Origin of the sequence: Amycolatopsis sp. EV170708-02-1, assembly GCF_022479115.1 — a bacterium.
Classification (GTDB): domain Bacteria; phylum Actinomycetota; class Actinomycetes; order Mycobacteriales; family Pseudonocardiaceae; genus Amycolatopsis.
The window spans coordinates 4,671,953-4,784,169 of record NZ_CP092497.1; the positions used below are offsets into that span (position 1 = coordinate 4,671,953).

General features: G+C 68.7%; 105 protein-coding genes, 4 tRNA genes and 4 pseudogenes (2 of these 113 running past the window's edge). 40 read left to right on the forward strand and 73 right to left on the reverse strand.

The features are described 5' to 3' along the window. Together MJQ72_RS21200 and MJQ72_RS21205 are read left to right on the forward strand one after the other, a co-directional pair. Positions 1-90, forward strand: partial view of an XRE family transcriptional regulator gene (locus MJQ72_RS21200; RefSeq protein ID WP_240598115.1) — the end only. Its footprint begins 297 nt before the window's first position; 90 of the gene's 387 nt are visible here — the last part of the coding sequence; the start codon falls outside the window, past its left edge; the stop codon is at positions 88-90. A gap of 174 nt (positions 91-264) precedes the next feature. Then, complete coding sequence (locus tag MJQ72_RS21205) at positions 265-1,398, forward strand: tetratricopeptide repeat protein (RefSeq protein WP_240598114.1); 1,134 nt, start codon at positions 265-267, stop codon at positions 1,396-1,398. Here MJQ72_RS21205 and MJQ72_RS21210 read toward each other — a convergent pair. Next, on the reverse strand, positions 1,384-1,932 hold the full coding sequence (locus tag MJQ72_RS21210; protein ID WP_240598113.1) for an NUDIX hydrolase: 549 nt from the start codon (positions 1,930-1,932) through the stop codon (positions 1,384-1,386). The genes MJQ72_RS21205 and MJQ72_RS21210 overlap by 15 nt on opposite strands. 10 nt (positions 1,933-1,942) lie before the next feature. After that, positions 1,943-3,145 carry a hypothetical protein gene (locus tag MJQ72_RS21215; RefSeq protein ID WP_240598112.1) on the reverse strand — a complete coding sequence of 401 codons (1,203 nt, stop codon included), beginning with the start codon at positions 3,143-3,145 and terminating at the stop codon, positions 1,943-1,945. A 242-nt stretch (positions 3,146-3,387) separates the two neighbouring features. On the opposite strand from MJQ72_RS21215, the gene MJQ72_RS45150 reads away from it, so the two are divergent. Then, positions 3,388-3,801 carry a transcriptional regulator gene (locus MJQ72_RS45150; protein ID WP_396426997.1) on the forward strand — a complete coding sequence of 138 codons (414 nt, stop codon included), beginning with the start codon at positions 3,388-3,390 and terminating at the stop codon, positions 3,799-3,801. Then, a complete protein-coding gene (locus tag MJQ72_RS21220; RefSeq protein ID WP_240598111.1) occupies positions 3,798-4,730 on the forward strand; it encodes a helix-turn-helix transcriptional regulator in 933 nt (310 codons plus the stop codon). The genes MJQ72_RS45150 and MJQ72_RS21220 overlap by 4 nt, the downstream gene beginning before the upstream one ends. A gap of 323 nt (positions 4,731-5,053) precedes the next feature. On the opposite strand, the gene MJQ72_RS21225 is transcribed toward MJQ72_RS21220, so the two are convergent. Then, positions 5,054-5,710, reverse strand: coding sequence for a hypothetical protein (locus MJQ72_RS21225; protein ID WP_240601100.1), 657 nt, complete (start codon positions 5,708-5,710; stop codon positions 5,054-5,056). Beyond that, positions 5,710-6,318 carry an MBL fold metallo-hydrolase gene (locus tag MJQ72_RS21230; RefSeq protein WP_240601101.1) on the reverse strand — a complete coding sequence of 203 codons (609 nt, stop codon included), beginning with the start codon at positions 6,316-6,318 and terminating at the stop codon, positions 5,710-5,712. The genes MJQ72_RS21225 and MJQ72_RS21230 overlap by 1 nt, the downstream gene beginning before the upstream one ends. A gap of 156 nt (positions 6,319-6,474) precedes the next feature. On the opposite strand from MJQ72_RS21230, the gene MJQ72_RS21235 reads away from it, so the two are divergent. After that, positions 6,475-7,332: a peptidylprolyl isomerase gene (locus MJQ72_RS21235; protein WP_240601102.1), complete on the forward strand. Its 858-nt coding sequence runs from the start codon at positions 6,475-6,477 to the stop codon at positions 7,330-7,332. Position 7,333: 1 nt separating this feature from the next. Beyond that, positions 7,334-8,119: an aminotransferase class IV family protein gene (locus tag MJQ72_RS21240; RefSeq protein ID WP_240601103.1), complete on the forward strand. Its 786-nt coding sequence runs from the start codon at positions 7,334-7,336 to the stop codon at positions 8,117-8,119. Here the strand turns inward: MJQ72_RS21240 and MJQ72_RS21245 are convergent. The 10 genes and pseudogenes from MJQ72_RS21245 to ruvC form a co-directional block, all read right to left on the reverse strand. Continuing rightward, positions 8,116-9,566 (reverse strand): annotated as a pseudogene (locus tag MJQ72_RS21245) (amidase). The gene MJQ72_RS21240 and the pseudogene MJQ72_RS21245 overlap by 4 nt on opposite strands. Before the next feature lie 249 nt (positions 9,567-9,815). Continuing rightward, on the reverse strand, positions 9,816-10,595 hold the full coding sequence (locus tag MJQ72_RS21250; RefSeq protein ID WP_240601104.1) for an enoyl-CoA hydratase/isomerase family protein: 780 nt from the start codon (positions 10,593-10,595) through the stop codon (positions 9,816-9,818). A 30-nt stretch (positions 10,596-10,625) separates the two neighbouring features. After that, entirely contained in the window at positions 10,626-12,956 is a 2,331-nt protein-coding gene (locus tag MJQ72_RS21255; RefSeq protein ID WP_240601105.1) for a bifunctional (p)ppGpp synthetase/guanosine-3',5'-bis(diphosphate) 3'-pyrophosphohydrolase, read from the reverse strand. A 78-nt stretch (positions 12,957-13,034) separates the two neighbouring features. After that, a complete protein-coding gene (locus MJQ72_RS21260; protein ID WP_240601106.1) occupies positions 13,035-13,553 on the reverse strand; it encodes an adenine phosphoribosyltransferase in 519 nt (172 codons plus the stop codon). Between the two features lie 85 nt (positions 13,554-13,638). Beyond that, the gene (gene secF, locus MJQ72_RS21265; protein ID WP_240601107.1) at positions 13,639-14,841 is read right to left on the reverse strand and encodes a protein translocase subunit SecF; all 1,203 of its coding nucleotides are present in this window, start codon (positions 14,839-14,841) and stop codon (positions 13,639-13,641) included. Then, a complete protein-coding gene (gene secD, locus MJQ72_RS21270) occupies positions 14,838-16,535 on the reverse strand; it encodes a protein translocase subunit SecD (protein ID WP_240601108.1) in 1,698 nt (565 codons plus the stop codon). Before secD ends, secF begins: the two co-directional genes overlap by 4 nt. Positions 16,536-16,741: 206 nt before the next feature. Then, on the reverse strand, positions 16,742-17,149 hold the full coding sequence (gene yajC, locus MJQ72_RS21275; RefSeq protein WP_016334756.1) for a preprotein translocase subunit YajC: 408 nt from the start codon (positions 17,147-17,149) through the stop codon (positions 16,742-16,744). A gap of 145 nt (positions 17,150-17,294) precedes the next feature. Continuing rightward, positions 17,295-18,368 carry a Holliday junction branch migration DNA helicase RuvB gene (gene ruvB, locus MJQ72_RS21280; RefSeq protein ID WP_240601109.1) on the reverse strand — a complete coding sequence of 358 codons (1,074 nt, stop codon included), beginning with the start codon at positions 18,366-18,368 and terminating at the stop codon, positions 17,295-17,297. Positions 18,369-18,376: 8 nt separating this feature from the next. Beyond that, positions 18,377-18,975 (reverse strand): annotated as a pseudogene (gene ruvA / locus MJQ72_RS21285) (Holliday junction branch migration protein RuvA). Further along, on the reverse strand, positions 18,972-19,556 hold the full coding sequence (gene ruvC, locus MJQ72_RS21290) for a crossover junction endodeoxyribonuclease RuvC (protein WP_240601110.1): 585 nt from the start codon (positions 19,554-19,556) through the stop codon (positions 18,972-18,974). Before ruvC ends, ruvA begins: the two are co-directional and overlap by 4 nt. A gap of 76 nt (positions 19,557-19,632) precedes the next feature. On the opposite strand from ruvC, the gene MJQ72_RS21295 reads away from it, so the two are divergent. After that, the gene (locus tag MJQ72_RS21295; protein WP_240601111.1) at positions 19,633-20,079 is read left to right on the forward strand and encodes a cupin domain-containing protein; all 447 of its coding nucleotides are present in this window, start codon (positions 19,633-19,635) and stop codon (positions 20,077-20,079) included. A 332-nt stretch (positions 20,080-20,411) separates the two neighbouring features. Here MJQ72_RS21295 and MJQ72_RS21300 read toward each other — a convergent pair whose 3' ends face one another. The 5 genes from MJQ72_RS21300 to MJQ72_RS21320 form a co-directional block, all read right to left on the reverse strand. Next, positions 20,412-20,942, reverse strand: a complete 531-nt coding sequence (locus MJQ72_RS21300) for a DUF4262 domain-containing protein (RefSeq protein ID WP_219151447.1) — start codon at positions 20,940-20,942, stop codon at positions 20,412-20,414. A 67-nt stretch (positions 20,943-21,009) separates the two neighbouring features. Continuing rightward, positions 21,010-21,759 (reverse strand): YebC/PmpR family DNA-binding transcriptional regulator, encoded by a 750-nt coding sequence (locus MJQ72_RS21305; RefSeq protein ID WP_016334762.1) that lies wholly within the window; start codon positions 21,757-21,759, stop codon positions 21,010-21,012. Between the two features lie 50 nt (positions 21,760-21,809). After that, on the reverse strand, positions 21,810-22,439 hold the full coding sequence (pdxT, locus tag MJQ72_RS21310; RefSeq protein ID WP_315860890.1) for a pyridoxal 5'-phosphate synthase glutaminase subunit PdxT: 630 nt from the start codon (positions 22,437-22,439) through the stop codon (positions 21,810-21,812). A gap of 54 nt (positions 22,440-22,493) precedes the next feature. Next, the gene (locus tag MJQ72_RS21315; protein ID WP_007034928.1) at positions 22,494-22,814 is read right to left on the reverse strand and encodes an AzlD domain-containing protein; all 321 of its coding nucleotides are present in this window, start codon (positions 22,812-22,814) and stop codon (positions 22,494-22,496) included. Then, positions 22,814-23,527: an AzlC family ABC transporter permease gene (locus MJQ72_RS21320; RefSeq protein WP_037338952.1), complete on the reverse strand. Its 714-nt coding sequence runs from the start codon at positions 23,525-23,527 to the stop codon at positions 22,814-22,816. The genes MJQ72_RS21315 and MJQ72_RS21320 overlap by 1 nt, the downstream gene beginning before the upstream one ends. A 68-nt stretch (positions 23,528-23,595) precedes the next feature. Here MJQ72_RS21320 and MJQ72_RS21325 point away from each other — a divergent pair, with 68 nt between their 5' ends. Continuing rightward, positions 23,596-24,162 carry a helix-turn-helix domain-containing protein gene (locus tag MJQ72_RS21325; RefSeq protein ID WP_037338954.1) on the forward strand — a complete coding sequence of 189 codons (567 nt, stop codon included), beginning with the start codon at positions 23,596-23,598 and terminating at the stop codon, positions 24,160-24,162. Here MJQ72_RS21325 and MJQ72_RS21330 read toward each other — a convergent pair whose 3' ends face one another. Then, positions 24,163-25,539 (reverse strand): APC family permease, encoded by a 1,377-nt coding sequence (locus tag MJQ72_RS21330; RefSeq protein WP_240601112.1) that lies wholly within the window; start codon positions 25,537-25,539, stop codon positions 24,163-24,165. Between the two features lie 142 nt (positions 25,540-25,681). On the opposite strand from MJQ72_RS21330, the gene MJQ72_RS21335 reads away from it, so the two are divergent. Both MJQ72_RS21335 and MJQ72_RS21340 read left to right on the forward strand, forming a co-directional pair. Beyond that, positions 25,682-26,293 (forward strand): TetR/AcrR family transcriptional regulator, encoded by a 612-nt coding sequence (locus MJQ72_RS21335; RefSeq protein WP_240601113.1) that lies wholly within the window; start codon positions 25,682-25,684, stop codon positions 26,291-26,293. After that, positions 26,290-27,351 carry a P1 family peptidase gene (locus MJQ72_RS21340; protein WP_240601114.1) on the forward strand — a complete coding sequence of 354 codons (1,062 nt, stop codon included), beginning with the start codon at positions 26,290-26,292 and terminating at the stop codon, positions 27,349-27,351. Before MJQ72_RS21335 ends, MJQ72_RS21340 begins: the two co-directional genes overlap by 4 nt. 137 nt (positions 27,352-27,488) lie before the next feature. Here MJQ72_RS21340 and MJQ72_RS21345 read toward each other — a convergent pair whose 3' ends face one another. From MJQ72_RS21345 to MJQ72_RS21355, 3 genes are all read right to left on the reverse strand, one after another. Beyond that, positions 27,489-30,191, reverse strand: coding sequence for a BTAD domain-containing putative transcriptional regulator (locus MJQ72_RS21345; RefSeq protein ID WP_240601115.1), 2,703 nt, complete (start codon positions 30,189-30,191; stop codon positions 27,489-27,491). Between the two features lie 89 nt (positions 30,192-30,280). After that, the gene (locus tag MJQ72_RS21350) at positions 30,281-30,781 is read right to left on the reverse strand and encodes a peptidase inhibitor family I36 protein (RefSeq protein WP_240601116.1); all 501 of its coding nucleotides are present in this window, start codon (positions 30,779-30,781) and stop codon (positions 30,281-30,283) included. A gap of 123 nt (positions 30,782-30,904) precedes the next feature. After that, a complete protein-coding gene (locus MJQ72_RS21355; protein ID WP_240601117.1) occupies positions 30,905-31,321 on the reverse strand; it encodes a DUF6892 domain-containing protein in 417 nt (138 codons plus the stop codon). Positions 31,322-31,397: 76 nt separating this feature from the next. Between MJQ72_RS21355 and MJQ72_RS21360 the strand changes: the two genes are divergently transcribed. Continuing rightward, positions 31,398-31,823, forward strand: coding sequence for a PaaI family thioesterase (locus MJQ72_RS21360; RefSeq protein WP_240601118.1), 426 nt, complete (start codon positions 31,398-31,400; stop codon positions 31,821-31,823). A gap of 51 nt (positions 31,824-31,874) precedes the next feature. Here the strand turns inward: MJQ72_RS21360 and pdxS are convergent, their stop codons facing one another. Both pdxS and MJQ72_RS21370 read right to left on the reverse strand, forming a co-directional pair. Beyond that, positions 31,875-32,789 (reverse strand): pyridoxal 5'-phosphate synthase lyase subunit PdxS, encoded by a 915-nt coding sequence (pdxS, locus tag MJQ72_RS21365; protein ID WP_396426973.1) that lies wholly within the window; start codon positions 32,787-32,789, stop codon positions 31,875-31,877. A gap of 182 nt (positions 32,790-32,971) precedes the next feature. After that, positions 32,972-34,387, reverse strand: coding sequence for an FAD-binding oxidoreductase (locus MJQ72_RS21370; RefSeq protein WP_240601119.1), 1,416 nt, complete (start codon positions 34,385-34,387; stop codon positions 32,972-32,974). A gap of 163 nt (positions 34,388-34,550) precedes the next feature. Between MJQ72_RS21370 and MJQ72_RS21375 the strand changes: the two genes are divergently transcribed. After that, positions 34,551-36,659, forward strand: coding sequence for an elongation factor G-like protein EF-G2 (locus MJQ72_RS21375; RefSeq protein WP_240601120.1), 2,109 nt, complete (start codon positions 34,551-34,553; stop codon positions 36,657-36,659). On the opposite strand, the gene MJQ72_RS21380 is transcribed toward MJQ72_RS21375, so the two are convergent. The 6 genes from MJQ72_RS21380 to MJQ72_RS21405 form a co-directional block, all read right to left on the reverse strand. Next, positions 36,653-37,114: an XdhC family protein gene (locus tag MJQ72_RS21380; RefSeq protein ID WP_240601121.1), complete on the reverse strand. Its 462-nt coding sequence runs from the start codon at positions 37,112-37,114 to the stop codon at positions 36,653-36,655. The two genes, MJQ72_RS21375 and MJQ72_RS21380, sit on opposite strands and share 7 nt — an antisense overlap. A 189-nt stretch (positions 37,115-37,303) precedes the next feature. After that, entirely contained in the window at positions 37,304-37,786 is a 483-nt protein-coding gene (locus MJQ72_RS21385; protein ID WP_240601122.1) for an NUDIX hydrolase, read from the reverse strand. Next, positions 37,783-38,928 carry a glycosyltransferase family 4 protein gene (locus MJQ72_RS21390; RefSeq protein WP_072030876.1) on the reverse strand — a complete coding sequence of 382 codons (1,146 nt, stop codon included), beginning with the start codon at positions 38,926-38,928 and terminating at the stop codon, positions 37,783-37,785. The genes MJQ72_RS21385 and MJQ72_RS21390 overlap by 4 nt, the downstream gene beginning before the upstream one ends. Positions 38,929-38,950: 22 nt before the next feature. Continuing rightward, the gene (locus MJQ72_RS21395) at positions 38,951-39,868 is read right to left on the reverse strand and encodes a phosphatidylinositol mannoside acyltransferase (protein ID WP_240601123.1); all 918 of its coding nucleotides are present in this window, start codon (positions 39,866-39,868) and stop codon (positions 38,951-38,953) included. Continuing rightward, the gene (gene pgsA / locus MJQ72_RS21400) at positions 39,865-40,506 is read right to left on the reverse strand and encodes a phosphatidylinositol phosphate synthase (RefSeq protein WP_016334780.1); all 642 of its coding nucleotides are present in this window, start codon (positions 40,504-40,506) and stop codon (positions 39,865-39,867) included. Before pgsA ends, MJQ72_RS21395 begins: the two co-directional genes overlap by 4 nt. Positions 40,507-40,610: 104 nt before the next feature. Continuing rightward, the gene (locus MJQ72_RS21405; protein ID WP_240601124.1) at positions 40,611-41,153 is read right to left on the reverse strand and encodes a MarR family winged helix-turn-helix transcriptional regulator; all 543 of its coding nucleotides are present in this window, start codon (positions 41,151-41,153) and stop codon (positions 40,611-40,613) included. A 105-nt stretch (positions 41,154-41,258) separates the two neighbouring features. On the opposite strand from MJQ72_RS21405, the gene MJQ72_RS21410 reads away from it, so the two are divergent. Continuing rightward, positions 41,259-41,801 (forward strand): YceI family protein, encoded by a 543-nt coding sequence (locus MJQ72_RS21410; RefSeq protein ID WP_240601125.1) that lies wholly within the window; start codon positions 41,259-41,261, stop codon positions 41,799-41,801. A gap of 88 nt (positions 41,802-41,889) precedes the next feature. Here the strand turns inward: MJQ72_RS21410 and MJQ72_RS21415 are convergent, their stop codons facing one another. The 5 genes from MJQ72_RS21415 to MJQ72_RS21435 all read right to left on the reverse strand — a co-directional run bounded on the left by MJQ72_RS21415 (position 41,890) and on the right by MJQ72_RS21435 (position 47,824). Beyond that, entirely contained in the window at positions 41,890-42,426 is a 537-nt protein-coding gene (locus MJQ72_RS21415; protein WP_240601126.1) for an HIT domain-containing protein, read from the reverse strand. Continuing rightward, on the reverse strand, positions 42,423-44,483 hold the full coding sequence (gene thrS, locus MJQ72_RS21420) for a threonine--tRNA ligase (RefSeq protein WP_240601127.1): 2,061 nt from the start codon (positions 44,481-44,483) through the stop codon (positions 42,423-42,425). Before thrS ends, MJQ72_RS21415 begins: the two co-directional genes overlap by 4 nt. A 138-nt stretch (positions 44,484-44,621) precedes the next feature. Then, on the reverse strand, positions 44,622-45,236 hold the full coding sequence (locus MJQ72_RS21425; protein ID WP_240601128.1) for a malonic semialdehyde reductase: 615 nt from the start codon (positions 45,234-45,236) through the stop codon (positions 44,622-44,624). A 108-nt stretch (positions 45,237-45,344) separates the two neighbouring features. Next, positions 45,345-46,871, reverse strand: a complete 1,527-nt coding sequence (locus MJQ72_RS21430; RefSeq protein WP_240601129.1) for a sugar transferase — start codon at positions 46,869-46,871, stop codon at positions 45,345-45,347. An 881-nt stretch (positions 46,872-47,752) separates the two neighbouring features. Continuing rightward, positions 47,753-47,824: transfer RNA gene (locus tag MJQ72_RS21435), tRNA-Val, on the reverse strand. A gap of 400 nt (positions 47,825-48,224) precedes the next feature. On the opposite strand from MJQ72_RS21435, the gene MJQ72_RS21440 reads away from it, so the two are divergent. The 4 genes from MJQ72_RS21440 to MJQ72_RS21455 all read left to right on the forward strand — a co-directional run bounded on the left by MJQ72_RS21440 (position 48,225) and on the right by MJQ72_RS21455 (position 49,031). Continuing rightward, complete coding sequence (locus tag MJQ72_RS21440) at positions 48,225-48,650, forward strand: SsgA family sporulation/cell division regulator (protein ID WP_005159130.1); 426 nt, start codon at positions 48,225-48,227, stop codon at positions 48,648-48,650. A gap of 136 nt (positions 48,651-48,786) precedes the next feature. Continuing rightward, a tRNA-Gly gene (locus MJQ72_RS21445) sits at positions 48,787-48,859 on the forward strand. 25 nt (positions 48,860-48,884) lie between these two features. Continuing rightward, a tRNA-Cys gene (locus tag MJQ72_RS21450) sits at positions 48,885-48,955 on the forward strand. Between the two features lies 1 nt (position 48,956). Then, positions 48,957-49,031: transfer RNA gene (locus MJQ72_RS21455), tRNA-Val, on the forward strand. Between the two features lie 49 nt (positions 49,032-49,080). Here MJQ72_RS21455 and MJQ72_RS21460 read toward each other — a convergent pair. Beyond that, positions 49,081-49,302 (reverse strand): hypothetical protein, encoded by a 222-nt coding sequence (locus MJQ72_RS21460; RefSeq protein WP_240601130.1) that lies wholly within the window; start codon positions 49,300-49,302, stop codon positions 49,081-49,083. 180 nt (positions 49,303-49,482) lie between these two features. Here MJQ72_RS21460 and MJQ72_RS21465 point away from each other — a divergent pair, with 180 nt between their 5' ends. The 3 genes from MJQ72_RS21465 to MJQ72_RS21475 all read left to right on the forward strand — a co-directional run bounded on the left by MJQ72_RS21465 (position 49,483) and on the right by MJQ72_RS21475 (position 51,576). After that, positions 49,483-49,779, forward strand: coding sequence for an ATP-binding protein (locus tag MJQ72_RS21465; RefSeq protein WP_315860910.1), 297 nt, complete (start codon positions 49,483-49,485; stop codon positions 49,777-49,779). 187 nt (positions 49,780-49,966) lie between these two features. Then, complete coding sequence (locus tag MJQ72_RS21470) at positions 49,967-50,830, forward strand: aminoglycoside phosphotransferase family protein (protein ID WP_396426998.1); 864 nt, start codon at positions 49,967-49,969, stop codon at positions 50,828-50,830. Positions 50,831-51,240: 410 nt separating this feature from the next. Next, complete coding sequence (locus MJQ72_RS21475) at positions 51,241-51,576, forward strand: hypothetical protein (RefSeq protein WP_240601132.1); 336 nt, start codon at positions 51,241-51,243, stop codon at positions 51,574-51,576. Positions 51,577-51,682: 106 nt separating this feature from the next. Here MJQ72_RS21475 and MJQ72_RS21480 read toward each other — a convergent pair whose 3' ends face one another. The 3 genes from MJQ72_RS21480 to MJQ72_RS21490 form a co-directional block, all read right to left on the reverse strand. Further along, positions 51,683-52,357: a maleylpyruvate isomerase family mycothiol-dependent enzyme gene (locus MJQ72_RS21480; RefSeq protein WP_240593761.1), complete on the reverse strand. Its 675-nt coding sequence runs from the start codon at positions 52,355-52,357 to the stop codon at positions 51,683-51,685. Next, the gene (locus MJQ72_RS21485; protein ID WP_240601133.1) at positions 52,354-52,932 is read right to left on the reverse strand and encodes a TetR/AcrR family transcriptional regulator; all 579 of its coding nucleotides are present in this window, start codon (positions 52,930-52,932) and stop codon (positions 52,354-52,356) included. The genes MJQ72_RS21480 and MJQ72_RS21485 overlap by 4 nt, the downstream gene beginning before the upstream one ends. Positions 52,933-53,614: 682 nt before the next feature. Next, positions 53,615-53,968 (reverse strand): hypothetical protein, encoded by a 354-nt coding sequence (locus MJQ72_RS21490; RefSeq protein ID WP_240601134.1) that lies wholly within the window; start codon positions 53,966-53,968, stop codon positions 53,615-53,617. 87 nt (positions 53,969-54,055) lie between these two features. On the opposite strand from MJQ72_RS21490, the gene MJQ72_RS21495 reads away from it, so the two are divergent. Continuing rightward, complete coding sequence (locus MJQ72_RS21495) at positions 54,056-56,035, forward strand: HEAT repeat domain-containing protein (protein ID WP_240601384.1); 1,980 nt, start codon at positions 54,056-54,058, stop codon at positions 56,033-56,035. 184 nt (positions 56,036-56,219) lie between these two features. On the opposite strand, the gene MJQ72_RS45155 is transcribed toward MJQ72_RS21495, so the two are convergent. The 4 genes from MJQ72_RS45155 to MJQ72_RS21510 form a co-directional block, all read right to left on the reverse strand. Then, positions 56,220-56,579 carry a DEAD/DEAH box helicase family protein gene (locus tag MJQ72_RS45155; protein ID WP_396426999.1) on the reverse strand — a complete coding sequence of 120 codons (360 nt, stop codon included), beginning with the start codon at positions 56,577-56,579 and terminating at the stop codon, positions 56,220-56,222. Between the two features lie 941 nt (positions 56,580-57,520). Then, entirely contained in the window at positions 57,521-57,964 is a 444-nt protein-coding gene (locus MJQ72_RS21500) for a hypothetical protein (RefSeq protein WP_240601135.1), read from the reverse strand. Between the two features lie 614 nt (positions 57,965-58,578). Continuing rightward, positions 58,579-58,974 carry a hypothetical protein gene (locus MJQ72_RS21505; protein ID WP_240601136.1) on the reverse strand — a complete coding sequence of 132 codons (396 nt, stop codon included), beginning with the start codon at positions 58,972-58,974 and terminating at the stop codon, positions 58,579-58,581. A gap of 9 nt (positions 58,975-58,983) precedes the next feature. Next, positions 58,984-60,597 carry a hypothetical protein gene (locus MJQ72_RS21510; RefSeq protein ID WP_240601137.1) on the reverse strand — a complete coding sequence of 538 codons (1,614 nt, stop codon included), beginning with the start codon at positions 60,595-60,597 and terminating at the stop codon, positions 58,984-58,986. 196 nt (positions 60,598-60,793) lie between these two features. On the opposite strand from MJQ72_RS21510, the gene MJQ72_RS21515 reads away from it, so the two are divergent. Beyond that, the gene (locus MJQ72_RS21515) at positions 60,794-61,099 is read left to right on the forward strand and encodes a hypothetical protein (RefSeq protein WP_240601138.1); all 306 of its coding nucleotides are present in this window, start codon (positions 60,794-60,796) and stop codon (positions 61,097-61,099) included. Positions 61,100-61,510: 411 nt separating this feature from the next. Here MJQ72_RS21515 and MJQ72_RS21520 read toward each other — a convergent pair whose 3' ends face one another. Then, positions 61,511-62,203: a helix-turn-helix domain-containing protein gene (locus MJQ72_RS21520; protein ID WP_240601139.1), complete on the reverse strand. Its 693-nt coding sequence runs from the start codon at positions 62,201-62,203 to the stop codon at positions 61,511-61,513. An 87-nt stretch (positions 62,204-62,290) separates the two neighbouring features. On the opposite strand from MJQ72_RS21520, the gene MJQ72_RS21525 reads away from it, so the two are divergent. After that, entirely contained in the window at positions 62,291-63,091 is an 801-nt protein-coding gene (locus MJQ72_RS21525) for an alpha/beta fold hydrolase (RefSeq protein ID WP_240601140.1), read from the forward strand. A 447-nt stretch (positions 63,092-63,538) separates the two neighbouring features. Here the strand turns inward: MJQ72_RS21525 and MJQ72_RS21530 are convergent, their stop codons facing one another. Continuing rightward, a complete protein-coding gene (locus MJQ72_RS21530) occupies positions 63,539-65,704 on the reverse strand; it encodes a DUF6461 domain-containing protein (protein ID WP_240601141.1) in 2,166 nt (721 codons plus the stop codon). Positions 65,705-66,156: 452 nt separating this feature from the next. Between MJQ72_RS21530 and MJQ72_RS21535 the strand changes: the two genes are divergently transcribed. The 3 genes from MJQ72_RS21535 to MJQ72_RS21545 all read left to right on the forward strand — a co-directional run bounded on the left by MJQ72_RS21535 (position 66,157) and on the right by MJQ72_RS21545 (position 67,737). Further along, positions 66,157-66,423, forward strand: coding sequence for a hypothetical protein (locus tag MJQ72_RS21535; protein ID WP_240601142.1), 267 nt, complete (start codon positions 66,157-66,159; stop codon positions 66,421-66,423). 419 nt (positions 66,424-66,842) lie between these two features. Next, positions 66,843-67,166, forward strand: a complete 324-nt coding sequence (locus MJQ72_RS21540) for a hypothetical protein (RefSeq protein ID WP_240601143.1) — start codon at positions 66,843-66,845, stop codon at positions 67,164-67,166. A gap of 292 nt (positions 67,167-67,458) precedes the next feature. Further along, on the forward strand, positions 67,459-67,737 hold the full coding sequence (locus tag MJQ72_RS21545; protein WP_240601144.1) for a hypothetical protein: 279 nt from the start codon (positions 67,459-67,461) through the stop codon (positions 67,735-67,737). A gap of 243 nt (positions 67,738-67,980) precedes the next feature. Here MJQ72_RS21545 and MJQ72_RS21550 read toward each other — a convergent pair whose 3' ends face one another. The 6 genes from MJQ72_RS21550 to MJQ72_RS21575 all read right to left on the reverse strand — a co-directional run bounded on the left by MJQ72_RS21550 (position 67,981) and on the right by MJQ72_RS21575 (position 76,034). Next, a complete protein-coding gene (locus tag MJQ72_RS21550) occupies positions 67,981-68,235 on the reverse strand; it encodes a hypothetical protein (protein WP_240601145.1) in 255 nt (84 codons plus the stop codon). Positions 68,236-68,251: 16 nt separating this feature from the next. Beyond that, the gene (locus MJQ72_RS21555) at positions 68,252-69,343 is read right to left on the reverse strand and encodes a DUF5937 family protein (RefSeq protein ID WP_240601146.1); all 1,092 of its coding nucleotides are present in this window, start codon (positions 69,341-69,343) and stop codon (positions 68,252-68,254) included. An 833-nt stretch (positions 69,344-70,176) separates the two neighbouring features. Beyond that, positions 70,177-71,484, reverse strand: coding sequence for a hypothetical protein (locus tag MJQ72_RS21560; RefSeq protein WP_240601147.1), 1,308 nt, complete (start codon positions 71,482-71,484; stop codon positions 70,177-70,179). Beyond that, positions 71,481-71,999 (reverse strand): hypothetical protein, encoded by a 519-nt coding sequence (locus tag MJQ72_RS21565; protein ID WP_240601148.1) that lies wholly within the window; start codon positions 71,997-71,999, stop codon positions 71,481-71,483. Before MJQ72_RS21565 ends, MJQ72_RS21560 begins: the two co-directional genes overlap by 4 nt. Before the next feature lie 51 nt (positions 72,000-72,050). Further along, a complete protein-coding gene (locus tag MJQ72_RS21570; protein ID WP_240601149.1) occupies positions 72,051-75,659 on the reverse strand; it encodes a CHAT domain-containing protein in 3,609 nt (1,202 codons plus the stop codon). 183 nt (positions 75,660-75,842) lie between these two features. Next, entirely contained in the window at positions 75,843-76,034 is a 192-nt protein-coding gene (locus MJQ72_RS21575) for a hypothetical protein (RefSeq protein WP_240601150.1), read from the reverse strand. 242 nt (positions 76,035-76,276) lie between these two features. On the opposite strand from MJQ72_RS21575, the gene MJQ72_RS21580 reads away from it, so the two are divergent. Genes MJQ72_RS21580 through MJQ72_RS21590 form a run of 3 tightly spaced genes read left to right on the forward strand, consistent with a single transcriptional unit; the run spans position 76,277 to position 78,162 of the window. After that, complete coding sequence (locus MJQ72_RS21580; protein WP_240601151.1) at positions 76,277-77,065, forward strand: RNA polymerase sigma factor; 789 nt, start codon at positions 76,277-76,279, stop codon at positions 77,063-77,065. Next, entirely contained in the window at positions 77,058-77,798 is a 741-nt protein-coding gene (shbA, locus tag MJQ72_RS21585) for an RNA polymerase sigma factor ShbA (protein ID WP_240601152.1), read from the forward strand. Before MJQ72_RS21580 ends, shbA begins: the two co-directional genes overlap by 8 nt. 19 nt (positions 77,799-77,817) lie before the next feature. After that, positions 77,818-78,162 carry a hypothetical protein gene (locus tag MJQ72_RS21590; protein WP_240601153.1) on the forward strand — a complete coding sequence of 115 codons (345 nt, stop codon included), beginning with the start codon at positions 77,818-77,820 and terminating at the stop codon, positions 78,160-78,162. On the opposite strand, the gene MJQ72_RS21595 is transcribed toward MJQ72_RS21590, so the two are convergent. Beyond that, positions 78,149-78,748, reverse strand: a complete 600-nt coding sequence (locus tag MJQ72_RS21595; protein WP_240601154.1) for a TetR/AcrR family transcriptional regulator — start codon at positions 78,746-78,748, stop codon at positions 78,149-78,151. The two genes, MJQ72_RS21590 and MJQ72_RS21595, sit on opposite strands and share 14 nt — an antisense overlap. A 97-nt stretch (positions 78,749-78,845) precedes the next feature. On the opposite strand from MJQ72_RS21595, the pseudogene MJQ72_RS21600 reads away from it, so the two are divergent. Beyond that, a pseudogene (locus tag MJQ72_RS21600) lies at positions 78,846-80,336 on the forward strand (carboxylesterase/lipase family protein). A gap of 35 nt (positions 80,337-80,371) precedes the next feature. Here the strand turns inward: MJQ72_RS21600 and MJQ72_RS21605 are convergent. Continuing rightward, complete coding sequence (locus tag MJQ72_RS21605) at positions 80,372-84,439, reverse strand: WD40 repeat domain-containing protein (RefSeq protein WP_240601155.1); 4,068 nt, start codon at positions 84,437-84,439, stop codon at positions 80,372-80,374. A gap of 643 nt (positions 84,440-85,082) precedes the next feature. On the opposite strand from MJQ72_RS21605, the gene MJQ72_RS21610 reads away from it, so the two are divergent. After that, complete coding sequence (locus tag MJQ72_RS21610; RefSeq protein ID WP_240601156.1) at positions 85,083-86,183, forward strand: hypothetical protein; 1,101 nt, start codon at positions 85,083-85,085, stop codon at positions 86,181-86,183. Positions 86,184-86,621: 438 nt separating this feature from the next. Beyond that, entirely contained in the window at positions 86,622-86,954 is a 333-nt protein-coding gene (locus tag MJQ72_RS21615) for a hypothetical protein (RefSeq protein WP_240601157.1), read from the forward strand. Between the two features lie 243 nt (positions 86,955-87,197). Here the strand turns inward: MJQ72_RS21615 and MJQ72_RS21620 are convergent, their stop codons facing one another. Continuing rightward, a complete protein-coding gene (locus tag MJQ72_RS21620) occupies positions 87,198-88,178 on the reverse strand; it encodes an Acg family FMN-binding oxidoreductase (protein ID WP_240601158.1) in 981 nt (326 codons plus the stop codon). A gap of 220 nt (positions 88,179-88,398) precedes the next feature. Between MJQ72_RS21620 and MJQ72_RS21625 the strand changes: the two genes are divergently transcribed. Next, positions 88,399-89,064: a response regulator transcription factor gene (locus tag MJQ72_RS21625; RefSeq protein ID WP_240601159.1), complete on the forward strand. Its 666-nt coding sequence runs from the start codon at positions 88,399-88,401 to the stop codon at positions 89,062-89,064. On the opposite strand, the gene MJQ72_RS21630 is transcribed toward MJQ72_RS21625, so the two are convergent. From MJQ72_RS21630 to MJQ72_RS21660, 7 genes are all read right to left on the reverse strand, one after another. Further along, the gene (locus MJQ72_RS21630; RefSeq protein ID WP_240601160.1) at positions 89,058-90,782 is read right to left on the reverse strand and encodes a GAF domain-containing protein; all 1,725 of its coding nucleotides are present in this window, start codon (positions 90,780-90,782) and stop codon (positions 89,058-89,060) included. The genes MJQ72_RS21625 and MJQ72_RS21630 overlap by 7 nt on opposite strands. A 250-nt stretch (positions 90,783-91,032) precedes the next feature. Beyond that, entirely contained in the window at positions 91,033-91,998 is a 966-nt protein-coding gene (locus MJQ72_RS21635; protein ID WP_240601161.1) for an Acg family FMN-binding oxidoreductase, read from the reverse strand. Between the two features lie 133 nt (positions 91,999-92,131). After that, positions 92,132-92,380 (reverse strand): hypothetical protein, encoded by a 249-nt coding sequence (locus MJQ72_RS21640; RefSeq protein ID WP_240601619.1) that lies wholly within the window; start codon positions 92,378-92,380, stop codon positions 92,132-92,134. Beyond that, positions 92,377-93,276: a universal stress protein gene (locus MJQ72_RS21645; RefSeq protein ID WP_240601162.1), complete on the reverse strand. Its 900-nt coding sequence runs from the start codon at positions 93,274-93,276 to the stop codon at positions 92,377-92,379. The genes MJQ72_RS21640 and MJQ72_RS21645 overlap by 4 nt, the downstream gene beginning before the upstream one ends. After that, positions 93,273-93,878: an HPP family protein gene (locus MJQ72_RS21650; protein WP_240601163.1), complete on the reverse strand. Its 606-nt coding sequence runs from the start codon at positions 93,876-93,878 to the stop codon at positions 93,273-93,275. Before MJQ72_RS21650 ends, MJQ72_RS21645 begins: the two co-directional genes overlap by 4 nt. Positions 93,879-93,883: 5 nt before the next feature. Beyond that, on the reverse strand, positions 93,884-94,780 hold the full coding sequence (locus MJQ72_RS21655; protein ID WP_240601164.1) for a universal stress protein: 897 nt from the start codon (positions 94,778-94,780) through the stop codon (positions 93,884-93,886). Continuing rightward, a complete protein-coding gene (locus MJQ72_RS21660) occupies positions 94,764-95,225 on the reverse strand; it encodes a flavodoxin domain-containing protein (RefSeq protein WP_240601165.1) in 462 nt (153 codons plus the stop codon). Before MJQ72_RS21660 ends, MJQ72_RS21655 begins: the two co-directional genes overlap by 17 nt. Before the next feature lie 395 nt (positions 95,226-95,620). Between MJQ72_RS21660 and MJQ72_RS21665 the strand changes: the two genes are divergently transcribed. Further along, positions 95,621-96,571 carry a DUF3048 domain-containing protein gene (locus MJQ72_RS21665; RefSeq protein ID WP_240601166.1) on the forward strand — a complete coding sequence of 317 codons (951 nt, stop codon included), beginning with the start codon at positions 95,621-95,623 and terminating at the stop codon, positions 96,569-96,571. Between the two features lie 13 nt (positions 96,572-96,584). On the opposite strand, the gene MJQ72_RS21670 is transcribed toward MJQ72_RS21665, so the two are convergent. Further along, positions 96,585-97,241 (reverse strand): zinc-binding alcohol dehydrogenase family protein, encoded by a 657-nt coding sequence (locus MJQ72_RS21670; protein ID WP_240601167.1) that lies wholly within the window; start codon positions 97,239-97,241, stop codon positions 96,585-96,587. A 13-nt stretch (positions 97,242-97,254) separates the two neighbouring features. Further along, a pseudogene (locus tag MJQ72_RS21675) lies at positions 97,255-97,515 on the reverse strand (alcohol dehydrogenase catalytic domain-containing protein); the annotation flags it as partial. A 142-nt stretch (positions 97,516-97,657) separates the two neighbouring features. On the opposite strand from MJQ72_RS21675, the gene MJQ72_RS21680 reads away from it, so the two are divergent. Next, positions 97,658-97,879 carry a DUF4342 domain-containing protein gene (locus MJQ72_RS21680; RefSeq protein ID WP_240601168.1) on the forward strand — a complete coding sequence of 74 codons (222 nt, stop codon included), beginning with the start codon at positions 97,658-97,660 and terminating at the stop codon, positions 97,877-97,879. On the opposite strand, the gene MJQ72_RS21685 is transcribed toward MJQ72_RS21680, so the two are convergent. After that, positions 97,795-99,057: a vanadium-dependent haloperoxidase gene (locus MJQ72_RS21685; RefSeq protein ID WP_240601169.1), complete on the reverse strand. Its 1,263-nt coding sequence runs from the start codon at positions 99,055-99,057 to the stop codon at positions 97,795-97,797. The two genes, MJQ72_RS21680 and MJQ72_RS21685, sit on opposite strands and share 85 nt — an antisense overlap. Before the next feature lie 443 nt (positions 99,058-99,500). On the opposite strand from MJQ72_RS21685, the gene MJQ72_RS21690 reads away from it, so the two are divergent. The 5 genes from MJQ72_RS21690 to MJQ72_RS21710 all read left to right on the forward strand — a co-directional run bounded on the left by MJQ72_RS21690 (position 99,501) and on the right by MJQ72_RS21710 (position 103,077). Further along, complete coding sequence (locus tag MJQ72_RS21690) at positions 99,501-99,959, forward strand: hypothetical protein (RefSeq protein ID WP_240601170.1); 459 nt, start codon at positions 99,501-99,503, stop codon at positions 99,957-99,959. A 108-nt stretch (positions 99,960-100,067) separates the two neighbouring features. Beyond that, a complete protein-coding gene (locus MJQ72_RS21695; protein WP_240601171.1) occupies positions 100,068-100,463 on the forward strand; it encodes a BlaI/MecI/CopY family transcriptional regulator in 396 nt (131 codons plus the stop codon). Continuing rightward, entirely contained in the window at positions 100,460-101,401 is a 942-nt protein-coding gene (locus tag MJQ72_RS21700; protein WP_240601172.1) for a M56 family metallopeptidase, read from the forward strand. The genes MJQ72_RS21695 and MJQ72_RS21700 overlap by 4 nt, the downstream gene beginning before the upstream one ends. A gap of 78 nt (positions 101,402-101,479) precedes the next feature. Then, positions 101,480-102,211 (forward strand): thioredoxin domain-containing protein, encoded by a 732-nt coding sequence (locus MJQ72_RS21705; RefSeq protein ID WP_240601173.1) that lies wholly within the window; start codon positions 101,480-101,482, stop codon positions 102,209-102,211. Beyond that, a complete protein-coding gene (locus tag MJQ72_RS21710) occupies positions 102,208-103,077 on the forward strand; it encodes a cytochrome c biogenesis CcdA family protein (RefSeq protein ID WP_240601174.1) in 870 nt (289 codons plus the stop codon). The genes MJQ72_RS21705 and MJQ72_RS21710 overlap by 4 nt, the downstream gene beginning before the upstream one ends. On the opposite strand, the gene MJQ72_RS21715 is transcribed toward MJQ72_RS21710, so the two are convergent. The 8 genes from MJQ72_RS21715 to MJQ72_RS21750 form a co-directional block, all read right to left on the reverse strand. Next, entirely contained in the window at positions 103,028-104,569 is a 1,542-nt protein-coding gene (locus tag MJQ72_RS21715) for a CdaR family transcriptional regulator (RefSeq protein WP_240601175.1), read from the reverse strand. The two genes, MJQ72_RS21710 and MJQ72_RS21715, sit on opposite strands and share 50 nt — an antisense overlap. Before the next feature lie 117 nt (positions 104,570-104,686). Next, complete coding sequence (gene fgd, locus MJQ72_RS21720) at positions 104,687-105,706, reverse strand: glucose-6-phosphate dehydrogenase (coenzyme-F420) (RefSeq protein WP_240601176.1); 1,020 nt, start codon at positions 105,704-105,706, stop codon at positions 104,687-104,689. An 80-nt stretch (positions 105,707-105,786) separates the two neighbouring features. Beyond that, a complete protein-coding gene (locus MJQ72_RS21725) occupies positions 105,787-107,391 on the reverse strand; it encodes a PucR family transcriptional regulator (RefSeq protein ID WP_240601177.1) in 1,605 nt (534 codons plus the stop codon). Beyond that, positions 107,388-108,722 carry a hydantoinase/oxoprolinase N-terminal domain-containing protein gene (locus tag MJQ72_RS21730; protein WP_240601178.1) on the reverse strand — a complete coding sequence of 445 codons (1,335 nt, stop codon included), beginning with the start codon at positions 108,720-108,722 and terminating at the stop codon, positions 107,388-107,390. The genes MJQ72_RS21725 and MJQ72_RS21730 overlap by 4 nt, the downstream gene beginning before the upstream one ends. Continuing rightward, complete coding sequence (locus MJQ72_RS21735) at positions 108,719-109,798, reverse strand: DUF917 domain-containing protein (RefSeq protein WP_240601179.1); 1,080 nt, start codon at positions 109,796-109,798, stop codon at positions 108,719-108,721. The genes MJQ72_RS21730 and MJQ72_RS21735 overlap by 4 nt, the downstream gene beginning before the upstream one ends. Before the next feature lie 29 nt (positions 109,799-109,827). Further along, positions 109,828-110,973 carry a M20 family metallopeptidase gene (locus MJQ72_RS21740; RefSeq protein WP_240601180.1) on the reverse strand — a complete coding sequence of 382 codons (1,146 nt, stop codon included), beginning with the start codon at positions 110,971-110,973 and terminating at the stop codon, positions 109,828-109,830. After that, positions 110,970-111,908 carry a DUF1028 domain-containing protein gene (locus MJQ72_RS21745; protein WP_240601181.1) on the reverse strand — a complete coding sequence of 313 codons (939 nt, stop codon included), beginning with the start codon at positions 111,906-111,908 and terminating at the stop codon, positions 110,970-110,972. The genes MJQ72_RS21740 and MJQ72_RS21745 overlap by 4 nt, the downstream gene beginning before the upstream one ends. Further along, positions 111,905-112,217, reverse strand: partial view of an alpha/beta fold hydrolase gene (locus MJQ72_RS21750; RefSeq protein WP_240601182.1) — the 3' portion only. Its footprint extends 488 nt past the window's final position; only the last 313 of its 801 coding nucleotides appear in the window; its start codon lies beyond the right edge, outside the window; the stop codon is at positions 111,905-111,907. Before MJQ72_RS21750 ends, MJQ72_RS21745 begins: the two co-directional genes overlap by 4 nt.

The window sequence follows — 112,217 nt, forward strand, 5'->3', positions numbered from 1 at the left end:
CGACGGTTGTCCGAGATCACCGAGCAGCTCGCGGATCTGCGGACCGACGTCGCCGAACTGGTCAGCCGTGACAGGAATTCCGGCGTGTAGCGGGAGTTCCGTTTTCCGGTCGGCTCGAATAGCCGTCCGGCAAGGGTTCGTGTCGTATGTCATGCCTCTAAGAAACGGCATTTCATCGGCCGCCGGGAGCGGGCAGAGGATGACACGACCTGTGTTATCCCGTGTTATTTCCGCAGGTCATCGCGCGCCCGAGAGTGTTAGCTCATGACCTCGAAAAGCCTCTTGCAGGCTGCGCGGCATGCACTCGGATGGGGCCAGGAAAAGCTCGCGCGGGCGATCAATGACCGCTGTCCGGGGCGTGATCTGCCCGTGCTCCCGGTCGCGAGCAGGAAGACCGAAATATCGCGGTGGGAAAACGGGCGCATCGTGCCGGAACCGCCGATGCGCGCCATCCTGCGTGAGATCTACGGCAGAACCAACGCTGAACTCGGATTCCCGGACGAGGGCGCTGACAGGGGCATCGGCGAGGAACTCGCCGAACGACTCGTCATCGCTCGCCGCGTCGACTCCCAGACCATCGCGTTGTTCCGGCAAGAGGTCGACGGCGTCAGGCACGCGGACCGGAGGTTCGGTTCCGCCGCACGTCTTGAACGACTGCGAGGTCAGATCACCGAGGTAGAAGACTTGCTACGGCACACCCTGTTGCGCCGTGACCGGGCGCCACTGGCCGGTGTCCTCACCGAGGCGTCCACATTGGCCGGTTGGAACGCGCTCGACATCGGCTCGCTTGCGCAAGCGTGGACTCATTACGACCGCGCCAAGTCGGCCGCCCTGGAATCCGGATCATCGGCATTGCTTGCCCACGCGACCGCTGAACAGGCCTTCGTCCTGATCGACGCGGGCAACGTCGATGACGCCCTGTCTCTGTTCGCCGAAGCACGCGAGATCGGCCAGCGAGCACCGCGCCTGCTGCGCGCATGGCTCGCCGCAGCGGAAGGCGAGGGATACGCGCGTGCCGGAAACGATGGTGATGCCCGCCGGGCGTTCGATGAGGCAGACGCGCTACGTCCTTCCGAGGTCGTGCACCCGGAGTTGCCGTTCCTGTTTCTCGGTGGCACGCATCTCGACCGCTGGCGAGGAAACGCACTCGTCTTGCTCGGCGATCCACAAGCGATCGCCCAGCTTGAAGGACTCGCCGACGGAATGCAGCCGTCGTTCGTCCGCGCAAGCGCGTCAATCTACGTCGATCTTGCCCTTGCCTACAGCGCGGCCGGTGACCGCGAAGCGGCCCGCACCTACGCTCAGCAGGCGCGGCGGATCATCTCGCAAGTCGGATCAGTCCGGCTGCGACGACGGCTTGAAGGTCTCGTGTTGCCCGGCGACTCACGTACGGCGTGAGTTGAGGAAGTACAGCAGGGACACCAGCGTGCCTGACCCCAAAAGCTCTTGCCGCTGCGCAAGCTCGTTAACCCGCGACAGCGGCACCCACTCGATTCGCCCGACTTCTTCGGTGTCTGTCGGGTCGCCGATGTGCTCCGCGTCGCGCCATAGGTACACGTCGACCGGGGCTGTTACCTGTCCCGGCAACGGCTCGAAGCTCACCAGGAGTTCGGGCTCGCCAACCGGGCGCCAGCCGCTTTCCTCCGCCGCTTCCCGCGCGGCAGTGTTGGCGGAGTCGTCCCCGTCATCGACCATGCCGCCAAGCAGCTCATAGCCCCACTGCTCGGTAGCGAACCGATAGCGCCACAACATGAGCGCTTCGTCTCGGTCGTTCACGATGAGCGCTATGGCGATCCGCGCCAGGTGCACGACGTGGTAGTCCCACCGCTCGCCATTCGGCGCTTCCACGTCGGTCAGCCCGACCTTGACCCACCGGTTGTCGTAGACCAGCCGCTCACCGAACGTCTTCCACGACCCATGTTCGTCAGCCACGCCGGGCAGCCTACGGCCTGCTGACCCGTCCCGGTTGCACTGTGTCGGAACTCTTGAGCGACGAACGAAGGTGGTCGATTCGTCGCTGCTGACGTGCCGAACCGATCTCGGCCGCTAGCACGGCTGCGCGGTCTGCGTGTAGTCGGCCCTGCTCACGTTCGCCCATGGCCGAGAACGCGGTTGCCAAGTCGACGCGCAAGCCCGTCTCGGCGCGAGTGAACGTCGGGTCAAGGCGGCTGAGCGCCGAAGACAGCACGTCGACGGCTTCCGGTTCGCCGACGCGTGCAAGAGCGTGGCCGCGCCACCGGGCGAGGTGCACGGGGTCAAGAACCACGTAAGGCCCGTCCGGAGTGGACGCGTCAGAGGGCAGCAAGGATGCTGCGCGGTCGAACGCGCGCAAGCTCTCCGAACGCTGCCCGTGCGCGGCGAGCGCTTCGCCATAGGCGGCCGCAAGCCAAGAGCGCAACAACCTTCCCGTAGCCCGGCAAGCGCGCTGCTCAGTCGTTCGCAACAGCTCGACGGCGGTCGCCGTCTCGTTCACCTCGATCAGCACAAAGGCTTGTTCGGCCGCACTGTGTACCTCGAACGCCACGTCTTCGGATTCGTGGGCTGATTCCTTGGCGCGTTCGTAGTGTTGCCACGACTCGGCGACGGCCCCCATGTCCAGGGCTTGCCATCCGGCGAGGGTGCCGAACTCGGCAAGCAGCGCCGCGAGTTCCGCCCGGGTGTCCGGCGTCAGACTGTGCGACCGCAGACGCACTACCTGACGGATCTTGGTCGCCACCTCATCGTGCGCGACTGCCGCGCCCAATTGCCGATCAAGACGGCGTACTGCGGTGAGCTGCTCATGCAGCAAGGCAAGGACTTCGGTGTTCACGCGTCGCGCGGCACTGAGCATCTGCCGTAGTTCCTGCTCCCCGGTCTCAACCGAGCGGACCATGTCCGGCGGCGACAGCAGCTCATCGATAGTGAGTCCGAGCATCCGTTCGAGCAGGCGAGCGGTTGCCGGGCGCGGACGGACCCGCGAACCGTCCCGGTTCCGTCCCGCCACAAGCCGTTTCAGGTTGCGTTCACTGACCGTTCCCGCTTCTCCGAAGTTCCGCGCGAACTCCTCGGCCGCCCTGACGAACTCGACGTGAGTCTCGCTTCTCTCACGCAGCTTCTGTTCGAGCACCGTTCGCGGCGGCGACTCGTGCACCTCATCGGCTGCCATCCCGCGCCCCTCTCCGGTCGTCGCCAGCTCGAATGTCCCCGCTTTGGCCTCTCGGTGGCCTCGCGATGAAATGAGCGCACGAGAGATATTGATTTCACATCGTACAACTCGTTGTGGCTGGTCAGCCGGTAGGTAGCGGAGGAATCGTGAGCGACGAAACACGACCGAGGAAGGATGACGGCCTGAGCGGCGAGCCGCAGCGGACGATGCCGAACTCTGTCGAGAGTCTGGACCCCTTGCTCATGCACCCGGTCCGTTTGCTCGGCGCAACGATGCTCGCCGATCTGCAATGGCGCCACTTCGCCACGATCGCGGACACGATCGGCGTCGACCGTGCAACCCTATCGACCAACTTCCGCAGGCTCCGGCGAGCCGGATACCTGGAAGTGCGCAGGGACGGTAGTCGCACCCACTGGCGACTCACCGACTACGGGCATGACCGGCTCGCCGATCACCTTGACGCGTTGTGCGACGTCATCATCCGAGCGGGACAGCTGGCCAGAGACACATGCTCACGGCGCCCACCGGTTCCGGCGGAGACAGGCTGCGCTTCGCCCGCGCCTGTCTCCGCCGGTCGCCACACGCTTCGGGAGGCACGAGGATGTGAAGGGCTGAGCAGCTCATGTACGACTGTCGCGGCTCGGCGGCACCCATGAAGCAGCCCGAAACGTCGACCGCGCACACACGGGAACTGGGCCATGAGCTTCAGCAAGTCCGTAAACGGAACGGTTATAGCGGCGCAGACATGTCACGGATGCTGGGTTGGGGCTTCCCGAAGGTCTCCCGACTGGAAAGCGGCCAACGCTCGGTCCCGCCCGGAGATGTCGCGATCTACCTCGCGCGCGCTCGCGCGACCCCCGAGGAACTCGAAGACCTCGTCGCGCTGGCCAGCGAACCCCACGGCCACCAGTTGCAATTCCACAGTCCAGGACTACCCGACCAGCTCCGCACCCTCACTCTGCTGGAAGCCCACAGCGTCGCAATCACTACCTACAGCCCAAAAGTCATTCCCGCCCTGCTCCAGACCGAGCCGTACATCCGGGCCGTTCTGCGACGGTGCGGCTACACCGGCCCCGACCTTGAGAGTGGCGTCGAAGCCCGGCTCGCCCGCCACTCCCTCTTCAACCGGCGCTCACGCCCACTACTCAACTTCTACATCCACGAAAACGTCCTCAACGCGGTGGTCGGCGACTCGACCGTCATGAACGAGCAACTGGTTCAGCTCCAGCTAGCGTCGTCGCTCCCGCAATGTCACATACACGTCGTACCCGCCACGGCTGAAGAACCCGGCGACGGGCCCGAGTTCAGCGTCTTCCAGCACGAGGGGAACCAACCCGTGTTCCACGTCGATGCCTTCACGGCCAGCCTCTTCCTGGAAGAGGACAGTGTGATCGCCTACTACCAGGAGTTCCTCCGCCGCCTCACGACCACAGCGCTTGACCGCGACCAGTCCCGGAACTGGATCGTCAATCGAACCGGCGAACTCGAACAGAACACGCCCGGCGACATGCGGCAGCGGACTGAAGTGTTCACGCTACTGACCGGCTCAGCACATTCCCGGAACGGGGAAGACCCTGCCGCCTGATAACTAGTCGGACCGGCCACGCCCACGCTGCGTCTCGAAAATGGCGGTGCACCGCTGAAATGGGCCAGGTGGGCCGGGTTGACTGAAACCTGGCCCACCTGGCCCGAACCAACGTTCGTGCAGGTGAAAAGGCACATTCGACCCGTCCCGGTGGTGGGACGGGTAGTGCGGACTCGTCCCGCACGGTACGGGCCCGCACTAGCGGAATAGACCCTGCACCGAGAGCAGGTACCCACAAAAGCGCACGTCACAAGTAGGTAACCAAAAGCTAGTTGGCTCTAACCGTCCTTGCCACTCACGAGACTGAACGTCTCCGGCGCACGTCAGTCCAGGGTCGCCACGAAGCGGCTGACCGCCTCCATCGTGAACCGCTGGATGTACTTCCCGGCGGGCGCCGCCGAGGCCAGCCGGTACAGCGGCCGCTCCGCCGCCGCGTCGCCGCGCGCTTCCGATTTCAGCTGCGCCACCAGCAGTTCCGAGAACACGAGACCGTTCGCGTCGGTGTTGTTCAGCAGGGCGTTCGCCAGCTTGCGCAGCTGCAGGATGCCAAGCTCCCGGCCGCCCGCGCCCGAGTACACGGCCAGATCGACCTTCGCGACCTTGCGGCGCTTGCCCGCGTTGACCAGCAGGCTGACCGTCCGGGTCCCGCGAACGTCGCTGATCACCAGGTCGATGCGCTCGGCCGCGGTCAGGTCGATCCGCCGCACGCCCCAGGTCCGCACGATGAGCGTGTCGCCTTCGAGCCACACCCGGCGGCGCAGGTTGTAGAACATGACGTACAGCAGCGGCAGCGCGATCACCCCAGCGACCACGAGCCCGGCGATCTCTCCCCCGATCAGCCCGGCGATCCCGCCGAACGCGGCCGCGAAGATCACGACACCGGCGACGCTGGAGCAGCCTCGTTTGCGACGGAGCTTGGGGTCGTCGTGGAACAGCGGGAGACGTTCGGGGGTCTCCGGGGTCCCGGTGGGCTCCGTCATCACGCGCCCGTCCCGGCCAGGAACGGGTTCGCCGCCCGCTCCTGGCCGATCGTGGTGGCCGGACCGTGGCCCGGGAGGACGACGGTGTCGTCGGGCAGCGTCATCACCTTGGCGCCGAGGGAACGCACGAGCTCACCGCCGTCACCGGAAGACCGGCCGATCGATCCGGCGAACAGGCTGTCCCCCGTGAGCACGATCCGGCCGCCCTCGGCGGAGGTCAGCCCGAAGACCACCGAACCGGCGGTGTGCCCCGGTGTGCCGGACACCGCGATCTCCAGCCCGGCCAGCCTCAGCGGGCCATCGACGAGTGGCACGATCCCGTCCTTCCGTTGACCGGCGTCCTGGCCGAGGAGTGGCCGGTCCGCCTCGTGCAGATAGAGAGGTATTCCGTGGCGCGCGCCGACCTCGCCCGCCGAAGCGACGTGATCGGGGTGGCCGTGGGTGGCGAGCATCGCGACCGGCGTCAGACCGTGCTCGGCGAGCGCGGCCTCGATCGGCCCGGCGGCTTCCTCGCCGGGGTCGACGATCACGCACTCACCGCCGCCCTCCGGGGCGAGCAGGTAGCAGTTGGCTTCGAGGGGGCCTGCCGGAAAACCGACAACCAGCACGAAACGCCTCCTCAGATCTTCCGCCGAACAGGTGACAGGATGGCCCTGATCACGATCAAGTAAGCCTAGCGGCCCCTGTACGGGGGCCTCACAGGCTGTGCCAATAGACTCCCGCTACCTCAGACGTGTGACATCGAGTGGAAACCGGGAGGGCGGGTGCCGACCAACCAGCAGCGCCGCGAAGCCGCGAAGCGCAAGCTCGAGCGACAGATCGTGCGACGGGCCGAAAAGGCCAAGCGGCGCAAGATCGTCGGCTCGGTGGCGGTCGTCGGCGTCGTCGCCATCGTGGCGGGCGCGGTGTGGTGGATCGTCAGCAGTAACAGTGGTGACGATGCCGCCTCCGACGCTTCCCCGAGCTCGGCTCCTCCGACCCCCGAGGTCACCATCCCCACGGAGCGCACTCCGATGCCGAAGCGGCCGACGCCGCTGGCGAACCCGGTGGCCTGCGACTACAAGGACGACACCACCAAGCCGGCTTCGAAGAAGGTGAACAAGCCGGAAGGCAAGGACGTCTCCTCGAACGGCACGGTGAACGTCGTGCTGAAGAGCACCGCGGGAGACATCCCGCTGACGCTGGACCGGGCGCTCGCCCCCTGCGCCGTGCAGAGCTTCATCAGCCTTTCCCAGCAGGGCTACTTCAACGACACCAAATGCCACCGGCTCGGCACCACCGGCCTCCAGATGCTGCAGTGCGGCGACCCCGAGGCCAGCGGCATGGGCGGCCCGGGCTACACGATGCCGGACGAGGCGTTCAAGGAGATCAAGTACGGCCGCGGCATCCTCGCGATGGCGAAGACGCAGCAGCCGAACTCCGGCGGAAGCCAGTTCTTCATGGTCTACGGCGAGGCCGAACTGCCCGCGGACTACTCGGTCTTCGGCAGCATCTCCGACGAGGGCCTGAAGGTGCTCGACAAGGTCGCCAAGGCGGGCGCGAACGCGCAGGCAGGCAACGGCGACGGCACCGGCCCGCCCAACACCGAGGTCAAGTTCACCGGCGTCACGGTCAACGCCTGACGTGAAGCTGGAGCTCAACGGCGCGCCCGCCCGGTCGGAAGACCTGGCGGGCGCGTTCGGCTATGGCCACTTCACCGCGATGCAGGTCCGCGACGGCAAGGTCCGCGGCCTGGACGTCCACCTTCACCGGCTCGTGACGAGCACGCGGCGCATGTTCGGCAGCGACCTCGACACCGACGCGGTGCGGGCGTACGTGCGGCAGGCCGTGCGGGGTGAGGACGCGCTGTCGGTGCGCGTGCTGATCTTCTCCCGCGAGATGGACTGGTCCGATCCCGGCGCGCCCGCGGCGCCGGATGTCCTCGTCCGGACCGGGCCGCCACGAGAGCACGAGATGACGCCGCTGCGCCTGCGGTCCGTGCGCTACGAACGGGTGCTTCCGGAGGTCAAGCACGTCGGCACGTTCGGACTGCTTCACCACACGCGTGAGGCGAAGCTGGCGGGCTACGACGACGCGTTGTTCGTCGACTACGACGGCCGGGTCAGCGAAGCGTCGATCTGGAACGTCGGGTTCCTCGATGGCGGCACGGTGGTCTGGCCGCAGGCCCCGGTGCTCGACGGAATCACCCAGCAGCTCGTGCGACGCGGCCTGGAGCGGAACGGGATCCCGCAGGAGGTCCGTGACGTCCGCCCCGCCGACCTGCCCGGGTTCGACGCCATGTTCCTGACCAATTCGGAGTCGGTCGGCTGGCCGGTGGCGTCAGTGGACGACGTCGTGCTGCCGTACGCCCCGGAGACGAGCCGGATCCTCGCCGAAGCGTACGACAGCAATCCCTGGGACGAGATCTAGCTCGGTGCCTGGAACCCGCCGATCGCCTGTTCCAGCAGTTCGGCCAGCCGCAGCGGGGTGCGATCTTCGAACGCCGGACCGATGAGCTGCACGCCCACCGGAAGGCCTCGGCGGACCGGCCCGTCGGCACAGCGGTGGCGGGCAGACCGGGCATGGTGGCCACGCCCGCCCAGACGAGCTGGTCGAAGTACGGGTACTCGACGCCGTCGATGCCGATCCGCCGTCCCAGCAGATCGGGGTCGTGGTCGTGCGGGAACGCCGGGGTCGGCGTGATCGGGCAGACCACGGCGTCGAACTCGGCGAACAGCCGCCGCCAGCCGTGGCGGTGGCGCTCGCGATCGTCGGACACCGTCAGCCAGTCGCGGTGGGTGAACACCATGGCGCGCAACCGCGCCGCGTCGAGACTCCGATCGTCCGCGCTCAGTCCGGCGGCATTGGCCTGAAGCTGCTCGTACGCTTCGACGGGAAAGCGCGCGACGGTGCTCGAGAACAGCAACTGCGTGTAGATCGTCGCGGACTCGGTCAGGTCGGGCAGCAACGGGCTGTGCCGTTCGACGCGGGCTCCACCGTCGGCAAGCGCGTCGGCCACACGGTTCACCCCCGCCCGCACGGCCGCCCCGGTCGGGATGAGCGGATGGTCCTCGATCACCAAGACCCGGAAGTCGCTGAGCCGCTCATGGCGCGCGGGCGGCAGCTTCACCTCATACGCCATGCCGTGCGTCAGCGGGTCCGGCCCGGCCATGACGTCGAGCAGGAGCGTGAGGTCGCGGGCGGTGCGCGCCATCGGACCGGCGACGGCCAAGTCGAGGTCGACCGGCAAGGCGGGCGCCAGAGGCGGGACCATGCCACGGGTCGCCGCGAGCCCGACCGTCGGCTTGTGCGCGTAGATGCCGCAGAAATGCGCGGGGGTGCGCAACGAGCCGGCGAGATCGGAGCCGATGGACAGCGCGCCGAAGCCGGAAGCCAGTGCCGCCGCCGATCCGCCGGACGACCCGCCCGAGGTGCGATCGTGATCCCACGGATTGTTCGTCGTGCCGTAGAACTCGTTGAAGGACTGGATGTCCTGCAGTCCCAAGGGCACATTGGTCTTGCCGAGCACCACCGCCCCGGCTGCCTTGAGCCGCGAAACCTGCACCGCGTCCTCGGCGGGCACGAACTCCTGATGCTGCGGCATCCCCCAGGTCGTGGGCAGGCCGGTCATATCGAAGGACTCTTTGACCGTCACCGGGATACCGAGCAACGGCCGGGCCTCGCCGCGGGCACGCGCCCGGTCGGCGTCGCGCGCGGCGGCCCGCGCCCGGTCGAAGTCCGGCACACAGATCGCGTTGATCGCCTTGTCGTCCCGCTCGATCAGGGCGATCGCCTCTTCGGTCAGTTCCGCCGAGGTCACCTCACCGGCACGCAAAGCGGTCGCGAGCTCTTCGGCCGATCGAAATCTCCATTCCATGAAACGACCATAAGCACGTTCGTCGCAGGCCATAAAAAACTTTTTCGCGCAACAGCGTGGCCGACGGAACCCGACCTGCCGAGGCACAGAAAGCACAATGCCACAAGGGTTTTCGGGGAAAGCCGAGGCGGAAGTGCTGTGGCAGGCGCGTGTCGCGAAAGCCACTTTCGCGACGTGTGATGTCCCGAAAGTGGCTTTCGCGACGTTATCGCCGACGGGCCACGCGGACCGCCGCGATAAACGCGACCCTCAGCGATAAGTGAACTTGGGCGGTCGCCGCGCCAGGAACGCGGCCACCCCTTCGGCATAGTCCTCGCCGTGCAGGGCACCGAGCCGGATCTCGTCCACTTCGGCGTCGGATTCCTGTTGTCCCGCCACGATCTTCTCGATGATCCGGTTCATCCCGCGCACCGAGGCCTGCGAACGCGAAGCCAGTGTCTCGACGAACTTCGCCGTCGAGGTCTCCAGCTCGTCGGCCGGGAAGACGTCGTTGAGCAGCCCGATCTCCCGCGCCCGCCGCGCGTCGACGAGTTCGCCCGAGAGCAGGAAGTACTTCGCGTTCGCGGGGCCGACCAGTGAGACGAGCTGCCGTGTCGAATCGAAGTGGTAGACGATCCCGAGCTTCGCCGGCGTGATACCGAAACGCGAGCCCTCCGCCGCGAAGCGGAAGTCGCACGCGACCGAGATCTGGCACCCGCCGCCGATGCAGTTCCCCTGGATCATCGCGACCGTCGGCTTCCGCGACGCCGTCAGCGCCGCCACGGCCCCGTCGACGGCCTTGTCGTAGGTCTCGGCCGCGTCCGCGGTGGACCGCAGCTCCCGGAACTCGCTGATATCCGCGCCCGCCGAGAAGTGCGCGCCGGCGCCGGTCAGCACGAGGACCTTGATCGCCGGGTCCGCCTCCACCCGCGCCACCACGTCCGGGATCGCCGACCACATCCCGTAGGTGATCGCGTTCATCTTCTCCGGCCTGGTGAACGTCAGCCGTGCGACCTCGCCGTCGCGAGCGAATTCGAACCCGTCAGTCATCCTCGGACTTTAGCCGGGGCCCACCAGTGCTCACGAAGCCGAAGTGACCCGATACACGTCGTAAACGCCTTCGACGCCCCGGACCACCTTCAGCACGTGCCCGAGATGCTTCGGGTCGCCCATCTCGAACGAGAACCGGCTGACCGCGACCCGGTCGCGCGACGTCGTGACCGACGCGGACAGGATGTTGACCTTCTCGTCCGCGAGCACCTTGGTGACGTCGGAGAGCAGGCGGTGCCGGTCCAGCGCCTCGACCTGGATCGCGACGAGGAACACCGAAGACGCGGACGGCGCCCACTCGACCTCGACGAGCCGCTCGGGCTGGGCCCGCAGGTCGTCGGCGTTGGTGCAGTCGGTCCGGTGCACGCTGACGCCACCGCCACGCGTGACGAAACCGAGGATCTCGTCGCCCGGTACCGGGGTGCAACAGCGCGCGAGCTTGGCCCAGATGTCGCTGGCGCCCTTCACCACGACGCCGACGTCGTTCGAGCCGCGGCGGCGGGTGACGGTGGACGGGGTCGCGCGCTCGGCGAGCTCCTCCTCCGCCTCGTCGACGCCGCCGATGAGCGCGACCAACCGCTGCACGACGTGCTTCGCGCTGGTGTGCCCCTCGCCGACGGCCGCGTACAGCGAGCTGATGTCCGGGTGCCGCAGCTCGGTGGCGACCGCGCCCATCGACTCGGCGGAGACCAGCCGCTGGATCGGGAGGCCGACCTTGCGGACCTCCTTGGTGATGGCCTCCTTGCCGCCTTCGATCGCCTCGTCACGGCGTTCCTTGGCGAACCACTGCCGGATCTTCGCGCGTGCCTTGGGTGAACCGGCGAACTGCAGCCAGTCGCGGCTCGGCCCCGCCGTCTCGGCCTTCGAGGTGAAGATCTCGATGACCTCGCCGTTCTCCAGCTTGCGCTCGAGCGCGACGAGCCTGCCGTTGACGCGGGCCCCGATGCACCGGTGGCCGACCTCGGTGTGCACGGCGTAGGCGAAGTCGACCGGCGTCGAATCGACCGGCAGCGTGATCACGTCGCCCTTGGGCGTGAACACGAAGATCTCGCGCGAGGCGAGCTCGTAGCGCAGCGACTCCAGGAAGTCGCCCGGGTCCGCCGCTTCCCGCTGCCAGTCGAGGAGCTGGCGCATCCACGCCATCTCGTCGACGTCCATGGCGTTCCCGTTGTGGGTGCCCTTGGTCTCCTTGTACCGCCAGTGCGCGGCGATGCCGTACTCGGCGGTGCGGTGCATCTCGTAGGTGCGGATCTGGACTTCCAGGGGCTTGCCGTCCGGCCCGATCACCGTGGTGTGCAACGACTGGTAGACACCGAAGCGCGGCTGCGCGATGTAGTCCTTGAACCGGCCGGGCACCGGCTGCCACAGCGCGTGGACGACACCCATCGCGGCGTAGCAGTCACGGACGTCCTCGACCAGGATCCGCACGCCCACCAGGTCGTGGATGTCGTCGAGGTCGCGGCCGCGGACGATCATCTTCTGGTGGATCGAGTAGTAGTGCTTCGGCCTGCCCTCGACCTTGGCGGTGATCCGCGAGCCGTCGAGGTTGCTGGTCAGATCGGTGATCACGGACCGCAGGTACGTGTCGCGCGAAGGCGCGCGATCGGCGACGAGGCGGACGATCTCGTCGTACTTCTTCGGCTGCAGGATGGCGAAGGCCAGGTCCTCCAGCTCCCATTTGACCGTGGCCATGCCGAGCCGGTGCGCCAGCGGGGCTAGGACCTCCAGGGTCTCGCGCGCCTTGCGGGCCTGCTTCTCCGGCGGCAGGAAACGCATCGTGCGCATGTTGTGCAGCCGGTCGGCCAGCTTGATGACCAGCACGCGCGGGTCGCGCGCCATCGCGATGACCATCTTGCGGATGGTCTCGGCCTCCGCGGCGGTGCCGAGCTTGACCTTGTCCAGTTTGGTGACGCCGTCGACGAGCTCGCCGACCTTCTCGCCGAAGTCGGCCTTCAGGCTCTCCAGCGAGTAGCCGGTGTCTTCGACGGTGTCGTGCAGCAGCGCCGCGACCAGCGTCGTGGTGTCCATGCCGAGTTCGGCGAGGATGGTCGCGACGGCCAGCGGATGCGTGATGTACGGGTCGCCGGACTTGCGCCGCTGCTCGCGGTGCAGCTCCTCGGCGACGTCGTATGCGCGCTGGAGCTGCGCGAGGTCCGCGTTGGGGTGCAGCTCGCGGTGGATGACGGCGAGCGGTTCGAGAACCTGCTTGACCGGCGCGGCGCGCTGCGCGGTGATCCGGCGGGCGAGGCGGGCGCGCACGCGTCGTGTCGCGGACGGTGTCGGCGCCGCCCCCTGTCGCGCCGCACCGTTCTGCTCGGTGCCGTCCTTCGAGGACACCGCGGCATCGAGCTCTTGGCTCACCCGCACCTCCTGCGCTTCGTGCGGCCTTCGGACATCAAGGGTAACCGCTCCCCCTCGCGGCTCACTTGGTGCGCCCGGTCAACACACCCGGAGGGCCTCCACACGACGCCCCTCAAGCACGGAACGACCGCCGAGCGCGCCGAGTTCCATGACCACCGAAACCCCCGTGACCTGTGCCTTCGCGTCTTCCAGCAGTTTGCAGGTGGCCGCGACCGTGCCGCCGGTGGCGAGTACGTCGTCGAGGATCGCGACACGCTGACCGGGCTCGACGACGCCTTCGGGCAATTCGACGGTCGCGGTGCCGTACTCCAGCGTGTAACCCACCCTGCCCGCGACGCGGGGCAGCTTGCCCGGCTTGCGGATCAACGCGACCCCGAGGCCACGGGCGTAACCGACGGCGGCGGCCAGCAGGAATCCGCGCGCTTCGACCCCGGCCAGCAGGTCGGCCTCGGGATCGACGGTGGCGGCCAGCGCGTCCGTGACGGCCTTGAAACCCGCCGCGTCGGCGAACAGCGGACTCAGGTCCCGGAACAGCACGCCGGGTTCCGGGAAGTCCGGCACGCCGGCGATGAGGTCGAGTGCCTTGTCCAGCTCCATGTGCTTCCTGCTCTCCTGAACACCAGGAAAGGTCCTTCCCTCACGGAGTTCGCAAGGAAAGGACCTTTCCGGGGGTTGAACTCTATTACCTCTTGCGCTTGCCCGACGGACGGCCCTTGTGGGCCTTCTGGTTCCGTGCGGGCACGCTCGCCGCCGCGGCGTACGCCTTCTCCTTGCGGAGCTCGGCGGCCAGTGCGTCCTCGTCGTTCGGGTCGAAGTCGTCGTCGCGCTCGGCGGCCTTGCGGGCCTGGTTCGCGCGCCGCGCGGCGACCCGGTCGGCCTGCTGACGGAACTTCGGATCACGCATCTTCAGATCCACCAGCAGCGGCGTGGCCAGCGCGACCGAGGACAGCACGCCGACCAGGGTGCCGGTGAGCTGCACCAGCGCGAGGTCCTGCAGCGTGCCCGAGCCGAGCAGGATGTACCCGACGACGAGCAGACCGAGAATCGGCAGCATCGCGATCAGCGCCGTGTTGAACGACCGCATCAGCGTCTGGTTCAGCGCCAGGTTGGCCGCCTCGCCGAAGGTGCGGCGGGTGAGCCCGAGCAGGCCGCGCGTGTTCTCGCGGACCTTGTCGAACACCACCACCGTGTCGTACAGCGAGAACCCGAGGATCGTCAGCAGACCGATCACCGTCGCCGGCGTGACCTCGAAACCGATCAGCGAGTACACACCCGCCGTCACCACGATGTCGTGCAGGAGCGAGATCAGCGCCGCGGCGGCCATCCTGGTGTCGAAGTACAACGCCAGGAACAGCGTGACCGCCAGGAGGAACACCCCGAGCGCGATCAACGCCTGCCGCGAGATCTCCCCGCCCCAGGACGCGCTGACCGCGCTGTCACTGATGGCCTGGACACTCGGCTGACCGTTGGACCCGATCGGGCCCAGGTCGCGGAACAGCGCTTCCTTGATCTTGGCGACCTCGGCGGCGTCCAGGGTGTCCGAGCGGAGCTGAATGGTCGACGAAGCGCCGCTGCCGACCTTCTGCGCCTCGTCGGCCGGACGGCCGAGCGCCTCGGAGAAGACGTCCTTGGCCTGCTGTTCGGTGATCTGCCCGTTCTTGCCGTTGGCGGGCAGCTGGATCTGGGTGCCGCCTTCGAAGTCGATACCGAAGTTGAAGCCCTTGATCCCCATCGACGCGATGCAGACCAGCACCAGCGCGCCGAAGAAGAGGTACCAGCGCTTGCGCTTGCCGACCACGTCGAACGCGCCCGTGCCCACGTAGAGGCGGCGGAAGATGCTGTCGCGCTTGCCCGCGGTGGTGGTGTTGTCGTCGACCACGGTCACGCCTCCTTGACGTTCGGGCGGCCGGCGGCCGGACGGGCCGCCTTGCGCTCCGAGCCCACCTGCTGCACGGCACCGAGGCCGAGGTTCTTGGGGTTGGACAGGAACTTCGACTTCGACCGCGACACCATCGCGACCAGCGGGTGGGTCACGAGGTAGACCACGACGAGGTCGAGGACCGTCGACATGCCGAGCGTGAACGCGAAGCCCTTGACCTCACCGACGGCCAGCCAGTACAGGATCGCCGCGGCGAGGAAGCTGACCGCGTCCGACGCGAGGATCGTGCGCTGGGCACGAGACCAGCCTCGCGGCACCGCGGAGCGGAACGTCCTGCCTTCCCGGATCTCGTCCTTCAACCGTTCGAAGTAGATGACGAACGAGTCGGCGGTGATACCGATCGCGATGATCAGGCCCGCCACGCCGGCGAGGTCGAGGGTGTACCCGATCCACCGCCCCAGCAGCACCAGCACCGCGTAGACCAGTGAGAACGACAAGGCGAGCGACAGGATCGTCAGCACACCCAGCAAGCGGTAATAGAACAAGCAGTAGATGAACACGATCAGGAGGCCGAGGCCACCGGCGATCAAACCCGCCTGCAGCGACGCGAGACCCAGCGTCGCGGACACGGTCGTCGCGTCCGAGGACTCGAACGACAGCGGCAGCGAGCCGTACTTCAGCACGTCGGCCAGGTCCTTCGCCTCGGTCTGGCTGAACCGGCCGGTGATCTGGGTCTGGCCGCCCAGGATCGCGGACTGGATGGTCGGCGCGGAGACGACCTGCGTGTCGAGGACGAACGCGGCCTGCTTCTGGACGTTCTTCGAGGTGAAGTCGCCCCAGATGCGGGAGCCCTCGCCCTTGAAGTTCAGGTTGACGACCCACTGGGAGTTCTGGGTGTCGTAACCCGAGGAAGCGTCGGAGATCTCGGTTCCGGGGAGGAACTCCGGCTCCAGCAGGTACTTCATGGTGTTCTTGTCACCGCAGGCGACCAGCGGCTTGTCGGTGAGGTCGTTGCCGACCAGCGGGTCCGACACCTTCGGGTCGCAGTTGAGGGCCGCAAAGGCCTTCTCGGCGGCCGCGGCCTGCTTCGCCTGGTCCGTCGAAAGCAGATCGGGGTTCTGCCGGAGGTTCCGGGCCTCCTCGATCTCCTTCCTCGTCTGCTCGTCGGAGTCCGCGCCGGGCTGCTGCTGCGGCGCGCCGGCGGCGCCACCGCCACCGTTGGCCGGGCTGCTCGGCGGGGCGCTCACGCCCGGCGAGGACGGCGGCGCCGAAGACGGCGCGCCGGAAGCGGGCGGGGCCGACGGCTGCTGGACCGGGGTCACCGGCTGCGAGGTCACGACCTTCCGGAAGCCCAGCTTCGCGGTCTTGCCCAGCGTCTTGGCCTGGTCGCCCTGCTCACCGGGGACGGTGATGACGACGTTGCTGCCGTCGAGGACGACCTCGGTGCCGCTGACGCCGATACCGTTGACCCGGCGCTCGATGATCGAGCGGGCCTGTTCGAGGGACTCTCGCGGAGGGTCGCCGCCGTCGGGGTTTCGGGCGGACAGGGTGACCCTCGTGCCGCCTTGCAGATCGATGCCGAGCTTCGGCGTCGGCTTGCCGCTACCGGTGAAGAACACCAGGGCGTACAGCGCCACCACGATCAGGGCGAAGAAGGCGAGATAGCGTCCCGGGCGGAGATGCCCGGCCGGTGCGGCCACTGTGCTTCGGTCTCCTCGGACGGACTGGGTTTTTCCCCAATGGACTTGGCTGTTCACTCACTGGACGGGAGTCCGGCGGTACCGCGAACGAGCACGACTATGACGACGGACACGCACGCAGCACCGAGACACTACTCGGTGCTGCGTGAGCCCGGCGTTGGCCCCGCACCTACGAAAGTCTGGTGTCGGGGATGGCCTTACAAGCGCTACTTCTTGCCGTGCTCCAGCGGAGGAGCGATCTGCGCGCCCGACTTCTCTTCGACGCGCTCGTCGTCCTTCGACTCGACGACCGGCGCCTCGACGACCTCGTCGGTGTCGGTGGCGTCAGTGGCGTCCTCGTCGGTCTCGACGACCGGCTCGACCTTCTCGCGGACGGCCTGGCGCAGCCAGGTGGTCACGACGCCGGGAGCGACCTCGAGGTCGATCGTGGTGTCGGCGGAGGCGTCGGCGACAGTCGCGTAGAGACCGGAGGTGGTCATCACCCGGTCACCGGGAGCCAGGCTCGAGAGCAGCTCCTGCTGCGCCGCCGCCGCCTTCTTCTGCTTACGGGTGCCCATGACGAGCGGAATCGCCACAACGAGCATCAGGAGCAGCGGCAGCAATAACTGGTTCATGATTCTCCATTTCGAGCGGACGCCGCGCGGTGCGCTGTTTTGTCCGGTTTGGCGGGGTGTGCTCTCCCCGAGTGTGCCAGGTGCCAGCGGAAACTCCACCACCACCCGTCGTCACCACGGGCCTCGAACCGCGTGAACGGTCCGTTCAGTCCTGGTCGAACAGGGTCGGGCCGCCCTGATCACCGTGCGTGGTACCGGCCGGAGCCGGCAGGCCGAGGTGCTCCCACGCGGCCGCTGTGGCGACCCGACCGCGAGGAGTGCGGGCGAGCATACCGGCGCGGACCAGGTAAGGCTCACACACCTCTTCGACGGTGGTCGGTTCTTCCCCCACCGCGACGGCCAGCGTCGACACGCCGACCGGGCCGCCGCCGAAGGAGCGGACCAGCGCGGTCAGCACCGCGCGGTCGAGCCGGTCGAGGCCGAGTTCGTCGACGTCGTAGACCTCCAGCGCGGCACGGGCGATCTTGCGCGTGACCTTGCCGTCCGCCCGGACCTCGGCGTAGTCGCGCACCCGGCGCAGGAGCCGGTTCGCGATCCGGGGTGTGCCGCGGGACCGGCGGGCGATCTCCGCACAGCCGTCCCGGTCGATGTCGATGTCGAGGATCGTGGCGGCGCGGCGGGCGACGAGTTCGAGTTCGGTGTCGCTGTAGAACTCCATCTGGCCGGTGAAGCCGAACCGGTCGCGCAGCGGACCGGTCAGCGAACCGGACCTCGTCGTGGCCCCGACCAGCGTGAACGGCGCGATCTCCAGCGGGATGCTGGTGGCGCCTGGCCCCTTGCCGACGACGACGTCGACGCGGAAGTCCTCCATCGCCAGGTACAGCATCTCCTCGGCGGGGCGGGCGATGCGGTGGATCTCGTCGATGAACAGGACGTCGCCGGGTGCCAGGTTGGACAGCATCGCGGCCAGATCGCCCGCGCGTTCCAGCGCCGGTCCGGAGGTGATGCGGATGGCGGCGTTGAGCTCGGCGGCGACGATCATCGCCATACTCGTCTTGCCCAGTCCCGGCGGGCCGGACAGCAGGACGTGGTCCGGCGGGACACCTCGGCGCCGCGCGCTTTCCAGCACGAGTTCGAGCTGCTCACGCACGCGTGGCTGGCCGACGAACTCGTCGAGCTTGCGCGGGCGCAGCGTGGTCTCGACCTCGCGTTCGCCGGTCTGCGACAGCGCCGAGAGCGTCTCGTCGGTTTCGAACTCCGTCACGGCCTCATAGTCCATGTGGCCGTCTACCGCTTACGCCCGAGGGTGGCCAACGCGGCGCGCAGCACGGACGACGTCGTGTGGCCTTCGCCCTCGCCGAGCACCTTGTCGACGGCCTGTTCGGCCTGTTTGGCCGGGAAGCCGAGGCCCGCGAGCGCTTCGACGACCTCGCCCCGCAGCGCGCCGGGCGCGACGACCGACGGGGAACCGTCGGTCGGGCCCGCGAGCGCGGTGACCTTGTCGCGCAGTTCGAGCGTGAGCCGCTCGGCGCCCTTGCGGCCGATGCCGGGCACCTGGGTGAGCACGGTGATGTTGCCTTCGACCAGCGCGGAGCGCAGCTTGTCGGGATCGAGGACGGCGAGTGTCGCGAGCGCGAGCCGCGGCCCGATCCCGGAGACCGTCTGCAACAGGCCGAACAGCTCGCGGGCGTCGGCGTCGGCGAAACCGAACAGCGTCAAGGAGTCCTCACGGACCACGAGCGCGGTGTGCAGCATCGCCTGCTCGCCGCGGCGAAGCGTCGCGAGGGTGGCGGGAGTGGCCTGCACGGCGAAGCCCACTCCCCGACCTCGATCACGACGTGGTCGAGACCGATGGAGAGGATTTCACCGCGTACCGAGGAGATCATCGAGCCGCTCCTTGCGCTTTCGCTTCTTTGGCCGCGGCGGCGAGCCTGGCCTTGTGGTTCTTGGCGATCTCGGCCGCCCTGGCCTCGGCTTCGGCGAGCCGGACGCGCATCGGCTCGCGCCACAGGTGGCAGATGGCGAGCGCGAGCGCGTCCGCGGCGTCCGCCGGATGCGGTTTGACCTCGAGGCCGAGCAGCCGCATGACCATACCGGTGACCTGCGCCTTGTCCGCACGGCCGGAGCCCGTGACGGCGGCCTTGACCTCGCTCGGGGTGTGGAACACGACCGGCAGCCCGCGCTTGGCCGCGGCGAGCGCGACGACGCCGCCCGCCTGCGCGGTGCCCATCGCGGTGCGCACGTTGTGCTGCGCGAATACCCGCTCCACGGCGACGGCCTCGGGTTTGTAGCGATCCATCCACCGCTCCACGGCGTCGGAGATCCCCAGCAGGCGCACGGCGAGATCGGCGTCGGCCGGAGTCCGCACGACGTCGACGGCCACCGGGCGGACGGTGCGGCCCGTGCCACCGTCGACCACTCCGAGCCCGCACCTGGTCAGACCGGGGTCGACCCCGAGTACCCGCACGCGTTTTCCTCCGCTCCGGCGAACATCAGTTCGAGATCCGAGGCTACCCGGAGCGGGCTCCGGGCAAGATGAGGACATGCCGAGTCCCGACGACTTCACCGCTCATCTGGGTCTTCAGCCGTTGCCCGTGGAGGGTGGCCGCTGGGCACAGAGCTGGCGCGACGACAGCGCGTCCGCGATCTACTACCTGCTCGCACCGCCGGAAACCTCGGCGCCGCACCGGTTGGACCGGCTGGAGGTCTACGCCCACCACGCCGGCGCGCCGGTGCGGATGCTGCTGCTGTTCCCCGATGGGCGTGTTTCGCGGCCGATGCTGGGGCCGGACGTCGCGGCCGGTCAGCGTCCGCAGGTGGTGGTGCCGGCGGGGGTCTGGCAGGCGTCGGTGAGCACCGGTGAGTGGAGCCTGGTCGGGACCGTGGTGGTGCCGCCCTATACGGACGACTGCGTGGAGTTCCGGCCGGCGGCGGCTTTGGCCGCCGAATGGCCGGAGGCGGCTGCGGACCTGGAGCCTTGGCTGAAGTGAGCCTGAAGTCCGTGAGGGCCTCCTTCACTACCTTCAGGGTAGGCAAGGAGGCCCTCACGGACCGTAGCCCGGACTCCGGCAGATCCGCCCTCGCAAGTACGTGAAGGACTCCTTATTTGCGCCTAGCGCCGTGAAGGGGTCCTTCATGTACTTGGGCGGGCGTTGAAGGGGCCCTTCACGCGCAGCCGTTGTGGCTTGTGGGGCCACTGTGATGCCGATGGAGTCCGTGAAGGCCTCCTTGAGGGACTCTGGGTCCCTCAAGGAGGCCTTCACGGACTTACCCCAGAGCCCTCCAAGCACCTCCGAACGCCATGAACACGCGCAGTGGCGGCTCAGGGGCCGTCGACGCCCGGCGTCCAGCTCTCCGGGTCACCGGATTCGGTCAGCACCGGCTGGTACCGCGCGAAGCCCTCGGGCGCGTCCGGATGCCACGGGAAGTGCCCGTCCGGCGTGGCGACGATCAGCTGCAGCGCCGGGAAGTCCCCGTCCGGGTAGATCAGGAACGCGCTCCCGAAGTACTCGGGATAGTGCCCCTTCGCGACCCGTTCGAAGACCACCGGCGCGCCCTCGAAGAAATCGTCGTAGCGCTTGCCGACTTCGAAGATCTCGCCGGCGGCCGCCCGGTCGACGTAGGCGTCGAGCAGGACCGGCCCCATGTGCTCGGGCAGTCCGATCACGACCGCTTCCGCGACGTTGTGCAACGCCCAGGCGCACGCGGTGAAGCAGAAGGGCGCTTCCTCCTCGTCGCCTTCGACCGCGATGACCGCGTTCCCTCTCGCCTTCGCCTGTCCCTCGATCCACTGGATGAGTTCGGTTTCTTCGGCGGTGAGGGCGTCGGCTTCGGAGGTCGTCACGCGCGACATTGTGCCCCACGCGAGCGCCCGCACCTAGCCCCGGGACCGATTTTCCGCGGCATGGCGGGAAAATCGATCAGCCGACCTCGGCCATGACCTCGTCGGACACATCGAAGTTCGCGTACACGTTCTGCACGTCGTCGCAATCCTCGAGCGCGTCGATGAGCTTGAAGACCTTCTTCGCGCCTTCGACGTCCAGCGGGACGCTGACCGACGGAAGGAACGTGAGATCCGCGGACTCGTACTCGAAACCGGCTTCCTGCAAGGCTTTCCGGACCGGGACGAGGTCGGTGGCCTCGGAGACGATCTCGAAGTTCTCGTCGAGGTCGTTGACCTCTTCGGCGCCCGCGTCGAGAACGGCCATGAGGACGTCGTCCTCGCCGGCGTCACCCTTGGGCATGATCACGACGCCCTTGCGGTTGAACATGTAGGCGACCGAACCCGGGTCGGCGAGCGAGCCGTTGTTCCGGGTGAGCGCGGTGCGCACCTCCATGGCGGCGCGGTTCTTGTTGTCGGTGAGGCATTCGATCAGCACGGCCACACCGTTCGGGCCGTAGCCTTCGTAGGTGATGGTCTGCCAGTCGGCGCCACCGGCCTCTTCACCGGCGCCGCGTTTGCGGGCGCGCTCGATGTTGTCCTGCGGGACCGAGTTCTTCTTGGCCTTCTGGATGGCGTCGTAGAGCGTCGGGTTGCCGTCCGGGTCGCCACCGCCGGTCCGGGCCGCCACCTCGATGTTCTTGATCAACCGGGCGAAGAGCTTGCCGCGCTTCGCGTCCAGGTTGGCCTTCTTGTGCTTCGTGGTGGCCCACTTGGAGTGGCCGCTCATCTCTCCTCCATCTACTCCTGTGCCCGCCGCTGAGCACAGTGTCGGTTTGCTTAAGCCTGTCGCACGAGGTCGACGAACAGCCTGTGCACGCGTTCGTCCCCGGTGAGTTCGGGGTGGAACGACGTGGCGAGTACCGCCCCCTGCCGGACCGCGACGATCCTAGCGGCCGCGTCCTCGGAGCCCGGCATTTCGGGGACACTGGCGAGTACCTCGACCCCGTCGCCCGCCTTTTCGACCCACGGGGCGCGGATGAACACAGCGTGCACCGGGCCGCCTTCGATACCGGTGAAGTCGAGGTCGGCCTCGAAGGAGTCCACCTGCCGCCCGAACGCGTTGCGCCGGACGACGACGTCGAGCCCGCCGAGTTGCCGCTGGTCAGGCCGTCCGTCGAGGGCCTGCCGGGCGAGCAGGATCATCCCGGCGCAGGAGCCGAACGCGGGCATCCCGTCCGCGATGCGCTCGCGTAGCGGTTCCAGCAGTTCGAAGGTCTCCAGCAGCCTCGACATGGTGGTCGACTCGCCACCGGGCAGCACCAGACCGTCCACTTCGGACAGTTCGGTCGCGCGACGGACCGGCAGCGCCCGCGCGCCGGCGCGTTCCACCATCGCGGCGTGCTCCCGCACGTCGCCCTGCAGTGCGAGCACGCCGACCACCGGCCGTGCCCCCGTCGCGATCGCCACCCGACCTCCCGAAAGACCTTCCCCTTAGCTTAGGCGCCTCGGGGAAGGGCCAGGTCAGGGGACCCCGGCCAGCCTCAGCAGGGCGGCGGTCGCGGCGGCCGCGACGACGACCAGCGCGAACGGCGCCTTGCGCCAGGCCAGCACGCCGCCGACCAGCACCCCGGCGGGCCGGGCGTAGCCGGCGAACTCGTGTCCCTCGGTGAGCGCGGCGACCGCGACCAGTGCGGCCAGCAGGACGACGGCCGAGCGCGCCATCAGCTTCTCGGCCTTGGGCGACACGGTGAACCGCGCCTTCAGCACCGGCCCGGCGAACCGGAAGGCGAAGGTCCCGGCGGCGAGCACACCGCCGGCGATGATCAGTTCCAGCGGATCCATCAGTGCACTCCCTCGGGTTCGCGTTCGGCGGGTTCCTTGGCCGCCACCCCGGCCAGCACGCCGACCAGCGCGAGCAGTACCGGCAGCCCGGCGGGCAGGAACGGCGTCGTGGCCAGCGCGACGGCCACGCCGACGAGCACCGGCAGCCGGGCCGCGCGGTCGCGCAGCGACGGCAGGACCAGCGCGAGCAGGACCGCCGGGAACGCGGCATCGAGCCCGAAGGCATCGGTGTCGCTGATCGCCGTCCCGGCGTAGGCCCCGGCGAGGACGCCGACGTTCCAGCAGACGAACAGGCCGATCCCGCACACCCAGTACGCCGCCTTGCGCCGCTCTTCGTCGCGCTGGGCCAGGGCGAACGCGACCGATTCGTCGATCATCAGGTGACTGCCGACCACCCTCGACGACCACCGCTTCCCGAGGACGTCGCCGATCGCGAAGCCGAACGGCAGATGCCGGGCGTTGGCCAGCAGACCCGCCGCGACGGCCGCGACCGGGCTCCCACCGGCGGCGATTATGCCGACGAACATGAACTGCGAGGCACCGGCGAAGACCAGCACGGAAAGCAGCATCGGCGCCCAGATCGGGAAGCCGGAGCCCACCGCGATGGCGCCGTAAGAGATGCCGACGATGGTGTCGGCGAGGCAGACCAGCCCGATGTCACGGAGAAGATCGCGCCCCAGGACACGAGTGGTTGTTCGCCATATCGAACGCATAGCGTCATACAATGAACGAACGCAGCCGTGTTCGTCAAGGCGAACGCAACGACCGATGGAGCGAACGCATGTCCCCGACCGCGTCCGACGGTGCCCCACTGGACGTCATCGCCATGTCCCTGCGCCGGGAACGCGCCCGCACCGGGCTGTCCCTCACCGAGGTCGCCAAACGCGCGGGCATCGCGAAATCGACGCTCTCCCAGCTGGAGTCCGGCACCGGGAACCCGAGCGTCGAGACGATCTGGGCGTTGTGCGTCGCACTCGACGTCCCGTTCTCGCGAGTGGTCGAGCCGGAACGCCCCCGCGTGCAGGTCATCCGCTCGGGCAGCGGCCCGACGGTGTTCGCCGAACACGCCGACTACGCCTGCACGCTGCTCAGCTCGTGCCCGCCCGGCGCCCGGCGCGACGTGTACCTGATCCGCGCCGAGCCCGGGAAACCGCGGCTCTCGGATCCGCATATGAGCGGCATCGTGGAGCACATCGTCCTCAGCGCGGGCCGTGCCAAGGTCGGACCGCTGGACGAGCCGATCGAACTGCTGCCCGGCGACTACATCTGCTACCCCGGCGACGTGCCGCACATCTTCGAGGCGCTCGAACCGGGCACGTACGGCGTGGAGATCGCCGAATACACCTGATCAGGCCGGCTCCTCCGCCTTCTCTTCGGTGACGTCGGCCAGTTTCCAGCCGCCCCTCCGCCGCAGCACCAGGACGTAGTACGCGACGGACAACAAGGCGACGCAGGCGGTGACGATCAGGCTCGGCCGTCCGACCGCCGGGTCGAGCACGTTCTGGTAGACCACGAACACCAGGACGCCGAGCGCCAGCACCGGCGCGACCGGGAACCACGGCATCCGGTACTTCGCGTGCGCGGTGGCGCCGGTGCGCCTTCCGACGATCGCGCCGAGGCAGAGCGCCGCGTAGACGGCCACGATCGACGTGCTGGTCACCACCAGAAGCAGTTTCGGGTCGACGAAGCAGAGCAGCGCGGCCACCAGGCCGGTGCCGACGGTGGCGACCCACGGCGTCCCGAACTTCGGATGCACCGCGGCCAGTGCCCGGTTGACCGGCGAGGGCCAGGCGCGGTCGCGGCCGCTGCTGAACAGCATCCGTGAGCTGATCAGCACGATCGCCAGCACGGCGTTGATGATGGCGAGCGCCACCGCCAGGCCGATCACGGTGTCGAGGGTGCCGCCGCCGCGCGAGCCGATGAAGTAGGACAGCATGTTCTCCGAGGCGAACAACGCGTTCAGGTCGGGCGCGCCGAGCAGGACCGCGGTCACCGGGATCAGCTCCGCGAGCACCGTGATGCCGAGGGCCATCAGGATCGCGCGGGCGATGCCGCGCGAGGCGTCCTGCGTCTCCTCGCCGAAATACACCGCCGAGCCGTAGCCGTTGTAGGCGAAGATCGCGACCGACGTGGCGATCGCGATGGCGCCGACCGTGGCCGGTCCCCCGTCCGAGGCGACCGGATGGGCCAGCAGTTCACTGAACGAGCGCGCCGGGTTCAGCAGTCCGAGCGCGCTGACCACGATCAGCGCGAGGATCTCGATCGCCAGGAAGATCCCGGTGACCCAGGCGTTGAGCTTGATGTCGAACACCCCGACGACGGCCGCGACCACGCAGGTCACGGCGGCGATCACCGAGCCGGGCACGCCGGGCAGGAGCACTCCGAGATAGGTGCCGACGCCGAGCGCGATCACCGCGACGATGAGCACCTGCGTGATGATCATGAGGCCGAGTACCGCGAAGCCGGGCAGGCGGCCGAGCGTGCGGGTGACGATCGCGTACTCGCCGCCCGCCAGCGGGAAGGCCGACGCGAGTTCGGCGTAGACGAAGGCCATGAACACACCGACGACCGCGGCGGCCACGAAGCTGTAGAAGGCGCCCGTCCCGGCGCCGGAGATCACCCCCGGCGCGATGATGAAAACCGATGAGGCCGGACTGATCGCGGAGAGCGTGATGAGCAGCGTGCCGAGGGTGCGCAGACCGCGGCGCAGGGCGGGAGTGGACACGGCCGACCTCCTACAAGGTAGGTTCCTTGAATCTCCTTCGAAGAACTGTTGAGCACGCATCAAAGGCCCTCCACGGTGTGACGTCAAGAGCTGATCGCGCGCAGCTCTTGCGTTTTTCGAACAAGATTCGAAGAATGAAGCCATGGCGAGACCGAGCAAGGCACCGGAGCGACGGGCCGAACTGATCGAGGTGGCCAGACAGGCCGTCCTCGACCGCGGCGTGCTGAACCTGCGGCTGAGGGACGTCGCCGAGGGCGCGGGCCTCTCGCCGGGTTCGGTCCTGTACTACTTCCCCACCCTCGCCGATCTGCTCCAGGAGGTGCAGCGCGAGGCGGTGGCGCGATTCTGCTCGGCGAGGGAGCGATCCGCGAGCGCGACGACGAAGCCGTCCGACCGGCTGCGGGCGATGATCCGCAGCGGGCTGCCGACCGGTCCCGACGACGAACTCTGCGTGCTGCTCTACGAACTCGGCACGATCGCGCGCCGCGATCCCGTGTACGCCGCCCGGCACATCACGCTCTACGAGCAGCAGGTGCGGATCTACACCGGCATCCTCGAAGCGGGCGCGGCCACCGGCGAGTTCACGCTGACCGCGGATCCGGTGTCGATCGCGCGGAACCTCGTCGCGCTGGAAGACGGCTACGGCCTGCACCTCACCCAGGCCGTGCCGACGCTGGAAATCGCCACCGCCGAAGCGATGTTGCTCTCCTACGCCCGCACAGCCACCTCGAACCCCTTGGAGGACCGTCCATGACCCGCGCCCGCGACCTGGGTGTCCCGCTGCCCGGCCGGACCGGCGAGCACAACGCGCTCACCGACGTGCCCGGCGTCGAGATCGGTTTCACGACCCTCGTCGAGGGCGAATCGGTGCGCACCGGCGTCACCGCCGTCCTGCCTCGCGGACGCGAGGACTTCGCCGTGCCGTGCGCGGCCGGGACGTACGCCCTCAACGGCAACGGCGAGATGACCGGCACCGCCTGGCTGGCCGAGACCGGTTCGCTGACCCTGCCGGTGCTGATCACCTCCACGCACGCCGTCGGCGCGTGCCATCGCGGCACGATCGACTGGGTCGTGCGCGAGCGGCCCGACGTCGCCGCCGAATGGCTGCTGCCGGTGGTCGCCGAAACCTGGGACGGGTACCTGAACGACAGCACCGCACCGACCATCCACAGTGGACACGCCATCGCCGCGATCGATGCCGCGCGGCCGGGCCCGGTCCGCGAAGGCTCCGTCGGCGGCGGCACCGGGATGACCTGTTACGGCTTCAAGGGCGGCACCGGCACGGCCTCCCGCGTCGTGTCCTATGGGGACGACGAGTACACCGTGGGAGCGTTGGTACAGGCCAACTTCGGCTCACGTCGCGAACTCACCGTCGCGGGCGAGCACGTCGGCGTCGAGCTCGGCGCCGACAACCCGATGGAGGAGGCCTGGGCGGCGCCGGCGGGTGCCGGGTCGGTGATCGTGATCGTCGGCACCGACGCTCCCCTGCTGCCCGGGCAATGCACGTCGCTCGCCCGCCGTGTCCCGCTCGGCCTCGCCCGCACGGGCACCGCGGGTTCGCATTTCTCCGGCGACCTCTTCCTGGCGTTCAGCACGGCGAATCCGGGGGCGCTCACCAGCCGGTTCCCGCAGACGGGCGAAGCCGAGTACGAAAGCATGCGGTTCGTCCCGTGGGGCAGGCTCGATCCCTTCTTCGAGGCCGTCGTGCAGGCGACCGAGGAAGCGGTGCTCAACGCGCTGTTCTCGAACGACGAGATGACCGGTCACCGCGGGCACCGGGTTCCCGCGCTGCCGACCGGGCGGTGGCGCTAGTGCCGCGTGTCGAACGTGTCACGGGCGCGTTGGTGGCGGGGTGAAGGCTCCCTTCGCCGCGTCTAACGCGGTGAAGGGAGCCTTCACCCCGGTCACTTCCCCACCCGTACCGACGACGAACCTCCAGCTCGGGTGCGCTAGGTCCTGATCAGCACCTTCCCCGACGGCGGCCGGTCGCCGGATCTCGCGCGGATTCGCGCGAGATCCAGCCGGACCCGCGAGGCGCAGATCTCGTCGGAAAGCGAGTCGAGTAGGTCGAGCGCGCGGCGCAGGCACGACATCGCGCTCCGCCGGTCGTCGCGCCGCAGATGCAGTTGTCCCCGCCTGCGCAGGACGAGCGCCGTGCGATGCGGGTCGTTCAGCTCGGCGCAAAGCCGCGCCGCCTCGTCCAGTTCCGCCTCGGCCTCGTCGAGAAGACCGAGGTCGGTACTCGCGACGGCGGACGAGGTGTGCGCGTGCGCCATGCCGAGCACGTCACCGATCTCGCGGAAGACGGCCAGCGCCCGGCTCGCCGTGGCGCGCGAGGTTTCCGGTCGCCCGGCCGCCCGCGCGAGCACGCAGAGCCCGGTCAGCGCCCTGGCCCGGCCCGCCCGGTCGCCGATCCGGTCGCTGATGCGGCACGACTCGGTGAGCGCTTCGCACGCCGTCCGGAAGTCGTCCCGGTACAGGTGGATCTGGCCGATTCCCCGCAGCAAGGCGGCTTCCCCGCGCGCGCATCCCGACTCCCTCGCCGCGGCGAGCGCGCACCGGTGGCACCGTGCCCATTCCGCGTACAGTCCACTGTGGTCGAAGTACGACGCGGACACGACGGCGAGTTCCCAGGCGAGCTCGCCGAGGCCGGCGTCCGCCGCGTGCGAGACGGCGGCCTCCAGCGCGGGCACTTCGTCCCGGAACCATGAGAGCGGTTCGGCCACCAGCCCTGCGTCGAGCGAGGTCCTGGCCGCGGTGCCGGGTTCCGGTCGCAACACGCTGCGGGACAATCGGTCCGCGGCCTTCTCCGCGAGCCAGAGCCAGCCGCCGAGCACCCGCTCGGTCGTGTCCGCGCGGTCCTGCTCCGGTTCGGTGGCGACCTCTTCGACGGCGAACGCGCGCAAGAGATCGTGCACCCGGTAACGGGGAGCGCCGGTGGCACGCGGGGCTGGCTGGACCATGTTCCGATGCCGCAGGTCTTCCAGCGCGCGAGCCGTCACTTCGGGCGCCCCGTCGTCGGCGAGCGCCGCCGCCCAGGCCGGGAAGTCGGCCGGAGGCAGCAAACCCAGCCTGCGGAACAGCCGCTGCCGGTCCGGCGCCAGCTGCCGGTAGCCGAGGGCTAGACTGCCGCGGACGGCGAGATCCCCTGTGCACAGCCAATCCAGCCGCCGTCGTTCGACCGACAGCTCCCCCGCGACGTCGGCGAGCCGCCAGCCCGTGCGGTCGCCGATCCGGCTGCCGACGATCCGCAACGCCAGCGGGAGCCCGCCGCAGTGTTCGAGAACCTGTTGCGCGGCAACGGGGTCTTCGTCGATCTCGGTGAGTTTCGCGAGCAGGGCCGCCGCGTCGGCCGCCGGCAGGACGTCGACCGGGACCTGTCTGCCGAGTTCGAGCCCGGCCAGGACCAACCGGCTCGTGACGATCACCGCGCAGCCGCCACCGGCGGGCAGCAACGGCCGCAGCTGGGCCTCACCGGCGGCGTCGTCGAGGACGAGCAGCACGCGGCGCCCATGGACCAGGCTGCGGAACAGGCAGGCGCAATCGTCGACGTCCGCCGGGATCCCGTCGGTCGGCACGCCGAACGCGCGCAGAAACCCGGCGAGCACGGCCTCCGGAGACCGGGGCTCGTTCGTGGTCCCGCGCAGGGCCGCGTACAACCTGCCGTCGGGATAGTCGTCCGCGACCTGATGCGCGAGCCTGATCGCGAGCGACGACTTCCCGATCCCGCCGGCGCCGGTCAGCAGCACCACGGGTGGGGTTTCGCGGCCGTCGTCCCGGCGCAGTTCCGCCAGCAGATCCGCGATCAGCGCGTCCCTGCCGACGAAGTCCGGGATGCCCGGCGGCAGCTGGCTCGGCACGGCGGGTTCCTGGTACGCGGGATACTCGCGCGTCGTCCCGCCCTGGCCGTCGCGCAGGATCTCGCAGTGCAGGGAGCGGATCGACGGCGAAGGCTCGACCCCGAGTTCGTCCACCAGCCTGCGACGCCATCCAGCGTAGACGTCGAGCGCCTCGGCCACGCGGCCTGCCCGGGCGAGCGCGGTCATCAACAGCCCGCAGACCCGTTCCCGGAACGGGGCGGCCGTGAGCAGGTCACGAAGTTCGGGCACCAGCCGGTCGTGCTCGCCGAGCCCGAGTTCGGCCTCGGCCTTGTCCTCCAGAAGCGAAAGCCGTTCCTCCTCCCAGCGCGCGACGACCTCGGCCGCGGCGGGGATCCCCGCCAGTACCGGCCCGCGTAGGAGTTCGAGCGCGTCCCGGAAGTGCCGGGCCGCCTCGCGGTGGCGGTCACGGGCCAGCAGTTCACGACCCCGCGCGGCGAGGCAGGTGAAGCGGCCGGTGTCGGTGTCCTCCGGCCGCGCGTCGAGCTGGTACGCCGCTCCCCTGGTCAGGATCGGCTGTTCGCCCCGTGGCGAGCGCAAGGCGCGGCGCAGGCCCGAGATGAGCCCCTGGATCTGGACCTTCGCCGATGCGGGCGGCGTTTCGCCCCACAGCTCGTCGATGATCCGGCTCGACGGCACCGGGCGGCCCGCCTCGATCAGCAGGAGCGCGAACACCCGGCGCGCCTGTGGCGGGCCGAGCGGCAGGTCCGTGCCCTGCCACTCGGCCGCGGGTTCACCGAACAGGCGATAGAAATAGAGGTTCTTTTCCTTCACCGATTTCTCCCCCAGTAAATCGAGACACCCCAGTCGAGAGTCTCAGAAATATCCGGGGGCGGCGTCCGGCATTCGAAGGAACACCTCGCTCAGCAGGCGCCGGCCGACGTGTAAATTCTCAACGAACTCGCCTGGTCGTTGTCGGCGTTCCCGACATACGACGACTGCGAGTTCGCCTGCATGCAGCGGCTGGTCCCGCTGCCGATGTTGTAGTACCAGCGGGCGTCGACGGAGCGCCGGTTGTGCCAGGACGACATCTGGTCGTTGAATCCGTAGTCGACCAGATTCTTCAGCCCCGGGTCCCGGAACTGCAGCCGCCGTCCGCCGAAGTCGCGATGCTCGTACAGGCACACGTAGTTCGCCTGGCAGTTGCTGGCCGCGCTGGACGACAACGACAGCGTGGTCTCCCCGCCGTTCCAGACGATCTGGTCGCCGACGACCTTCCACCCGGGAGCCAGCTTCGCCGCGTCGACCCCGGCCGACTTCAGGGCGGCCGCCCCGTCCGTCGCGGCCGAAGCGGGCGTCGCCACGAGTGCCGCCGCGATCGCGGCGGCCCCCAAAGCGGCGGAAACGAACCGAAGAGTGCGCATTTGTCCTCCTTGATCCCGGCGTGCCCTCCGCACGCCGGAATCAAGGTCCCGCGCCCCGCTTCCCGATGCCTAAGCAGTCGAAAAGGGAACGCGATCCAGGTGCTTAGATTCGCTGGTCGCCGATCAGAGCCAGTCCGCCTCGATACCACGGGCGCGCAACGACTCCAGCGCCTCTTCGTTGCCCGTGAAGAGCAAAGTCATCGACTTCAGGTTCGGAAAGTGGGCGACGTCGGCGAACTCGTCGACGTCGAACAGGGAGTCCTCGCCGTCCCAGTTCGGCGCGATCTCCAGATAGATCTCGTTGCCGCCGTCCATCTCGATCTCGGTGATCTTCTCCGCGAGCTCCGCGGGAACCTCGAGCTCCGCGAAGTAGGCCAACGCCTCGGGGACCGCCTCGACGCTCCCGGCGTCGTAGGTGAAGCCCTTCTCGGCGGCGTACTCCCGCAGGTCGAACTTCGGGAGGAGTTCCTGGTTGTACATCAGTTCTTGGACCACGGCGAGCTTGAAGTTGGGGTCGGCGAACTGGATCGTCTGGCTCATGCCCGGACCTTATCGGCCGGCCTGCCCGATCGGGTCGGCTTCCGGGCAAATGGTCCGATGGCAGGATGGTGGCCTGATGACCACACTGACACTCGAAGACGCCCGGAAGGGCCTCGCCTCGCAACCGTTCAGCGTCCTGCTCGGCGCCAGGGTGGCGTCCTTCGGCGACGGCGCGGCGGCACTGGAACTCGACATCCGCGAAGACCTGTTGCAACAGAACGGATATCTCCACGGCGGCGTACTCGCCTATGCCGCGGACAACGCGATCACCTTCGCGGCCGGGACCACACTGGGTCCGGATGTCCTCACCGGCGGCTTCAGCATCGACTATCTGCGGCCGGCACAGGGGATCCGGCTCGTCGCGGAGGCGCGGGTCCTGCACAGCGGCCGGCGTCGGGCAACGTGCCGCTGCGACCTGCACGTCATCGGCCGGGACGGGACCAAGACGCTCACCGCCGCGGCACAGGGAAGCGTGCTGACCAGGAACGGCCCGACCCGCTGATCGACGCGGAACGGCCCGGCGCTCAGCGAGGAGCGCCGGGCCGTCTGGCTGCTACCAGCCGCGCTCGGACAGACGGTGCGGCTCGGGCACGTCGTCGACGTTGATCCCGACCATCGCTTCACCGAGGCCACGCGAAACCTTCGCGATGACGTCCGGGTCGTCGTAGAACGTGGTGGCCTTGACGATCGCCTCGGCACGCTGTGCCGGGTTGCCGGACTTGAAGATACCCGAGCCGACGAACACGCCTTCGGCACCGAGCTGCATCATCATCGCGGCGTCGGCCGGGGTCGCGATACCGCCCGCGGTGAACAGCACGACCGGGAGCTTGCCCTTCGCCGCGACCTCCTTGACGAGCTCGTACGGGGCCTGGAGTTCCTTCGCCGCGACGTAAAGCTCGTCCTCGGGCAGCGAGGAGAGGCGGCGCAGTTCGGCGCGGATCTTGCGCATGTGCGTGGTCGCGTTCGAGACGTCGCCGGTGCCGGCCTCGCCCTTGGACCGGATCATCGCCGCGCCCTCGTTGATGCGGCGCAGCGCCTCGCCGAAGTTGGTGGCACCACAGACGAAGGGCACGGTGAAGGCCCACTTGTCGATGTGGTTCTCGTAGTCGGCCGGGGTCAGCACCTCGGACTCGTCGATGTAGTCGACGCCGAGCGACTGGAGCAGCTGAGCCTCGACGAAGTGGCCGATGCGGGCCTTCGCCATGACGGGGATCGAAACGGCCTCGATGATGCCGTCGATCAGATCCGGGTCGCTCATCCGGGCGACGCCGCCCTGCGCGCGGATGTCCGCGGGGACCCGCTCGAGCGCCATCACCGCGACGGCGCCGGCGTCCTCGGCGATCTTCGCCTGCTCGGCGGTGACCACGTCCATGATCACACCGCCCTTGAGCATCTCCGCCATCCCGCGCTTGACCCGGGCGGTGCCGGTGAGCGAGGTGGTGGCCGTGTTCGTGGAGTCGTCAGACACTGCTGGACCTTTCGGAAAGCGCACGAGTGAGGGTGACGCCTCCGAGGGTATGCCGCTTTTGGACCTCTGAAGCAGGCCAGTTCGCGGCGATTTCAGCAGTCCACTGGGTGACCTCCCTCGCGTTTCGTCCTCTGGATGCGGTAGTTCGCCGTCGAACTACCGCATCCAGAGGACGAAACGCGTCAGGGGGCCAGGCCCTGCTCGAAGGCGAACAGGCCGTCCGGGTCGTACTTCCGCGCGATCCGGCGCAGCCGCGGCAGGCTTTCGCCGTAGTACGCCTCGGCCCAGTCCGGCATCTCCGGGTCGATGTAATTGATGTACCCGGCCCGCCCGTACTCGCGGCCAAGTTCGTCTCGGACCCCGCCGATCACCTGGCGGGCGTACGCCTCGCCGCCTTCCAGGCCGCGGACGATCTGGATACTGCCCAGCGCGGACCGGTACGGGAAGCACGACTCACTCGACGGCACCCGCGCGATCGCGCCGCCGTACGCGTCCACGATCGAATACAGATGCGGATCGCTCGCCAGCAACCCCGCCAGCGCGTCGGGATCGGGCACCGGATGGGTCAGCATCCGCGACGTGGCCACGTACTCCCCGCGCTCCGCGACCGCTGCGGGGAACGCGGCCTCCTGGGCGAAGGTCCGCATCGTGGCCAGGTGACCCTGTTCGGTCACTTCGCGTTTGGTCGGCTGGACGCCGACGCGGCGGACCAGGTCGTCCAGCAACGGGTTGACCTGTGCGGCGGAGCCCACGAGGCAGCCGCCGCAGTTCGCGGCCGCGGCGCCGAGGCCCATCCCCGACCACAACTCGTCCGGCATCGCGGGCTGCCATTCCTGCCAGGCCGCGACCAAGGCCGCCAGCGCGGCGGGCGGGAAGACCAAGGTGAAATTCGTCAGCGTCCTGGCCGCCACCGTGCGGAAGGTGAACGACGTGACGATGCCGAAGTTGCCCCCGCCCCCACCGCGCAACGCCCACAGTAGGTCCGGCGCCGTCTCCGCCGACACCGGGTACGCCTTCCCGTCCGCGCCGACGAAGCGGACGGACTCGACGTTGTCGCAGGTCAGGCCGTACTTTCGCCCCAGAACCCCGATCCCGCCGCCGAGGGTCAGCCCGGCGATGCCGACCTGAGGGCAACTGCCGGCGGGCAGCGCACGCCCCGCCGCCGCCAAGACCTCGTACACCCGGCCGAGCCGCGCGCCCGCCCCGATCTCCGCCCGGCCACCGGGCAGGATCCGGACCGCGGTCAGCCGGGACAGGTCGACGACGAGTCCTTTGTCCACAGTGGAATAGCCGGCGTAACTGTGCCCGCCCGAACGGGCCGCGATCGGAATCCGCTGCCTGGCCGCGAAATCGACACAATGGCGGACGTCGTCCTCATTCGCGCAGACCGCGACACCGGACGGCAGCCGATGGTCGTAGAGGCTGAAGAACCCGAGCCTCATTTCGTCGTAGCCGGGGTCGCCGGGCCGGAACAGCTCACCCGCCAGCCGGGCGCGCAGCCGTTCCCACGGGCCACCGCCCTCGGGAATCGCGGCGGGCACCGCCATCATCGGGACCGCCCCCGCCAGCCGTAACACCGTGCGTCTGTCGAGCTCCATCGCTCATCCCCCACCGTCGGATCGCCTCCGGGTGTCCGCCATCGAGCATAACGGCGCGTCGACATTCGGGGGGTCCCTCGCCGGTCGCCTTGCCGCGACGCCCGTCGCGGGTGTGTGATCGAGGACACACCTGTACGCGGCATCGTGTGGTGAGGAGATCGGCATGGCCGACAAACAGAGCAAGAACGGAGACTCCGGGGCCGCCGTCGCTGTGGACGACCCGGCGAAAGTCCGCAACGTCGTCCTGGTCGGCCCCTCGGGATCGGGGAAGACGACACTCGCCGAAGCACTGCTCGCCGCGTCCGGCACGGTGACGCGGGCAGGCTCGGTGGTGGACGGGACCACGGTGTGCGACCACGATCCCGCCGCGGTCCGGCAGCAACGGTCGGTCGGCCTCTCGGTCGCGCCGGTCCTGCACCAGGGCCACAAGATCAATCTCATCGACACCCCGGGGTACGCCGATTTCGTCGGCGAACTGCGGGCCGGGCTCCGCGCCGCCGACGCGGCGTTGTTCGTGGTCTGCGCGGCGGAAGGCGTCGACGCGGCCACGGTCGCGGTCTGGGAGGAATGCGCCGCGGTCGGCATGCCGAGGGCGGTGGTCGTCTCCCGGCTGGACCATCACCGCGCCGACCCCGAAGGCGAGATCGCCGCTTGCCAGGAGGCCTTCGGCGCCGGTGTCCTGCCGCTGTACCTGCCCGAGCGCGACGGGCTCGTCGGGCTCATCACGCGACGCTACTTCGACTACTCGCAAGGCTTCCCGCCCCAGGTCGGCGAGCCGGACGACGCGGTGCTCACCCGGATGACCGAGGCGCGCAACGAGCTGATCGAAGGGATCATCGCCGAGAGCGAGGACGAGACCCTGATGGACCGGTACCTCTCCGGCGAGGAGATCGCGGAGGACACGCTGATCGCCGACCTCGAGACCGCCGTCGCCCGCGGTTCCTTCCATCCGGTCATCCCGGTGTGCGCGACGACCGGCGTCGGGCTGGCGGAAGTCCTCGACGGGATCGTGCGTGCCTTCCCGTCGCCGCTGGAGCATGTCCCGCCGGAGGTCACCTCGCCCACCGGGGAGCCACACGCCGGGCTTCGCGCCGATCCCGAGGGCCCGCTGGCGGCCGAGGTCGTCCGGACCGCCGTCGACTCCTACGTCGGCCGTGTGTCGCTGGTGCGGGTGTTCTCCGGGACCCTGCGCCCGGAACGGCCGGTGCACGTCTCGGGCCACGGCCTCGCCGAACGCGGTCACGAGGATCACGACGCCGACGAACGGGTCGCGCATCTGTACTCGCCGCTCGGGGCGAACCTGCGCGAAGTCCCGTACTGCATCGCCGGCGACCTCTGCGCGCTCACCAAGGTCGGCTCGGCGGAAACCGGGGACACCGTTTCCTCACCGGAAGACCCGCTGATCATGAAGCCGTGGGCGATGCCGGAGCCGCTGCTGCCGGTCGCCGTCATCGCGAAGACGCGCAGCGACGAGGACACGCTGGCGCGCAACCTCTCCCGGCTCGTCGCGGGCGACCCCACCCTCCGGCTGGATCGCAACGCCGAGACCAACCAGCTCGTGCTGTGGTGCATGGGCGAGGCCCACGCCGACGTCGTGCTGTCGCGGCTGCGCGCGGGAGGCGCCGACGTGGACACCGAACCCGTCCGCATCAGCCTGCGCTCGACCTTCGCCGGGCCGGCTCGCGGGCACGGGCGGCACGTCAAGCAATCCGGCGGGCACGGCCAGTTCGCCGTATGCGACATCGAGGTCCAGCCGCTGCCGAGGGGGTCGGGCTTCGAGTTCGTGGACAAGGTCGTCGGCGGCTCGGTGCCACACCAGTTCATCCCGAGTGTCGAAAAGGGAGTCCGGGCCCAAGCCCAGCGAGGGATCGTCGACGGCCATCCGCTGATCGACATCCGGGTGACCCTCGTCGACGGCAAGGCGCACAGCGTCGACTCGTCGGACGCCGCTTTCCAGACGGCGGGCGCGCTGGCGCTGAAGGAGGCCGCCGCGGCGGGCAAGATCGCGCTGCTCGAACCACTCGAAGAGGTGGCGGTGCGGCTTCCGGACGAGCATCTGGGCACCGTGCTGGGCGATCTCTCGTCCCGGCGTGGCCGCGTACTCGGCACCGAATCGGGTGAAGGTGGCCGCACGGTCATCCGCGCCGAGGTGCCCGCCGTGGAGCTGCTGCGCTACGCGATCGATCTGCGTTCCCTGACCTCGGGCACGGCGACGTTCACCCGCAGGCACGCCCGGTTCGAGCCGATGCCGGAAGGGGCGGTGGCCTACTGAAACTCGAAGCCGCCTGGCCGTCCGTTCCGGTCCGCCAGCAGACCGGCCAGGGTGGCGACGGCGATCTCGGGTGGCGTGCGTGAGCCGATGTTCAGCCCGACGGGGCGGTGGACGCGCGCGATCTCGTGGTCCGGGACGTCCAGTGCCTTGAGCGCGGCGACATGCGGGCCGGCGTGGCGCGGATTGCCGAGCACCCCGACCCACCGCGCCGGGCGGTCCAGCACGGCCTTGAGCACCTCCCCCAGCTCGGGCCGGTCGTGATCGGTGACGACGACGTCGGCGTCCGCGCCGAGTTCCGGCACCGTCGTGACGGCCTCCAGGCCGGTCTCGACGTCCGTCGCGCGTGCGCCGTCCGGCTCGAACAGCACGGCCTTGTAGCCGAGGTCCTTGCCGTAGCGCAGGAGGAACGACGCGACCGGCGTCGCGAACACCGCCACCAGCAGCCGATCGCTCATGGGTCCGTCCTCCCTAGTGCCTGTTTGGTGAACCCGCGTCCGCTATCGACGTCGGCAGGGCGCCACCTGGTCTTCCGCGTCACGATAGTGAACAGGGCGCCCTGCCACCGCGATAGCGGGGCCTTCGGCCGGGGCGGGTTCACACGTTCGGTCGCCTTTCAGATCCAACTTCAGCTCCGCCAACCGGCTCTAAAGTTCGGGCTCGGCGATCTCGAAGTATTCCGGAAGCGGGGCCGTCCCGGCGAGGCCGAAGTAACGGACCTTCCGGCGCCGCCTGAGGTGCAGGGTGTCCCGGACGGCGTCGTTGTGCACGCGCCGCGCGATGACGACGCGATGCTCGGCGTCGGTCAGCTCTTCGGCCAGCGGAGAAGGCAAGGCCGCGCGATCGACCCGGGCCAGCCGCAGCGTCAGTTCGCTTTCCTCGGCCTCGCGATCCGGCCTCGGCGCCCGCTCGGCGCGCTCGCCCAGCGCGCGCAGCTCCTCGTCGCCCAGGATCGCGGCGGCCGCCCTGGCGACGACGGCACGCCGCGCGAGGGCCGCGTCGAGCGCCGCCCAGCCCGCGTCCGTGCGGACGTGCAGCCGGTCGAGCCGGTTCGCCGTCGCGAGCAGGAACAACCCGCCCAACACCACGATCGCGGCCACCAGACCGCCGATCCACACCCAGGTCGTCACCGGCTGAACTCGCGTTCACCCGCGCCGACCCGGCGGGGGTCGGCGGCGATGGCCGTTTCGTACACGCGCAGGACCTGCGTGGTGACCACGGACCAGTCGAACATCGCGACCCGCTCCCCGGCGGCCGCCGCCAGCGACGCCCGGCGGGCCGGGTCTCCGAGCAGCTCGCGCAACCCGTCGGCCAGCGCCGCCGCGTCGCCGGTCTCGGTCAGCATCCCGGCCTTGCCGTCGTCGAGGACGCGGCGGAACGAGTCCAAGCCGCTCGCCAATACGGGCGTGCCCGCCGCCATCGCCTCGGTGAGGATCATGCCGAAACTCTCGCCGCCCGTGTTCGGCGCGCAGTAGACGTCGACACTGCGCAGCGCCCGGGCCTTCGTCTCGTCGTCGACCTGGCCGAGCAGATCGATATGCGGCGCCAGCTCCGGCCCGGCCTCGCGCCGGAGCTGATCGGCGTCGCCGCGGCCGACGACCAGCAGCCGCAGCTCCTCGAACTCCGGAAGCAGCATCCGCAGCGCCTCCAGCAGCACCCCCATCCCCTTGCGGGGCTCGGTGTACCGCCCGACGAACCCGACCGTGCCGCCCGCTCGCGGGTAGCCGTCCAGCGGGAGCGCGCGGGAGAAGAAGTCGACGTCGACCCCGTTGGGCACCTCGACCGCGTCGCCCCCGGCGTGCTCGACCTGGACCCGGCGGGCCAGCGCCGAAACCGCGATCCGTGCGGTGATCTTCTCCAGCAGCGGCCGCAGCACCGGCTGGAACGCCGCCAGCGTGCGCGAACGCGTCGTCGCGGTGTGGAAGGTCGCCACGATCGGGCCGTCCGCGACCTTCAGTGCCAGCAAGGAAAGACTCGGCGCGGCGGGTTCGTGCAGGTGCAGGACGTCGAAGTCGCCGTCGCGGATCCACCGCCGCACCCTGGCGTAGGACACCGGGCCGAACTGCAGCCGCGCGACCGAACCGTTGTACGGGATACCGAGCGCCTTGCCGGCGGGGACCACGAAATCCGGGACGTCGGAGTCCTCGTCCGCCGGCGCGAGCACGGAGACCTGGTGCCCGCGCGCCAGCAGCGCCTTCGCGAGATCGATGACGTGCCCTTGCACGCCGCCCGGCACGTCGAACGAGTACGGGCAGACGATCCCGATTTTCATCACCCGCGACCCAGCCATCGGCTCAGCTCGCTTCGCCGAGTTCGGCCTGTTCCCCGGCTTCGAAATCGGAGAGCCAGAACTTCTGCATCATGTGCCAGTCGGCCGGATGCGCGGCGATGTCCCCGGCGAAGATGTCCGCCAGCGCCTGGGTGGCCGCCGGGACCTCGGACCGGTTCGTGACCCGGATCCGCGGGTGCAGGCGGATCTGCCAGCCGTCCTCGGTGAACCAGCAGCCGGCCGGGATCAGCGCGGCCCCGGTGGTGGCGGCCAGCCGGGCGGGCCCGCCCGGCATCCGGGTCTGCTCGCCGAAGAACTTGACCGGCACACCGGAGTTCGTCAGGTCCCGGTCCCCCACCAGGCAGATCGCCTTGTTCTCCCGTAGCCGTTTGAGCAGTACGCGCATCGCGGAGCTGTCGCCGGTCAGCGGGACGATCTCGAAACCGAGCGATTCCCGGTAGGACACGAACCGCTGGTACAGCGATTCGGGCTTCAGCCGCTCCGCGACCGTGGTGAAGCCGCCGAGGTAGTCCGCGAGCCAGACGCCTGCCGCGTCCCAGTTCCCGCTGTGGGGCAGCGCCATCACCGCGCCGTTGCCCTCGGCGAGGGCGGCGTCGAGGTTCTCCACGCCGGTGATCGACTGGGCGACCTTGCGGCTGACCTCCTTGTGGTCCATGGAGGGCAGGCGGAACATCTCGTGCCAGTAGCGGGCGTACGACCGCATCGCGCGACGGGTCAGCTCGTCGAGTTCGACGCCGTCGGCCTGCGGCACGACCCTGGCGAGATTGCGCCGAAGCTGGCGCACTCCGCCGCCGTCCCGCCGGACGGCCAGATCGGCGCCCAGCCCGAAGGTCACCGAGCCCATCGACTCCGGCAGCCAGCGCGCGAGCCGCCAGCCGGCCGCGTAGCCGAAGTCACTGAGCCGCTGGGAGAACCCGCTCATGCCCCGCCCTCCGCGGCGGGTGGCCCCGCCGCCTTGGCGGCCCGTGCCGCCTTGGCCACCGCGGCCGTCCGCTGCAGCAGGGTGATCACCGAAAGCACCGCGAGGAGCCAGAGCGTGATGTCCACGGTGTACGGAACGCCGAGACCGTGCAGTCCGGTTCCCACGAGGGCGATGATCAGGCGTTCCGCGCGTTCGACGAGGCCGCCGTCCGCCTCCAGCCCGGACGCCTCGGCGCGGGCCTTGACGTACGAGATGACCTGCGCGAGCACCAGGCAGATCAGCGCGGCGGCCGCGGCCGGGCGGTTGTCGTCGTGGACGAAGCACCACCAGGCGATCGCGGCGAACAACGCGCCGTCGACCAGCCTGTCGCAGGTCGCGTCGAGGACGGCCCCGAAGGCCGTGCCGTACCCGCGGGCGCGGGCCATCGCGCCGTCGAGCAGGTCCAGCATCGCGAAGCCCCAGACGGTGAAGGTGCCCCACAGCAGCATGTCGTTGGGAAAGAACCCGAGCGCGCACAGCACCGCCCCGGCCGTGCCGATGACGGTCATCGCGTTGGGGGTCAGACCGGCGCGCACGAGCACCTTCCCCATCGGGTCGGTGACGCGGGAAACTGAGGCGCGCGCGAAAATGTTGAGCATCGGTTCTTCAGGTGCACCTAAAGCAGCAGGGTCGGGTGGCCGCCCGAAGCCTATCCACCCGCACCGACACCCGTCGTCGCGCCCGCCCCTGGACCGGCTCCCGGTCAGTCCGCTTTGGCCAGTTCGGCCGAGTCGGCGAGGTCCGCGAGACCCTCTTCCCGCAGCGCCAATTCCGCCTCGGCCGCGGCGCATTTCGGCGACAGCCGCCCCAGCACGGCGGCGCTGATCTCGCCGAGCGCCTTCACCTGTTCGGGGGTCAGCGGATCGAAGAGGCTCTCGCGGACGGCCTCGACGTGCCCGGGCGCGGCCTCCTCCAGCGCGGCGAAACCCGCGGGAGTGAGCACCGCCCACGAACCGCGTTTGTCGGTGGGACAGGACTCACGACGCACCCAGCCGTTCGCTTCGAGGCGCGCGACCGCGTGCGAGAGCCTGCTGCGTGACGCTTTGCGCGCGTCGGCGAGTTCGCTCATCCGCAGCCGCCGCTCGGGCGCCTCGGAAAGGGCGACGAGCACTTCGTAGTAGGTGTGGGGCATGCCCGCCTCGTGCTGAAGCTGGCCCTCCAGATGCGCTTGCAGCATCCGCGTGGCCGCGGAGAAGTCGCGCCAGACTTTTTGCTCCTCGTCGGAGAGCCATCGGGGTTCGGACATGACGCCCATTCTACCCCTGGTTGAGCGCTCAACCAAATTGCGCTACAGTCATGGTTGAGCGCTCAACCAGCTCAGGGTTCACCACAGACTTTGGAGATCGACTTCATGACCACCACCGAAATCCCGGGCTACGTCACAGGCAAGTGGACGATCGACACCGCCCACTCCGACATCGCCTACACCGTGAAGCACCTCGGCCTGGCGAAGTCCCGCGGCAACTTCACCGCCTTCACCGGTGAGGTCGTCACGGCCGACAACATCCTCGACTCGTCGGTCACCGTCGAGATCGACGCCTCGTCGGTCGCCAGCGGCGTCGACGGGCGTGACACGCACCTCAAGTCCGAGGACTTCTTCCACGTCGACGAGCACCCGGTCATCACCTTCCGCTCGACCGGCATCCGCGAGGACGGCGGCGACTACGTCATCGACGGCGAGCTGACCTGGCGCGGCAAGACCGTCCCGGTCTCGCTGGAGGCGGAGTTCAACGGCATCGGCACCAACCCGGCCAACGACAACGCCACCACCCTCGGCGTCTCGGCCACCGCCACCGTGAACCGCCGCGACTTCGGCATCGGCCCGGAGGGCAACGCCTTCCTGTCCGAGAAGGTCAAGATCGACATCGAGCTGCAGGCCGCTCTCAACGCCTGAGGCACTTCTCCCCAGATGTCATGAAGGCCCCCTTCCCCGCGCTAGACGCAGGGAAGGGGGCCTTTATGTACTTCCGTCTGTCCGAGAATTACCAGGCGTCCGCCAGCAACTGCCGCGTCTCCCCCAGCAACTGCGGCAACACCTTCGTATGCCCGATCACCGGCATGAAGTTCGCGTCGCCACCCCACCTCGGCACCACGTGCTGATGCAGATGCGCGGCGATGCCCGCGCCGGCGATCACGCCCTGGTTCATCCCGATGTTGAACCCGTGCGCCGACGACACCTCCCGGATCACCCGCATCGCGTGCTGGGTGAACTCCGCCACCTCGGTGGTCTCCTCCGGCGTCAGGTCCGTGTAGTCCGCGACATGGCGGTACGGCACGGCCATCAGGTGACCGGGGTTGTACGGGTACAGGTTCAGCACCGCGTACACCGTCTTCCCGCGCGCTAGGATCAACGCGTCCTCGTCACTCTTCTCGGGGAGATGGCAGAACGGGCACCCCTCGTCGGGTCTCTTCGACCCCTGCACGTAGGCGAGCCGATGCGGGGTCCACAGCCGCTGCAACGCGTCCGGGACCCCCACACCGTCCTGTCCGACGGTTTCAGGGCCATCGAGGCCCGTCACCGGAGTACCGCCTCCAAGCCCGCCACGGTCGGCGAAGCGTTCTCACGGCGCTGGACCCAGCCGGCGATCGCCTCGACCGCGTCGGCCACCGGGACGCTGTTGATCTGGCCGCCGTCGCGGAACCGGAACGACACCGCGCCCGCCTCGACGTCCTTCGCGCCCGCCAGCAGCATGAAGGGCACCTTCTGTGTGGTGTGGGTGCGGATCTTCTTCTGCATCCGGTCGCCACTCGCATCGATGTCGACCCGGATCCCCTTGGCCCGCAGCGCCTTCTCGACCCCGCGCAGGTGCTCCACCTGGTCCTCGGTGATCGGGATGCCGACCACCTGCACCGGCGACAGCCACGCCGGGAACGCGCCCGCGTAGTGCTCCGTCAGCACGCCGAAGAACCGCTCGATCGAACCGAACAGCGCGCGGTGGATCATCACCGGACGCTGACGGCTGCCGTCGCCCGCGGTGTACTCCAGTTCGAACTTCTCGGGCAGCATGAAGTCCAGCTGGATGGTCGACATCTGCCAGGTACGGCCCAGCGCGTCCTTCGCCTGCACGGAGATCTTGGGCCCGTAGAACGCGGCGCCACCCGGATCCGGCACCAGTTCCAGCCCGGAGTCCACGGCGGCGGTGCGGAGCACCTCGGTCGCCTCGGCCCAGACCTCCTCGGAACCGATGTACTTCTCCTCGTTCCGAGTGGACAGTTCGAGGTAGAAGTCGTCGAGGCCGTAGTCGCGCAACAAGTTCAGCACGAAGTCCAAAAGGGACTTCAGCTCGCCGGGGACCTGCTCCAGGGTGCAGAAGATATGCGCGTCGTCCTGCGTCATGCCGCGCACTCGGGTCAAGCCGTGGATCACGCCGGACTTCTCGTAGCGGTACACCGAACCGAACTCGAACATCCGCAGCGGCAGTTCCCGGTAGGAACGCCCGCGCGAACGGAAGATCAGGTCGTGGAACGGGCAGTTCATCGGCTTGAGGTAGTAGTCCTGGCCGGGTTTGCGGACCGAACCGTCCTCGTTGTGCTCGGCGTCGAGGTGCATCGCCGGGTACATGCCGTCGCGGTACCAGTCGAGGTGGCCGGAGGTCTCGAACAGCGCGCCCTTGGTGATGTGCGGCGAGTAGACGAAGTCGTACCCGGCCTCGACGTGCCGCTGGCGCGAGTAGTTCTCCATCTCCTGCCGGATGATCCCGCCCTTGGGGTGGAACACCGGCAGCCCCGAGCCGATCTCGTCGGGGAAGGAGAACAGGTCCAGCTCGACACCCAGCTTGCGGTGGTCGCGCCGCTCGGCCTCGGCCAGGCGCTCCAGGTAGACGTCCTGCGCCTCGGCGGATTCCCACGCGGTGCCGTAGATCCGCTGCAGCTGCGGGTTCTTGTCGTCACCGCGCCAGTACGCGGCGGCGACGCGGGTGAGCTTGAACGCCGGGATGAACTTGGTGGTCGGCACGTGCGGGCCTCGGCAGAGGTCGCTCCACACGCGCTCCTTGGTGCGCGGGTCGAGGTTGTCGTAGATGGTCAGCTCGCCGCCGCCCACCTCCATCACCTCGGAAGTGTCCACATCGGACTTGATGTCGACGAGTTCCAGCTTGAACGGCTCGTCGGCCAGTTCCTTCTTGGCCTCGTCGACCGAGTCGAAGACGCGGCGGGAGAACTGTTGCGCGCCCTTCACGATCTGCTTCATGCGCTTCTCGAGCGCCTGCAGGTCTTCCGGGGTGAACGGGGTGTCGACGGCGAAGTCGTAGTAGAAGCCGTCCTTGACCGGCGGGCCGATGCCCAGCTTGGCCTGCGGGAACTGCTGCTGCACCGCCTGGGCGAGCACGTGGGCGGCCGAGTGGCGGATGACGCTGCGGCCGTCCTCGGTGTTCGCCGCGACGGCTTCGACCTCGGCCTCGGCCTCCGGCGCCCAGGAAAGGTCGCGGAGGTTCCCCTCGGCGTCACGCACGACGACGATCGTGTCCGGCCCCTTGGTCGGCAGCCCGGCTTCGCGGACCGCGGTGCCCGCCGTAGTGCCCGCCGGTACCACCACGCGCGGGGCGGTTGCGGCTGCTACTGACGACGGCTGGGACACGATGGACTCCTCGCGGTTAAAGCGGATGGTTCCCGTGATGTTAGTCGTCAGGTGCGGCGCGGCTCACGCGCATTACCCCTAACACCACGAAGGCCTCCTTCCCATGGGAAGAAGGCCTTCGCGTATCGGGGAACGAGGTCAGACGGTCTCGACGACCTCGTCGAAGTCCAGCCGCGGCAGGCGGTCGAACCAGGGGTTCTCACCCGGCTTGCCGACGTTGATCACGACGAGGGACTTCCACGGCTTGTCCGCGAAGAACTCCTTGTCGATGCCCTCGGCGTCGAAGCCGGTCATCGGGCCGGCGGCCAGCCCGGCGGCGCGGACGCCGATGATGAAGTAACCGACCTGCAGCAGCGCGTTGAGCTTGGCGGTCTCGACGCGGCCCGCCTCGTCGGCGAACAGGTCCTTGGCGCCCGGGAAGTGCGGGAAGGTCCGCGGCAGGTTCTCGTGGAACTCGGTGTCGGCGGCCAGCACGACGGTCACCGGCGCGGCCTCGGTCTTGGCGCGGTTGCCCTCGGACATCAGCGGGGAGAGCCGCTTCTTGCCCTCTTCGGTGCGGATCACCAGCGCGCGCAGCGGCTGGTTGTTCATCGACGTCGGGGCCCATTTGACCAGCTCGTAGATCGCGCGGATCTGCTCGTCGGTCACCGGCTCGTCGCTGAAGTTGTTCGCGGTGCGGGCTTCGCGGAACAACAGGTCCTGCACGTCCTGCGGGAGGTTCAGGGCTTCCGTCAGCTCAACGCTGGTGGTCATGGGTGGATCTTCCTTCCGTACGCGTCCTGTACCCGTCCCAACCTAGTTGAGCGCTGAACTATTTCTCGCTCAACTATCTCTGTGTGTGGGTCCGGTCACAGGAAAGCGTCAGTAGGCACCTCGTCCCTGCACCACGGCGCGGAAGGTCTTCCAGAGGATCACCAGATCGAGCGCGAGCGACCAGTCCTCGACGTAGCGCAGGTCGAGGCGGATGCTCTCGGCCCAGCTGAGGTCGCTGCGGCCGCTGACCTGCCAAAGCCCCGTCAGTCCCGGCTTGACCAGGAGACGGCGGCGCGCGTCGGGGGCGTACTTCGCAGTCTCCTCCGGCAGCGGCGGACGAGGGCCGACGAGCGACATCCGCCCGCTCACGACGTTGAGCAGCTGCGGCAGCTCGTCGAGGGAGTACCGGCGAAGAAGTCCGCCGACCCGGGTCACCCGCGGGTCCTTGCGCATCTTGAACAGCGGGCCCGCGCCTTCGTTGTCCGACTGGAGATCCTGCTTGAGCTTGTCGGCGTTCGTCACCATCGTGCGGAACTTCAGCATCGTGAAGGTGTGCCCGTCGCGGCCGACGCGACGCTGCCGGTAGATCACCGGGCCGCGGTCGTCGACTTTGATCGCGACCGCGATCGCCAGCAGCAGCGGGGAAAAGAGGGTGAGGAGCAGGGCCGAGCCGAACCGGTCGAGCGCCTCCTTGACCAGACGGCGGCCGCCGGTGAACATCGGCGCGGTCACCCGCAGCAGCGGCATGCCGAGCACGCCCGAGACGTTCAGCCGGGGCCCGGCGACCTCCATGAGCATCGGCGCGACCACCATCTCGGCCGAGGTTCCTTCGAGATCCCAGGCGAGCCGCTGCAGGCGCTTCGGGTTCCAGTGCTGATCGGCGGTCACGGCGACCACCCGGTAGCCGCCGCGGCGGACGTGGCCCGCGAGGTCGTCGAGCTTCCCGACGATCGGGACGCCTTCCACCTCGCCGCTCCCCCGCTCCGCGCCGGCCCCGGAATACGTGCAGACGGCCTCCACCCGCCAGCCGACGTGGGGATCGGCCTTGGTGCGGGCGATCAGGTCGGCGACCGTGTCGGGACTTCCGGCCGCGAGCACCGGCAGCAGGCATTCACCGAGCCGTCTGCGCCGGTGCAGCACCTGTCTCAGCGCGTACCGCTGCAGGAACATGAAGACCGAGATCATCGGGACGACGATGAAGACCCACGGTTGCACGGCGAGCGCGCCGAAGAGCAGGCCGCCCAACGCGACGAGGACGGCGGTGGCCACGAGGCCACGCCCCAGCGTCCGATACTCCTCCGCGCCCTCGCCGAGTACACGCGGACTCCAGGCACGGCAGACCGACAACCCGAACAGGAAGGCCGCGGCGGTACCGAGCGCGTGCATGTCGTGCGGATCGGATCGATCGATCAAGAAGGCACTCATCACGATGAGCACGAACGCGGTGAAAACGTCACTACCGATGACCCAGGCGCGGTAGCGCGATTCCCAAGCCGCGTAAGGGGGCCGCGCCGACGGCGTGTCGACCGCGGCGGCGTCGCCGGCGTCCCTTTGCGGAGGAAGCGGAATCGACTGGAGGTCGATGTGCTGCGGCGTCCCGTTGACGGTGGACGACGGCCGCACCGACTCTTCCATCAGACCTCCCGGAGTGGGGATTCCCGAACGCCGGATCAACACGCTGAGTAAATGAGAGTGATCTCGAAGAGTGATCGATTCTCAAGGTCTCTCAGCGGCCGATGGGGCGACACACGCCAAGGTATCGGCCACTCTCCGGCCATCGTTACAAGGATTTCCAGCCACACCCTGGGCGAGCATCCGGCAAATGAATGCCGTGTTGATAACAAGATGATGACGATGCGTAATAGACCGTATCCTCCGAACAACTACTCAAAGTAGTCACCAATTCCCCTGGCTTCCGGCCACTTGGAGCACCGCTTCCCCGATCGGCCGAACAACCCGGAAAACTCCACAGTGGACGGTGCGCCGAAGTCGATCTCCGGCCGGTCCACTGTGGATTCCACACCCCGGGAGGACCGTGGCCCGCCGAGTGCGCCCACCGCGCGCCGACCTACCTTGTCAATCGGTCACCGGTGTGGCGTTTCGTCACATCACGTCAACGTCACGGCAGCCCCGCGGCCGGAACCGGACGAGTGAGCCGCCCGGCCATGCCCTGCATCACTTTCTTCGTGGTCTGAACCTTTGCGCGGCCGGTTCGTGCCCAGGATCACAAAGAAGTCTCAATGATCGGATCATGTGACATTTTCGCGTCGCGACACGAGATCTCCGGCGAATGTCCACACCGGCCGGAAGGGCGGACTTCGGAGATCTTCGAACCGGCAGCACCCGCGCCCCGGGCGAATTCGCCCGCATCGGCCGGGCAGCCCGCGACGGCAGAAGTACCGCCCCCACACAACCCGCGTCCGACCTGGGGATCGAATGCCGCCGGACGGCTCACCGCCGACAGTGGCCGAGAATGAATCAAGGCCCCGGACCAACGGTCCAGGGCCTTCATCCGGTGGGCGATACTGGGATCGAACCAGTGACCTCTTCGGTGTGAACGAAGCGCTCTCCCGCTGAGCTAATCGCCCGCTCGCGGTGTCCGGCAGACTCTACCCCACGACTTTAGGGGGCCTGCAAACGGGTGGTTCCCTCCGACCACACTCCGCTCACCAGCAAATACGGAGCGAACAACCACGAGCTAGTCGGGGTTGTCACGGCCGGGGGCCGCCCGCGACGCGTTTCGACATTCGTGCGACGGTGCTATCGCGTGACGACTAAACCGCGCAGTATGTACATGTGGACTGCCTGCAGGGCGCATGTAGGGCTGCGCGTCGCGCGGGTGATGATGGGGTGACGGAGCATGGACCCGGGGTCCGATGACCCCGTCCGGGTGATCTGCGGCAAAACCGCGTTCCGATCAGCCGGCCGATACGTCACATCATCGCCACTCGGTTCGACCGGGCCGGGAAGGAGACGAAGGGTAGGACGATGCGCAACGATCACGTGACGCTCCGCTCGACGGCGGTGTTCGACCTCCTGGCACCGCGGACCCCCGCGGTCCCGGTCAAGGTGGAACTGCGATACGACACCCGCGACCCGTACGCGGTCGTGGCCGCCTTCCGCACCGGCCGCGCCGGCTGGGTCGAGTGGGTCTACGCGCGCGACCTCCTCGCCGACGGCCTGCTGGCCGACGCGGGTGACGGCGACGTACGCATCCGCCCCTCCGTCGAAGACCCCGAGTCCGTCCTCATCGAACTGAACTCGCCGTCCGGGCACGCCATGTTCGAGGCGTCCGCTCAGGAGCTGGCCGACTTCCTCGACCGGACCTACGACGTCGTGCTCCCGGGCAACGAGCACCTGTGGGTCGACGTCGACGACGCCCTGACGCACCTGATTCCCAACGATCTGGCCTGATGACGGGCTTGCGAACAGCAAGTGGCACCCCGGTTGCAGAGCCGTTTTCGGGATCGGATAGTGTTCACACACACCACGGCGACGGGGTGAGAGACAGAACCGCGAGGTCCTGAACTCCCATCCAGACCGAGGATGTGCGGATGTAGCGCAGCTGGTAGCGCATCACCTTGCCAAGGTGAGGGTCGCGGGTTCGAATCCCGTCATCCGCTCGGAAGGCCCTCTCGGGCCTGACACGGTGGAGTGGCCGAGAGGCGAGGCAACGGCCTGCAAAGCCGTGTACACGGGTTCGAATCCCGTCTCCACCTCGCGCGATTAGCTCAGCGGGAGAGCGCTTCCCTGACACGGAAGAGGTCACTGGTTCAATCCCAGTATCGCGCACCATCTGTTTTCGCAGGTCAGAAGCCCTGCTCCTCCTCGGAGGGGCGGGGCTTCAGTCGTAAAAAGGCGATGAAAAGGCGATGGCCTTCGGAGCGGTCTCGAGCCGCATGTCACCGAACGTGGCCTGAAGGTGCGGGAACCACTCCCCCAGCTTCGTCCGCTCACTTGGGGTGAGCGCGACCAGCGACCCGATCCACCGGGTCTCGAGCGCTTGCAGAATCTGGCGGCGCATCAGCGGAGTCACGTGGTCGTAGCCCCTCGCGATGCCTTTCATCTTCTGTCCCCAGGCGTGCCCGCCGGGCGACTTCAGGGATACCGTCCTCGGCGAGCCAGGTGCTGTGGCTGTGCCGCCCCTTGTGGAAGGTGAAGGCCGGAAGGATCGGCTGCACCACTTCCGCCGACCGCGTGCGTTCAGCTCGTCGAAGCGGCCGACGACAAACACCTGTCCAAGACCATCGCTCGCTACGGCCGCGTCGACCTGCTCTGTCTCGACGAGCTGGGGTACTTGGAGCTGGACCGGCGCGGCGCGGAGCTGCTGTTCGAGGTCTTCACCGAGCGTGAGGAACGCTCGAGCATCGCCATCGCGAGCCACTCGGCGTTCAGCGAATGGGCCCGCACTTTCACCGACCCGCGGCTCTGCGCCGCGATCGTCGACCGGCTCTCGATGATCGACGCGTCGATCATCGAAACGGGCACCGAGTCGTTCCGGCTGCGGACCACCAAACGCCGCCGCACCAACCGAGCCAGCTGACAACGTCCGCCTGATCTTCGAAGGGGCCGTATGCCATGCCCACGGCCCGGCATACGAGATCGTCGGCGGCACCCGTGTCATCGTGGTCGCTCGATATCAGGTGCGACACAGGGGTGTGATCACGGTGCACGGGCTGTCCGAGAAGGTCCAGCGCTGGGTGAGCGACGCAGTGGGAGGCGGCGCCCAAGTGGCCACAGCCACCGGCCTACGCCAGGGAGCCAATCCGTGGTTGTTGACGTTCGAACCTGCTGGTCGAGTCGAGGCGGCCGTGCTGCGACTCGGGGACCCTACTGATCCCGACCATCGCGAGCGGTTCGCCACCGAGGTCGCGGCACTGCACGTCGCCGGCAACCACCAGCTGCCCGCGGCCCGCCTGCTCGCCACAGATCTCGACGGTTCCGCAGCAGGTGTGCTGGCGGTGCTGACCACCGTCCTGCCCGGGCACAGCCGCATCCCATTGGTCGCCTCTACCGAGCGGCTCCAGGGCCTGGGAGCCACAGCAGCCGCACTACAAGCAGTCCCGTTGGCGCCCGGGGCTGCTCTGCCGCTGCGGACCCGCTCGATCGCGGACGTCGACTTCGCCGCCCAACGCCGGGAAAAGGGCACCACCGCGCTGCTGACGGCTGCGGAAGAACGCTTGGAACAGCTGCCCGCGCCCGGCGGCCCGACAGTCTTCGTGCATGGTGACCTGTGGTTCGGGAACACCCTCTGGTCCGGTGACCGCTGCACCGGCCTGGTCGACTGGGACTGCGCTGGCGCCGGATCGCCGGGAATCGACCTCAGCGGTGCACGCTTCGACGCTGCCCTGATGTTCGGGCTACCCGCCACCGAGCAGGTCCTGGAGGGCTGGCAGCGCGCCGCCGGCCGACGGGCAGAACAGCTCGCTTACTGGGACGTCGTCGCGGCGTTAGGCACCCTGGCCGACATGACGTCCTGCGTTCCGGCGCTCCACGACCAGGGCCGATCAGACCTCGACGCCAACCTTCTCGGGCAACGGCGGGACGCATTCCTCAGCGCCGCACTGCTCCGGCTCGACACCGACGATCAGTAGCCAGCAGTCGGGGACCGGCACCGGTCACAGATGACCCAAGCATCCCCTGGAGTCAGGGCAGCACGAACGGTCCCCAAGATCCCTGTCGGGCTCACCCCACGGTCTCGCACGCCATGCCGCCATCACCGGCGCGCACATAGCTCGACAGCAGAAACACGCGAGCGAGGTGGGGGCTAAATCAGAGTGCCGCCCCTGCCTCGACAACAGCAGGTGGGGCCAGAACAAGATGCCGACCAAGCCTGCAACTCAGCTGCCGGAGCCAGTTCAGAATGCCGATCCGGGGCCAATTCGACTTGCCGAAATCAGACGGCCGCCTTCCGCGGCTACAGCGACTCCGGAGGACATACCATCGACATCAAAACGAAATGGCCGGTGTCGACATAAAACGATTCCGCGTAAGTGAATGAACGATGACCACGCAATCCCCGAAATACCAGGAGGACCTCGACTACTTCGCCAATTACGCGCGCCACGACTGGGCTCCCCCGCATAACGTGTTCGTGTCCGCCGGCAACATCCTCGGCACCGGCGCCGGCCTGCCCGAGATCATCCAGACCGCCGAGGCGATTCTGGACGACCTCTTCGCACGGAACGTCCGCGTCGGCGGCCTCACCGATCACTGCCTCCGGCTTCCAGACCTGGCCTGGCACACCCACGAATGGCTGAAACGGATCCGTCAAGAGATCGTCAAACGCGGCGCCATTCCCGATCTAGGTCAACTCGGATGGCTGCACATCCCGGAATGAGCGAACATCGTTGCCCCCCCCCATGCGGCTGATGCCAGAGGAAACAACGGTCACTGCGCAGGGAATCCCGCCGCTGCACACATCGTTCCCGCTGACCGGGTCGAGGTCACGCCGTGGCGGATGTCGAAAGACGAGCCGTGAGATCGCCGGCGCCGTCGCCGGACAGGCGAGGGAGAGCGGCCAGGCGGCCGGCGCAGACCAGCAGCAGTGCGCTCATCGGGCCGCAGACCTCCGGACCGGCGCCGGTGGACCAGGAGATGTCGGTGGCGGTCAGCCGGAACCCGGCCATCTTGCGCGCCGCCGGCAGCGGCGGCGGCCAGCGCATGGACAGCACTCGGTCCGCGGCGACGGCCGCCGCGTCCGGTGGCATCTCGTGGCGGAGGCCGAGGGGGATGGCGATGTCCTGGCCGTGGATGAGGATGTCGGTGAGCGTTTCCAGGTAGGTGACGCCGAGGGTGTGCCGCCGCGAGCCGGCCGTCGCGCGGATCTCGGCGGTGATCCGGGCGGTCGACAGTTCCGCGGCGCGCCGGCGGGCCGCGTCCTGGATGGTCCGGTCCATGCTGCCGCGCCAGTGGGCCATCGTCGCGATCAGGTCGCGGAGGCCGAGCTGTTGCAGCGTCAGGTGCGCGGCGACGTCGCGAACGGTCCAGCCGGCGCACAGCGACGGGTGCCGCCACTGGTCGTCGGACAGGTCGTCGAGCAGGTCTGCCAGGCTGGTCCGTTGGGCGGCGATGACCCGCCAGATCGCGTCGCGGTCCGGCGCCGGTCGTTTGCCGGTCATGTCGGGACCTCCTCGGAGCGGGGGCGGACGACGCTCGTCACGAGCGCCGCGATCTGCGGGTAGGGGTCGAAAGCCGGGTCCGGGATGGCCAGCTCGTGCAGCACGATCCCGGTCCAGTGGTTGGCGATGATGGGCGCGTGACGCTCGGGATCGGTGGAGCCGGCGGCGCGCAGCCAGTTCATGAACCAGGCGTTGACCCGGGCGCCGGTGGCCAGCAGCTGTGGCCGCAGCGTGGGATGGATGCCGGCCTCGACGAGGATCGCGTACCGGGCCAGGGTCAGCGTCCGGTTCGGGCCGGTCGCCTCACGGGCCAGCCCGGCCATCGCCTGCGCCAGCTCCTCCGGCGTGACCGGGTAGTACGTCGTCGCGAGGGCCTCCCAGATCGCGCGCTCCCGGTCGGACGTGCGTTCCACGACCGCGTTGAGCAAGGCGTCCCGGGTGCGGAAGTGATTGGAGGCCGAGCCGGTGGGCAGCCCGGCAGCGGCGTCGATGGCGCGGTGGGTCAGGCCATGGATGCCACGCTCGCCAAGGACCGAGATCGCGGCGTCGAGGAGTTCGTCACGTCGTGCGGACACCGACACAGACTACTACCGTAGTAGAATAAACTGCAATAGTAGTACTGAAGACTACGGCCGTAGTCCCACGTGGTTCCCTCTGAAGGGAGCGGTTTCAGGGCTTTGCGGTCCGGTAGCGGCCACCGTCAGACCGCCGTCGGGCGGCTCAACAATGTAGTCAGATCGCAAGAGCGCTCACCATGCATGCAGAAGCGAGGTGGCCTGCGATCGGCGTTCCTTGGCAGCTTTCAGAGAAACCTTGCCACAACCACGGTCTTGTCGTCATGACGCTTGGCACGGGGAAGAACGAGAGCGTCAGGATCGGCGTCGCGTTCCCACGCGTGACACCGTGTCAACATGTACGTGGGCGCACGATCAAGCCGCGCGGTACCCCAGCCTCGGGTACTGACCGGCGAGCACCGCGCCCGGGCGCTGCATCTCCGGCCCGCCGCGGCGTCTTGGCTCGACCTCAGCGGCCTCGGCGAGTCACCGCTGCCGGGAAGCCCGGCCGCCGAAGCGGCTTGGGCGGACTTCCTCGAGCGCGGCCGCACCTACCTCGCACGCCACGCCCAGCCGGAACACTCGGCTCCCCGGCGCGGAAGCAGGACTGGCCCGGCTCTTCGATACCGGGCGACCGAGCGCGGACCAGCTACGTGGCATCATCGCGCATCGCCAGGTCGACGAACTGGCATCGCCGGCACGCCTACCGCATGAACGCGGAACCCTCTGGGAACTCAGAAAAAAACGCCGGCAACCCCGGCACGGGCATGCCGCTCGGGATCGCCGGGCTGACGCCGACCTCCTCGTCGGCGCGATCGACCCCGACCACGGGATCGACGCCCCGGGCGGAACCCTCATCGACGTCAAACCCGTCGTCAGCGTCCGCGACACCAGCAAAGTCGGACGATGGCTCTGGCAGATACTGCTCTACGCATGGCTCGATACCGCCGACCTGTACCGCATCCGGCGAGTCGGCCTGCTCCTCGGCGGCCACGTCACCGGCGAACACGCCCGCGACGCCTTCCACGACCTCGCCGGACAACTCATCACCGGCCACGGTCTCCCCTGGCCCGTCGCCTGACCGCACTACGCGGTGTGACTGCGCTTGTCTAGAGTTGTGGGTATGGGGGACGCCTTGGGCAACGTGGACTGGTCGCGGCTCGAGCACAATTACGGCGATGCGTCGGATGTCCCGGGGTTGCTTCGCGGCTGCGCGAGCCCGGATGCCGAGACCGCCTCGGACTCGCTTTCCGACCTGTCGGACAGCCTTTTCCATCAAGGGGGATGGGTGTGCTCGGCGGCGTCGGCGGCGCTGCCCGGTCTGGTCGACCTCGCCGGTGATCTGGCCGTCCATGGGCGGCGCGACGTGGTTGAGCTGATCAGTTGGCTGGCGGGTACAGCGACCGAGGTTTCCGAACGGTTCGTCGACCCTGGATGGTGGCCCGCACTGGACAGTGTGCGGCCGCGGCTGCTCGCGTTGCTGGAGGACGCGGATCCGGCCGTGCGGCGGGCAGCGATCTCGCTCGTCGCGGACGGGATCCGTCATCCCGAATCGGTCGCCATGCTGCGCTGTCGGTGGACGGTGGAAACCGATCGCACGACCCGGATCGATCTCGTGTTCGGCCTGGGCGCCGTGGTCGCCTGGTCACAGGATGAAGGACTACGCCAGTGCCTGAGTGCGCTGCTGACTGACGATGATCCGCTGACCAGGCTGGCCGCAGTACACGCTCTCGCCGCGTCCGATCCCGCTGTCGCGACGGACAAGGTCGGCCTGCTGATCTCGGGAGTGTTGAACGCCGACATCGCGCAGTACCGGGAGTCCGAGTGGATCGGCCACGGTCCGGCGGCCCTCGTCCACAAGACCGGGAGTCTGGTGCTCGGCGACCCTGCCACGGCCACCGCGTTCTCTCTCGGTATCGCTCGTTCCGACGATGCGGCCAAACGAGTCGCCGCGCTCAGCCACGTCCAGCAGGTGCTGTCCCAGTGGCGCACCACCAGCGAAGAGTTACTGCCGCTGCTGGCCGCGCACCTCGACGACGAATCACCCGAAGCGCGTTACCGGGCGGCTGCTTTGCTCGCCTGCGTGGGCGAGCAAGGGGCGCCGTACGCCGAGCAGCTGATCGCCCGCACCACCGACCATGGAGTGCGGGACGCCTGTAATGCCAGGACCGTGGGTGACGCCGCGGTGTGGGCACTGGCGAGGCAGCATCATCCAGGCTGTGTACCGGGCCTGGTGAGGCGGCTGTCCGGCAGCAGCCTCGGGTTCAGCTATGCGGGCTCCTACTACGACAGGACCATCCCGTCATTGGAGCAGCCAGGGATCGGCGAAGTGCTGATCCCGTTGTGTGGGCACGTCGACGCACTTCTGGACGCGGTCATCGCCCGACTGGCCAAAGCTCACTGCGACGCCATACTCGCGTTGAACCTGTGTCAGGTAATCGCGGCCTGGGGGCCGAGCGCAACCGCCGCCCTACCTGTCGTCGCCCGGTTCCTCGACGACGACAGGGTCCGGCCCTCGGCAGCCCTAGCGATCGGCGCCTTGGGGCCCGCCGCTGCGGGTGCGGCGGACGGGTTGCGCCGCCACGCGAGCGAACCGGCCGCGGCCTGGGCACTCTGGCGCACCGACGCCGATCCCGAGAGGGCCGTCACCGTACTGACAGACCTGGTCTCACGGCCCGGCCTCCGGCACACGGCGATCGCTCTCCTGGCCGACCTCGGCCCGGAGGCCGCATCGTGCGTCGGCGACCTTCGTACTTTGAGCCGTTCCGCCGACGACTGGACTCGCACCGAAGCCGCCTACGCCTTGGCGCGGATCACCGGTGACCCGACCGAGCCTGTGACCATCCTGACCGACTTGGCCTATCCCCTCGCCCACGGCGAATGCCGGCCTGTCCGGATCGCCGCGCTGTGTCGCCTCGCTGACCTCGAAGCGACCGACGATCGAGTACGCGAGCTGGCACAGGCCGTCGTCGACAGCGAACGGCGGCTCGCCTACTTCGGCGGATGGCGTACCTTCACCGAGGACGAACAGGCCTACACCGCCGCAACTACACTGCTGGTCGGTCAATCACCACCAAACGCTGCCAACACCAGCACGCACATACGTTTCCCCTACCTGCCGTGATTGTTCGCGGCAGGTGACCCGTCGCCCGGCCGCGGAGCCAGCCGGGATCAGCCACGCGAACACCTCGGCGAAGGACATGACCGCGTGCTCTGTCCGACCGTTCGCCATAATCCTGGCCGCTGCGGCCAGGAAGTTCCTGCTGGCACTGATCCCGCCACCGGCACGCAACGTTCCGCGGCGCTGACTACTGATAATCCGGTGATCCGCGCCAGCCATCCGCCAGCAAGCCCGAGCCCGCTCTCGTAGAGACGCATCGACGCCCCTCAACGCCTGCACCGGCGTCGCCACCCCGGCACACGGATTCGCCGGAATCTTCCTCTCCTTGACCGCAGCACCGGTCCTCCACCCGTGTCGACGCATCGCTCACCGTTCCGTCAGAGCACACCGCAATCGCCCGCCAGCCCGGAGCGTGTCGCCGCCACACCTCCAAAGCCTGCGCCGGCAGCGAAATCGACGGGCATGCCAACACCACGACGTCACCAGAGCCGATCAGCCGCCGGGCCACCTCCAGCGTCGTCCGTGTCTTCCCCGTCCCGCACGCCATAGCCAGCACCGGCCTCAACCAGACGAACCTGACACGGACGCAACGTCACAAGCGTCGCCAACTCGGCAGAACGGAAATCGGTGGTGATCGACACGATCGCACTGCATGACCAGTCAGCTGCACCAAGCCCAGCCCCGCACGACACCGCTAAGGAGCACCTGCACGAATCCTCTGCACCGACCCTAGCCAGCGAAAATCCCACCCATCGGTGCCCCGAAACCGTTGTCGTGTAGCACGCCCGCGAAACCACCCGATCGAGCGGAAGTTCGCAGGGTCTGCACGCCTTCGGACAGCTAGTCGACGCCACCCTCACCGGGGCGCACCAACCAGAGCCACGCCGCGAAGGTGGACGCCGGTCTCGCGGCAGCGGTCCACGACAACGGGCCGACGACGTCGCGCCACGGGCCACACTGTCGGCGTCCGCAATCCACGGACGCCGACAGTGCCGACGCCACGAGCCGGTGTGGTGGATGCGGAACCTCCTTACCGGCGCACTGCGCGAGATTCCGCTTCAGGACGTTCAGGACATGCACCAACCTCGACCGCTCGACCTGGCAAGTACCGATCCGGTCACCGAACCTGTCAGAAGTAGCCCGGCGTCAGCAAGATCGCTTGCCCCATGGGGAACGGGGTTACCTCACGAGGTCGCCGAGATGTGCGATGTCCAGCCCAGCACTGTCCTGCAGTGGCGCCGTCGTGGACTGGCCACACGGAACACCGCAGACGGTCTCCGCTACGGCGTCGCCGACGTACTCGACCACCAAGCCGGACAGCGACGCCGACGGCCAACACAGCCGTAAACCGTGATATGCCCTGGGATTCATGACCGCCCCAGTGGCGCGACGGCGCGACTGTACCACTCTGCCCAGCAAGCACCCCTAAGTCCGCTTACCCAACGGAACGGGCTCGCTTACTCCGTCGAACCAGTCGAGCCGGACTCTCTACTCCGTGATTGTGCCGGTCCTGCACTCGACGACTTGACCATCGTCCCAGCCGCAGGCTTTCCAGCTGGCCGTCTTGCCGTTGGGAATGTTTCCCACTCCCATGCAAAAGGATTCACCGCTGTAGACGTGCTTGTAGTAGCTCTTCCCAGTATAATTGTTTGTCACCTTGACCGAGGAGGACTGCCCGTCGAAAGGCCTGTCGACAATAAGGAAGTTGTCCTGGTCGTTTCCCGTACTCTCGTTGTAGTCGTGCCAGTATAGACTTCCCGCCTTGGAGCCGGACCCTCCGCCGTCGGGAATGTACCAATGACCTTCGTTCCCGCTGCTGCATGACGCCTGAGCTTCTGCGGAGACCATCGTATCGGCACTGGCAGAGGCTGGGGCGAACAGGGCGGCGGCGAAAGCTGCACCGATAATGCCAACTCGCGTGCGGTTCTTCATAGCATCCCTTTCGTTTCCTTCCGACACAGCACCAATCAGGAGCTCGAATACCCTGACGGCCGCGGCGGCTCCTAAGAGGATCCTGCGCCCAGCGGGGCCCGACCACACCTTTGCGCCCTATCGAAAACAGTAGTGTGTGGAGGGCGCGCCCCTGCTTCGCCAGAACGCGCGCCTCCGCAAGCACGGCATCTGAAACTGGAGACTGCTCGCCTGGGCCGCACGCTTCGCAGACGGCCGCACCTACAACGACTGCCCCGGCACCGGAATAGCCAGGGGGTTGGAGTCAGCTCGGTCGAGCGATGTGGCGAATCTGGTGCCGTGGCGCAGTTTCGGCCGGATCGGGAGCAGGCCTGGGTGAGCCCTGTCCTCGTGAGGCCAGGCGGAGCACCGCTCCCCCGCGAACGGCTAACCGTCGCAATCCTCTTTGCCGGCTCCAGGCGCGTGCATCTGTCACGTGCAGGTGAAGCTGCCCTCGGGCACCAGCGTGCACCCTGTCCTGATTCGAGATACGAAATGGACGCTCCGCGCCACCAGACGCGGAGCGTCCAAGCCGGTGTTCTCGTCACACGAGGCCATACAGCAGACACTTCCTTTTGGGAGTGTCCGGTGTGGTGCTACTCGGCGAGCACGTACCGATTCTCGTCCAGTGCGTCGAGGTCGATGGTGACTACGCGGTCTTCACTGGCCGTGATCAGGCGCCGGAGCTGGTCGGAGTCCTCATCCAGGGGCAGCAAGGCCCTGGTCCCGAACCGGCGACACAGCGCAGCGACGACCTCTGCTTCCATCGGCCCGGCCACGGTGTCATCGGTGGTGACGTCCACTCGCCAGGCGAACTCGCCCCCGTCGAGATCGATGTAGGTGCAGCTGACGGTGGCCGGCGACCCTCCGCCATCTTCGTAGAGCCGTCCCACGTGGACTCCACCCGGGTCCACCGCGAAGACCTCGGAGATCGCGCGGTGCAGCGCGCCAGTGTCCGGCAGGCGGTCCAGAACGAAGCTGTAGTCAAGCATGTCGTTCACCTACTTTCCGTAGTGCGCATACACTTCGCGGGCCTTGTCGAACGCCTCCGGTGTGATGCTCGGATTGCGTGCGACGTTTCGCTTTGCCGCCTCGACATCCCCGTTCGCCTGGATCAGGGCGCTCAGTGCCTTGTACTGTGGCCTGTCCAGTTCCACGAAACCCGGTCCGTCCACGGGGAAGACCCTCCCGCCGGACTTTACCCGGTACCGGCGCCCGCTCTCGGCCTGATAGGTGCTCGTCTTCGGGTCCCATCGGGCTTTGCCCGACTGGATGTCCGCGAGCTCCTGCCGGACGGCTTCCCTGACCGAAGGCAGTATGACCGTGTTCTCGGCCTTGACCTCATGTTTCGGGCTGATCCGGTTGAGGTAGTGGCGGTCGTGCGGCTGGCGAAGCAGGTACGTGCCTGCCGGGCCGGGCACGTTCGGATTGATCTGTGGCGCTTGCGGCGGGGACGCGGGCGGTTGCACGGACGCCTGCAGAGATGGAGCAGGAGGCGCTGGCGGTGTAGGGGGTGCAGGGGGTGCAGGGGGCGGATTCTGACCGGCCACAGCTTGACGCCACAGGTCGCGAAGTGCCTCCGGGATGACCGCCTCGACGGCGGCTTCGCCCGCTTCGGCAGTCCTGCCCTCGGCCAGATATACACCGGCCTCTTCCAGCCCCAGCACCGTGCCCGGCCAGCCCGGGATCTCGTCGATCGTGTCGAGGAAATCGTGTGTCACGTCCTGAATGGCTTCCTTGTTCTCCTCGCGGGCCTGATGGCACGCTTCGGATTCCCACCCGGCGCCGCCCACCTCTGGATAGAGCGAGCCACACGCCCCGGCGACCTCCGCCAGGTCGTCCGGCTCTCCGGGGTCGGGTTTACTGACCGGACGCACCTGACTGACCGGTCGATCGACGCTCGGCTGAGGCCGCTCTTCGCGCTCCTCGCTACGTTCACGGCCGCGGTCGCCGTCGTCGTTCCGGTTGTCCTCGCGATCGTTGTCATCGTCCCGATCCCGATCCCGGTCTCGATCCCGGTCCCGGTCATCGCCCCGAGCCCGTTCCCGATCCTGGCTCCGGTCGTTGCCCTCGTCGCGATCGTCATCGCGGTCCCGGCCCTCGTCCTTTTCTCTTTCCGTCCTCTCGCCCTTCTTGTCATCCTTTTTGTCGTCCTTCTTCTTGCCCTCTTTCTTGCCGCCGTTGTCCTTCTTACCGCGCTCGCTGCCGCCTTTCCTGTCGTCCTTGTCATCGCCGGAATTCCCTCGCCCGTTGTCGCTCTTCGACGTCTTCCGCGACGGCGTAGACGTCCGGACCTGCGACCTCGGACGCCCCTCGGGCCGCTGCACGAACTTGTGGGCGGCCACCCCCTTACGCTCGGCATCACGTTCAGGCGCAGGCCGCCTGGGCCTGTCGTCGTCCGGGGTACTGGCCCGGCTCCCGCCGGAATTCCTACCTTCGGGCTTCCCCCCGGTCGGATCTTCCTGCGAGTGATCCCCCGGCCCTTTCTGCGGCGCGTGCTGCTCGCGCGCGTTCGCCACCCCGGCGCCGAACAGGCTGAACAACACCGCCAGCGCCGCTCCGGTCACCGCGTTCGCGGCCCACCGCAGCGCGGTCAAAATCCTCGCCTTGCGCATCGCCCACCCCGCAATCAGCAAATATCCATCGACTGATCAGGGTGCGCGCCCAGGGTTCAGCACCGGTTCATTCGCGGTACAGCACGGCACGGAAAGGCATATTCCCTCGCCGGCTGAAAGCCTCTAAACTTTCACCCGTCGAGCCTGCCGCCACTTTTCTTGCCGATGGCTTGACGGACAGCTGAGTAGATCGTTCTTGTTCTCTCCTGCCTACCTTCTCTTCTCGGGGTTACTGCTCAGTGAGCACACCTGCGGCGGGTCGCCGACGACGCTGGCTGAGCCATCCATTCCCGGCAGCACCCCGCTGCTGAGGGACACCATCCTCAGCGGGTGGGTCACCATCGGCGGCGGCCTCATCGGCTTGCCGGGTTCGACAGCCAAGACGAAAACCTCAGCACCTGAAGGAATGAGCTGGCAAGACCTCGCGCCGGCTGGAGCCGCGACCGGCAGGGTGATCGCCGTCAAGGGCGACGTGCTCTACCGACTGCAACCGGAGACCTGAGGGGCGGCAACCGTGGCTTCGGTGCCACCGCACCATTACTCCGCAGGACGGCGCTCATGCCGATGAGCGCGCGTCGCAGGGATTGGAGTTCTCGATCTGCTGCAGGTGGTCCGGAATTCGGCATCGATTCTTACGCCGCGATAGAACGCCATCGGGATCATCGGTCGACGTGGCACTGCTGGCCACTGCCTTCTCCCACCGTATTTGCAGTGCGTCCAGTCGTCGTTGTTCGACGGTCGCGGCGAAATGGGAGTAGGTTTCCTGGACCTTGCCTTGGGGTACGACCGCGGCTGATGATGGCCAGTCAGCGGAGAACCATCCGGCCATGCGCCCGCGGAGAACTGTCCGCCCGTCGGCTGACGTGGCTGCACTTACGCGATTCGGCGGGCCACCGCGTTCATGACCGACCGTTCAGCGCCTTGCCTGATCAGATTTCTGCTCCGTGGTTGGCACCGGACGCGCTTCTCCGCTGTGCCGGGAACAACGCAGCAGGTGCTCGACCGTGTCACGGTCGCCGGTGATGGTCAGGTCACCTGACCGCTCGGCGTCGGCGATGGTGCGTTCGTCGAACACGAGTGACTGCAAAGTTGCGGCGGTCGTGGTGATAGTGGAGTCGGCGTCGTCGACCTCGGCACGCTTGGCCAGAAGCCTCCCGTTCTTGATCACCAGCAGGAAGTGGTCGTCGTCGAACCGCAGCTGGACGACCGCGTCGCGGGGTGTCGCGTCGCCGGCGGTGAACCTGCCTGTCAAGGCGAGAACCAGGGCGTCGATGCCGAGAGCCGGACTGACGGCGTCACCTAGTGGGACGTACTCGCCCCACCGGCGCAGCTCCATCAGGACGGGCTCAAGTTCACGACCTCGGCCGGTCAGTTCGTAGGCCGAGGTGCTGCTTGGTGCGAACCTGCGCCTGCGCACGAGGTTCGCGTGTTCCAACTCCCGAAGCCGTTGCGACAGAACGTTTTCACTGATACCCGGCAGTCCGCGGCGCAGGTCACTGAACCGTTTCGGGCCGAGGAGCAGTTCGCGTACCACCAGCAGTGCCCAGCGCTCCCCGATTTGACCCAGCGCTCGGGCGATGCCACACGGATCGTCAAAGCCACGCATCAGACCACCCTAGAGGAACGCTTGCTCTTTCGCAGCGACCACTCCTAAAGTAGGAGCGATCGGGTTGATGCCGACGGAGGAGGATTGATGGCACAGGTGAGATCGGACGACGGCACACTCATCACCTACGACCGCAGCGGAACAGGACCGGCGGTCCTCCTCGTCGGCGGAGGCCTCGACGACGGCTCGGAGAACGCGGCGATCGCCGCAGAGCTGGCACGGCACTTCACCGTGTACAACTACGCACGCCGTGGTCGCGGCGGAAGCGGCGACACCGCTCCTTACGCCGTGGCGCGCGAGATCGACGACATCCAGGCGCTGATCGGCACAGCCGGTGGTTCGGCGCACGTGTTCGGCGCCTCCTCCGGTGGCGCGCTGGCGCTGGAAGCCGCAGCCGCCGGCTCGGCGATAGACAGGATCGCGGTGTACGAGGTGCCGTACATGAGCGACGCGTCGATGGCCGAGCACTGGTCGACGTACGTCGACCAGTTGACGATCGCACTGGCCGAGGGCCGGCGTTGGGACGCGGTCGAGCTGTTCATGCGACTGGCCGGCTCGTCCGACGAGGAGGTGGCCGCCACACGTGACTCGCCGTTCGGGCCCGGCCTGAAAGTCCTGGCCCCCACCCTCGCCTACGACGCGGCGTGCCTCGGCGACGGACTCCCGCCGACCACCCGGCTGGCCCGCGTCACGCAACCCGCCCTGGTAGCGACGGGGGCCGTCCCCGACCAGCACATGCAGGGCCTGCAACCCGGCTTCTTCGACGCCGCGGCGGACGCCATCACCGCGGCACTACCCAATGCCGAGCGCCGAATCATCGAGGGGCAGTCGCACGTCGCCGATCCGTCGGTGTTCGCGGCCGTCCTGGCGGAGTTCTTCGCCCGATGAAGCCGGCCGATCAAGAGGTCACGCCGGCCGCGACACTTCTCACCCGCCGATTCAGCTGGCCTTCGTCATTATTTCGTCGCCTGGCTTGCCGGTCACTACGTCCACGGCCGCCACCAGTCGCGCTCGCCTCCCAACGGGGACCGATCTGCGCGACGAGCGAAGGTCACAGCCCACCTTTCCCGCTGCGATACGGGCATCAGCCCACGAGCGCGCGGAGGCCCTACACCATGTCGGCCGGGAGCAGCACCAGGCTTCCCACCGGGGCCACAGGTCCGTCGCACCGGTGATCGTCCCAGCCAGCTGCCGGATCTCCGCGGCTCGGCCGGCATCGACCTGGTATCCCGGCTGGGCAACGACGTCGAGACAGGCGAGCTTGACCGCACGACGAAGCCGGGCGCGCGATCCGAGCACGATGGCCAGTGCGGATCGGAGGACTTCCCGTTGCCCCTATCGCTCTTGAGCTATTCGCCGCGCGTGCTCGAGCAGGTCCTCGCCGCGCGACCCGGCCGCGTTACGTGCCGCTGACAGCGCACCGATCGCGGCGGCGAGCGGGTCCGGGTTGGTTGCCTGGTGGAGTGCCTGCCATAGCCAGGAGTGCTCCCGATGCGCCCGCAGCTGCGATCGCCTGGCCGCGATTTCCGCCTCCTGGCTCAGCCGACGCTCCGCGAGCACTTCCGCGATGACGGGGTCTCCGGTGACCCCGGCGTGCTCGGCCACGGCCGACGCCGCCCGCCACGCCAGGTCTCGCAGCGTCTCCTCGGGTACGAAGGCCAGCCGATCGGTGTCCGCTCCCAGAGGGCCATGACCGGGGAACGCGCGCGCACCGTCGGGATCACGCGCCTCGGGATACAGTTCGGGCAGGTGTGGCAGGATGCGATAGGCGACATCCTCCTCGACCATCCGGTCGAGATCTTCCTTCCGCAACCGGTATCCGGTGTACCGCTCGACGGCGAGCAGGCCCTTCTCCAGCCTGTCGCGATAGCTGCCGAAATCCAGACCGGCCAACGCTCGGTTCACCTCAGGGTCGGCGATCTCCTCCGAGTATCCGAGTTCGGACGACGCGAGGACGTTCCCGTTGTCCGCGAAGGACAACCGGGTCACGGCGTTGATATTCCAGAACAGGCTGCCCGTACGACCTTCCCGTGACAACGGCTCCAGCACCGGCCGGTACGAACCTTGGAAACCGTTGAACTCGACGGCAAGTACCCCGCCCTCGACCGGAAGCACGGCCACCCAGGGATCAAGGTCGAATGCCTCGGCCAACTCCTGCGCGGACTCCGGTTCGGCCGGGTCCGCACCGAAGGCGCGGAGCACCCCGGCGGGTGAGGCGCCCCCGACCACCGTGACCGTCGCCGCCTCACCGAGCAGGCTCTCGCGGATCCACCGATAGGCGGCCTCCGGGGGCGCCTCGATGTCAGGCACGGGTTCACCGCGGACGACGTAACCGAGCCTGTCACCGCGTTTGTGCACGATGTCCTCGCCCGGCGGTGCCTGCCACAGCATGAGTTCGTAGCGCTCGCGCTCCTCGCCGTCTCGGCCGATCGCGTGCACCCGCACGCGGAAATCGCCCGGCCACGGCGGTGTTCTCAAGTGCCGCCGCGAGTCGCTTTCGCTCAAGGTGGCGTCGCCCCGTTCCGCCCGCCAGGAGAACTCGACGACATCGTCCCACCAGTCGAGTTCCACCTCGTCCGGCGCTCTTTCGAGGATCCGCGCCGACACGGGCACCTGGCCCTCCCCCAGCCCGGTCCGGACGGCGATCCCGCCGGGGACGGCGACGGCCAGGCCGTTCCCGCTGAAGTCGGGCTCGCCGAGGACAGGGTGTTGCTCGGCCAGGGTGAACCGATGCCCCCGCACCTCCGCCGAACCCGACGCCGAGACCGGCAGAACGTATTCAGCCCGGCGTTTCTCCAGCAGCGCGGCCGCGTACGCCGGTGGCATCGGGCTTTCGCTCAACAAAGCCGAAACAGCGCCCAGCGCGACGCCGACGACGGCTGCGGACGTTCCTGCGAGGAGCGGAGCTCCTGCCCTCCGCAACACCGGCGCGGCGGCCGCGACGGCCAGCGCGAGGTGCGCAGCTCCGTGCGCCGCCGCCAGTTCCTCCTCGCCGGTGAGCTCCGACGGGGGCTCAAGCAGCGGGACCAAGGCCTCGTGCCCAGCCAATTCTTCGACCAGTGACACGATCAGTGTGGAGAGCCCTGGCCGCAGCTGATCGAGCAGGCGCACCGCGGTGACGGTCTCGGCGCTCGGCCCGCCGATCATCCCGAACCCGAACGTCCGCGGAGTCTCGTCCGGCCCGGGCACTGCAGTCTCGACCTCGTACGGGATGGTGACGGCCAACGCATCCAACGTCAGTTCGAGTGCGCCGAGCAACCGCTCGGAAACAGGATCACCGAGCGAACGCAGCCAGCTCAACGCCGCCGACTCACCATGTCCCGCAAACCGCCTTCCCACCTCGAGACCGAAGACGTCCGGCTTCGCATCCGGCGCGCCCAGCCTGCCGAGCGCCGCCGCAGGACCGCGCGGGATCCGCCCACGCAGCAGCGGGACCAGATCCGCGACCACCGGCACGAGCGCGCCCGCCAACCCCGGCGGAACCTCCCTGTACTCCTCCACCTCAACCCCCCACAGATCGACGACGTGCACACGGTAGCGAACGCCACCGACAGATCCTTCCCACATCCAAAGCGCCACAGACTCCCGCAGGCAGAACCACACGACATCCGCAAGCGATGACACATCGCCGAGAACCGGGGTGAGGGCGGCGAACCCCCGCTGATGCCCGTTGACGTTAAGCCACTTGTCAGCGATCTTGCGCTGGCTGACCGCCGCACTGCCGTGTCGCCCTCCCGCGTGGCGCTGGTGAACCCCAGCCCGAAGCCGAAGCCGACCGCCTGCGACTCACGTGCGGGATGGACAGCCAAGCGGTACGCGATCTGCTGACAAACCAGGCTTGTGTAGAAACCATCCTTGCGAGGAGGTTCGCCCTATCAGCTGAGCCGGACACTCGGGCATCGGCTACAGAAACCCGATGTGGCTCGCGTTCTGTTCGCGAGAGAATGTGGCCTATGAGCAACCAGGCGAGACGTGCCGTGGTCGCGGCGCTGATCAAACTTGCAGGAAGCCCCGGCTACCGCGATAGGGCGGACGCGGGCCGCAGCCTCGCCAACTTCGCCGAGATGCCGGAGGCCAGGGAGCCGCTGCTGGAACTCGTGCTCGACGCGGGTGACACGTTTGTCACCCGCGCGACGGCAGAGGCATTGCTGCGGCGTCAGGACTCGGCCGGGCTTGCTGTGGTCGCCTCTGCTCTCGCCGCCGCCACCCCCGATCACTGATTGGATTCACACTGCTGTGCTCGACGTGTTCGGGATGATCGCCAGCGACCGGGACGCCGCCGTGCGGATGTGCGAGGCATTGGGACGGGAGGCTGACGAGCGGGCGCGCCTGGGCGCCGGCCACTTGGCCACGCTGCCAGAGGCGGTGGTCACCATCTCGTCGCCTCGCTGCACCGAGTCACGTGCGGACGCGGGCGTCGCCGTTACTTTCTGGCCCCCGCTTCGCCGGGCCTTTCGACCGCTGCGCCGGCGCCGGTCTGTCACTCGCCCCTCCGGTACCGGCTGACAAGACAGTGCGAACCGCGCGCCCGCCCCGGAAGGACATCTGAACTGCATCACGACGGGCCACAAGGACGTTCAGCGTGTCGTGGACGACTTCGTGTTTCCGCTGGCGAACGCGTGCTGCTTGACTTGTACGCATGACAACGCAGTGGGGGCGCACGGTGGCCGCGGTGACAGCCGGTGCGATGGTGGTACTGGTCTCGTCGTGCTCGATGATGAGCGAGGACCAGAAGGTGCAAGAGCTGCGCAGGGCAGGCGTGCAAGGAGCCGAGGCGCACGTCGCGCTGCTCGCCGAGCACAAGGTCCCCACGCCCGAGGAGTGCTTGAACAACTACAAACGCTTCACCGGTGGCGCGCCTTGGGACGAGCCGTACAGTGCCACAGCCGACTGGATCTCACTGCATGGTGACTACTTCGTGGGCAGCTGCGTAACGGGGACACCGCGGATTCCGGGCACGTGATCCGAAGCCCACGACTCCTCGATGAGCCTCCACCGGCGAATTCATCCCGACCCACCTTCTCGGACAGAAGCCGACGCGAAAGGGCCGACTGCCCACGGCGCTTACGACCGGATTCCGGACAGTGTCCAGATCTGCTGCTCGTGGGCCGCAGGCACTCCGTAATTCGCTGCGCCGCGTTCGTACCGGACTCTGGCGCTGGGTCGCAGAAGCGCGGCTTCGTGGATGTCGCTGTCGGCGTTTCACCCCCTCGGTGCTCCTCTTCCGGCGGAAGCACGAGTTCTGGGACCGTCTGATGATGGCCTCGTTCTCGGTGCCCATGGCCGTCGCCGCGGCATGGTTTGCGGACGCGGACGGCTACCTGTCGGGATCGGGGCTTCTTATCGTGGTGGTCGTCAACGCCGTGTTGATGGCGCTCATCGGCTACCGGAAAGGTGAGCTGGCCGGCAAGAGGGACAAGCATTTGAATCTGCTGAAGACGTACGGCGTCCTGCCACACGAGACCGATGGATCGGCGCCGATCCGTCTCCCCGGTCGATACCCACCCCGACCGTCCATGACGAATCCCTGGTAGCAATCCCTACAGCGGCGTGCTCCGGCTTAACCCATCCAGGCCCTGCCCATGGAGATGAGCCCGGACCGCGAAACCGTTCGCGCCCGACAGCAAACATGAACTCGAACGCGGTCCCGTCGTGTTCGGAGCCGTCTGCCTGGTGCCACGGTGGCCGCCTGAGGCTCCGGACGGGTGCTCACCGCCATCGGAGCGGGGATCGCACTCGGATTCTCTGGCCTGGTACTGCTCGTGCCGTGGATCAGCTCACGTTTTGCCGTCTAGTACAGCGGATTGACTCCGATCGCCGACACCGTCTGGCCGTTCGTCGTCGTCCTGGTCGTCGCGGCCGCGACGCTCCTTCCGGCGCTGATTACGGACGCTTGTTCGACACTCCGGTAAGCCGAGCCGCCACCCCACGTAGGGCAGCACGGCGACCACCTCGGCCCGACGAACCTGAACGTGCTCGCCGGTGCGTGCGTCCCACGACACGACCGGATCCGAGATCTCCGGCACGGCCACGGTCGAACTCCAGCGATCAAGCGCACGGGGCGGTACTGGCTCCTCCCTGGTCGTTCACGGGCCCGGTTGTCGGAGCCGCGATCAGACTGACGCCGAGTGGTGTGCACCAATGCAGGACGGCTTTGCCGTCGCGATGAGTGGTGATCAGCCGGGCGTCGCGGAGGGTTCTCGCCTGCACCGAGGCCGCAGGCACAGAGACATGCAGGGCGCGTGCGAGTTCGGTCGTGGTGTGCGGCTTGGTCAGAACACGCAAGGTATCCGCTCGTGTGCTGCCCAGCAGTGCCGCAAGAGGATCGCCGACGGTTTCGGCATCGTGCAGGGGAAGCGGAGTGAGAGCCGGGTAGATGATCAACGCCGGTCCTGCAGGCTGAGGCGCCACGAGAACCCGGCCGGCCCACAGCAGTGATGGCAGGAGCACCACACCTTCACCGCGCAACGTCACTTCCCCGTCAACGTCGGGCGAGCCGATCTCCAGGCACATGTCGCGCCACCGCAACCCGGCCGACAGACTGGCGAGGGTGCGCTCGAGCCCATGCCGGGCAAGGAAATGCGTGCGCCAAGCGGATTCGGCGTGGAAGGCGCCCTGGAGCCGTGACCACTCCGCGGCCAAGACGTGCCTGTGCGCTTCCGTGATGGCGTGTTCGAGGATCTGCCAAGCGTGGCGATCCTGTACGGCGAGTTGCCGAATCCAGGCGGTCTGCGGCCGGTCGATCGCGCAGATCCGTCGCAACTCTGCCTCGACGAGCACTCGGTCGGTAGCGAGCACCTGAGACAAGCCATCGTCCAGCCCGGCACTCGGCGGGTCGAGGAACAGAGGCCCGATACCGGCAGGAGACAGCAATTGCAGTAGTGGCTCGGCCCGCATTGGCAGATTACGTATCGTCCGTCTTCGCCAGCCACCGAAAACGTGGCAATTGTCGTCGCGCTGCAGCGTCATCAGCGCAAGGACCAGTTCCATCAACGGAGCGGGAACGTCCGCCACAGTGACATTCAACAGGTCTTGTGCGGTGAAGCGCACCTTCAGCATGTCATCCCCCAGACTCGGCTGCACGTTTTGGTTGTGGTTGAACACATGGCAGCACAGTCGAGACTGCCAGAAACTGGTCATGCGATCCACTGGATCAAGTTCCACGAGGGGTTACGCCTCAGCCGAGGCCATCGAATGATTTCCATAGTGCATTCACGGCGATACATACCTTCACATCGGAACGACCGATTGAGAGAGAATGATGAGGAAATCGCTACACCGCGCCTTGCTCACGCTGCCTGCCGTGGTCGCGACGACGCTGGTCAGCGTCGGCGGGACAGCCACGGCCGCACCCGCAGCAACGCAAAACGACCCGGTTCGGACCATGAGCTGCAGTCACCCACATTCGAACAAGGACAGCGGCTCGGGCCGGACGACGACCGTACTGCGCTATCGGACTGGGCCGCACACCAACTGCGCTGCACTGGGACAAGCCGGCAGTAACGCGCTGATCTACTACCACTGCTGGGCTTCCGGTGATTCAGTCGGCGGCGTGAGTACCTGGACCTGGGGACGTGTCGCGGGCACCCAGCGCGAAGGCTGGTTCTCCGACAAGTACCTCAGCAACGGCGGCTCCACGAAGAAGTGCTGAGCTGAGACCGTGGTGCCGAGCCCTCGGCCCGGCACCACGGTCCGTTCAAGATAGGCATGGCCCAGCGATCGGTCTCGACGCGTGATCGTCCGGAGCAGCCCCGCCGGACCGCGGAGGACCGTGCCGAAGCGGGATATCCGTTATCCGGCGACGGATGTTCCTCCTCCGAGTGGCTGAGGCCCGCGGCTCCCAACGCACTCCGGGCCACGACCATGGCCTCACTGACCCCCTGGCTAGCGACTTGAATCCGGGCAGCCACAGGACAAGCAAGTGCGGCAGTCACCGCTCCGGCACAGCATCCCTAGGAAGGTTGTAGTGCCTCTTACCAGGGAGGACCGGACTCGGCCTCGGGGGCGAAAGGTGCAGCGGCTGACTTCGAGTACCTCTCTGCGGCGCGTAGATCGGCTGTGTGATGGGCGTGCTCGAATCGTCTCCGGTAGCACAGGCTCAGGTTCTGCATCGCGCGTGCACGAGCCACCAGTTGTCGCGAACCGTCTGTCGAGGTTCGTCGCACCGCTTGTTCGCCGAACTCGATGGCGTTTCGAATGTCGTCCGAGTCGCCGAGTTGCTCGAATCGGTATCGGTGGGCGACGCTGAGATTCGACAGCGCCACGAGTTGGTACGGGTCACCTTCGGGCACGCGATCGACGGCCAGTCGCCCGAATTCGACCGCCCGTTGGATGGCATCCGGTGACTCGATACCAAGGAAGGCGGTGGCGAGGTCGGCCACGTGCACACCGAGCTCCCGGTCGTCGAAACGTCCAGGGGGCATCACTTCGAGTGCCTCTTTCGTCCGTGTCGCGCATTGTCGGAGGTCGGCGAGTCCTCGGCTGTACCCGAACAGCTGGAGATGCGAGGTGGCGGCTGCCCAAAGCACGTCGCATCGGTTGGGAGCGCCGGGTAGGTGGAGCGTCAGGGCCTCATCGAACCGGACGACGCACTTTCGCAGTGTCGCGGGGTCATGGTCGTGTTGAAACCGCGTCAGGAGCGCAGTGGCGACGCCGATGAGCAGAGAGTAAAGACCTGGTTCTGCAGGATCGCGTATGTCGAGTGCTTCTTCGCCGTAGGCGATGCATGTCGCGAGATCGGCTGGGGTGCTGGTGTGTCTGAAACGTAGCCAGTAGGCATTGCCCAGCACCGCGAGGACCGCGCCTCGCGTCGATCGGATCGTGCCTTCGGCGGAACGGTCGGTCCCCGTCAGTGCCTGCTCTCCGGCATCGATGCAGGCTTGCAGATCGTCGATGGTGTTCGTGCGATTGAAACGTCGCAGATAGTCCTCGCTGAGAACATATAACGCCAACCGCTGACCGGGTTGCCCGGTCGGGGTGGCGGCCACCGCTCGCTCGCCCCATTCGATGCCCGTCGCCAAATCCGCCGTGCTATCGGTGAGCTCGAACCGAGTGCGATACGCGGTGGCGACATACGTCATGTACTTTCCGCGTAGTTCATGATCAGCCGGCAGGGTGGATAGCGCCCGTACCAGCATATCGACGCCGGCTGCGATCGCGGCCGGATCGCCGTTGGTCATGGCCCGAGCGAGGCGGTCGGCCGCGAAATCGGCGACCGGCGGTGCGGCAGCTCCGGCGAATCGGGGGCTTTCGGCGCCGAAGGGATCGGAAGCGGCCGTCATTTCTCTACGGTCGGACGCGGTCGGGTCTCGGCCTGGGACGTGTGCGCGTTATCCGGTGCCCAGCGGTCGTCGATCCAGCGCAGTGGCCGGTTCTGTTGGAGCTGGCTCGCCGCACGGACCGCCTCGGACAACAATCGACCTGCGGCGTCCGGGTCATCGGCGGACACTCGAAATTCGATGCCCAAAGCCTGGTCGACGATCTCGACTTGTGCGGGAGCCGCAGCGACGGACCGGCGGCGCCGAAGCCAGTCACGAGCGGTAGTGAACACGCGGCCGACCTGATCGGCGGCTTGCTCCCCGAAGCGCTGTACGAACCCTGTCGACAGCATCGTCAAGACAGCCACCGTCACCACGACGACCTGGTCCGGACCGGGACTGCGGAATCCCAGATCCAGGCCGCGACGGGCGGAGACGTCATGCCCGGCGAGCGCGAGGACCAAGTCCTGTCGCTCCGCCGCGGGCACTGTCGAGTCGAACGCGATGACCAGCTGGGTGGATCCCGAATCCCCACTCATGAGTTCATACTTCCATATCTCGTGTACGCGCCGTCACCGGTGGTGACAGGTTCACGCGCCGATGATGACGAAAGGCGCCCAGTACACCGGGTGGTCATAGAACCGGGTGGTCGGTTCGTCGGTGGCGACTTCAAGCACATCTGACACACCGAACGCGGTCAGTGTCGGCGATAGCGACTTGATCTCTGTGACCAGTTGTTCGCCGGTCAGCGCGCGCAGCCACAGTTGGGCCCCTCGCAGCGCCTTGGCCGGCGGTAACGCTTCTTGCAGGTGAAGTCGGTAGAACCGAGCCATGACAAGGGCCGCGGCGAGGTCGTCGGTCGGCCAGAGGGTACCGATCACCGCCGGGGTCCCGGCTGCGAGGAACCCCGCAGGAAGTCCGAACACCTCGTCTGGAAGCCGCATGAACTCGGTGACGGCGGTCTGGCATGCCGATGCGGTCACCAGTCGAGCGCTCGCGAAGGGGCGGTCGCGCACGACGTCGCCGATCGTGAGCATGCCGTCGGCGAGGGCCAACCCGGACGAGAGCGGTGCCGACAGGTCGTACCTGCCGTGACAGGCGAGGTGCACGTAGGACGCCCCCTTGGCAGCCCCTGTCAAGGCCGATTTCGTGGCCGCCGCACCAGAATGGACTTCATGCTCATCGAAATGCCTGGCCACCTCGGCGAGTTCGGCGCGGGCCCATCTCAGGTGGTTGTCCATGGTGGGATCGGCGACCCCTGCCAGGCGCCGAGGAACCTGCTCGCGTTCGTGTGCCGCCTTCCGTGCTGACCTCAGCGCGCCGACCGAAGGCGCGTATGCGACGTCGAAATCATCCAGCAGACAGCGGCCGCCGGGATCGTCGATGACCGATACGGCGTGCAACGGCAGCAAGCCGAGGTGGCCGGTAGGAATCAGGACCACGCCGGTGGCGCCGTGATGGGCGAGCCACTCCGCCAGCGGCCGGATCAACCGTGAGCCCAGCCCGGCCAGCAACGACTGAACATAGGGCTTCATCGGGGATTCCACGCCCAACTGTCCAAGCAGATAGCCCGGTGGGCCGACGTGGTCACCACGGCTGAGCCCCAGCGCACGGTGCAGGCCGGCTTCGTCAAGGTCATCGACCGGCACCGCATCCACTGCGGCGGTACCCATCTCGACGTAGAGCACGAGAACGATGCTCCCAAACGGGGTGCAAGCGAGAAAAGCCACCGGTACGCCCGGAACGGCGGCCGCGGTAAGGTCGGCGAGGCTCGGGGCGGCGAAAGGCTCTCCAGGATCCGCGACCGCGTTCCCGATCTGTCGGGCCAGGGTGTCAAGCCGCTCCTTCGCCTCGGACACCATCGACGCCAGCAGACGTTCCGCGACCCGCCTGCCGCGGTCATCGTCCACCAGATCCGGTGGCATGCCCTCAAACTTCGAGACGAGCCACGGAATCGCCGTGCCGTTCTGCAACACGGCTTCGACCTCACGCAGGCCGGCGAGTGTCTCGGCGTACGACTTGTGCAGTTCCGGATCGCCGCCCCTGGCCGCGGCCTGCTCGGTACCGTCCCGGGACAGCTGTTCCGCAAGACTGCGCGCACGCCCCTGTTCCAACATCGCCAACGCTTCGGAAGCACGGCCAGGATCGCTGCGGACCATCGCATACGCCGCCAGGATGAACGTGTCCCCACCCGACTCCAACTCGTCTCTCTGCGAGTTGGCCAGGAACGATGCCCGATAGAGTTCGTTCATGGCATCCACTGCGACGCCATAGCTGTCCGCGGCTTCCGTCCACCTCCCGAACTCGCAGAGGAGGTCACCCAGCGCGCGGGCTGTCGCGCGGCGTAGGCGAGGAAGGGACGTTTGGGCGTGCCGGTCCAGGCCGGTCTGCCACACCTTGATGGCTCGTCGGCTGTCCTCGCCGTGACGCCCTTGGTCACGCTGAAGGTACGCAAAACCAAGGCCATGGCAGGCTGTGAACCACTCGGCCGATGTACCGCCGAGGGCAGGCACCGTCGTAAACACGGTTTCGAAAGCCGCGATCGCCCTGTCCACATCGTCAAGCCGTCCAGGATGGCTACGCGCCAGATAGGCAGCCGCCAGGTTCGCCTGGGCTCGCAGCCACTCCGTCGCCTGCAGCGTTGGATCCAACACTTCCAACGCCCCTGAATGTGCCTCAACGGCCCGGTCGGCCAAGACGTCACCCCGGCCGATCTCCGCCAGCTTGGCGTACGCGACACCCAGAGTTGTCTCCGTCAACGCCCAGTCGAGTGGTGAACGCTGCCGTGTCCGCACCCGCCTGGCCGCTTCCAGCGCTTCTCGCGCCCGAGTGAGGTTCGCTGCCCTGTCACCTGTCGAGCGCTCGAGGTAGGCACTGCCCAGATTGTGGCGCGCGACCGCCAATCTGGGGTCCTGGCTGTCCTCGGGAAAGGGGAGAGTGGCGCGCCAGAACGCGGCGATGGCATGCTCGATGTTGTCGCCTCGATCGCCCTTGCTTCGCTGCAAATAGGCGATACCGACAGCGGCCTCGATCTCGCTCCCAAATTCCGCGGGCTCATGGTCATTTACTTGGGCGTGGGTGGCCGACCTGCCGGCGTCGAGCCAGGCTTCGAGCGCCTGTTCCAGGTTGTCATCCGGATCGCCGACCGCGCGATGCCAGAGCGCCTGCCCCAGATTGAATTGGGTGATGGCGTGTTCCTTGCTCGGGCCGATTCGATGGAACATCGCCGCGGCTGTGCGAAGATGCTCGATCGCGGCCTCGACATTGGCGGAATCCCATCGAGGCTCAAGGGCCACCAACGCGGCCCCCAATGTGCCATTCGCCTGTGCCACCGCCCTGGAATCGCCGGGCGAATTCCTGGCGAGCGCGGATCGGCAATACGACATGGCTCGCGCGATGTGCTGTTGGCGATCTCCCCGAGGCTGGCGCATGTACGCAAGAGCGAGGTTCACCTCGGTCGAGGCCACGTCGTCTTCTGTCTGACCGGCTGTGTCGTGCAGGATCCCGGTGAAGATCTCGATAGCCCGCTCTACATGATCGCCACTGCCATGCTCGATCAGTGTGTTGGCCAGCCAGTTCTGCGTGCGCGCCCACTCGGAGTGCTGCCGTCGATCGCGATGAAACTCGGCGACTCCCTTGATCGCGGCAACGGCGTCGGCGACGTTCTGCGCCCGCTCGCCGACCTGTCGGCGGAGATAGCCGGTGGCGAGGTTCTCCGTAGCGGTCACCCACTGCTCGGCCTGGTGACTCGATGCGTGGACATCGAAAGCGGCTGCCGCTGCCCGCCAGGCACCAATCGCCCGCTCGATATCGTCGGCGCGGACGCCCAGCGATCGTTGGCCCTGTTCGCCCGCGGCCCGGTGCCAGTAGAGGGCCCCCACATTCGCCAGGACACGAGCCCACTCATCCCGCGGCCCCACCTGGCCACGCAGGTCGAGCGAGAACATCATCGCGTCCAGTGCCCGCTCCAGGTTTTCCCCGCGCTCGCCATCCTGGGCGAACCACGCCAACCCCAGGACATACCAGCTCGCAGCACACTCCTCGGGCGGGCCGATGCGGCGATGTACGGCAACCGCGCCCTCGGCAAGGCTGAGCGCGCTGACGATGTCGGACGAATTATTGCCCGTCTTCGTCAGCAACTGCTCGGCGGTTTGCCGATCTTGTGCGGCACGAAGCGATTCTCGTTGGTCTTCCACCACGCAATGCAGCGTATCCGGACGCCAAGTGCGGCTGCGGGATGCCGGTGCCTGGGGCCCGAGCCGCATCGGGATTGCGAAAAGAGTCGAACCTAATGTCTCTGGCGATAGGCAAACCTGGCGTGTTCACCGTCGTTCTGTGCTCCGGCTGCGTGCACGACCGCAGCAGTGCACGATCAGGTGAAATCAACGTCGCCGCCGAAGTCCCGCCGGCAGCCACCGCCGTGCATCACGCAAGGCACGAGCGGCCGCCGCGAGATCCTGGCGGCCACCGCGCTTGTAGATCTTCCAGAGGAAGACCAAGGTGGCCAGCAGGCCGAGGAGACCACACCCACTCGTGGCCGCGACGGCGATCGCGGCCGTGGTCACCTCGATCATCTCCCTGTCCTTCCCGCCGGCGGTGTAGTCGGTGGACTTCTCTATGACCGCCGCGAAGCCGGCGCACGGCGAACATCGTCCGAAAAAGTTCCGCCGGTGGCGTGCGCTCACCGCGAACGGCCCATAGAGAAGCGAGAGTCGTTGTTCACTCCGCGCCCGGGAAGGTACGGCCCATGTCCGTTCACCCTGAGAATGCGAAACTCGGGTGCAACGCGACAGCGAAAATCGCGACTAAAACGAATGTGCCTGCCTCGCCACCGCCGTCGACGTCCGAGGACGACGAGGGCCTGCTGGCCGCGGCACGGGACGAGGCCGAACGTCGGGCCGCGGAATCGGAGACCCGCCGCAAACACGACCTGGACCTGCGTAACGCGCTCGCCCAGGAGGACTTCTCCGGGGTCGGCTGGGACCGTTTCGCCAACGAGCTCGCCCGCTACGGGATCGCCGTACTGGTGGTCTGGATGCGCACCGGCCGGATCTTCGTCGAATGCGCCCGCCGCTTCGGCGGCAAAGGGAAGAAGTTCTCGCTACCGCCCTCGCCACTGAACTGGACCGACGAGGAACGAGCGGATCTGGCGACCGTAGTGGTCACCAAGGCCATCACCACGTTCAAACAGAAGGCGCTACGCGGCGGCGGCTGGACCTACTCCGGAGGTGCGAGCTTGACCACCTACTTCGTCGGGACCTGCACCTACGAGTTCCCCAACTTCTACACACAATGGATCAACCAGCGTGCGGCAGCCGCCGAACGCAGTCTCGCGGAACGCGTCGTCGCCACCACCACGCCACGCCTGGCCGATCCCGCCACCAAGACACTGCAAGAAGACCAAATCAGACGAGCGATGGCGCTGCTACCCGACGAACGAACCCGCATCGTCGTCCAGCTCAAAGCCGACGGCTACACCCACGCCGAGATCGCCGAGGCGCTCGGCGACTGCGGATTCTTCGACGAAACCGACGAGAGCGTCCGAGGGATCTGGCAACGCCACAAACGACGGATGCACCAGAAGGGCGGACCCGACGATGTCTGAACTCGCCCACGTCGTACTCGCCACCGATCAGAAGGTGAACGCCCTCATCGAGCAGTCCTCGCTGGGCACCACCGGCGCCCGCCGGCTCCGCGACCGCGTGTCCGCCGAAACAGCCGACAAAGTCGTCGCCCGCGCCGAAGCCGCCCCCGACCCCACAGATGCGCGCCCACGCCCGAGCACCCTCTCCGACAGGCTGGACGCCGTGCTCCCAGCCGCAGCGGCCGGGGCGTCCGGCGCCACGGCAGAGGTGATCCGGGCGATCACCCCGGCGATCACTCGCTACTGCAACGCACGGCTGAGGTCGACCACGATCACCGCCGAAGACGTCGTCCAGGAAGTGCTTCTCGCGGTCATCTCCAACCTGCCCCGCTACCAGCACACGCGCGGGTCGTTCCTGCCCTACGTCTACGCCATCGCCTCGCACAAAGTCGCCGACGCCTGGCGGAACGACGCCCGTCACCGGGCAGAACCGGTGGACCAGGTCCCCGACTACGGCGATGAGGACAACGTGCCGGAACAACGTGTCCTCTCCCGCGAACGCGCCGCCGAACTTGGCAAACTGCTCGACATCCTGCCCTCGCGACAACGGGACATTCTTGTGCTGCGCGTCATCGTCGGCCTGTCCGCCGCCGAAACCGCCGACGCGCTCGGCATCTCCCCCGGCATGGTTCGGGTCACGCAACACCGCGCACTCACCCGGCTCCGCGACATCTATCGCGCAGACGCCTGGTGAAACGACAGCGAGCCCGAGCGTGATGCGTCCCACCGCCCGCCCGTGCCAGCCGCAGGACAGCGCCACGCTCGACGGGTCGTGCGACCCGGAGATACCGTCCTCGGCGCGCCAAGCGCCGTCCCAGGCCGGTCGCCGATACCGGTACGAAAGTTCGACCGCCGCGGGCACCGCGGAAAACAACGAGAAGATCGACGTTACCGAAAGCCACTCCAGCCAACGGCCACTGCGGCAGCAGATGATCGTCCTGAAAGGACTGGACAACATCTCCGACCAGTCCGGCCGCAGGACCGCGACCGGACGAACCCGTCGCACGCCGGTCTCGCCGTCCTGCGTGCAGGCGATCAGGCAGGTCACGTACTCCTGAACAACCGATCCAGATGCACGTCGATCGCGGCGAGCGCGTCCTGGGGCTCGATCACGCCGAGTTCGATCAGCGAGGTGAAGCCGGTGAGGGCGAGGAGCAGGTTCGCCTCGGTCGCCGGGTCGAGGCCGGAGTCGATGTACCCGTCGGCGATCGCCTGGCGGACCAACTGCTCGACGAGAGCCCGCCCTTGGCTGAGGCCGCGGCGGGCCTGCTCGTGCACGGCCTCGTCGTGCAACGCCTCCAGGACGTAGGCGGCGCTCATCCGGCTGGTCGCGCGGGCGTCCGCATGCAGGGGCAGCATTTCCGCGAGCGTCAGGCGCAGCACGTCACGGGGATGCGGACGGTCACCGAGCTTTTCGAGCCCCTGGTCTACGCGCGCCGCGGTCTGCTCGGACGCGAAATCCATGGCGAAGGAGAGCATGGCCGTCCGGGAAGCGAAGTAGTGCTGCAGCTGCCCGAGTGACATGCCCGCCTCCTGCGCCACCACGCGCATCGTCAGCTGAGTGACGCCGCGCCGCTCCACCACCCGCCACAGTGCTCGGGCGATCGCTTCGCGGCGTCCACGGTGATCCACCTGCTTCGGCATCGCCGGCCACCTCGCTCATCCCCGGGATTGTTCCAATACAGTTGACATAATACACCTGACCTATAACCCTGGAGTGCACTCGAGGGAGGGAATCGTCATGTCCGAACAGCCGAAGGTACGGACTACGGAAGGCGTGGTGCAGGGGCTCTGGCGGCAGGGACACGCGGTGTTCCGCGGCATCCCCTATGCCCAGCCGCCGGTCGGAGCGCTCCGCTTCGCCGCGCCCGCGCCGCCGCACCGCTGGGACGGGACGAGGCAGGCGGTCGAGTTCGGTCCGGTCGTGCCGCTGTCCCTGCCGATCGCCGTGCCCCCGCAGGGCGACGACTGGCTGACGCTCAACGTCGGCACTCCGGATCCCGGGGCGGCGGGTCTGCCGGTGCTGGTGTGAATCCCCGTGGGCGGCTACCTCTCGGCGGCGTCGAGCGATCCGATGTACGACCCGGCGGCGCTGGCCGGGGCGGGAGTCGTCGTGGTGACCATCAACTGCCGCGTGGGCGCGGAGGGATTCGCGTTCCTCGACGACGTGCCGCCCAACCGCGGATTCCTCGACCAGATCGCGGCGCTGGAGTGGGTGCAGCGCAACATCGCCGCCTTCGGAGGCGACCCCGGCCGCGTCACTGTGGGCGGGGTGTCGGCCGGGGCGGGCTCGGTCGGTGCCCTGCTGACGATGAAGTCCGCGCGCGATCTGTTCCGGCGGGCCATCGCCCATTCGGTGCCGGGGCTGCACAGCGCTCCCGCACTGGCACGGCAGGTCACCGCCGAGTTCGCGGACCGGCTCGGCGCGGCGGCGCCCACCGCCGAGGCCCTGCGCGACATCGACCCATGGCGCCTGGCCGCCGAGCTCACCTCCTTCAACGCCGGCCTCCACTCGCACCGGGAGAGCTGGGGACGCCTCACGGAGACCGGCACCGCGCTGTGCCCCGTCGTCGACGGCGAGGTCCTCCCGGAACCGCCCTGGCCCGCGCTGACCGGCGCACGCGCGAGCGGGACCGAACTGCTCGTCGGCCACACACGGGACGAATTCCGCTACTTCAGCGTCATGAGCGGCCGGTACGGCACCTTCACCGAGGAGGACGCCCACGCGGCCCTGGAACTGCTCGCCCCGCAGCCGGACGGCCCGCAGGCCTACCGTGCCGCGTTCCCGCAGGCGGGCCCGGAGGAGCTGGTGGAGACGGTGTACTCCGACGCCCTCTTCCGCATGCCGTCACAGAAACTGGCCGAGGCGAACGCCGCGGCGGGCGGCACCTCGTACCTCTTCGAACTGTGCTGGGCCGCCCCTGTTCTCGGCGGAATCCTGGGCGCCTGCCACAGCCTCGACGTGCCCCTGGCGTTCGGCACACTGGACAGCCCCGTCGGCACCCAACTTCTCGGCGAGGACCCCACTCCCGAGGCATTAGCGCTCTCCCGCGAACTCCAGGAGACGTGGGTCCGCTTCGTCACCACCGGCGACGCGGGCTGGTCCGCCCACCGGCCCGGCGGGCACCTCACCCGCGTCCTGGACACCGAGTCGAAGACTCTGCCTTACCCCGAACGGGCATCCCGCCAGATCTGGGAAGGCCACTCCCCCGTCCCCTTCGATCTCCCGTAATCGTCCGGGCCGGCTCGTACGACTGCACTGATGTCTCACGAACACGGCGGGCTGTACGGCAGCTCAGCCGACACGAACTGGTCCCACATCTCGCGAGTGAGTGTGTTTCCCGTGATGGCGCAGATGCTGTGCATGGCCTGGGGCACGGTCATGTCCCACAGCCGCACGGTGTGGTCATGGCTGCCGGTGGCGAGGGTGGCGCCATCGGGGCTGAACGCCACCGTGTCGACGTCGGCCTGGTGTCCGGTGAGCGGCTGACCCGACTGCGTCCGGTCGGCTGTCCGCCAGAGCCGGACGGTGTTGTCGTGGCTGCCGCTGGCCACCGTGCGTCCATCCGGGCTGAACGCCAGCCCCGAGACGGGGTTGGTGTGCCCGGCGAGGGGATCGCCGAGCGGTGTGGCGTGAGCAGGATCGGTGACGTCCCACAGCCGCACCTGCCCGTCGTCGCTGCCGCTGGCCAAGGTCCGACCATCCGGGCTGAACGCGACCCGGCGGATATCGTCCTGGTGCCCTTTGAGGGGTCCGGCCAGCAACGTGGGCTTGGCCGGATCGGAAAGGTTCCACAACCACACCGCGGCGTCGCTGTATTCGGTGCCCATCGCCAGCGTTCTCCCGTTCGGGCTGAACGCCACCGCCAGGGCGTTGGCGTCCGGTCCGATCACGATCCGGGCCCGCAGCACGGGTTCAGCCGGGTCGGCGACGTCCCACAACCGCGCGGTGTTCTCGTCCTTCACATCGCCTCCGGTGACCAGGATGCGGCCGTCCGGGCTGAACGCCATAGACCGGACGCCGTCGGCATGTGCGGCGATCGGCGCGCCGATGGGCGTGGGGCGGGCGGGATCGGCGACGTCCCACAACCGCACCGTCTGATCGCCGCCGCCCGTGGCCAGCACGCGGCCATCCGGGCTGAACGCCAAGGCGTTGATCTCGTCTTCGTGGCCGGTGAGCGGCGGGCCCAGCTGCCGCCGATCGGCCAGTGTCCACAACCGGACGGTCCGGTCGCCGCCGCCGGTGGCCAGGATGCGCCCGGCCGGGCTGAACGTCAGCGCCTTCACTTCACCCGTATGTCCATTTAGGACAGTGCTGGGGATGTTCCACAGCCTTACCGCCCGGTCGCCACTGGCGGTGGCCACGGTGCGACCGTCCGAGCTGAACGCCATCGACCGGACGCCGTCGGCATGCCCGGTGATCGGCGCGCCGATGGGCGTGGGGCGGGCGGGATCGGTGACGCCCCACAGCCGCACGGTGTAGTCATCGCCGCCGGTGGCCAGCGTCCGCCCGTCGGGCCCGAACGCCATCGACCGGATCGCGCTGGCATGCCCGGTGATCGGCCGGCCCAGCTCCACCGGACGGGCCGGGTCGGCGACGTTCCACAGCCGCACTGTCCGGTCGTTGCTCGCACTGGCCAGCGTCCGGCCATCGGGACTGAACGCCACCGAATGGACGGCACCGGTGTGTCCGGTCAACGGTGATCCGAAGAGTTCGGCTCGGTCCGGCGCGGCGATGTCCCACAGTCGCACTGTCCGGTCATCGCCGCTGGTAGCCAGCGTCCGGCCATCAGGACCGAACGCCACGGAGTAGACGGCGCCGGTGTGCCTGGCCATCGGCGGGCCGAGTTCCGTGGGCTGAGCGGGGTCGGTGACGTTCCACAGCCGTACGGTCCGATCGTCGCCCGCGCTGGCCAGCGTCCGCCCGTCAGGACTGAACGCCAACGACCGGATCGTCTTGGTGTGCCTCGTAATCGGCAGGCCGAGCGCCACCGGACGGGCCGGGTCGGTGACGTTCCACAGCCGCACTGTGTTGTCAGCACCGCCAGTGCCCAGAGTGCGTCCGTCCGGGCTGAACGCCAGCGCGCGGGTCGCTTCGCCGTGACTGATGGTTTCGTTCAGTAGCACCGGATGGGCCCGATCAGCGACGTTCCACAACCGCACGAGTCTGTCACCGCTGCCGCTGCCGGTGGCCAGCGTTCGCCCGTCGGGACTGAGCGCCACCACGCTGACGTCCTTGGCGCCCGAGGGCAACGTGGCGGACAGCGGCGCGTTCGCGTCGACGATCAAATGGCTGCTCGTGTCCGGATCGTCCGGGCGCATGCGGTGGGCGACGAGATCGAGCTGGGCCGCCAGCGACACGTCGAGGGTCCGTATCCGGTTCGCCTCGGCGGTGACCTTGTTGAAGATCGCGGCGTCACGTTGTTCTTGGGCGATGTCGCGTTGCTGGAAGGCATAGACAGCGGCGCTGGACGCGACGAGGCCGAGAACGGCCAGCATGGCGACCGCGGTTCGGCGCACCCTGACCCGTCGGGTTTCGTGCCGGATCGACGCGCCGAGGAAGGCCGCTCCCAGCGGCGTGAGGGCGGCGCGGTGCTCACTCCTGGACTGCCACCCCCTCGCGATGGCCAGCCGATCGCCGCGATACAGCGATCCGACCGGTTTCCCTTCTCTCTCCCACTGTTCGGCGGCCTCGATCAACTGCTGCCGGACGACCTGATCGTTGCGGCCCGTCTCGATCCAGGTGCCGAGCTGCGGCCACGCCCGCAGCAACACTTCGTGGGAAAGCTCGACGGCGTTGTCGTCCAGCGTGACCAGACGTTTTTCGATCAGCCAGCCGAGAACCGTCTCGGCGGTCCGCGGTGCGTCGAAACCCTTGACGAGGTCGGCCGGATCCGCGCGCCGCCTGGCAGGCGGCGCGTCGTGCCTGACCACGACCAAATGCATGAGGAGGTGCTGGAAGATCACGCGCTGCTCGGCCGTGGAGCAACGGGCGTAGGCCTCGTCCGCGGTAGCCACGATCGCGCCTTGGATCCGCCCTGTCCGGTCATAATCCGCCAAGGTCAGCTTGTCGCCCGTGCGCCGCTGCCAGGTGACGGCCAACGCGTGGGCCAGCAGCGGGAGCCCACCCGCGTCCGTCCCGATCTCGTGCAGGAGGACCTCGACCAGACCCGGTTCGACGTCGACGCCGATCTGCCGCGCCGGCCGCTCGATGGCCGCTCGCAACTCGGCCGGAGCCATCGCCTGGAGATTGAACTGGCTCGCCGGCAGGAACGTCGCGAGCTGATCGTCAGCGAGGCAGTGGTCGTAGAAGTCGCCCCGCACCCCGAGCACCGCACGCATCGCGATCAGCGCGTCGATGAAACGCCGCCGCCCGGCCTCGCCGGCGCACAGGGTGAACACCTCTTCGAACTGATCCATCACGATGACGGTCCCGTCAGGCACCATGTTCGCCAGCCGGGCAGGATCAGATCTGACTGCTGCGAGCACGTCATCCACGCTGTCGTCGACGAGCCGCGCGACCTGCTGTGCCAGCGTCTCGCAGGGCTCCTTTGCCGGGGTGAGCAACAGCCATGGGCGCCCGCTGTCGGCCACCGCGGTAATCACGCCTGCCCGAAGCAGCGACGACTTGCCGGCACCGGACGGTGCGACGACGAAGACCGGCCCGCTGCGGTGATCGATCTTGTCCATCAACACCGACAAGGCCGCCTCGCGGCCGAAGAACCACCGCGCTTGGTCAGGTTGAAACGCACGCAGGCCCGGATAGGGGCAGACATCCTCCGGCCACTCCGCCTGGCTGACGTCGGGCGGGTACGGGTCGTCCGGCAGGCAGATCCACCCCACCGTCTCCGTTTCCTTGACCCGGATGCGTTGGGGCCGATAGCGGGTCTCGTCAGCAGCGCTGTGCCAGACCACTTCACGGAACAACCAGTCGGAGGTGATCACCGCGAGCACGCCGGCCGACCCGGCGAGGGCCTCCTTCAACGGCGACGCGTCGAGCAACCGGAACGTGTGGTTGATCGCGACGCCGGTCGCGCCGTGCTCGTCGAGCAGAACTTCCCCAGCGTGCACCGCCATCCTCAGCCGGATCCGCTCGCCGGCCCCGTGCGCGCGGTTGTGCTTGCGCAACGCTTTCACCAGGCGACCGGGCACCTGCTCGACGAACAATTGCTTCGGAACATCCGCCGGCGCGAGAAGAAACACACCGTCGCCCCGGTCTTCGCGATAGCAGACGCTCCAGTGCGAGCCGAGCGCATGAGCCAAGGCCTTATAGACGGCGCTGCGCACATTCCTCTGTTCCAGGTTCTTCCGGCCGCTGAATTGCTCCACGTCCACAACCAGAACAGTGCGATGCAGCGCATCAGGCGACACGAAAACTCTCCCAGATCACGTCACTCAGCGAAAGATGCCGCCATACTCCCCGCAGCCGCGGAGAGCCTGACGAGCTTTCACTCGTTCGCGTGAACCGAGTGACGTTCAGCGGGGCGGAGAGAAACGGGCCCTCTCCTGGATCGTGCCGGTCTTATGGGCGCGGCACGGTTTCCAGCGGATGGTGGTTGTTGCCAGCCGGCTTTCCGGCCGAGGACTGCGGCTCCTTCGGCCGTCGGGCGCACAAGGGCGACCTCGGCGGTTTCACCGTTCGACGTGCTCTCGCCAGGCCTCGTCCGCATCCGGCGGGGCGGACACCCACCATGCGCAGGGGCTACAGATCGGCGCGAGACTCGACGACTGAGACCGATTCCGGCACGGTTCAGGAAGCCTGGAGGCGCAGGGTTCCCCACCGCAGATCCGGGGTCGCGGACTTGACGGGTGAGGTCGCGTATTCACCTGTCGCGAGTTCGCCGAGAAGGTGGTCGTCGTGCGCCGCCGCGGGCCATGGACTGCGCCCGTCAGGCCGCCCATAAGGGCGTTGCGGGACCGTCGCGGGTCGTTCGACGCTGTCCGACGGGAGTTCTTCCGGAGCAGCGGGGAGCGGCGAATGCACGAACGGGCGGAACCGGACCGGGACACACGTGTCGCTACTCCGCGGCGCGTGGTGCCCGCCGCACGGCAGAGCCCGGAGACCGCGATCGTCGCGTTGCAGCGCACAGCGGGCAACTCGGCGGTGGTCACCGCGCTGGCCGCCGGTGAGCCGCTCTTCGTCCAACGCGGGAAAAGGGACAGGAAGGGCAAGCAGCAAGGGGCGAAGCAGCAGGAAACCACCAAGCCTGACCGTCGGCAGAAGGGCAAGGGCAGAGCGGCCGAGAAGGAGCGGGAAGACGAGCGCGGGGAGGTCAAGCCCTCGCAGGAAGAGGTCCGGTACCACGCCGCCCTCAGTTACTTGGACAGTGGACAGCGGGCCACGCTGGCGGCGAATCCGCACGGCCGCGCGCTGTTCATGGTGAAAGTCGACGAGCTGATCGACCTCGCCCAGGAAATACCCGAGAAGGTGCCCGAGGGTGAGGGCGAGTCCGACTCGGCCGAGAAGACAGCGGAAAACGACCTGGACTACTACGAGGAATTGGTTCACACCGCTTTCAAAGCCGCCGCTTTCGGACCGGGCTTCGACGAAGGAGGTGGCGCGCACAGCGACTGGGCGTTCAAGAGGACCACCTCGCAACATGCCGATCTGCGGCTGGCCACGAACACACCGTGGGGGATGCAGACTTCGCTGCACCACAAGATCTCCCGCCACCAGCTGCGCCAACTCCACGAGCGGGCTCTGGACGACCGGGACGCCACGCCGTTCCACGAATACCTGGAGGGGCTCGCCGGGAGGATGGGGAAACCAACGACCGTCAATTCGCTCCGGCTGTTGCAGAACATACCGGGCAATTTGGAGATGGGGCCCCAGGCCGAACAGCGGTCGGACGACCCCGGCCCCGGTTTCGACGGCAACTACGCGAGCGGCGCGCTGACCCCGCGTTCGCAACGGCTGGACCAGGTCGACAAGATGATCGACGCGCCGGAGATCGACTGGAGTCGAGTGGTAGCCCTGCTGACCGAGGCAGAAGCCCGGCACGACAGCCAGGACCTGAGCCCGCCGAACTTGGACCTATGGGCGAAGAGCGGTTCGAAGTGGCACAAAAAGACCAAATGACGGCGAACAGCGCTCGGCTCTGCCTCAAGCGGCGCTCCGGGCCGGATCCAGGGACCCCGCCGAGAGGCCCGCAACGACCTCGGCGTCCAGCCCACGAACCCACCGGGTGCTTCGCACCCATCCGCCGGCGCGTTGCGGGACTTCGCCCTCGTTCGCGACGAGCTCGACGTCGCGTTACTCGCCGTCCTGGTCCGCGGCGCCGAAATCGCCATGCCCTTCCACCGACAACCCGCCCTGGGCTGGGTCCGCCGTTCTGACGGTGCCCTGCCGTCGGAACCCGGACGTCACACAAGCATGGCGACACTGCCACAGCCTCGTCGAGGTTCGATGTGCGCACCCCTCTGCCAGCGCTTTTGCAGCCTCCCGCAAAAGGGTCGCGCTCCTGGGCTGGGCCGGGAAGGCTACTTCTCCAACCCAGCGCTATTCGAGGAGGAAGTCATGCGATTTCGCCGGTTCAGCACCGTGTGCGCGGTATTCGGCGCGGTGACCGCCGCGGCGGTCGCCGTTCCCGCGACGGCTCAGGCCGCCGTCGGCAGCTGCAGCAGCACGTGGATCACCGAAGGCGGCTACAACGTGGGAGCGCGGGGTGCCTGCCACTCCGGAACCGGAACGTTCAGGACGGTGATCAAATGTGCCTGGAGGGGATATGAGTACCCAGTAGAGGGCAACCTCGGCTCCCGCAGGGTATCCGGGACCACGGCGATCGTGAAGTTCTCCATCGCGAAGTGCGAACCGGGCGAATACGCGATCCGGAAGTCCGTGGCCGCATAAGCCCTGCAGAGGGTGTTCGTCACTAACGACCTTGCCGAGACGAACACCCTCCCGGACGCGATACTCCCCACGCTGCAACAGCGCGGCCCCACTTCGAAATCCGCGCCCGCTTTCGTCGGTGGACCCGACGTCCAAAGTGTACTGAGGGACCAGGCAAGGGTGCGTTGGTGACGTGCCACCGCCTGGTCCTCGCGCGGTCGAGGCTCAAGGTCGGCGCGACACTCACGACGACACCTTTCTGTTTCAGAAGCCGTTACCGAGAACTTCGTCGGCGGCACGACGAGGGCTCAGGGGCACCGGCCCCGCGGGATAGCCGAACCGCATGAGAGCTTGCGGGAATCCGGGGAGTTCCAGGTCTTCGGCCAGCCCGGAACGGACTTCCGGCAGGTGCAACGGCTGGGTCAGCACGGAACCCGCGAGGCCGTCGTCGACGGCGGCCAGCCACGTGTTCTGGAGAGCGTGTCCCGCGTGCAGGTGGTCGTACTTGCCGTCGTCGACGGTGAGGAACACCAACAGGGTCTCCCCCGCCAGACGTCGTTGAAGAACACGGTGGTCGGGCAGGGCCGTGGCCGGACGGACCAGCCCCGCCCAGGGAAGGGTCCCGGCGGGCAGCGCGCTTCCGGCCAGCCCGACTCCGTAGCGGTGCGGGCCTTCGTCGCGGATCGTCCACAACGCCAGCTCACGCTGGTAGGCCATGTCGTGCTGATACGCCTCCGCGGCGAATTCGAGCAGTTCCGCGACCCGGGAGAGTTCCAGCTCGTCGTGGATCAGCCTGGCTTCCGTACCGCTTTCGGCCGCGACGGCGATCAGGTCACCGGCCTCCGCCCGCGTGACTCTCCGTCCGGAGAAGGGATGCCGGTAGCTGGCACGACGGGCGATCGCCGAGTACCGGTGCAGGTCGACGTCGGACGGTGCCGAGCGCCCCGTGGTCTCGATCGCGGCGACGATGTCGGGCTCGCCTGATTCCGGGAACATGCTCGTGGTGGGGTCATGGCCGAGCACCCGCACGGCCAGCTCCACGTTGGCGAGCGCGGCGCCGCACGAGATGAGCCGGTCACGGCCTCGGGTGTCGTGCACGGGCAGTTCCACGTCCCGGCGCTCACGCAGGAGAAGGCGATCACCGTCGAACTCGAGCCGCCACGGCTGGATGTTGTGCACGGAAGGCGCTCGCAGCAACGTCCTCGCGAGCACCTCGGTCTCCGCCCTCGTCCACCTGTGCTCCATGGTCCCCGTCCTCGGTCGACACTCGATCGAGCTCCACGGTGCACCGGTCACGCGCCGACGCGTCAGGTACCGATGGCTCCGATCGCCGGGACCAAATACCCGGTACGGCCTGGCTAGGGTCCAACGTCCCTGGTCGTCGGGACGTCCAGGTGGCTGTATCGACCGCGGGTCAGGGGTACCGTCGGTCGGGCGGCCGGGACCCCGCGGCAGGAGGGATGAGATGGCGATCAAGGTGTTCCTCGTGGACGACCACGAGATCGTGCGGCGAGGGCTGGCGGATCTGCTCGGAAGCGAATCCGACATCGAGATCGCCGGCGAAGCCGCGTCCGTCTCGGAAGCTCTCGCCCGGCTTCCGAAGAGCGATGCGGACATCGCCGTGCTCGACGTGCGTCTCCCGGACGGGACCGGTATCGAACTCTGCCGGGATCTGCTCTCCACCGAACGAGATCTGCGCTGCCTGATGCTCACGTCCTACGCGGACGACGAAGCACTCTTCACCGCCATCATGGCCGGGGCGTCGGGATTCGTGCTCAAACAGGTCCTCGGCAACGACCTCGTCTCGGCGATCCGCACCATCGCCGGAGGTGGCTCGCTGCTCGACAGCCGGACAACCGCGGCCCTGATGAACCGGATCCGGCGCGAACGCGACCGGAACGATCCGACCGCCGGCCTGTCCGAGCAGGAGCGCACCGTCTTCGAGCTGATCGGCGAAGGCCTGACCAACCGCGAGATCGGCGAGCGGATGTTCCTCGCCGAGAAGACCGTGAAGAACTACGTGTCCCGCATCCTGGCGAAACTCGGCATCCAGCGCCGCACCCAGGCCGCGGTGATGGCGAGCGAGCTGAAACGCGGCACCGCGTCGCCGCCGACGTTCGGCGATCACTGAGCCAACGGGACCCGCCAGAGCACTCGTGCACCACCGCCTTCGTGGTCCCCGATCTCCGCTCGGCCACCACACCGCGCGGCCCGGTCGGCGAGATTCGCCAGTCCGCTGCGCCTGCCCGTCGGCGGGATGCCGATGCCGTCGTCGGAGACCTCGATGATCAGCTCGCGGTCGGCCTCGACCCTGATCGTGACCTCTTCCGCCCCGGAATGCCGGACGGCGTTGCTCAGCGCCTCCCGGATCACCGCCTCCGCGTGTTCGTGCAAGGTCTGCGGCACGAGGGTGTCGACGGCTCCGGCGATCCGGACCGACGGCGTCACCGTGCTCTCGGTGGTCAGCTCGGTGACCACGTCGAGGAGCCGGCGCCGAAGGCTCTTCGACGAATCCGAGCCCGACGTGTGCAGATCGAAGATCGACGTCCTGATCTCGCGGACGGTGCGATCCAGCTGCTCGACGGCCTGGGTCACCCGGTCTCGCGCGAACGCGTCGGGTACGCGGGGCACGATGCTCTGCAGGCTCATGCCCGTGGCGAACATCCGCTGGATGACGTGGTCGTGCAGATCCTGGGCGATCCTGTCCCGGTCGGCGAGCACATCCAGCAGCCGCTGGTTGCGCTGTTTCTCACCGAACTCCAGGGCGACCGCCGCCTGGTCGGCGAAGGACGAGAGCATGGGCAGCTGATCGGCCTTGAACTGCGGGGAGCCCTTGTCCCTTCCCGCGACGAGAACCCCGCCGACACCGGAGGCGCTGGTCAGCGGCACCACCGCGGCGGGCCCGAGACCGTCGAAAGCGGGCTCGGACCGATCGTGGGGAATGACCCCCAGATCCGTGACGAGACCGGGCTGTCCGGATTCGAGCACGTCGTCGATGGCCGGATGCACGCCCGCCGTCGAAGTGCCCGCGAGCTCGATCATCCGCTCCCCCGCGACGACACTCACGGTCAGGGGTTCTCCGGTGTTCCCGGCGAGGAGGATCAGTACCTGGTCGGCAGCGGAGAGCTCGCGAACCCGGGCGGCGATCAGATTCAGCGTATCGGTGACCGAAGCGCCGCCGAGGAGTTCACCGTTGACCTCCGCGACCGCTTCGAGCCACCGCTCCCGCGTCCGGGATCGTTCGAAAAGCCGGGCGTTGTCGATGGCGACACCGGCGGCCGCGGCGAGTGCCTGCAGAACGACCTCGTCGTCGGCGGTGAACTCGGCCGCCCCTCGTTTCTCAGTCAGGTACAGGTTGCCGAAAACCTCGTCCCGGACACGAACCGGAACGCCCAGGAAGCTGTGCATCGGCGGATGGTTCGCCGGGAAGCCGACCGAAGCGGGATGGACGGTCAGGTCGGGTACACGCACCGGATGCGGTTCGTGAATGAGCAAGCCGAGCAACCCCCGCCCTTGGGGCAAGTGGCCCATCCGAGATCGGGTCTCCGCGTCGATGCCCTCGTAGACGAACTCCGAAAGGCCGTCCTCGCCGCCGAGCACACCCAGCGCGCCGTACCGGGCATCGACGAGTTCGACGGCTGCCTGCACGATCCTCTGCAGGGTCGAATCCAGCTCCAGCCCGGTTGCCACCGCCAAGACCGCGTCGAGCAGGCCTTGGAGCCGATCGCGGGTCTTGACGATCTCCGACAGGCGCTCCTGGACCTCGTGCAGCAGCTCGTCGAGACGCAAGCCGGTCAAGACCGCGGCACTCGGTGGCGCTTCGCCGGCCATGTTCGGCTCCGACGGCATTCGGTCGCTCCTCCCGGTTCGGTACAGGGGTGTGTCACTGTCGCCCCGAACCGCTCCAGCGTTTCACCACCGGCGGTTTCTGCCAAGACACCCGATCGGCCAGGCCGGCAGCGCCGACAAGACATTCCGCCTCGGCTACGCCACCGCTTCCCGCAATGCCTGGATCAACGGCGGCTCCCTGAACGGTGCGGGCGAGCCGGCTTCTGGGACTGGGCGGGAGCCGGCGACGCTTGTCCTTTGTGCACCGTGATCAACGCCGCACCTCCCGCTTGTCGCGGACGACCGCTTCGATCGGGCGGCGCGGCGTCGTCACCCCCGGGCTGCCGTGACCGAGCCTGAAGACGGTCTGGGGATGCCCGGCACCGCCGAGCAGGTCGCGCAGTTCGGCGCGCACAGCGGCGATCTCGATCGGCTGCGAGTAGAACGAAGCGCTCAATCCGGCGTCCGTCGCGGTGAGCAGGACCCGCTGCATCGCGCAGCCCGCGCGAATCTGGGAGACCGACGCGTCGTTCGGCATGGTCAGCACCGCGACCAGCGGATCCCGCTCGAAGACGCGGGGAGCACCGTCCTCGTTGACATACCGGCCCGGGAGCAGCCCGCCCGCCGAACGAGGCCCGCCTGCGAAGGCGGGAACACCGTCGTCCTCGGCGGTTCGCCTGGTCCACGCCCGGAGTTCCTGCTGGAAAGCCGCGTCGAGACCCTGAAGATGGTCGGCGCGACGGATGAGCCCGGCGGTCGCCTCGAGCAGACCGGCTTCGTCGAGCAGGACCAGACGAGCTCCCTCCGTGCGGGCCGCCTCGCGTACAGCGGTTCGCACCCGGAGCGGCACAGGCTCGTCCGTGAAGGGGCGGCGGTTGCTGTAGCGCCGGGGAATCGCTGCGGCGAGGCGGCGTTCGGTCGCGGTGGGACGGTGGCGAGGTCCGACCGTCACCCGCGCCAGCAAGGCGGGCCTCTCCCGTTCGGGCATGAACTCGACTTCGCCGGCCCGGCCGGCCGCGGCAAGGGCGAGGCGCAGATTCAGCGACGCCGCGCCACAGGCCAGCCGCGCCTCACGTGCGTCCGGATCGCAGGCACCGAGCACCCGGTCTTCATCGAGAACGATGTCGATCGTGTCCGGCGCCAGCTCGAAGATCCACGGCTGGGTGTTGTGCGGCGACGGCGCGCGGACCGCGGCGCGCAGCGCGTCGGCGACGACCGGAGAACGGGTGAGGACCATCGGACTGCACCTGCCTTTCGACGAACTCAGCGTCTCGCGCGACGAACCGGCACCGTTACCGGGACGCGAACTCCTGACGGCCCTTCAGGGCGACGCCTGACTCCTCTAGCCGTGTTCCACCGCGAGAACGGCTTCAGCGTCCCGCGCCAGTTCGACGTCCTCGCCGGTCACCATCCCCATGGCACCTAGCCGGATCGGCCGAGATCCCGAAGACTCCCGGCTTCCGCGCGAGCAGCCAGGGCTTCACGTGCTCCGGTTCGAGCGGCGTTTCCACCATCAGGTAGATCCGGCAGGCGGCGAGGTGGTTCGCCGCCCGCCACTGAGCGTCCACTGGGGACAACTCGGCGGAACTCAGCACCGCGGGGGCACCGAGAACGGTCACCGCGACTTCTCCGGCCGGACCACCATCACCGGGCACTCCGCGTGGTGCGCGAGCGCCTGGCTGGTCGAACCGAGCAACTGCCCGGTGAATCCGCCCCGACCCCGGCTTCCCACGACCACCAGCTGCGCCTTGGCGCTCCACTCCAGCAGGGCGTGCCGCGGCCGGTCCTCGACGAGGACCCGCTCGACCTCGACGTCCGGATATTTCTCCTGCCAGCCCGCGAGCCGCTGGGCCAGCAGCCGTCGTTCCTCCTCCTCGATCGACTCCCACTGCACGACGAGCCGGGCCATCCCGTAGGCGTCGTCGTAGGTGACATCGCGCCATGCGTGGACCGCGACCAGGCCGGTCTTCCGCCACGCGGCCTCTTCGAAGGCGGCTTCCAGGGCGCGCTCGCTCAGCGGGCTGCCATCGATTCCGACCACGATCGGCCCCTCCGCCGGATACGCGGTGGTGTTCTTCCGTCCTCGCATGACCACCACGGGGCAGTGAGCGTGAGCGACGACCGCAGACGCGGTCGAGCCGATGGTCATCTCCCCGAAGAAGCCCTTCCCGGTGCCGCCGACGACCAGCATCGCCGCCGACTTCGACGCGTCGATCAAGGTGGGGACCGGCGAATCCGCCGGCATTCGCGTATCCACCTCGACCCCGGGTGCCGCCGAACGCGCTTGCGCGACGGCCTCCTCCAGCACTCGTTTGCCCTCGTCGGCGAGCACGTCGTACCAGGGCGCAGGGCCCGCCAAGCCGGCTCCGTAGGCCAGCTTGTCGACGTGCAGGGCATGCACGACGAGCAGCTTCAGCAGTCGTTCCTCGGCGACGGCGGCGGCCCACCGGACGGCGGCCCGTCCCGGCTCGGTCCCGTCCACTCCGACGACGATCTTCCGGTCCGGCGTGTTCATTCTTCGTCCTCCTGATAGGTCACTTTCGCTTCCACGACACCGGGAACCGCCTCGGCCAGCAGCTTGGCCACATGACGGTCGGTGTCGTTGTCATAGGCGTCGCCGACCCGCACGACCCCGTCGCGTGCTTCGACCGTCCACCTGCCCGGCCCGCCGTAGATCGCCAAATGCCGGCGGACGTCCGCCGCGATCGCCTCGTCGGAGCGGGCGAAGGCACGCACGAAGTCGCCTCGGGTGAGGATCCCGACCACCTTGGAACCGTCCACAATGGGCATCGCGCGGATACGCCCGTCGAGCAGGGCCCTGCCGACATCGGCGGCGTCGGCGCCGGTGCTCATCCCCGTGGCCGGAGTCGTCATCACCTGGGCGACGGTCAGTCCCGGCCTCGGCCGTGCCTCGTGGTCCGGGCCCGAGCGGACATCGTGCGGGAATCGGTTCCGGATGAGGTCCGCCTCGGTGACGATGCCGATCAGCCGGTCGTCCTCATCTACTACCGGCAAGGCGGTGAAACCCTTCTCCGCCAGCAGTTCTGCCGCGTGCTTGGCCGTGGTACCGGGCGTCACCGTGACAACCGGGGCCGACATCAAATCCCGTGCTCGCATACTCCTCACTCGCCTTCGGCCAACGCTGGGCGAACGACCGCCACCGGACACTCCGAGTGCGCGACAAGGGCCTGGCTCGTCGAGCCGAGCAACATCCCTTGGAACCCGCCGCGGCCTCGTGACCCGACGACCAGCAGCTGGGCACGTTCGCCGAAACCGAGCAGGGCACGGACCGGGCGACCGCGGGCGATCACCGTTTCCACGCGCAGGTCCGGGAACTTGGCCAGCCACGGCTCCAGCTGTTCGTCGACCGCTCGCCGCTCCGAGGACTCGACCTCCTCCGGATTCACTGTCAGGGCCGACTCGTGCCCGGTGACCTCGTTCCACACCCTCACGACGATCAGATCCGTGCGACGGAGCGACGTTTCCTCGAAAGCGAAGGCCAAAGCGGTGTCACTCGACTCGGAACCGTCCGTGCCCACGACGACGGGACCGGTCTCCGGTGGACCGTCTTCGGGGCGCTTCCCTCTCGCGACGACGATCGGGCAATGACCGTGCTGCGCCAACGCCACCGCCGTCGATCCGACCAGCAGTCCCGTGAAGCCGCCCAGCCCGCGGGAGCCCAGCACGATCATGGTCGCCGCCTGCGACTCCTGGACGAGCGCGGCCACCGGAGCCCATTCGCGCGCCGCGGTCTCGACGACCAGGTCCGGATAGCGCTCGGCCACCGCCTCGCGGGCCTCCGCGAGCCATCGCGTCCCCTGCGCCTCGAACGCCGACCGGATCGCCTCGACGGACGGCACCACGCCGGGCATCCTCACCGGCGGAACCACGTACACGTGCACCAGCCGAAGCCGCTTCCCTCTCTTCGCGGCCTCACCCGCCGCCCACACCGCGGCCCGCCGGGCCGAGCCCGAACCGTCGATGCCCACGACGACCGCGCCTTCAGCCACGCTCGACATGCCCACTCACCTCTCTTGTCCGGGCAGGCTTCAAGGCGGCCGCGACTTCGCCCGCCCAGGCCCGCACCGCCGGCCAATCCCGGTAGTCACCGTCTTCGACCCGAAGCGCCGTCACGACCGCTCGCTCGCCGAACCGCAGCAGACTCCGGTCGATCCGGCCCGGGAACACCACGTGTCCACGGGCGCCGGAGAGCGTCATCAGCCGGGTCACATCCACGGGATCCTCAGCGGGCTTCGGCGGCGTCCCCACCGGGCCGCTGGAGAAAAGCCACACCTTCATGGTCCTGAGGACGGCGTCGAACTCCTCGACCGTCGTGACATCCTCGGCCCGCGCCACCCGCACGACCGCGGATCCGCGCAGCTCCGAAACGAGCGCGCGGCCGATCTCCTCCGCGATCTCCCAGGTCCCGCCGTGGCGGCCGGCCGCCGCTACGAGGATCTTCATTTCGCTCTCCCGTCTGGTCGCTTTCCAGCTTCGACCAGCGCGGTGCCCGGGAGGAGAGACCGAAGTCCCGGCGAGCCGGGCCCACGGTCCCGGCTTGATCGCCGGGTGGCTGCCAGCGATGGGGCCATGCCACCCGTACGGTGGAACTGGTCGAGCCGATCGCACGCGCGGCGCCGCCGCGATGACGCCATCCTCACTTCGATAGGCCACCGGCAGCACCGAGCGGCGACCCGCACTCCGGCCGGGTCGTATCCGGGAGTCGGCATCGGCCGGTTGCGGCCCGGGGACCGCGCTGATGTGCTGGTTCTCGACGAACCCATACGGCTCCGGACCATCCTTACCGGTCGGGCCCCAGGTGCCGTCGTCGAACCGGATGCGGGAAAGGGGCCGACCCTGTGAAGAAGTCCTGGTGGATCGCGTCGACGGCCGGGGCGTTGGTGGTCGTCGCGGCGGCGGTCTTGATCATGCGAGAACTGTCCGGCCCGGCGAACGGGACCGACCCGGATCCGCCGTCCAGCGAAGCCGTCTCACCCGATCGACGGACGGTACTGGCCGTCAAGGTCGACAACGTGGCCGCCGCCCGGCCGCAGACCGGTCTGAGTGCCGCCGACCTCGTGTACGTGGAACCCGTCGAGGGCGGGCTGACGCGGCTGCTCGCGCTCTACCGGGGCCGCCCGCCCGCGGTGATCGGCCCGGTGCGCAGTGCGCGAGCCACCGACCTCGGCCTGCTGGCCCAATACGGACGACCTGCCCTCGCCTATTCCGGTGCCGCACCCGAAGTGTTGCCGTCTCTGCGTTCGGCCTCGCTGACGAGTGCTTCGCCCGCGGAAGTCCCGGACGCGTACTTCCGCGACGATTCCCGGCCGTCACCGCACAATTTCTACCTTCGCCCGCATCAGGTCCCCGACGGCGAGGTGGCGCCCGAAGGTGCGTTTCCCGCGGCGGGCGCCGCACCGGGCTCAGGTGTGGCGGCCACCACCGCGGCGATCCGCTATCCGGCGGCCGCTTTCACCTTCACCTGGTCCCCGGAGATCGGCAGGTACCTGATCGGCCTGGACGGCACACCGCTGACCACAGTGGACAGTGGCAGGCTCGGCGCGGCGACGATCGTCGAACAGCGGGTCGCCGTCCGCCTCGGCGAACGCGGGGAGACCGGGACGGTTCCCGACTCCCCCATCGCGCAGACGGTCGGCAGCGGGCAGGCGACGATGTGGCGGGACGGACAGCGGTTCGAGGCCACCTGGGAGCGTGCGGCGGAGACCGCGCCAACCCGGTTCGCCACCGTGTCCGGGCAGCCGCTTCCGGTGTCCGACGGTCCTTTGTGGATTCTGCTCGTTCCCGCGTGAACGGTGCCGCGGGTCAGCCCGCCCGCAGCACGGCCGCACCGTTGACCCGGTCCGCCGCCAGATCCATGAACGCCCGGTCTGCACCGGTCAGCGGGTACGGCACCGTGCTCACCTCGAGACGGTGGGCACCCGCGAACGCCAGGAACTCCCGCGCCTCGGCGCGCGTATTGGCCGTGACGCTGCGCACCTGGCGCTCCTGGAAGAGGTGCCGCTGATAGTTCAGCGACGGGATGTCGGAAAGATGGATCCCGGCGAGTGCCAGCGTCCCACCCCGATCGAGAGCCTCGAGGGCGGGCGGGACCAGTTCGCCGACAGGTGCGAACAGGATCGCCGAGTCCAAGGGCTCGGGCGGCGGTTCGGCGGCCGCGACCGCAGAGGCCGCCCCGAGCGCCAAAGCCAGCTTTCTGGCTTCCTCACTGCGGGTCATCACGTGCACGGTGGCGCCGCGAGCGATCGCCACCTGGGCGGTCAGATGGGCGCTTCCACCGAATCCGTAGATCCCCAAACGTCCACCTTCGGGTACTTGCGCCCGCTCCAGCGCGTGATACCCGATCAGGCCGGCGCACAACAAGGGCGCGAGCTCGTCGTCGGTGTACCCATCGGGCAGCGGAAGCGCGTAAGCGGCCGGTACGACCGCGAAGGCAGTACCGGCACCGGCCGCAGGTTTCACGCAACCAGGCGATTCCCACCCGGTCGCCCGCGGCGAAGCCCGAGACCCCCTCACCCGCGGCGACCACCTCGCCGACGATCTCGTGACCCGGCGTCACCCCGGCCCGATGCACCGGCAGGTCTCCCTCGGCGACATGCAGATCGGTCCGGCACACCCCGCACACCAGCACCTTGACCAGCACCTCACCGGCGGCCGGCCGCGGGGTCGGGACCTCCGCCCAGTCGAGCGGGTTCGAGGCCATCGGCCCGGGCCGGGTGACCCGCCATGCGCGCATCTTCACGATCGGCCTCCTCCATCGGTAAGTCCTCCGTCCAGGATCATCCGCCTTTCGGCCGCGGGGAAGGAGCGAAGGTCGCCGCCGCTCGGCGACCAGAAGCCTCACCGCCGAAGGAGCCACGCGAAGCGTTCACCGAAAAGTGCGACGGCTCGGCCACGAGGGCGACGTCCGGCGGATCGTCGTCAAGGACACTCAGGCCCGCGTAGTCCTCGATGTCCCCGTGAGCGCCGGAATCGTCGCCGCGTGCCTGCCGTGGCGGGGCCTGTCACGGCAGACCTATTCGCCCGGTCTTCCGAGGCCGGTTGTCGTCGGGCCGAAGGCGTGGTCGAGGACGTCGCGGGCGACGGTGGCGCCGAGCTGATGCCCGTCCTTGGTGGCGAACCGGTAATGCACCCCGGCCCAGATTCTGGCCTGGTTCAGTTCTGCCATGGCCTGGGAGAGGCTGTGGTAGTGGCGGGTGGTGCCGGAGTCGGTGCTGTGGGCGCTGAAGGACAGGTCGTCGCGGCCGAAGAACTCGCGCAAGGCTGTCGTGGTGGCCGCGGTGAAACAGGCATGCCCGGACGGGTATTCCGCTGACGGCGCGGTGATCCGCACTGGGGTCCAGGCTGGATCGGCGTCGGTGGCTGGGTTGCCGTCGGTGTCGGCGAGCGGGATCGCTGTCACCGGACGCCAGAAGCTCCAGCGCTTCTTCTCCTTGTAGCAGGCGATAAGCGCGTCGGCGGTGGCCACGTCCACCATCGCGAACAGGCGGGCTGTCTGCAGGGTGCCGAGCCGGTGGGCCGTGGCGAGCCGGCGTTTGATCGACCATTCCACCACTCGTGGGTCGTCCCACCAGATGGCCGCTTCGGTCTGGTCGGGTGTACGCGTCGTGCTGGTAGCCGAGCCGAGGGCCTTGACCTCGTTCAGATCGCGGGCATAGGCGGCGCTGTTCAGGGCCGGCGGCCCAGGGGTGCGGTAGCGGCCGGGGTTGACGATGAACGGCTTCAGGGTGGCGAACCAGGCGCCGACCTGGAGGAAGCCTGGCGGGGTCGGCCGCCACTGGCCCGGCGCGGTGCCGACCGGCCAGGTCGCGTCGGAGAACGCACCGTCGTTGCGACGGGCATCGATCATGGCCGTGGCGGTGGCCTGTCCTACCGCGATGCCGCCGCGCTTGGAATGGCCATCGGGGATCGCGGCGAGCGACTCCTCGTACTGCGTGCGCAGCGAGTCGGCCTGGGCGGGGAAGAGCCAGACGAGCGTGCGGTAGGCCGCGGTGGCGACCGCCGCCGGAGTCGAATCGCCGGGCCGACTGTGAGGGGCGATCAGGTACGGCTCGTACGGGGTGCCGGCGATCGCGTTGACCGCGTCGTACACCGCGCCTTGCGCTATCGCGAAGCTGCGGGTGGCCGCGGTCGGCGACTGCCGGGCGACCTCGTAGATGGCGTTCTGGGCATGGAGGTTCCAGGCGATGACGGCGTTGGGGCGAGGGATGGTCGTGTCGGTCTGCCGGGCCTGTGCCGCGGTGGCCGTGAGCACCACCGGCACGGTCACGGAAAGCACGGTCAGGAGCGTCAATCCGCGCAGTCCGCGGAATTTTCCAGGCTCACGAATACGACGGGTCATGGGATCCCCAGAGGCTGATCGGTGCCGGTTGCCACGAAGGTTCCAGTATCCGGCCGCGGTGAACCATGGGCAACAACCCTTGCCGAGTAAGCACTTAGTCCGAATGCTGCACGCCGTCATATATACCCCTGCGACATCGCACGTGAGATTACGAATTCGGCCGTGAGACACGACATGCGTCAGCATTATCGCGATTCAGGCTGGGGTTTGACGCATTCCCCGAGCGAGAAGCGAAGCGGATCTCCGGTTGCACCGCCTCGACAGGTCGAGCCTGCCGGCGATTTCAGCGACCCACATGTTTTCGCTGTGTCGCAAACGGGTGGCCGCGGCCGGGCGCTTGTTCCCATACTCCTGCGTACTGACGTGGAAAGGTGCATCAAATGCTCAAGAGAGTGATCTTCCTTGCCGTGCTGGCCACCGGAATGGCGCTGGCCGGCCCCATCAGCCCGGCATCGGCGACCGAGAACGGTGACGGCCACGCACTCGCGGAACAGCGCGGATCCTGGAAGTGCAGTAAAGAACTCCAGCCCGAGGACGGGGATCCCGGCGGCGTCTCCGGGCGCGTCCACCGATACTGGAGCGGCGGCGGGGCACAGCTCGGCGTACATTTCAAAGCCCTGGACGAAATCGTCGACTACACCAATACGACCAGTGTCAACGGGTACATCAAGCTGATCCGGCGGCTGTCCAACGGCGTGGAGACCGTGGTCTGGAGCACGACCGCCTCCCCGGACGAGACCAGCAGCAAGGACCTCAGCCTGCCCGAAGGGCAACGGGTGTACTTGCATGTGCGGGTGAAGGATCGGGGGTCCTGTACGAGCGACATGCTCACCACGTAGCAGCCCGGTTCCCGGGGCTGGGTTCACTCGGCAGCGTCGTTCGCGGTCGGCGGACGGCGACAGGAGGCGACGTACCGGCACCGCGAGGTCCTGTGGTAGATCAAAGGGATGGCCAGTCTCGGTGATTTGGAGAGCCGGATCATGGCGGTGCTGTGGGATACCGACGCGCCGCTCACGGTGCGGGAGGTTCACGCGTCGCTGCAGGCCGAGCGCACTCTGGCCTACACGACGGTGATGACCGTCCTCGACAATCTGCACACGAAGGAATGGGTCGTGCGCGAGCGCGACGGCCGTGCGTGGTCGTACCGTCCGGCTCGCGCGCGGGAGGAGGCCGGTGCCCAGATGCTGCGGGACCTGCTGACCTCGTTGGGTGACCCGCGGGGTGTGCTGATGAGTTTCGCGCGCGACATGAGTTCCGAGGAGTCCGCGTTCCTGCGCCAGGCCCTCGACGAGACGGGCACGGAAGAGCCCGGCCGTTCGCGACGGAAGCCGAAGCGGTCATGACGCTCGCGGTCGGCCTGCTGCTCGCCTCGGTCGTGATCTCCGCCGGAGCCCCGCGGTATCTGCGTCCCGGCAGTACACCGCGCGTCCATCCGTCTCTGTCGCTGTGCGCCTGGCTGGTCGCGGCGCTCGCGATGGTCGGGAGCGCGCTGGCGGCGGCCGTGATCCTGCTGAGCCCGGATCCGGCGGTTCCGGATGGGGCGCTCGGGCTCGCCACCGCCTGCTGGCAGGCGATCGGGGACTCCGCCTTCCCCTGGCTGCTGCTCACCCGGCTGGTCACCGGGGTCACGGTGCTGGCGCTGCTCCTCCGCCTTTCCGGCGTCCTGGCCTCCGATCTGATCATCGGAGAACGCCGCCGTCGCGATCACGCGACCAGTCTTCGTGCCGTCGCGCGGGTGACCGACGGGGTCTGGTGGGTGGACAGCGAACTGCCGGTGGCGTTCTCGGTCGGCAAGTACCGCCGCGGTGTCATCGTGGCCTCCACCGCCGTGGAAACCCTCGGGAAGGACATCACCAAAGCGGTACTCGCCCACGAGCGAGCTCATCTGCGCGGGCACCACCACCTCGCGCTCACCCTGGCCAACGCGATGGCACGCGCGCTGCCTTGGATACCTCTGTGCCGCGCGGCCCCGGCCGCGGTGTCGGTGCTCTGCGAACTGGCGGCCGACGCCGCCGCCGTCAAGGCATGCGGCCCCAACGCGGTCTCCCAGGCCTTGCGGCAGATGGCCGGCGGGGCTTCCCCACCCGGCGTCGTCGGCTTCGGGGCACACATGCAGGCACGGCTCTCCTGGCTGAACCGACGGCGTTCGTCGTTGTTTCGCAACAGCGGGCCGATTTCGCGCGGGCTCGCCGGGACCGCGGCGCTCGTCCCGCCGATGGTCTCCGCCGCGCTCGCCATCACCTCGATCACGGTTCTCTGCCTGAGCCGCACCGGCGGCTGACCCCGGCCCCGGCATCCGGCCCCTCGTCTACTAAGTTCTTAGTAGTAACTACTATCGACTTAGTAGAGGGGTCGCGGAATGGCACGGGGAAACGGCGGCGTGCGACGGAGCCAGGGCGTTCCGAACCTGTTCATCGTCCTGGCCCTGGTGGCCGCCTTGGCCGGTCTCGTCATCTACGTGGCCACCTCCTCGAACACCACGGCCGGCGCACCGGCCACCGCCGCCACCTCGGCCGCCAAACCGGCCCTCGGCCCTCTCGGCGACCTCGCGCGCCGGACTCCGGGCGACCCTCTCGCCGCCGGCCGCACGGACGCCCCGGTGACCATGGTGATCTTCTCCGACTACCGCTGCCCCTTCTGCGCGAAGTTCAGCCGCGACACCGAACCCACGCTGAGGACGAAGTACGTCGACACGGGCAAACTACGTATGGAGTGGCGTGACTTCCCCATCTTCGGCGACCAGTCCGTGCAGGCGGCCGTGGCCGCACGCGCGGCGGGCCGTCAAGGGAAATTCTGGGAATTCAACCGCGCGCTCTACGCCGCGGCACCCGACAAGGGACACCCGGATCTGCCTCCGGACCGGCTGCTCGCCTTCGCCCGCGAGGCGGGTGTTCCCGATCTCGCGCGCTTCGAACAGGACACGAAATCCCCGGCGCTGCTCCAAGAAGTGCGGAACGACCTCAACGAAGGTTCTTCGCTGGGCGTGACCAGTACGCCCGCCTTCTCGGTCAACGGCCATCCGATGCTGGGCGCGCAACCGGTGGAGCTGTTCGAGCAGCGGATCGAGCAGTCGCTGGCGGGCCTTTCGTGACCGGGGTCAGCCTGCTCACCGCGTTCCTGGGCGGGCTCCTGTCCCTCGTGAGTCCCTGCGCGGCCCTGCTGCTGCCGTCGTTCTTCGCCTACGCGTTCACCAGTGTCGGCACCCTGCTGTCGCGCACCGCCGCGTTCCTGGCCGGGTTGCTGGTCGTCCTCGTGCCGCTGGGTGCGGGCGTGGCCGCCATCGGCGAACTCCTCACGCGCTACCGGGACATCGCCACGACGGCGGGCGGCGCCCTGCTGGTCCTTTTCGGCCTCATGACGATCCTCGGCCTCGGGTTCGGCAGCGCGGCGGCGGGCCGGATCAGCGGAAGGCTGCGGATCTCCAGCACCGTGTCGGTCTTCGCCCTCGGGACCGTGTACGGGTTGGCGGGGTTCTGCTCCGGTCCGCTCCTCGGCGGCATCCTGACCGTCGCCGCGGTCGGCGCGCAGCCTCTTTACGGCGCCGCGCTGCTGGGCGTGTACGCCGTCGGCATGGCCGCTCCCCTGTTCCTCCTTGCGCTGCTGTGGGACCGCTTCGACCTCTCCTCGCGACGCTGGCTCCGCGGCCGGGAACTGCGGATCGGCCCCCTGCGGACCCAGTCGACGTCGCTGCTTTCCGGCCTGCTGTTCCTCGCCGTCGGCATCCTCTTCCTCGCGACCGACGGCACCGCCGCGGTCGGCGGCGCGCTCGGCGTCGACCGACAATTCGAGGCACAGCAAGCGATCCAGCACACCCTGGGCCCGATCCCCGACGTGGTGGTGGCGCTCGTGCTGGTGATCGTCGTCCTGTCCGCGATTCTGCTGCGCCGCGCACTGCGGCAACGTGTCCTCACCACCCGTCGCGAAGAGCGAGAAGACGGGTCTGCAGCTCGAGCGTGAATCGCTGGACCGGGTCGTCGAGGTCGACCGCGCACAGCGTTTCGATGCGCTGGAGCCGGTAGCGGAAGGTGTTGCGGTGCACCTGGAGCGCGGCCGCGGCCCGGGTCGCGTCGCCGCCGGCGTCGAACCAGCTCCGTAACGTGTCCAGGTAGTCGACGCCGCGGCGAGACGCGTCACGGCGCAGCACGTCGAGGGCGCCGGTGAGCAGGCCGGGATGTTCACCGGCGAGGCGGGCCAGCTCGGCGATCAGGACGTGCGGGCGTAGCTCCGCCAGCTCGGCGGTGGCCGGTACCGGCCGCCTGACCAGCATGCTCACCGCGTGGCGGAGCGCACCGAGTTCGGCGCGGACCTCGTCGCCGGTGACACAGGGCGGGCCGACACAGGCCGCCAGCGGCACTCCCGCACTCGCGGAGGCGCGCCCCCGCAGACGCTCGGCGAAGTCGGCGGGCCCCGAGCCGGGCGTTGAAGGGAACAACACGTACACGAGGTCGCCCACGATCGCGGTGGCCGCGCCCGGATCGAGCATGCGCGCGCAGCGCGCCAGCCCGCCCTCGACGTCCGACGTCACCGCGGGCGCGTCGGCGTGGGAACCGAGGCCGACGAGGCACCACCGCCGGCTCGTGCCGAGCCGTTCGGTCAGCGCCTCCAGCGATCCCGTGCCGGTCAGCAGTCCACGCAGCAGTTCGGCCCGGATCGCGTCCTCGTCGGCGCGTCCGGTGGGCTCGTCGATGAACCAGGCCGCGGCGGCGGTCGCCACGTCGTTCAGCATCCGCGACACGGAATCGGGTGTGTCGGGACCAGGCGAGAACAGTACGTAGCCGCCGACCACCTTGCCGACCTCGACCGGGGCGGCCCACCGAGATCCCGCGCCGGGGGCGTCGAGGCAAGCGACGCTTCGCACCCTCACGAGCCTCTCCCGGACTGCCGCCGGGACGCGGCGGGCGAGGATCGTCTCGCTGGTGAGGCCGTCGACCGCGCCCCGGCACCCGAAAGCGAGCACGCGGAAGGCGGCGTCGGTGACCACGACGGCACCGTCCAGCGCGAGCGCCGCGCTCTCGGCGAGGTCGTAGAGACCACCGGCGGTCGGGTTCGTACCGCGGGCGCCGAACCGGGTGCCGGACAGCAGCGACCGGACCAGCGTGCGGATCTCGTCCCAGCCGATCCGCTCGTCCACCGCGATCACCGGCACCCCGGGGCTCGCGGGGATCCCGAGCTCCGCTTCGCGCACCACGACCGCGGCGGCGTCCGCCTGGCAGGCCGCCGCCAGTGCCGCGACGAGCTCTTCGCCGTTCGGACGGGGCGTCGTCACCAGCACCAGGTGATCCCGGCCCGGCGGCCGGGCGGGATCCCAGTCCGTCACCCCGGTCAGGGGCCTGTCGAGTCCCGAAGCCGGGTCGAGCACGCTGAACCAGCCTCGCCGCGCGCCGACGACGAGCGGCAACCGGATCGTCGGCCTCGTCTCCCGCGGTGAGACGACATCGAGCACCGTCATCGGACCGCTCCTTCCGTCCACGCCACGTCGCGTAGGCGGAAGGCTATGCAGCCGCCGAAACGCCGTCAGTGGGCACACAGCCCTGTGGAGATCGTTTCCCAGGGCGGTGAGCACTCCTCACCGCAAGGCCCTCAGCCGAGGCAGGAGGTCCTTGCGGGCCAGTTCGAGGAACCGGGCTTGATCGCCGCCGGGAGCGTGCAGCACCAGATCGGTGAAGCCCGCGTCGACATAGGGACGGATCTTCGCCACGACCTCGTCCGGGTCGGCGGAGACGATCCACCGGGAGGCGATCTGGGACAGCGGGAGCTCGTCGGCGACCCGTTCCATGTCGACGGGATCGGAGATACCGTGTTTCTGTTCGGGTGTCAGGGAAAGCGGTGCCCAGAACCTGGTGTTCCCGGCGGCGGCCCGAGCGTCGGTGTCGTAGGAGAGCTTGATCTCGATCGAGCGCGCGACGTCCGCGGGTTCGCGGGCGGCCTGCTCCGCACCCGCGTCGACGGCGGGCTGCAACTTCTCCGTGTACAGCTCCATCCCCTTGCCGCTGGTGCAGATGAAGCCGTCCGCCACCCGGCCGGCGTACTTCGCCACCACCGGTCCGCCTGCCGCGACGTAGATCGGTACCGGCAGCGGCGGGCGGTCGTAGACCGTCGCGTTCTCGGTGCGGAAGTACTCGCCGTCGAAACTCACCCGCTCCTCCGTCCACAAGAGACGGATGAGGTCGATCGCCTCGCGCAGGCGGGCGAACCTTTCCTTGAACCCCGGCCAGTCGAGGCGGGCGACCGAAACCTCGTTGAGGGCTTCGCCGGTACCGAGACCGAGCACGATCCGTCCGGGATAGAGCGCGCCGAGGGTGCCGAAGGCCTGCGCCACCACCGCCGGGTTGTACCGGAAGGTCGCGGTCAGCACGCTCGTCCCGAGCCGGATCCGTTCGGTCCGCTCCCCCACCGCGGCGAGCCACGCCATCGAGAACGGTGCGTGCCCGCCGCGGTGCCGCCAGGGCTGGTAGTGGTCGCTGACCATCACGGAGTCGAATCCCCGCCGTTCGGCGAGTACCGCCAGTTCCACCAGTTCGCGCGGGGCGAATTGCTCGGCCGAAGCCTTGTAGCCGACGGTGATTCCCTCGGAATGTGTGTCCATTCCGGGTAGTCAACCGGCGGGCGCGGGCCGGGTCATCGTGCACGGTGGCCGAACGGGGAGCCGCCGCCCTGTGCGCCCGATCAGCCGGGATCGTCCCAGTCGACGTCGACGGCCCGCGTGGCCAGGTGCACGGCCAACCGGTCGTCCGGATCACCGAGGTCGGCGGGCAGCAGCTCGGTGATCCGTTCCATCCGCTGCATGACGGTGTTGCGGTGCACGCCGAGGACGGCTCCGGCGGCCTTCGCCGAGGATTGGGCGTCGAGATAGCACCGCAGGGTGCGGACCAGTTCCCCGGACGGATCGGCCTCGGCGAGCGGAGCGAGCAGGTCGGCCGCGGCGCCGCGCAAGGGAGCCGAGCCGTACCAGCCCGCGATCAGGCGCCTGGTGCTGCCGGCGTCGATGTGCTCGACGGCTGCCGGGCGGTGGGCGGTGTGGGCGAGCAAAGCGGCTTGGCGGGCTTGTCCCGCGGAGCGGCCGATGCCCGCCGTGCCCGTTTGTGCGCGCCCGACGCCCGCGCACAAACGCAGGCCCGGGTGCACGGCTTCGACCGCGGCGAGGGTCCTGGCGAGCCTCTCGATCAGCCGTCCGGGATCCGCCGCGTCGGCTTGTGCCTCGGTGGTCGACCAGAACACCCAGCCCTCGGCGCGTTCCACGAGCGTGGCGGGCATGCCGTGTTCGGCGAGCTGCTCCTCCAGTTCCGCGCCGAGCGCGGACATCCGGAGCGCGGCCGGGGCGGCCGAAACCTGGACCTGCACCGCGGTGTGCCAGCCGGCGAGCCGCCAGCCGAGGGCGGTGGCTCGTTCGACGGTGCGGCGTGCCGGCTCTTCCGGCTGTTCGAAGATCTCGTTGAGCAGGAGCGATCGCCGCCGGTGTTCCCGTTCGATCCGGACCGCTTCGCCCGCCACGTGCACCGCGAAGGAGAGGGAGGCGATCGCGATCGCGCGCCGGACCGGCTCGAGCAGCACTCCGGCCGCGAACCGGGGCCGCCGCACGGCGATCCAGTAGACCGCGGGGCCGGTCGCGTCGATCTGCACCGGGTGCGCCATCAGGTCGCCGCCGCCGGTCTCGACGGTGAGGGCGACCGGGTGCGTGTCACCCAGCCGCTCCGTGGACACGTGGGCCGCGAGCAGCGCGTGCACCGCCGGATCGCCTGCTACGTAACGGGATTCCGCGTCGGCGAGGGCGACCGGTTCCCCGAGCGTCGCCGCGAGCAGCGAGGTGAGGGCGTCCGCGTCCGCGGGTGGGCGTTGGAAACGGCGGGAGGCGTCACCGAGTACGCGCAGCCCCGCGATCTCGGGGGCGCGGACGTAGGGGTCGAACGCGGTGATCACCCCGGCGGGGGCGATGTCGCCGACACCGATGAGCGGTAAGGCGAGCCGGTCGGCCAGGCGGCGGGTGGCGAACGGGATCCGCCGGGACGGGCGGGCGGCGATGATCCCGGACAGGCCGGAACTGCCCGCGAGCCGGATCGCGAGATCCGCCGCGAGATCGTCGAGGGCGAGCTGCTCGCGGCCGAACACCACGACGCCGCACGGCGCGAGCTCGGAGATCTCGTGGACGGTGGAACCGGCGACGACCATCCGGACGGGCCGCCGCAATCCGGCCTCGCCGCCGAGCACCTCGCAGTGCTCGATCAGGTCCAGGTCCAGAAGCTGGCCGAGGGTGACCGCCGGGCCGGTCGTCACGGTGTCACCGGTTCCAGTACCGGTCCGATGGCGGTCACCCGCAGCCGTGCGGCCGGGACCGGGACGTAGGTCATCAGCGCCTCCTTGACCGGGGATTCCCGCAGTGATCGCGGATCGGCACCCGCCAGGATCGCGGCGTCCCTGGCCAGCCGCCGGGCACGGGCCACCGAATCCCCGCGTCCACCGGTGCCCTGCCAGAAGATCCGGTCGACCGTGCCCGCCGCTTCGGCGACCGCGGCTCCCACCGCCGCCGCCAGATCGGCTTCCGGTGGCCGGATCACGCGGACGTCCGGCGGATCGGGCAGGGTGGCGGCCCGGTCGCCGACGATCACGACCGGCAGATCGTCGAACCCGTACCGCGCGCGGGCGAGCACCGCCCGGAGCCGGGACGGGCCGGAACGCTCCACCGAGGTCAGCCGCGGGGTACGCAGACCGGTCCGGACACCGGCGATCTCCCGGCGCAGTCCCGAATCCGGCAGCAGCCCGGCGTGCGTCGTCCCGACGACCGCCCGTCGGGCCGTCACCTCCACCACCGCGGCCGTGCGCGTGCCCGCCAGTCTGGCCGCGCCATGGACGAGCGCCGCACCCGAAGAGCCGAGTGAAGCCGTGGCGTGGCGAAGCGCGTCGAGCGCGGGCAACACCGTGCCGTCGCCCCGGAGGACGTACAGGTCCGCGTCGGGATTGTGCGCGCGTACCGCGGCGCCCAGTTCACCGATCCTGGCACGGGCGCTCCGGGCCAGTGCGGCGTCGAGCACCGCCGTGTGCTCGCGCTCCAGCAAGCCGAGCGCCTCCGTCTCGGCGCCCCTGATCACCGGCACGTCCGGCCCGAGTTCGTCGGCGATCACGGCCGCGGCCCGCAGTTCGTGGTCCGGGTTCTCCAGCCCGTGGACCGCCGCCACCGCGACGGCCTCGGCGTTCCCGGCGCACCCGCGGGCGAACGCGGCCACGGCGGCGAGATCCAGGGGCGCCGATTCCCGGCCGTCGTACTCGTGCCCGCCACGCACCATCGTCACCGGTCCCGCGAGCGCGCCGGACAGCTGGGCGGGCCAGCCCGCCAGCGGCGGAAGCGCGGTCGCGGCCGGCGCCCCGATACGCAGGACCCCGACGCGTGCCCCGGCGACCACGTCGGAGACCGGGTGGTCCGGCAGGATCGCCACGACCCGGTCGACCGCCGCCGCGTCGATCCCCTCCGCGATCAACGCGCCGAGCAGCAGCGAAGGCGAGTCACCGCCGGGGTGTCCACGATGGACCGCCACGATCCGGTCCTGCTCGTCCAGTGCCACCGCGCGGGCCGAGACGGCGTCCACGCCCACTCGCAACCGGCTCGTCATCGGGACCCCACCGCGAGGCGCGAATCGAACCGGACCGGATCGATGTCGTAGCCGAACGCGCGCGGTCCGACGATCGCGAGCCCTTCAGGTGTGTGCCAGCGTTCGTCGACCGGGCCGGTGATCACGTGCACGTCCTGGCCGACGGCGAGGTCGACGGTCTGCACCAGGGCGCCCGTGTCCGCGTCCGCGAGGCCGATGAGGTCCGGGACGGAGGCCAGCACCGTGCCTTCCCGGCTGACGATCAGGTTCTCGTTCTGGAAGTCGATCCGCGCGTACCCGCCGGACGTCTGCAGGGAAACGACGCCGCGCGGCCAGCCGTCGGCGGAGTACTGCGCGATCTCGGCGACCGTTCCGGAGCACACCAGACGTCCACCGCAGGCGCTCAGGTACGGGTCGTACCCGTCCGGACGTGCCGGGGAGACGTCGGCGAGCGCCGCCCCGATCCTGGCGCACGCGCTGATCGACCCGGCGGCACCGAGCCGGGCACAGTCCCCGGCGGTCACCCGGTACGCGCTGATCAACGCGACCAGGCCCAGCCCCGGCATGACGGCCCGCACCAGCTCGCCCAGGACGGTGTCGGCGCCGCTGCTGAACTCCGCAACGACCCCGGCGCCCCCGACCACGGTGATGGGCGGGACGGGGTGGCCTGCCAGTCGCAGCAGTGTCATGTCGATCGAAGGCAGGGTGCGGCGCATCAGGTCGAGGTCGAGGCACGGCAGCCCGAGTTCGGCCGCGACCACCAGTGCGACGGCCACGTTGACGCTGCCGAGCTGGACCGGCAGGACCGCCGCGCATTCGCGGCCGGCACGGGCTTCCACCGCCGACCGGAGTGTCTCCGCTTCCGCGGCGCTGTGCGCCTTCTCGATGAGGGCGTCCGGAGTGCCTCCGGACACCACCGGCAGCACGAGGGCGTCCGGGGCGAACTCGTCCGCGGCGACGAGCGGGACCGGCCCGTGCCGCCGGACGGCCGCGGTGAGGAGCTGCTGACCCAGGTACGGATCGCCGCCACCGCCACTCCCGAAGTGGACGGCGCCCCGCACCACGTCGTCGATCGCGGCTTCGGCCACGTGCTTCATGACGGCACCCTAACCGCCGTCGTGGCTGCTCACGAGGCCGTGACACCCCGGAAGGTCGCGTACAGCCTGGCGAACGTGCGTGCGGCGGTGACCAGTTCGCGGATCGGCACGTGCTCGTCGGCGGTGTGGGCGACGGTCATCGACCCCGGCCCGTACACCACGGCGGGCATTCCCAGCCGGTTGCGGAGGAAACGGGCATCCGTGCCGAGCTTCAGCCCGCGGACCGGCGCGTCCCGCGCGGCCCGCCGGACCTCGGCGACGAACGGGTGCCCGGCGTCCAGCTCGGATCCCTCGGCGAACGCGACGACGTGCGTTTCATAGTCGAAATCGCCGGCGGCGTCGATCAACCGGGTCAGACTCGCGAGGGCCTGCTCCCGGGTGTGGCCCGGCAACACACGCCTGTCGACCCGCAACCGGCACTCGGCGGCGACGATATTGGCCGCGGTGCCACCGGCGATCGTCCCGACGTTGCAGGTGGGCGTGCCCAGGAACGGATGGGCGTCGTCGCCGAAGTCGGCGAGGTGGAGCGCGGACACGATCCGCGCCGCGTCGGCGACCGCGGAATGCCCGGCGGCCGGGTCGCTGCCGTGCGCCGCCCGGCCGCGCACCGAGATCTCCACCATCAGCGATCCCCGCTCGGCCACTCCGACCTGCAATTCGCTCGGTTCGGGGACGACGGCGGCGTCGGCGCGCACGAGCCCGGCGGCGACCAGGGCCTCGGTCCCGGCCCGGCCGCCGGTCTCCTCGTCGGCCACGAAATGGAAGACGAGGTCCGCCGGTGGCACGACGCCGGCGTCCCGGCAGGCGCGCAGCCCTTCGATCGCGGCGGCGATCCCGCCCTTCATGTCGCAGGCGCCGCGGCCGTAGAGCAGGCCGTCCCGCACCAGCCCGCCGAACGGGGGCACCGACCAGTCCGCGTCCGACACGGGGACGACGTCCACGTGGCCGTTGACCAGCAGCGTGGGGCTGCCCCCGGACCCGACGCGGGCCAGCACGGACGGGCGGCCCGTCTCGGGCTCGAAGATCTCGACGTCGGCGCCCAGTTCGCGCAGGACCGCCGAGAGCGGTTCGATCACAGGTCGTTCTCCGCCGGGCGGGTTCCGGGTGTCGCACCGGATCAGTTCCGCCGCCAGCCCGGTGACCCGGTCGGCACGGACGGCGGCCGCGGCGTTCACGCCCGCTCCCCGACGTGCACAGTGATCGCGGCGAGCGCTTCGTCGTCGAGAAAGCCGAGCGGGGCCAGCCCCTGCGCGAACCGCAGCAGGGCGGGCCGGAAGGCGACGACATCGGCGAAGAGGTCGGCGGCCTCGCGGCTCCGTCCGGCGCGGGCGAGCAGCACCGCGCGCCAGAAGTCGGCTTCGCGGTTGTCCGGCCCGATCACCTCGGCCGCCGACGCGAGGGCACCCAGGTGTTCGTCCAGCTCGTCCGGTTCGACTCCCTCGAACGCCCCGAGCGTGAGCCCACGGGTGAACATCACGCCGCCGACGGCGCCGAACGCCCGCGAACGGGGCAACAGCCTCGACAACTCGGCGAGCGGGTCGGGATGGTCGTCGACGCGCAGGTCGGTGACCACCTCGTTCCACGGTGCCGGGCCGCGCCTGCCCGACACCACCAGCAACGCGGCCGACTGCGAACCTCTCACGTCTCCCCCGGCGCCCTCCGCGGCTTGAAGACCGGCGAGGAGACGATCCGCGAGTTCCCCGCCGGCGGACTCGAAGGCGGAGAGCGCGGCCTGGCACACCTCGGGAGTGGCCAGCATGTTCCCCTGCACCGCCACTTGTCGGCCACGGGCGGAGGCGGCCTGTGGCGCACAGGACTCGCCGGTGTGCATGCCGACCGAGCCCCGCGCGTCGACGACACCCAGCTGGCGGTAACCGGAATCCGGGTCCCCGGCCACCAATAGATCCACAGTGGACGGTGCGGGCACCCCCGCCCGCAGCAGTTCCAGGCCGCGCGGCCCGAAATCGACGTTGACGAAGGCCTGGGTCGCCACCGCGCCGACCCCCGGCTCCGCCCACGGCAGCAACGTGCCGACACCGAAGAAATGGGTCTGCGCGCCGACACCGAGCTGACCGGTGGCGGGATCGCGCGCGACGATCGAGTAGGTCACGACACGCCTTCCTCGGCTCTCGCGATGTGTTTCCGGAGAAGGTCCACCACCTGGTCGGGCTCCTCGAGCATCGGCAGATGACCGGCTCCCTCCAGCTCCCTCGCGATGCCGCCGGTGGACTCGGCCAGTTCGCGCGACATCGCGGGCGGGCAGGTCGGGTCCTCGGTGCCCGCCACCGCCAGCACCGGGATCCCGGCGGCGGCGACCTTGCCCGCCAGATGCCGGATGTCGGCACCGAAGGCCCCGTAAAGGATTTCGGCGACCACTCCTTCCGGCCGGACGCCGACCGCCTCCGCCATCACCGCGCCG

Excerpts from the sequence above, each read along its gene's own strand:
- MJQ72_RS21660 (WP_240601165.1), bottom strand. The coding sequence starts at position 95,225 with ATGAAGATCCTCGTAGCGGCGGCCGGCCGCCACGGCGGGACCTGGGAG.
- MJQ72_RS21610 (WP_240601156.1), top strand. The coding sequence starts at position 85,083 with ATGCACGAACGGGCGGAACCGGACCGGGACACACGTGTCGCTACTCCG.
- MJQ72_RS21480 (WP_240593761.1), bottom strand. The coding sequence starts at position 52,357 with ATGACCGGCAAACGACCGGCGCCGGACCGCGACGCGATCTGGCGGGTC.
- MJQ72_RS21645 (WP_240601162.1), bottom strand. The coding sequence starts at position 93,276 with ATGAACACGCCGGACCGGAAGATCGTCGTCGGAGTGGACGGGACCGAG.
- MJQ72_RS21260 (WP_240601106.1), bottom strand. The coding sequence starts at position 13,553 with ATGGAGCTGGACAAGGCACTCGACCTCATCGCCGGCGTGCCGGACTTC.
- MJQ72_RS21655 (WP_240601164.1), bottom strand. The coding sequence starts at position 94,780 with ATGTCGAGCGTGGCTGAAGGCGCGGTCGTCGTGGGCATCGACGGTTCG.
- MJQ72_RS21535 (WP_240601142.1), top strand. The coding sequence starts at position 66,157 with ATGAGCAACCAGGCGAGACGTGCCGTGGTCGCGGCGCTGATCAAACTT.
- MJQ72_RS21295 (WP_240601111.1), top strand. The coding sequence starts at position 19,633 with ATGCCGAGTCCCGACGACTTCACCGCTCATCTGGGTCTTCAGCCGTTG.
- MJQ72_RS21520 (WP_240601139.1), bottom strand. The coding sequence starts at position 62,203 with ATGCGTGGCTTTGACGATCCGTGTGGCATCGCCCGAGCGCTGGGTCAA.
- MJQ72_RS21215 (WP_240598112.1), bottom strand. The coding sequence starts at position 3,145 with ATGGCAGCCGATGAGGTGCACGAGTCGCCGCCGCGAACGGTGCTCGAA.
- fgd (WP_240601176.1), bottom strand. The coding sequence starts at position 105,706 with ATGGACACACATTCCGAGGGAATCACCGTCGGCTACAAGGCTTCGGCC.
- MJQ72_RS21475 (WP_240601132.1), top strand. The coding sequence starts at position 51,241 with ATGACCACGCAATCCCCGAAATACCAGGAGGACCTCGACTACTTCGCC.
- MJQ72_RS21695 (WP_240601171.1), top strand. The coding sequence starts at position 100,068 with ATGGCCAGTCTCGGTGATTTGGAGAGCCGGATCATGGCGGTGCTGTGG.
- MJQ72_RS21630 (WP_240601160.1), bottom strand. The coding sequence starts at position 90,782 with ATGCCGTCGGAGCCGAACATGGCCGGCGAAGCGCCACCGAGTGCCGCG.
- MJQ72_RS21635 (WP_240601161.1), bottom strand. The coding sequence starts at position 91,998 with ATGGTCCTCACCCGTTCTCCGGTCGTCGCCGACGCGCTGCGCGCCGCG.
- MJQ72_RS21350 (WP_240601116.1), bottom strand. The coding sequence starts at position 30,781 with ATGCGCACTCTTCGGTTCGTTTCCGCCGCTTTGGGGGCCGCCGCGATC.
- MJQ72_RS21375 (WP_240601120.1), top strand. The coding sequence starts at position 34,551 with ATGGCCGACAAACAGAGCAAGAACGGAGACTCCGGGGCCGCCGTCGCT.
- MJQ72_RS45155 (WP_396426999.1), bottom strand. The coding sequence starts at position 56,579 with ATGGCGTGCGGGACGGGGAAGACACGGACGACGCTGGAGGTGGCCCGG.
- MJQ72_RS21545 (WP_240601144.1), top strand. The coding sequence starts at position 67,459 with ATGATGGCCTCGTTCTCGGTGCCCATGGCCGTCGCCGCGGCATGGTTT.
- MJQ72_RS21405 (WP_240601124.1), bottom strand. The coding sequence starts at position 41,153 with ATGTCCGAACCCCGATGGCTCTCCGACGAGGAGCAAAAAGTCTGGCGC.
- MJQ72_RS21430 (WP_240601129.1), bottom strand. The coding sequence starts at position 46,871 with ATGGAAGAGTCGGTGCGGCCGTCGTCCACCGTCAACGGGACGCCGCAG.
- MJQ72_RS21360 (WP_240601118.1), top strand. The coding sequence starts at position 31,398 with ATGACCACACTGACACTCGAAGACGCCCGGAAGGGCCTCGCCTCGCAA.
- MJQ72_RS21700 (WP_240601172.1), top strand. The coding sequence starts at position 100,460 with ATGACGCTCGCGGTCGGCCTGCTGCTCGCCTCGGTCGTGATCTCCGCC.
- MJQ72_RS21500 (WP_240601135.1), bottom strand. The coding sequence starts at position 57,964 with ATGAAGAACCGCACGCGAGTTGGCATTATCGGTGCAGCTTTCGCCGCC.
- MJQ72_RS21325 (WP_037338954.1), top strand. The coding sequence starts at position 23,596 with ATGTCCCCGACCGCGTCCGACGGTGCCCCACTGGACGTCATCGCCATG.
- MJQ72_RS21425 (WP_240601128.1), bottom strand. The coding sequence starts at position 45,236 with ATGACCACCAGCGTTGAGCTGACGGAAGCCCTGAACCTCCCGCAGGAC.
- shbA (WP_240601152.1), top strand. The coding sequence starts at position 77,058 with ATGTCTGAACTCGCCCACGTCGTACTCGCCACCGATCAGAAGGTGAAC.
- MJQ72_RS21715 (WP_240601175.1), bottom strand. The coding sequence starts at position 104,569 with ATGACGGTGCTCGATGTCGTCTCACCGCGGGAGACGAGGCCGACGATC.
- MJQ72_RS21705 (WP_240601173.1), top strand. The coding sequence starts at position 101,480 with ATGGCACGGGGAAACGGCGGCGTGCGACGGAGCCAGGGCGTTCCGAAC.
- MJQ72_RS21225 (WP_240601100.1), bottom strand. The coding sequence starts at position 5,710 with ATGACGGAGCCCACCGGGACCCCGGAGACCCCCGAACGTCTCCCGCTG.
- MJQ72_RS21735 (WP_240601179.1), bottom strand. The coding sequence starts at position 109,798 with ATGAAGCACGTGGCCGAAGCCGCGATCGACGACGTGGTGCGGGGCGCC.
- MJQ72_RS21620 (WP_240601158.1), bottom strand. The coding sequence starts at position 88,178 with ATGGAGCACAGGTGGACGAGGGCGGAGACCGAGGTGCTCGCGAGGACG.
- MJQ72_RS21615 (WP_240601157.1), top strand. The coding sequence starts at position 86,622 with ATGCGATTTCGCCGGTTCAGCACCGTGTGCGCGGTATTCGGCGCGGTG.
- MJQ72_RS21625 (WP_240601159.1), top strand. The coding sequence starts at position 88,399 with ATGGCGATCAAGGTGTTCCTCGTGGACGACCACGAGATCGTGCGGCGA.
- MJQ72_RS21555 (WP_240601146.1), bottom strand. The coding sequence starts at position 69,343 with ATGACCAGTTTCTGGCAGTCTCGACTGTGCTGCCATGTGTTCAACCAC.
- MJQ72_RS21390 (WP_072030876.1), bottom strand. The coding sequence starts at position 38,928 with ATGAAAATCGGGATCGTCTGCCCGTACTCGTTCGACGTGCCGGGCGGC.
- MJQ72_RS21335 (WP_240601113.1), top strand. The coding sequence starts at position 25,682 with ATGGCGAGACCGAGCAAGGCACCGGAGCGACGGGCCGAACTGATCGAG.
- MJQ72_RS21395 (WP_240601123.1), bottom strand. The coding sequence starts at position 39,868 with ATGAGCGGGTTCTCCCAGCGGCTCAGTGACTTCGGCTACGCGGCCGGC.
- MJQ72_RS21595 (WP_240601154.1), bottom strand. The coding sequence starts at position 78,748 with ATGCCGAAGCAGGTGGATCACCGTGGACGCCGCGAAGCGATCGCCCGA.
- MJQ72_RS21370 (WP_240601119.1), bottom strand. The coding sequence starts at position 34,387 with ATGGAGCTCGACAGACGCACGGTGTTACGGCTGGCGGGGGCGGTCCCG.
- MJQ72_RS21410 (WP_240601125.1), top strand. The coding sequence starts at position 41,259 with ATGACCACCACCGAAATCCCGGGCTACGTCACAGGCAAGTGGACGATC.
- MJQ72_RS21355 (WP_240601117.1), bottom strand. The coding sequence starts at position 31,321 with ATGAGCCAGACGATCCAGTTCGCCGACCCCAACTTCAAGCTCGCCGTG.
- MJQ72_RS21505 (WP_240601136.1), bottom strand. The coding sequence starts at position 58,974 with ATGCTTGACTACAGCTTCGTTCTGGACCGCCTGCCGGACACTGGCGCG.
- MJQ72_RS21575 (WP_240601150.1), bottom strand. The coding sequence starts at position 76,034 with ATGATCGAGGTGACCACGGCCGCGATCGCCGTCGCGGCCACGAGTGGG.
- MJQ72_RS21305 (WP_016334762.1), bottom strand. The coding sequence starts at position 21,759 with ATGAGCGGCCACTCCAAGTGGGCCACCACGAAGCACAAGAAGGCCAAC.
- MJQ72_RS21250 (WP_240601104.1), bottom strand. The coding sequence starts at position 10,595 with ATGACTGACGGGTTCGAATTCGCTCGCGACGGCGAGGTCGCACGGCTG.
- MJQ72_RS21380 (WP_240601121.1), bottom strand. The coding sequence starts at position 37,114 with ATGAGCGATCGGCTGCTGGTGGCGGTGTTCGCGACGCCGGTCGCGTCG.
- yajC (WP_016334756.1), bottom strand. The coding sequence starts at position 17,149 with ATGAACCAGTTATTGCTGCCGCTGCTCCTGATGCTCGTTGTGGCGATT.
- MJQ72_RS21650 (WP_240601163.1), bottom strand. The coding sequence starts at position 93,878 with ATGCGAGCACGGGATTTGATGTCGGCCCCGGTTGTCACGGTGACGCCC.
- MJQ72_RS21220 (WP_240598111.1), top strand. The coding sequence starts at position 3,798 with ATGAAGCAGCCCGAAACGTCGACCGCGCACACACGGGAACTGGGCCAT.
- MJQ72_RS21315 (WP_007034928.1), bottom strand. The coding sequence starts at position 22,814 with ATGGATCCGCTGGAACTGATCATCGCCGGCGGTGTGCTCGCCGCCGGG.
- MJQ72_RS21320 (WP_037338952.1), bottom strand. The coding sequence starts at position 23,527 with ATGCGTTCGATATGGCGAACAACCACTCGTGTCCTGGGGCGCGATCTT.
- MJQ72_RS21525 (WP_240601140.1), top strand. The coding sequence starts at position 62,291 with ATGGCACAGGTGAGATCGGACGACGGCACACTCATCACCTACGACCGC.
- MJQ72_RS21565 (WP_240601148.1), bottom strand. The coding sequence starts at position 71,999 with ATGAGTGGGGATTCGGGATCCACCCAGCTGGTCATCGCGTTCGACTCG.
- MJQ72_RS21300 (WP_219151447.1), bottom strand. The coding sequence starts at position 20,942 with ATGTCGCGCGTGACGACCTCCGAAGCCGACGCCCTCACCGCCGAAGAA.
- MJQ72_RS21460 (WP_240601130.1), bottom strand. The coding sequence starts at position 49,302 with ATGAAAGGCATCGCGAGGGGCTACGACCACGTGACTCCGCTGATGCGC.
- MJQ72_RS21205 (WP_240598114.1), top strand. The coding sequence starts at position 265 with ATGACCTCGAAAAGCCTCTTGCAGGCTGCGCGGCATGCACTCGGATGG.
- ruvB (WP_240601109.1), bottom strand. The coding sequence starts at position 18,368 with ATGGACTATGAGGCCGTGACGGAGTTCGAAACCGACGAGACGCTCTCG.
- MJQ72_RS21560 (WP_240601147.1), bottom strand. The coding sequence starts at position 71,484 with ATGACGGCCGCTTCCGATCCCTTCGGCGCCGAAAGCCCCCGATTCGCC.
- MJQ72_RS45150 (WP_396426997.1), top strand. The coding sequence starts at position 3,388 with ATGCACCCGGTCCGTTTGCTCGGCGCAACGATGCTCGCCGATCTGCAA.
- MJQ72_RS21510 (WP_240601137.1), bottom strand. The coding sequence starts at position 60,597 with ATGCGCAAGGCGAGGATTTTGACCGCGCTGCGGTGGGCCGCGAACGCG.
- MJQ72_RS21730 (WP_240601178.1), bottom strand. The coding sequence starts at position 108,722 with ATGACGAGCCGGTTGCGAGTGGGCGTGGACGCCGTCTCGGCCCGCGCG.
- pgsA (WP_016334780.1), bottom strand. The coding sequence starts at position 40,506 with ATGCTCAACATTTTCGCGCGCGCCTCAGTTTCCCGCGTCACCGACCCG.
- MJQ72_RS21440 (WP_005159130.1), top strand. The coding sequence starts at position 48,225 with ATGCGCAACGATCACGTGACGCTCCGCTCGACGGCGGTGTTCGACCTC.
- MJQ72_RS21540 (WP_240601143.1), top strand. The coding sequence starts at position 66,843 with ATGACAACGCAGTGGGGGCGCACGGTGGCCGCGGTGACAGCCGGTGCG.
- MJQ72_RS21340 (WP_240601114.1), top strand. The coding sequence starts at position 26,290 with ATGACCCGCGCCCGCGACCTGGGTGTCCCGCTGCCCGGCCGGACCGGC.
- MJQ72_RS21690 (WP_240601170.1), top strand. The coding sequence starts at position 99,501 with ATGCTCAAGAGAGTGATCTTCCTTGCCGTGCTGGCCACCGGAATGGCG.